This is a genomic window from Haloarcula japonica DSM 6131 (genome assembly GCF_000336635.1).
In the GTDB taxonomy this organism is placed as follows: Archaea; Halobacteriota; Halobacteria; order Halobacteriales; family Haloarculaceae; genus Haloarcula; species Haloarcula japonica.
In genome coordinates this window covers 56,127-165,618 of sequence record NZ_AOLY01000007.1, presented here as the reverse complement: position 1 = coordinate 165,618, position 109,492 = coordinate 56,127, and the positions used below count along the sequence as shown (strand labels likewise).

At 63.8% G+C, this 109,492-nt stretch carries 119 protein-coding genes and 1 pseudogene (2 of these 120 only partly in view); 61 read left to right on the top strand and 59 right to left on the bottom strand.

Features of this window, described 5'->3' with window-relative positions:
* Both C444_RS04105 and C444_RS04100 read right to left on the bottom strand, forming a co-directional pair.
* Window positions 1-191, bottom strand: partial view of an alpha/beta hydrolase gene (locus C444_RS04105; RefSeq protein ID WP_004591115.1) — the beginning only. The gene continues 508 nt to the left of window position 1, outside the view; 191 of the gene's 699 nt are visible here — the first part of the coding sequence; it begins with the start codon at window positions 189-191; its stop codon lies off the left edge, out of view.
* A 90-nt stretch (window positions 192-281) separates the two neighbouring features.
* Window positions 282-1,307 (bottom strand): DUF2332 domain-containing protein, encoded by a 1,026-nt coding sequence (locus C444_RS04100; RefSeq protein WP_004591114.1) that lies wholly within the window; start codon window positions 1,305-1,307, stop codon window positions 282-284.
* A gap of 170 nt (window positions 1,308-1,477) precedes the next feature.
* Between C444_RS04100 and C444_RS04095 the strand changes: the two genes are divergently transcribed.
* Both C444_RS04095 and C444_RS04090 read left to right on the top strand, forming a co-directional pair.
* A complete protein-coding gene (locus tag C444_RS04095) occupies window positions 1,478-2,956 on the top strand; it encodes a phytoene desaturase family protein (protein ID WP_004591113.1) in 1,479 nt (492 codons plus the stop codon).
* A gap of 107 nt (window positions 2,957-3,063) precedes the next feature.
* Entirely contained in the window at window positions 3,064-3,714 is a 651-nt protein-coding gene (locus C444_RS04090) for a DUF7095 family protein (protein ID WP_004591112.1), read from the top strand.
* 30 nt (window positions 3,715-3,744) lie between these two features.
* Here C444_RS04090 and C444_RS22180 read toward each other — a convergent pair whose 3' ends face one another.
* Together C444_RS22180 and C444_RS04080 are read right to left on the bottom strand one after the other, a co-directional pair.
* Window positions 3,745-3,903, bottom strand: coding sequence for a hypothetical protein (locus C444_RS22180; RefSeq protein WP_167320807.1), 159 nt, complete (start codon window positions 3,901-3,903; stop codon window positions 3,745-3,747).
* Between the two features lie 232 nt (window positions 3,904-4,135).
* Entirely contained in the window at window positions 4,136-4,450 is a 315-nt protein-coding gene (locus C444_RS04080) for a hypothetical protein (protein ID WP_004591111.1), read from the bottom strand.
* 230 nt (window positions 4,451-4,680) lie between these two features.
* Between C444_RS04080 and C444_RS04075 the strand changes: the two genes are divergently transcribed.
* Genes C444_RS04075 through C444_RS04065 form a run of 3 tightly spaced genes read left to right on the top strand, consistent with a single transcriptional unit; the run spans window position 4,681 to window position 6,537 of the window.
* A complete protein-coding gene (locus C444_RS04075; protein ID WP_004591110.1) occupies window positions 4,681-5,490 on the top strand; it encodes a hypothetical protein in 810 nt (269 codons plus the stop codon).
* A gap of 38 nt (window positions 5,491-5,528) precedes the next feature.
* Window positions 5,529-5,960, top strand: coding sequence for a CopD family protein (locus C444_RS04070; protein ID WP_004591109.1), 432 nt, complete (start codon window positions 5,529-5,531; stop codon window positions 5,958-5,960).
* Window positions 5,953-6,537, top strand: a complete 585-nt coding sequence (locus C444_RS04065; protein ID WP_004591108.1) for a hypothetical protein — start codon at window positions 5,953-5,955, stop codon at window positions 6,535-6,537. The genes C444_RS04070 and C444_RS04065 overlap by 8 nt, the downstream gene beginning before the upstream one ends.
* On the opposite strand, the gene C444_RS04060 is transcribed toward C444_RS04065, so the two are convergent.
* The 3 genes from C444_RS04060 to C444_RS04050 form a co-directional block, all read right to left on the bottom strand.
* The gene (locus C444_RS04060; RefSeq protein ID WP_004591107.1) at window positions 6,515-7,261 is read right to left on the bottom strand and encodes a class I SAM-dependent methyltransferase; all 747 of its coding nucleotides are present in this window, start codon (window positions 7,259-7,261) and stop codon (window positions 6,515-6,517) included. The genes C444_RS04065 and C444_RS04060 overlap by 23 nt on opposite strands.
* A gap of 93 nt (window positions 7,262-7,354) precedes the next feature.
* Window positions 7,355-8,188: a deoxyribonuclease IV gene (locus C444_RS04055; RefSeq protein WP_004591106.1), complete on the bottom strand. Its 834-nt coding sequence runs from the start codon at window positions 8,186-8,188 to the stop codon at window positions 7,355-7,357.
* Window positions 8,189-8,228: 40 nt separating this feature from the next.
* Window positions 8,229-8,546 carry a hypothetical protein gene (locus tag C444_RS04050; protein ID WP_004591105.1) on the bottom strand — a complete coding sequence of 106 codons (318 nt, stop codon included), beginning with the start codon at window positions 8,544-8,546 and terminating at the stop codon, window positions 8,229-8,231.
* A gap of 211 nt (window positions 8,547-8,757) precedes the next feature.
* Between C444_RS04050 and C444_RS04045 the strand changes: the two genes are divergently transcribed.
* Window positions 8,758-9,507 carry a helix-turn-helix domain-containing protein gene (locus C444_RS04045; protein WP_004591104.1) on the top strand — a complete coding sequence of 250 codons (750 nt, stop codon included), beginning with the start codon at window positions 8,758-8,760 and terminating at the stop codon, window positions 9,505-9,507.
* A 75-nt stretch (window positions 9,508-9,582) separates the two neighbouring features.
* Here the strand turns inward: C444_RS04045 and C444_RS04040 are convergent, their stop codons facing one another.
* The 3 genes from C444_RS04040 to C444_RS04030 form a co-directional block, all read right to left on the bottom strand.
* A complete protein-coding gene (locus C444_RS04040; protein ID WP_004591103.1) occupies window positions 9,583-10,377 on the bottom strand; it encodes a lipoate--protein ligase family protein in 795 nt (264 codons plus the stop codon).
* A gap of 125 nt (window positions 10,378-10,502) precedes the next feature.
* Window positions 10,503-10,979, bottom strand: a complete 477-nt coding sequence (locus tag C444_RS04035) for a cupin domain-containing protein (RefSeq protein WP_049909087.1) — start codon at window positions 10,977-10,979, stop codon at window positions 10,503-10,505.
* Between the two features lie 144 nt (window positions 10,980-11,123).
* On the bottom strand, window positions 11,124-11,801 hold the full coding sequence (locus C444_RS04030) for a helix-turn-helix domain-containing protein (protein WP_004591101.1): 678 nt from the start codon (window positions 11,799-11,801) through the stop codon (window positions 11,124-11,126).
* An 88-nt stretch (window positions 11,802-11,889) separates the two neighbouring features.
* Between C444_RS04030 and C444_RS04025 the strand changes: the two genes are divergently transcribed.
* The 4 genes from C444_RS04025 (at window position 11,890) to C444_RS04010 (ending at window position 15,821) form a co-directional block, all read left to right on the top strand.
* Window positions 11,890-13,527 (top strand): NADH-quinone oxidoreductase subunit D, encoded by a 1,638-nt coding sequence (locus C444_RS04025; protein ID WP_004591100.1) that lies wholly within the window; start codon window positions 11,890-11,892, stop codon window positions 13,525-13,527.
* A 64-nt stretch (window positions 13,528-13,591) separates the two neighbouring features.
* Window positions 13,592-14,116 (top strand): peptide-methionine (S)-S-oxide reductase MsrA, encoded by a 525-nt coding sequence (gene msrA, locus C444_RS04020; protein WP_004591099.1) that lies wholly within the window; start codon window positions 13,592-13,594, stop codon window positions 14,114-14,116.
* A complete protein-coding gene (locus C444_RS04015) occupies window positions 14,113-14,532 on the top strand; it encodes an acyl-CoA thioesterase (protein ID WP_004591098.1) in 420 nt (139 codons plus the stop codon). Before msrA ends, C444_RS04015 begins: the two co-directional genes overlap by 4 nt.
* Window positions 14,533-14,636: 104 nt before the next feature.
* Window positions 14,637-15,821, top strand: a complete 1,185-nt coding sequence (locus C444_RS04010) for an AI-2E family transporter (RefSeq protein ID WP_004591097.1) — start codon at window positions 14,637-14,639, stop codon at window positions 15,819-15,821.
* Window positions 15,822-15,825: 4 nt separating this feature from the next.
* Here C444_RS04010 and C444_RS04005 read toward each other — a convergent pair whose 3' ends face one another.
* The gene (locus C444_RS04005) at window positions 15,826-17,058 is read right to left on the bottom strand and encodes a DolP-mannose mannosyltransferase (protein WP_004591096.1); all 1,233 of its coding nucleotides are present in this window, start codon (window positions 17,056-17,058) and stop codon (window positions 15,826-15,828) included.
* A gap of 802 nt (window positions 17,059-17,860) precedes the next feature.
* Between C444_RS04005 and C444_RS04000 the strand changes: the two genes are divergently transcribed.
* The 4 genes and pseudogenes from C444_RS04000 to C444_RS03990 all read left to right on the top strand — a co-directional run.
* On the top strand, window positions 17,861-18,769 hold the full coding sequence (locus tag C444_RS04000) for a serine/threonine-protein kinase RIO2 (protein ID WP_004591095.1): 909 nt from the start codon (window positions 17,861-17,863) through the stop codon (window positions 18,767-18,769).
* Window positions 18,770-19,268: 499 nt separating this feature from the next.
* Window positions 19,269-19,451: a hypothetical protein gene (locus tag C444_RS21670; protein ID WP_152420764.1), complete on the top strand. Its 183-nt coding sequence runs from the start codon at window positions 19,269-19,271 to the stop codon at window positions 19,449-19,451.
* The gene (locus C444_RS03995; protein ID WP_004591094.1) at window positions 19,448-19,870 is read left to right on the top strand and encodes a metal-dependent transcriptional regulator; all 423 of its coding nucleotides are present in this window, start codon (window positions 19,448-19,450) and stop codon (window positions 19,868-19,870) included. Before C444_RS21670 ends, C444_RS03995 begins: the two co-directional genes overlap by 4 nt.
* Window positions 19,871-20,032: 162 nt before the next feature.
* Window positions 20,033-20,290 (top strand): annotated as a pseudogene (locus C444_RS03990) (NifU family protein); the annotation flags it as partial.
* A 165-nt stretch (window positions 20,291-20,455) separates the two neighbouring features.
* Here the strand turns inward: C444_RS03990 and C444_RS03985 are convergent.
* The 3 genes from C444_RS03985 to C444_RS03975 form a co-directional block, all read right to left on the bottom strand.
* Entirely contained in the window at window positions 20,456-22,117 is a 1,662-nt protein-coding gene (locus tag C444_RS03985; protein WP_004591092.1) for an aldehyde ferredoxin oxidoreductase family protein, read from the bottom strand.
* Window positions 22,118-22,785: 668 nt separating this feature from the next.
* Complete coding sequence (locus C444_RS03980; RefSeq protein ID WP_004591091.1) at window positions 22,786-23,838, bottom strand: DUF4350 domain-containing protein; 1,053 nt, start codon at window positions 23,836-23,838, stop codon at window positions 22,786-22,788.
* Window positions 23,831-24,790, bottom strand: coding sequence for a S49 family peptidase (locus C444_RS03975; protein WP_004591090.1), 960 nt, complete (start codon window positions 24,788-24,790; stop codon window positions 23,831-23,833). Before C444_RS03975 ends, C444_RS03980 begins: the two co-directional genes overlap by 8 nt.
* A gap of 126 nt (window positions 24,791-24,916) precedes the next feature.
* On the opposite strand from C444_RS03975, the gene C444_RS03970 reads away from it, so the two are divergent.
* From C444_RS03970 to C444_RS03955, 4 genes are all read left to right on the top strand, one after another.
* A complete protein-coding gene (locus C444_RS03970; protein WP_004591089.1) occupies window positions 24,917-25,801 on the top strand; it encodes an aldo/keto reductase in 885 nt (294 codons plus the stop codon).
* Window positions 25,802-25,878: 77 nt separating this feature from the next.
* Entirely contained in the window at window positions 25,879-26,607 is a 729-nt protein-coding gene (locus C444_RS03965; RefSeq protein WP_004591088.1) for a class I SAM-dependent methyltransferase, read from the top strand.
* A gap of 343 nt (window positions 26,608-26,950) precedes the next feature.
* On the top strand, window positions 26,951-27,277 hold the full coding sequence (locus tag C444_RS03960) for a cupin domain-containing protein (RefSeq protein WP_004591087.1): 327 nt from the start codon (window positions 26,951-26,953) through the stop codon (window positions 27,275-27,277).
* A gap of 72 nt (window positions 27,278-27,349) precedes the next feature.
* Window positions 27,350-28,144, top strand: a complete 795-nt coding sequence (locus C444_RS03955; RefSeq protein ID WP_004591086.1) for an HpcH/HpaI aldolase family protein — start codon at window positions 27,350-27,352, stop codon at window positions 28,142-28,144.
* Between the two features lie 22 nt (window positions 28,145-28,166).
* On the opposite strand, the gene C444_RS03950 is transcribed toward C444_RS03955, so the two are convergent.
* Window positions 28,167-29,186: a transcription initiation factor IIB gene (locus C444_RS03950; protein WP_004591085.1), complete on the bottom strand. Its 1,020-nt coding sequence runs from the start codon at window positions 29,184-29,186 to the stop codon at window positions 28,167-28,169.
* 239 nt (window positions 29,187-29,425) lie between these two features.
* On the bottom strand, window positions 29,426-30,211 hold the full coding sequence (locus C444_RS03945; RefSeq protein ID WP_004591084.1) for a helix-turn-helix domain-containing protein: 786 nt from the start codon (window positions 30,209-30,211) through the stop codon (window positions 29,426-29,428).
* A 95-nt stretch (window positions 30,212-30,306) separates the two neighbouring features.
* Between C444_RS03945 and C444_RS03940 the strand changes: the two genes are divergently transcribed.
* A complete protein-coding gene (locus C444_RS03940) occupies window positions 30,307-30,708 on the top strand; it encodes a hypothetical protein (protein ID WP_004591083.1) in 402 nt (133 codons plus the stop codon).
* Window positions 30,709-30,773: 65 nt separating this feature from the next.
* Here the strand turns inward: C444_RS03940 and C444_RS03935 are convergent, their stop codons facing one another.
* On the bottom strand, window positions 30,774-31,736 hold the full coding sequence (locus C444_RS03935) for a C-terminal binding protein (RefSeq protein ID WP_004591082.1): 963 nt from the start codon (window positions 31,734-31,736) through the stop codon (window positions 30,774-30,776).
* 164 nt (window positions 31,737-31,900) lie between these two features.
* Here C444_RS03935 and C444_RS03930 point away from each other — a divergent pair, with 164 nt between their 5' ends.
* Window positions 31,901-32,173 (top strand): ubiquitin-like small modifier protein 1, encoded by a 273-nt coding sequence (locus tag C444_RS03930; protein WP_004591081.1) that lies wholly within the window; start codon window positions 31,901-31,903, stop codon window positions 32,171-32,173.
* Between the two features lie 24 nt (window positions 32,174-32,197).
* Here the strand turns inward: C444_RS03930 and C444_RS03925 are convergent, their stop codons facing one another.
* Window positions 32,198-32,599 carry a ubiquitin family protein gene (locus C444_RS03925; protein ID WP_004591080.1) on the bottom strand — a complete coding sequence of 134 codons (402 nt, stop codon included), beginning with the start codon at window positions 32,597-32,599 and terminating at the stop codon, window positions 32,198-32,200.
* A gap of 91 nt (window positions 32,600-32,690) precedes the next feature.
* On the opposite strand from C444_RS03925, the gene C444_RS03920 reads away from it, so the two are divergent.
* From C444_RS03920 to C444_RS03910, 3 genes are all read left to right on the top strand, one after another.
* Entirely contained in the window at window positions 32,691-33,059 is a 369-nt protein-coding gene (locus C444_RS03920) for a hypothetical protein (RefSeq protein ID WP_004591079.1), read from the top strand.
* Between the two features lie 103 nt (window positions 33,060-33,162).
* Entirely contained in the window at window positions 33,163-33,417 is a 255-nt protein-coding gene (locus tag C444_RS03915; protein WP_004591078.1) for a hypothetical protein, read from the top strand.
* Window positions 33,418-33,427: 10 nt separating this feature from the next.
* Window positions 33,428-33,796 carry a hypothetical protein gene (locus tag C444_RS03910; RefSeq protein WP_004591077.1) on the top strand — a complete coding sequence of 123 codons (369 nt, stop codon included), beginning with the start codon at window positions 33,428-33,430 and terminating at the stop codon, window positions 33,794-33,796.
* Here the strand turns inward: C444_RS03910 and C444_RS03905 are convergent.
* Both C444_RS03905 and C444_RS03900 read right to left on the bottom strand, forming a co-directional pair.
* A complete protein-coding gene (locus C444_RS03905; protein ID WP_004591076.1) occupies window positions 33,780-34,145 on the bottom strand; it encodes a hypothetical protein in 366 nt (121 codons plus the stop codon). The genes C444_RS03910 and C444_RS03905 overlap by 17 nt on opposite strands.
* Before the next feature lie 36 nt (window positions 34,146-34,181).
* Window positions 34,182-36,128, bottom strand: a complete 1,947-nt coding sequence (locus C444_RS03900) for an aldehyde ferredoxin oxidoreductase family protein (RefSeq protein ID WP_004591075.1) — start codon at window positions 36,126-36,128, stop codon at window positions 34,182-34,184.
* A gap of 260 nt (window positions 36,129-36,388) precedes the next feature.
* Between C444_RS03900 and C444_RS03895 the strand changes: the two genes are divergently transcribed.
* Both C444_RS03895 and C444_RS03890 read left to right on the top strand, forming a co-directional pair.
* On the top strand, window positions 36,389-36,979 hold the full coding sequence (locus C444_RS03895) for a 50S ribosomal protein L15e (RefSeq protein ID WP_004591074.1): 591 nt from the start codon (window positions 36,389-36,391) through the stop codon (window positions 36,977-36,979).
* 178 nt (window positions 36,980-37,157) lie between these two features.
* Window positions 37,158-37,421: a hypothetical protein gene (locus C444_RS03890; RefSeq protein WP_004591071.1), complete on the top strand. Its 264-nt coding sequence runs from the start codon at window positions 37,158-37,160 to the stop codon at window positions 37,419-37,421.
* Between the two features lie 26 nt (window positions 37,422-37,447).
* On the opposite strand, the gene C444_RS03885 is transcribed toward C444_RS03890, so the two are convergent.
* The 4 genes from C444_RS03885 to C444_RS03870 form a co-directional block, all read right to left on the bottom strand.
* Window positions 37,448-38,482, bottom strand: a complete 1,035-nt coding sequence (locus tag C444_RS03885; RefSeq protein WP_004591069.1) for a Brp/Blh family beta-carotene 15,15'-dioxygenase — start codon at window positions 38,480-38,482, stop codon at window positions 37,448-37,450.
* A complete protein-coding gene (locus tag C444_RS03880) occupies window positions 38,479-39,204 on the bottom strand; it encodes a lycopene cyclase domain-containing protein (RefSeq protein ID WP_004591067.1) in 726 nt (241 codons plus the stop codon). Before C444_RS03880 ends, C444_RS03885 begins: the two co-directional genes overlap by 4 nt.
* A 48-nt stretch (window positions 39,205-39,252) precedes the next feature.
* Window positions 39,253-40,224, bottom strand: a complete 972-nt coding sequence (locus C444_RS03875; protein ID WP_004591065.1) for a phytoene/squalene synthase family protein — start codon at window positions 40,222-40,224, stop codon at window positions 39,253-39,255.
* A gap of 255 nt (window positions 40,225-40,479) precedes the next feature.
* The gene (locus C444_RS03870; RefSeq protein WP_004591062.1) at window positions 40,480-42,060 is read right to left on the bottom strand and encodes a bacterio-opsin activator domain-containing protein; all 1,581 of its coding nucleotides are present in this window, start codon (window positions 42,058-42,060) and stop codon (window positions 40,480-40,482) included.
* A 225-nt stretch (window positions 42,061-42,285) separates the two neighbouring features.
* Here C444_RS03870 and C444_RS03865 point away from each other — a divergent pair, with 225 nt between their 5' ends.
* The 4 genes from C444_RS03865 (at window position 42,286) to C444_RS03850 (ending at window position 46,418) form a co-directional block, all read left to right on the top strand.
* Window positions 42,286-42,570, top strand: a complete 285-nt coding sequence (locus C444_RS03865; protein WP_004591060.1) for a DUF7562 family protein — start codon at window positions 42,286-42,288, stop codon at window positions 42,568-42,570.
* A 66-nt stretch (window positions 42,571-42,636) separates the two neighbouring features.
* Complete coding sequence (locus tag C444_RS03860) at window positions 42,637-44,001, top strand: RNB domain-containing ribonuclease (RefSeq protein WP_004591058.1); 1,365 nt, start codon at window positions 42,637-42,639, stop codon at window positions 43,999-44,001.
* Window positions 44,002-44,070: 69 nt separating this feature from the next.
* The gene (locus C444_RS03855) at window positions 44,071-44,811 is read left to right on the top strand and encodes an ABC transporter ATP-binding protein (protein WP_004591057.1); all 741 of its coding nucleotides are present in this window, start codon (window positions 44,071-44,073) and stop codon (window positions 44,809-44,811) included.
* Entirely contained in the window at window positions 44,808-46,418 is a 1,611-nt protein-coding gene (locus C444_RS03850) for a hypothetical protein (RefSeq protein WP_193363348.1), read from the top strand. The genes C444_RS03855 and C444_RS03850 overlap by 4 nt, the downstream gene beginning before the upstream one ends.
* On the opposite strand, the gene C444_RS03845 is transcribed toward C444_RS03850, so the two are convergent.
* Window positions 46,415-47,017, bottom strand: a complete 603-nt coding sequence (locus C444_RS03845) for a hypothetical protein (RefSeq protein WP_004591055.1) — start codon at window positions 47,015-47,017, stop codon at window positions 46,415-46,417. The two genes, C444_RS03850 and C444_RS03845, sit on opposite strands and share 4 nt — an antisense overlap.
* 70 nt (window positions 47,018-47,087) lie before the next feature.
* Between C444_RS03845 and C444_RS03840 the strand changes: the two genes are divergently transcribed.
* Window positions 47,088-48,266, top strand: coding sequence for an MBL fold metallo-hydrolase (locus tag C444_RS03840; protein WP_004591054.1), 1,179 nt, complete (start codon window positions 47,088-47,090; stop codon window positions 48,264-48,266).
* 13 nt (window positions 48,267-48,279) lie between these two features.
* Here C444_RS03840 and C444_RS03835 read toward each other — a convergent pair whose 3' ends face one another.
* The 3 genes from C444_RS03835 to C444_RS03825 all read right to left on the bottom strand — a co-directional run bounded on the left by C444_RS03835 (window position 48,280) and on the right by C444_RS03825 (window position 50,958).
* The gene (locus C444_RS03835; RefSeq protein WP_004591053.1) at window positions 48,280-48,573 is read right to left on the bottom strand and encodes a DUF6432 family protein; all 294 of its coding nucleotides are present in this window, start codon (window positions 48,571-48,573) and stop codon (window positions 48,280-48,282) included.
* 168 nt (window positions 48,574-48,741) lie between these two features.
* The gene (locus tag C444_RS03830; protein ID WP_004591052.1) at window positions 48,742-49,413 is read right to left on the bottom strand and encodes a hypothetical protein; all 672 of its coding nucleotides are present in this window, start codon (window positions 49,411-49,413) and stop codon (window positions 48,742-48,744) included.
* A gap of 213 nt (window positions 49,414-49,626) precedes the next feature.
* The gene (locus C444_RS03825; protein WP_004591051.1) at window positions 49,627-50,958 is read right to left on the bottom strand and encodes a PKD domain-containing protein; all 1,332 of its coding nucleotides are present in this window, start codon (window positions 50,956-50,958) and stop codon (window positions 49,627-49,629) included.
* 148 nt (window positions 50,959-51,106) lie between these two features.
* On the opposite strand from C444_RS03825, the gene C444_RS03820 reads away from it, so the two are divergent.
* The gene (locus C444_RS03820) at window positions 51,107-51,964 is read left to right on the top strand and encodes a DUF7093 family protein (RefSeq protein WP_004591050.1); all 858 of its coding nucleotides are present in this window, start codon (window positions 51,107-51,109) and stop codon (window positions 51,962-51,964) included.
* Between the two features lie 38 nt (window positions 51,965-52,002).
* Window positions 52,003-52,395, top strand: coding sequence for a DUF5611 family protein (locus C444_RS03815; protein WP_004591049.1), 393 nt, complete (start codon window positions 52,003-52,005; stop codon window positions 52,393-52,395).
* Between the two features lie 396 nt (window positions 52,396-52,791).
* On the opposite strand, the gene C444_RS03810 is transcribed toward C444_RS03815, so the two are convergent.
* The 3 genes from C444_RS03810 to C444_RS03800 all read right to left on the bottom strand — a co-directional run bounded on the left by C444_RS03810 (window position 52,792) and on the right by C444_RS03800 (window position 54,983).
* Entirely contained in the window at window positions 52,792-53,559 is a 768-nt protein-coding gene (locus tag C444_RS03810) for an ABC transporter permease (RefSeq protein ID WP_004591048.1), read from the bottom strand.
* Window positions 53,556-54,500, bottom strand: coding sequence for an ABC transporter ATP-binding protein (locus tag C444_RS03805; RefSeq protein WP_004591047.1), 945 nt, complete (start codon window positions 54,498-54,500; stop codon window positions 53,556-53,558). Before C444_RS03805 ends, C444_RS03810 begins: the two co-directional genes overlap by 4 nt.
* Window positions 54,501-54,623: 123 nt before the next feature.
* Entirely contained in the window at window positions 54,624-54,983 is a 360-nt protein-coding gene (locus C444_RS03800) for a cell division protein SepF (protein WP_004591046.1), read from the bottom strand.
* Window positions 54,984-55,139: 156 nt separating this feature from the next.
* Between C444_RS03800 and C444_RS03795 the strand changes: the two genes are divergently transcribed.
* Window positions 55,140-55,538, top strand: coding sequence for a hypothetical protein (locus C444_RS03795; RefSeq protein WP_004591045.1), 399 nt, complete (start codon window positions 55,140-55,142; stop codon window positions 55,536-55,538).
* Between the two features lie 26 nt (window positions 55,539-55,564).
* On the opposite strand, the gene C444_RS03790 is transcribed toward C444_RS03795, so the two are convergent.
* Window positions 55,565-56,044: an RNA-binding protein gene (locus C444_RS03790; RefSeq protein ID WP_004591044.1), complete on the bottom strand. Its 480-nt coding sequence runs from the start codon at window positions 56,042-56,044 to the stop codon at window positions 55,565-55,567.
* A 91-nt stretch (window positions 56,045-56,135) separates the two neighbouring features.
* Between C444_RS03790 and C444_RS03785 the strand changes: the two genes are divergently transcribed.
* Entirely contained in the window at window positions 56,136-57,047 is a 912-nt protein-coding gene (locus C444_RS03785) for a cobalamin-binding protein (RefSeq protein ID WP_004591043.1), read from the top strand.
* Here C444_RS03785 and C444_RS03780 read toward each other — a convergent pair.
* The 5 genes from C444_RS03780 to C444_RS03760 form a co-directional block, all read right to left on the bottom strand.
* Window positions 57,044-57,415 (bottom strand): DUF5658 family protein, encoded by a 372-nt coding sequence (locus tag C444_RS03780; protein ID WP_004591042.1) that lies wholly within the window; start codon window positions 57,413-57,415, stop codon window positions 57,044-57,046. The two genes, C444_RS03785 and C444_RS03780, sit on opposite strands and share 4 nt — an antisense overlap.
* Before the next feature lie 94 nt (window positions 57,416-57,509).
* On the bottom strand, window positions 57,510-58,325 hold the full coding sequence (gene ubaA / locus C444_RS03775) for an SAMP-activating enzyme E1 (RefSeq protein ID WP_004591041.1): 816 nt from the start codon (window positions 58,323-58,325) through the stop codon (window positions 57,510-57,512).
* Window positions 58,326-58,407: 82 nt separating this feature from the next.
* Window positions 58,408-59,394, bottom strand: a complete 987-nt coding sequence (locus C444_RS03770) for a methyl-accepting chemotaxis protein (RefSeq protein ID WP_004591040.1) — start codon at window positions 59,392-59,394, stop codon at window positions 58,408-58,410.
* Between the two features lie 89 nt (window positions 59,395-59,483).
* On the bottom strand, window positions 59,484-60,986 hold the full coding sequence (locus C444_RS03765) for a carboxypeptidase M32 (protein WP_004591039.1): 1,503 nt from the start codon (window positions 60,984-60,986) through the stop codon (window positions 59,484-59,486).
* A gap of 98 nt (window positions 60,987-61,084) precedes the next feature.
* A complete protein-coding gene (locus tag C444_RS03760) occupies window positions 61,085-62,167 on the bottom strand; it encodes a M20 family metallopeptidase (protein ID WP_004591038.1) in 1,083 nt (360 codons plus the stop codon).
* 155 nt (window positions 62,168-62,322) lie between these two features.
* On the opposite strand from C444_RS03760, the gene C444_RS03755 reads away from it, so the two are divergent.
* Window positions 62,323-64,200 (top strand): PINc/VapC family ATPase, encoded by a 1,878-nt coding sequence (locus C444_RS03755; protein ID WP_004591037.1) that lies wholly within the window; start codon window positions 62,323-62,325, stop codon window positions 64,198-64,200.
* A gap of 105 nt (window positions 64,201-64,305) precedes the next feature.
* Here C444_RS03755 and C444_RS03750 read toward each other — a convergent pair whose 3' ends face one another.
* Window positions 64,306-64,569 carry a winged helix-turn-helix domain-containing protein gene (locus tag C444_RS03750; protein WP_004514919.1) on the bottom strand — a complete coding sequence of 88 codons (264 nt, stop codon included), beginning with the start codon at window positions 64,567-64,569 and terminating at the stop codon, window positions 64,306-64,308.
* A gap of 125 nt (window positions 64,570-64,694) precedes the next feature.
* Here C444_RS03750 and C444_RS03745 point away from each other — a divergent pair, with 125 nt between their 5' ends.
* Window positions 64,695-64,991, top strand: a complete 297-nt coding sequence (locus tag C444_RS03745; RefSeq protein WP_049909081.1) for an EMC6-like membrane protein — start codon at window positions 64,695-64,697, stop codon at window positions 64,989-64,991.
* 2 nt (window positions 64,992-64,993) lie between these two features.
* Window positions 64,994-66,823, top strand: a complete 1,830-nt coding sequence (locus tag C444_RS03740) for a ribosome biogenesis/translation initiation ATPase RLI (RefSeq protein WP_004591035.1) — start codon at window positions 64,994-64,996, stop codon at window positions 66,821-66,823.
* Window positions 66,824-66,825: 2 nt separating this feature from the next.
* Here the strand turns inward: C444_RS03740 and C444_RS03735 are convergent, their stop codons facing one another.
* The 3 genes from C444_RS03735 to C444_RS03725 form a co-directional block, all read right to left on the bottom strand.
* Window positions 66,826-67,809, bottom strand: coding sequence for a hypothetical protein (locus C444_RS03735; protein ID WP_004591034.1), 984 nt, complete (start codon window positions 67,807-67,809; stop codon window positions 66,826-66,828).
* Window positions 67,810-67,938: 129 nt separating this feature from the next.
* A complete protein-coding gene (locus tag C444_RS03730; protein ID WP_004591033.1) occupies window positions 67,939-68,154 on the bottom strand; it encodes a hypothetical protein in 216 nt (71 codons plus the stop codon).
* Between the two features lie 68 nt (window positions 68,155-68,222).
* Window positions 68,223-68,744: an archaemetzincin family Zn-dependent metalloprotease gene (locus C444_RS03725; protein WP_004514915.1), complete on the bottom strand. Its 522-nt coding sequence runs from the start codon at window positions 68,742-68,744 to the stop codon at window positions 68,223-68,225.
* A gap of 30 nt (window positions 68,745-68,774) precedes the next feature.
* Here C444_RS03725 and C444_RS03720 point away from each other — a divergent pair, with 30 nt between their 5' ends.
* From C444_RS03720 to C444_RS03700, 5 genes are all read left to right on the top strand, one after another.
* On the top strand, window positions 68,775-69,188 hold the full coding sequence (locus C444_RS03720; protein ID WP_004591032.1) for a UPF0146 family protein: 414 nt from the start codon (window positions 68,775-68,777) through the stop codon (window positions 69,186-69,188).
* A 19-nt stretch (window positions 69,189-69,207) separates the two neighbouring features.
* Window positions 69,208-70,080: a TIGR01548 family HAD-type hydrolase gene (locus C444_RS03715; RefSeq protein ID WP_004591031.1), complete on the top strand. Its 873-nt coding sequence runs from the start codon at window positions 69,208-69,210 to the stop codon at window positions 70,078-70,080.
* 77 nt (window positions 70,081-70,157) lie between these two features.
* A complete protein-coding gene (locus tag C444_RS03710) occupies window positions 70,158-70,547 on the top strand; it encodes a hypothetical protein (protein WP_004591030.1) in 390 nt (129 codons plus the stop codon).
* Between the two features lie 49 nt (window positions 70,548-70,596).
* A complete protein-coding gene (gene npdG / locus C444_RS03705; RefSeq protein ID WP_004591029.1) occupies window positions 70,597-71,265 on the top strand; it encodes an NADPH-dependent F420 reductase in 669 nt (222 codons plus the stop codon).
* Window positions 71,266-71,659: 394 nt separating this feature from the next.
* Window positions 71,660-72,412 carry a response regulator gene (locus tag C444_RS03700; protein ID WP_004591028.1) on the top strand — a complete coding sequence of 251 codons (753 nt, stop codon included), beginning with the start codon at window positions 71,660-71,662 and terminating at the stop codon, window positions 72,410-72,412.
* 47 nt (window positions 72,413-72,459) lie between these two features.
* Here C444_RS03700 and C444_RS03695 read toward each other — a convergent pair whose 3' ends face one another.
* Window positions 72,460-72,726, bottom strand: a complete 267-nt coding sequence (locus C444_RS03695) for a thioredoxin family protein (RefSeq protein WP_004591027.1) — start codon at window positions 72,724-72,726, stop codon at window positions 72,460-72,462.
* A 115-nt stretch (window positions 72,727-72,841) separates the two neighbouring features.
* Between C444_RS03695 and C444_RS03690 the strand changes: the two genes are divergently transcribed.
* The 3 genes from C444_RS03690 to C444_RS03680 are packed head-to-tail and all read left to right on the top strand — an operon-like array spanning window position 72,842 to window position 74,819.
* Window positions 72,842-73,003 (top strand): preprotein translocase subunit Sec61beta, encoded by a 162-nt coding sequence (locus C444_RS03690; RefSeq protein ID WP_004591026.1) that lies wholly within the window; start codon window positions 72,842-72,844, stop codon window positions 73,001-73,003.
* A gap of 44 nt (window positions 73,004-73,047) precedes the next feature.
* The gene (locus C444_RS03685; protein ID WP_004591025.1) at window positions 73,048-73,422 is read left to right on the top strand and encodes a DUF7532 family protein; all 375 of its coding nucleotides are present in this window, start codon (window positions 73,048-73,050) and stop codon (window positions 73,420-73,422) included.
* Window positions 73,419-74,819 carry a DUF402 domain-containing protein gene (locus C444_RS03680; RefSeq protein WP_004591024.1) on the top strand — a complete coding sequence of 467 codons (1,401 nt, stop codon included), beginning with the start codon at window positions 73,419-73,421 and terminating at the stop codon, window positions 74,817-74,819. Before C444_RS03685 ends, C444_RS03680 begins: the two co-directional genes overlap by 4 nt.
* 30 nt (window positions 74,820-74,849) lie before the next feature.
* Here the strand turns inward: C444_RS03680 and C444_RS03675 are convergent, their stop codons facing one another.
* A complete protein-coding gene (locus C444_RS03675) occupies window positions 74,850-76,256 on the bottom strand; it encodes an LVIVD repeat-containing protein (protein ID WP_004591023.1) in 1,407 nt (468 codons plus the stop codon).
* A 58-nt stretch (window positions 76,257-76,314) separates the two neighbouring features.
* Window positions 76,315-76,896: an LURP-one-related/scramblase family protein gene (locus C444_RS03670; protein WP_004591022.1), complete on the bottom strand. Its 582-nt coding sequence runs from the start codon at window positions 76,894-76,896 to the stop codon at window positions 76,315-76,317.
* Window positions 76,897-77,031: 135 nt separating this feature from the next.
* Between C444_RS03670 and uvrA the strand changes: the two genes are divergently transcribed.
* The 4 genes from uvrA (at window position 77,032) to C444_RS03650 (ending at window position 84,078) form a co-directional block, all read left to right on the top strand.
* A complete protein-coding gene (gene uvrA, locus C444_RS03665; protein WP_004591021.1) occupies window positions 77,032-80,010 on the top strand; it encodes an excinuclease ABC subunit UvrA in 2,979 nt (992 codons plus the stop codon).
* An 82-nt stretch (window positions 80,011-80,092) separates the two neighbouring features.
* A complete protein-coding gene (locus tag C444_RS03660; protein WP_004591020.1) occupies window positions 80,093-80,860 on the top strand; it encodes a hypothetical protein in 768 nt (255 codons plus the stop codon).
* 72 nt (window positions 80,861-80,932) lie between these two features.
* Window positions 80,933-83,065, top strand: coding sequence for a pentapeptide repeat-containing protein (locus C444_RS03655; RefSeq protein WP_004591019.1), 2,133 nt, complete (start codon window positions 80,933-80,935; stop codon window positions 83,063-83,065).
* A gap of 38 nt (window positions 83,066-83,103) precedes the next feature.
* Complete coding sequence (locus C444_RS03650; protein WP_004591018.1) at window positions 83,104-84,078, top strand: WD40/YVTN/BNR-like repeat-containing protein; 975 nt, start codon at window positions 83,104-83,106, stop codon at window positions 84,076-84,078.
* A 43-nt stretch (window positions 84,079-84,121) separates the two neighbouring features.
* On the opposite strand, the gene C444_RS03645 is transcribed toward C444_RS03650, so the two are convergent.
* A complete protein-coding gene (locus tag C444_RS03645) occupies window positions 84,122-84,508 on the bottom strand; it encodes a hypothetical protein (RefSeq protein ID WP_004591017.1) in 387 nt (128 codons plus the stop codon).
* 123 nt (window positions 84,509-84,631) lie between these two features.
* On the opposite strand from C444_RS03645, the gene C444_RS03640 reads away from it, so the two are divergent.
* The 3 genes from C444_RS03640 (at window position 84,632) to C444_RS03630 (ending at window position 87,290) form a co-directional block, all read left to right on the top strand.
* The gene (locus C444_RS03640) at window positions 84,632-85,057 is read left to right on the top strand and encodes a DUF5518 domain-containing protein (protein ID WP_004591016.1); all 426 of its coding nucleotides are present in this window, start codon (window positions 84,632-84,634) and stop codon (window positions 85,055-85,057) included.
* 81 nt (window positions 85,058-85,138) lie between these two features.
* Complete coding sequence (locus C444_RS03635; protein ID WP_004591015.1) at window positions 85,139-86,221, top strand: geranylgeranyl reductase family protein; 1,083 nt, start codon at window positions 85,139-85,141, stop codon at window positions 86,219-86,221.
* A gap of 64 nt (window positions 86,222-86,285) precedes the next feature.
* Window positions 86,286-87,290 (top strand): AI-2E family transporter, encoded by a 1,005-nt coding sequence (locus C444_RS03630; protein ID WP_004591014.1) that lies wholly within the window; start codon window positions 86,286-86,288, stop codon window positions 87,288-87,290.
* Between the two features lie 31 nt (window positions 87,291-87,321).
* Here the strand turns inward: C444_RS03630 and C444_RS03625 are convergent, their stop codons facing one another.
* Window positions 87,322-88,122, bottom strand: a complete 801-nt coding sequence (locus tag C444_RS03625; protein WP_049909078.1) for a sulfurtransferase — start codon at window positions 88,120-88,122, stop codon at window positions 87,322-87,324.
* 262 nt (window positions 88,123-88,384) lie between these two features.
* Between C444_RS03625 and C444_RS03620 the strand changes: the two genes are divergently transcribed.
* From C444_RS03620 to C444_RS03610, 3 genes are all read left to right on the top strand, one after another.
* Window positions 88,385-89,245, top strand: coding sequence for a sulfurtransferase (locus C444_RS03620; RefSeq protein ID WP_004591012.1), 861 nt, complete (start codon window positions 88,385-88,387; stop codon window positions 89,243-89,245).
* Between the two features lie 213 nt (window positions 89,246-89,458).
* Window positions 89,459-89,764, top strand: coding sequence for a hypothetical protein (locus C444_RS03615; RefSeq protein WP_004591011.1), 306 nt, complete (start codon window positions 89,459-89,461; stop codon window positions 89,762-89,764).
* A gap of 409 nt (window positions 89,765-90,173) precedes the next feature.
* Complete coding sequence (locus C444_RS03610; protein WP_004591010.1) at window positions 90,174-91,409, top strand: MBL fold metallo-hydrolase; 1,236 nt, start codon at window positions 90,174-90,176, stop codon at window positions 91,407-91,409.
* Between the two features lie 28 nt (window positions 91,410-91,437).
* On the opposite strand, the gene C444_RS03605 is transcribed toward C444_RS03610, so the two are convergent.
* Window positions 91,438-91,617, bottom strand: coding sequence for a ribbon-helix-helix protein, CopG family (locus C444_RS03605; RefSeq protein WP_004591009.1), 180 nt, complete (start codon window positions 91,615-91,617; stop codon window positions 91,438-91,440).
* Between the two features lie 198 nt (window positions 91,618-91,815).
* Between C444_RS03605 and C444_RS03600 the strand changes: the two genes are divergently transcribed.
* Window positions 91,816-92,118, top strand: a complete 303-nt coding sequence (locus C444_RS03600) for a cupin domain-containing protein (protein ID WP_004591008.1) — start codon at window positions 91,816-91,818, stop codon at window positions 92,116-92,118.
* Between the two features lie 5 nt (window positions 92,119-92,123).
* Here the strand turns inward: C444_RS03600 and C444_RS03595 are convergent, their stop codons facing one another.
* The 3 genes from C444_RS03595 to C444_RS03585 form a co-directional block, all read right to left on the bottom strand.
* Window positions 92,124-92,900, bottom strand: a complete 777-nt coding sequence (locus tag C444_RS03595; RefSeq protein WP_004591007.1) for a hypothetical protein — start codon at window positions 92,898-92,900, stop codon at window positions 92,124-92,126.
* 39 nt (window positions 92,901-92,939) lie between these two features.
* The gene (locus C444_RS03590; protein ID WP_004591006.1) at window positions 92,940-94,016 is read right to left on the bottom strand and encodes a hemolysin family protein; all 1,077 of its coding nucleotides are present in this window, start codon (window positions 94,014-94,016) and stop codon (window positions 92,940-92,942) included.
* Window positions 94,017-94,099: 83 nt separating this feature from the next.
* On the bottom strand, window positions 94,100-95,041 hold the full coding sequence (locus tag C444_RS03585; protein WP_004591005.1) for an oxidoreductase: 942 nt from the start codon (window positions 95,039-95,041) through the stop codon (window positions 94,100-94,102).
* An 84-nt stretch (window positions 95,042-95,125) separates the two neighbouring features.
* Here C444_RS03585 and C444_RS03580 point away from each other — a divergent pair, with 84 nt between their 5' ends.
* Both C444_RS03580 and C444_RS03575 read left to right on the top strand, forming a co-directional pair.
* Window positions 95,126-95,380 carry a glutaredoxin family protein gene (locus C444_RS03580; RefSeq protein WP_004591004.1) on the top strand — a complete coding sequence of 85 codons (255 nt, stop codon included), beginning with the start codon at window positions 95,126-95,128 and terminating at the stop codon, window positions 95,378-95,380.
* 76 nt (window positions 95,381-95,456) lie between these two features.
* A complete protein-coding gene (locus tag C444_RS03575; protein WP_004591003.1) occupies window positions 95,457-95,756 on the top strand; it encodes a hypothetical protein in 300 nt (99 codons plus the stop codon).
* Between the two features lie 51 nt (window positions 95,757-95,807).
* On the opposite strand, the gene thiE is transcribed toward C444_RS03575, so the two are convergent.
* From thiE to C444_RS03540, 7 genes are read right to left on the bottom strand one after another with little or no spacing between them, the layout of a single operon-like run.
* Window positions 95,808-96,443 carry a thiamine phosphate synthase gene (gene thiE / locus C444_RS03570; RefSeq protein ID WP_004591002.1) on the bottom strand — a complete coding sequence of 212 codons (636 nt, stop codon included), beginning with the start codon at window positions 96,441-96,443 and terminating at the stop codon, window positions 95,808-95,810.
* Window positions 96,444-96,485: 42 nt separating this feature from the next.
* Complete coding sequence (locus C444_RS03565) at window positions 96,486-97,547, bottom strand: phosphate uptake regulator PhoU (protein ID WP_004591001.1); 1,062 nt, start codon at window positions 97,545-97,547, stop codon at window positions 96,486-96,488.
* A 2-nt stretch (window positions 97,548-97,549) separates the two neighbouring features.
* Entirely contained in the window at window positions 97,550-98,227 is a 678-nt protein-coding gene (gene phoU, locus C444_RS03560; RefSeq protein WP_004591000.1) for a phosphate signaling complex protein PhoU, read from the bottom strand.
* Window positions 98,228-98,230: 3 nt separating this feature from the next.
* A complete protein-coding gene (gene pstB, locus C444_RS03555) occupies window positions 98,231-99,172 on the bottom strand; it encodes a phosphate ABC transporter ATP-binding protein PstB (protein WP_004590999.1) in 942 nt (313 codons plus the stop codon).
* The gene (gene pstA, locus C444_RS23025; RefSeq protein WP_004590998.1) at window positions 99,165-101,819 is read right to left on the bottom strand and encodes a phosphate ABC transporter permease PstA; all 2,655 of its coding nucleotides are present in this window, start codon (window positions 101,817-101,819) and stop codon (window positions 99,165-99,167) included. The genes pstB and pstA overlap by 8 nt, the downstream gene beginning before the upstream one ends.
* The gene (pstC, locus tag C444_RS03545; RefSeq protein WP_004590997.1) at window positions 101,816-102,937 is read right to left on the bottom strand and encodes a phosphate ABC transporter permease subunit PstC; all 1,122 of its coding nucleotides are present in this window, start codon (window positions 102,935-102,937) and stop codon (window positions 101,816-101,818) included. The genes pstA and pstC overlap by 4 nt, the downstream gene beginning before the upstream one ends.
* 59 nt (window positions 102,938-102,996) lie before the next feature.
* A complete protein-coding gene (locus tag C444_RS03540; RefSeq protein ID WP_004590995.1) occupies window positions 102,997-104,148 on the bottom strand; it encodes a substrate-binding domain-containing protein in 1,152 nt (383 codons plus the stop codon).
* A gap of 331 nt (window positions 104,149-104,479) precedes the next feature.
* Between C444_RS03540 and C444_RS03535 the strand changes: the two genes are divergently transcribed.
* On the top strand, window positions 104,480-105,484 hold the full coding sequence (locus C444_RS03535; protein WP_004590993.1) for a phosphate uptake regulator PhoU: 1,005 nt from the start codon (window positions 104,480-104,482) through the stop codon (window positions 105,482-105,484).
* 41 nt (window positions 105,485-105,525) lie between these two features.
* Here the strand turns inward: C444_RS03535 and C444_RS03530 are convergent, their stop codons facing one another.
* Both C444_RS03530 and C444_RS03525 read right to left on the bottom strand, forming a co-directional pair.
* Complete coding sequence (locus C444_RS03530) at window positions 105,526-106,320, bottom strand: DUF7260 family protein (protein ID WP_004590991.1); 795 nt, start codon at window positions 106,318-106,320, stop codon at window positions 105,526-105,528.
* Window positions 106,321-106,869: 549 nt separating this feature from the next.
* Window positions 106,870-107,766 carry a GAF domain-containing protein gene (locus C444_RS03525; protein WP_004590990.1) on the bottom strand — a complete coding sequence of 299 codons (897 nt, stop codon included), beginning with the start codon at window positions 107,764-107,766 and terminating at the stop codon, window positions 106,870-106,872.
* Between the two features lie 308 nt (window positions 107,767-108,074).
* On the opposite strand from C444_RS03525, the gene C444_RS03520 reads away from it, so the two are divergent.
* A complete protein-coding gene (locus tag C444_RS03520) occupies window positions 108,075-108,857 on the top strand; it encodes an IclR family transcriptional regulator (protein WP_004590988.1) in 783 nt (260 codons plus the stop codon).
* Between the two features lie 388 nt (window positions 108,858-109,245).
* A protein-coding gene (locus C444_RS03515; protein ID WP_049909124.1) for a substrate-binding protein crosses the window boundary here: on the top strand, window positions 109,246-109,492 show its 5' portion. The gene runs 1,169 nt beyond the window's last position; only the first 247 of its 1,416 coding nucleotides appear in the window; it begins with the start codon at window positions 109,246-109,248; its stop codon lies beyond the right edge, outside the window.

The following is a 109,492-nucleotide window of genomic DNA, read 5'->3' as shown; positions in this document are numbered from 1 at the left end:
TCCTGAACCGGACCGACCCACTCCCGCCGGTAGTCGGTGATGTGTGTCGGCAGCTCGACGGCGTGGACGCGGTACGCCGTGGCAAGTGTATCGATGAGCCACTGAACGTTCCGGTGTCGACACCGGTTACCCCAGCCGAGAACGAAGAGACAGTCTCTGGCAGCCCCCTCGTTGTACACGCGAATCTGCATACGCGACGTTCCCGCGGCGGCGACATAAGCCCGGCTGAACGCCCAACAGCCGCCCGTAGTGTTGCCGACGTAGGTAATCAGTTTGTGTACTCAGGGCCGCCACGACAGCCACAGACCGTGTGGCTCGTAGTCGATGAGGTGGGTGGTCTCGATGCCATCGTCGGTCTGGCGTTTCCAGTCCAGCCCCACTGACTCGCCGCCGGAGAGTTCCGGCCGGCCGGTGAGCCAGTGCAGCGGCCGCTCGGCCATCCGGTCTTCGAGCACTGTCGTCAGCGTCTCGGCCAGGTCCGCTGGCACCTGATACAGTACGAGCGTGTTGACGACACAGACCGGGACATCGGACGGAATTTCGTCGAGTACCGCCGGCAGATCATCGAGCATATCGCCCGCGATAAGCGCAGGTGGGTCGTTCTGTGCGACCGTCAGCGCACCGTCTAACACGGCGCGCCGCGCCTCGTGTTCGGGCCAGACGAGTGCGCGGAGCCAGTCCCTGTCGGCCTCGTCGGTCACGTCGAGAGGATTGCGGTCGAGACCGACCCGGGAGCGGATAGCGGGCGGCGTCTCCGGGAGCGGCGGGTCGCCATGTCGGACGCTGCTCTCGATGGTAATCGGCGAGTCGCGGTTACCCACTATGCGCCCGTCGTAGTCGTAGCGGTAGCGGTCGAACAGCAGGTTCAAGCCGGCGCTCGGCCCGAGTTCCACCAGCGCGAGCGGCCCGTCGGCGGCGCGGGCCACCTGTGCGATGGCCGGGTAGAGGACCGCACTGCGCCGCACCGCGTTCGTCTGCGTGCGCCTAGTCCGCAGGAGCGGCTTGATGTCGTCGGCGTGGTCGAGACAGAACTCGTGGAAGGCTGGGAAGCACTTGTCGTCGGGGTCGTGCGCCGTCTGGGTGATGCTTGGGTAGTACTCGGCCAGCCGATGGTTAGGATTTCGGGCAAGCAGATAGTGGACCGCGGCAAGCAGGAGGTGTGGGGCCTGGCGGCCTTCGGGAACGGTTGCGGCGATATCGAGGATATCGCTGTCTTCAGCCGCCTCGCGGCAGAGATGGGCGTACAGTGGGGAGGAGTCGTCGGCCCATTCAGCCAGGTCCCGGAACTGTGCTCGGCAGTCAGACATATCAGCGGGGACACTGCACTGACAGTTGAGTGTTTGGCTGCCGGTAGGTACTATTTTCACCGCCACACATGTAGACAGAGTAATGCGTTTGTATCAGAAAAATGACTACGGACGGGTCAGAGTCCTCACCACGACGATTGAGTGCGGGATACTCTCACAGGTGAGGAGCCATGGGAACTGAGTCCGCAGACGTGGCCGTCATCGGGGGTGGTGTCGCCGGGATGAGCACGGCCGCGCGATTGCAGGCGGACGGTTACTCGACGGTCGTCCTCGAACAGCACCACAGCGTCGGTGGCTGTGCGGGCTACTACGAACGAGCGGGGTTCCGGTTCGATGTCGGTGCGACGACACTCGTGGATTTCGTCCCAGAGGGTGTCGGCGGCCAGCTGTTGTCGGCTGTCGGCTTCGATCCCCCAGCAATGGCCATACAGGACGCCTACGACGTCTGGCTGCCGGACCGAACAGTGACGCTGTACCGCGATCAGGCCGACTGGGACGCCGAGCGGCGCAGGAAACTCGGCGACGACAGGCGACATCTGGAGTTCTACGACTTCATCGACGACCTCTCGGCGCGGCTCTGGCGACTCACCAGAACAGACGTCAGGATGCCGATACAGAGCGTCGGCGACCTCGTTCGGAACGCCACTGCGGTCGGCTTTCGGGACCTTCCGCTGGTCAGATATCTCCGCTGGACGATGGCCGACGCGATGTGCGCCCACGGCGTGGACGACGACCGCCCGCTCCGAGCAGTCGTCTCGATGCTCGTCGAGGATACGGTCCATGCCGCGCTCGACGACGCCCCGCTGTTGAACGCGGTTCTCGGGATGACGATCCGTCGGACAGGGCTGGGCCGAGCAACCGGCGGGATGTACGGATTCTGGGAGTCTTTCGTCGATCAGTACACGGACATCGGCGGGCGGATCGAGACGGGCCGCACTGTCAGGTCGGTAACCGGAACCGGCGGCGACTTCCGTATCGACTCGGCGGCTGGCCCGATTCACGCAGATCAGGTCGTCAGCACCGTCCCAGTTCCCGTTACCAGAAGCCTCGCCCCGACGGTCGTCGGCGACAGACTCGACGAATACTGCTCGATGCTGCAAGCCCACGAGGGGAGCGCGCTCGTGCTATTTCTCGGCGTCCCGTCGGCCGAGGTCGACGGTCGCGAGCGGACACACCACCAGATTCTGCGGGCCTACGACGAACCGCTCGGCAACGGGAACAACATGTTCGTCTCCGTCTCCGCGCCGGGCGACGACGTGAGCGCACCGGCAGGCCACCGGGCAGTCATGCTGTCCACACACTGTGCAGTCGGGCCATGGCAAGGCCTTGACAAGGCGACCTACGAGGAGGAGAAGGCAGCCGCCCGCGAGCGACTACTTGCAGGCGGCCGGACCGTCTATCCCGACCTCGGGACCGACCCAGTCGTCTCCGAGATGGCGACGCCGGTTACTTACGAGCAGTTCACGAACAGACCCCGCGGGGCTGTCGGGGGATACAGGCAGACGCCGGCAAACGCGAACCAGGGAGCCGTTCCACAGGACGTGGGCGTCGAGGGGTTCTATCTCGCTGGGGACACCACATGGCCGGGCCTTGGCACCGTCGCCTGTGTCAAAGGGAGTGAAATCGCTGCCGACCACGTGCGGAACTGACCGCCACAGCGGGGCATAGATGGGCAACTCCGGCACGGCATGGGTGACACGCGACGTGATCGGCACGGAGAGTCAGCGTTTAGGCCGCGCAAGCAGTAGAGCAGGCAATGAGTCTGGACCGTCCGGAGGCAGTCGAGCGGGTCGAAGAAATCGTCGCCACAGTCGAGGACGAGACGATGCCAGTCCCGGTCCGGGAGGTGTGGGTGTACGGCGACGTGGCGCTCGGACTGGACCCGGTCGAGCGACTGGACGTGTACGTCACGAAGGATATTCTGTTCAAGGACGCGCCGGAGCGTGCCGAGGAGTTCCAGCGCAGTCACGGCGTCGATGGCGTCGGCAAGACCGTCCGCGCCGCGTGGGCCGACGAGCATCCCGAGTACATCCGCGCGAACGCCAACGGACACGCCGCTCCCGAGAAGTGCCTCGCCGCCCACCTCCTGAACGACGACGAGCCGGTCCATCTGGAAGTGTGTAACGCCTCCTTCGAGGACAACGTCACCCAGCGGCTCAAGGGCGCGAAGATGCGAAACGACTACGAGCAGATTCTTGACCCCCGCGGGGCCTGCCTGTGGCTCGACGGCGAACGGTCGCCCGACGCGTTCCAGAAGCTCCGGGACAACGAGTTCGTCTTCCCGACGCTGACCCAGTCGCTGTCGATGCTCGGGATGGACGAGACGGAGGCCGGTGACGCCGCCGACGCAGTCAAAGAGTACCGGGCACAGCAGGAGGGTGCGACAGTTCGTGGCGACGTGGTGTAGGGGTTACTGCACTGACTTTGACAAGCCGACTTACTGTAGCCAGGGCACGTCAACCGTCGGGTACTGATGTCCACAGGCGGGACATTCGACGAGTCGCGACCCGCTCTTGCCGTCGTCGACCGCGGTGAACCGCCGGCTCCAAGTCACGTGGCGGCACTCCGGACAGCGACGGACGAGCGGTGGTATCATGGGGAGACGCGAATCGGGACGTTTGTTCGTAGCCGCTTGTCCCGCAAGGGTCTATCGGCGTGCGACATCGTGTCGGGTGGGGCATCGGGCGTGAACACAGCCCATGACAACTACCAGTAGTTGCTAGCGCGGTTTCTTTATTCAGATGAGTCCCTGAAATTGATACGAACGAAACGGTACGGAGAGATTGTTCACTGACGGGTGGTGAATCGATTATGAGTCCGATACGGGTTTACCACACGCCGTGCCAGCGACCGTACACGATAACGGCAAGGATGGCGGCGGCACCAACGCCGAGGTACGTCCCGATAACCCAGAATGCCACGAGGACGAGGCCCCAGAGGCCTGCAACGACAACGGCGTGTTCGAGGTCGTCGATACGGCCAGCCGCGTACGCTGAGCCGAAGGCGACTGTCAGGAGCAGGCCGAAGATTGGCTGTATGGCGTACAGGAACGCCCACGCGAGGATGGAGAGCGCGACAATCACCGCGAGTCCGTCGTAGAGATTCGGAACATCGGCGGGGGCACGTGATTCCGACGTAGCCATACGAAATCGTACAACCCCCCGTTCGAAAACTGTTTGGGAACACGCTATCATCGGTCTGTCCTTTCGTAGAACCGGGCCGTGCTGACAACAAGTGGGTGGTTAGTTCGCATCTGTACTGAACGGGCGTTTCACAGCTATCACTGAATTAAGAAACCGTATTGGCAACTACTGCTACAACGCGGTTTTGAGCGTACAGAAGGGATACATCCGCGCCGGTTGGACCGTCTCGTATGAACCGAACGAGACGCGAGATACTGGGGCTGGTCGGCGGCCTCGCGGCGACCGTCCTCGGCGGCTGTTTAGCTCCTGAGGCTGGCGGCGACGGCTCGGGCGGAAGCGACGGCGGCACAACGACGCCGACGCACCCGACGCCGCGAAACGGTACTGACCGGGGCACACCGACCGACACCGAGAACGGAACGCCGACCCAGACGCCGAGCGGACTCCCCGCCGGTGTCGAGCGAGTCGATGCGCCGCCGTACGACATCGAGGAGCCCGTGTGCTCAGGAGAGGAGAAAAACGAGGACTACGACCCGCTGTACCTCTGTGCCAACATGCCGGCCGAGCCGTCACTGGCGTTCGACCAACGGCCGGCGCGGGGAACGGTGTTTCGCGACGAGGGGCTGCAGTTCTCACCCGGCGACGACAGCGGCGGAAACGGCAATCAGCTCTACGCGACGCTGCTGACCGGGCCCGGCGATGTCGACCGACTGGAGGACGACGGGGACGAGATTCACGCGTTCGTCTCGGAGACGGACTTCGAGCGCCGGGCCGTCCTCGTCGTCCAGACCGGCTGGGGATCCGGGTCGATACTGCCCCATCTGAAACGTATCGAGACGACTGATACCGGAATCCACGCTTTCGGCTGTTACACCCGGCCCTGCGTCTACACTGCCGACTACACCGCTCGAACGACGGTGGCACGGTTCGACCGCCCGGATGCCCTCGACAGCGGCGTCGTCAGCCTGACCGTCGATCCGTCGACACGGTACAACGTGGCGACGGGCGAGGGCGTGGTGACAATCGATCAGTCAAGCTAACCCCATGTTCTTTGCGACCTGCGGGTGAAGCGACAGCTATGGCAGCCCTCCCGATTCGAACCCTCCACGTCCTCGCCATGGCGGCCCTCGTCGGCGGAACGACCGTGCTCTGGTACAGCTATCGAAATGGCGCTATCGCCACGCTCGCGCCCGCACGACAGTTTGAATGGCTATTTTGGGCCGGGGTCGGCGTGCTCGTGTTCACCGGCATCGGGAACCTTGGCGCGCTCGGGCCGCCGGGTCCCGGAACTGACTGGGGACAAACCCTGCTGGCGAAGCTTGCCGGCGTCGTTGGCCTCATCGGAGGGTCGGTCATCCGCACGCTGCTCCTCGTTCGGGCCAGTGACCGCGAGAACAGGTTCGACAACCTCTCTCCTGCCCTGCGGAGAACACTTTCGCGAGCCTACGGCGCGACGGCAGCTGTCATGCTGGGCATCGTCGTCCTCGCGGAGGTCCTTGCACATGGCTGAGGACCAGTGTGTGCGGGAAAGTATGGCGGAAAGAACGAGTGGAGCCGAGCCAGCGCACGGCGCGGAACGGGCTGACGCGCGACCGGTGTCACTCGTGACCTGGACGCTCGCCACGTTCGACACTGCCCTGTTCGTCCTGCTCGGCGTCCTCGCCGCCCACGCGAGCGGCGGCCTCGCCGACCTGCTCGCCGGGTTGAACACCCTCGTCGGCGTGGCCGTCTTCTGCTACCTCTGGGCGCTGTTCGTTCTGGCGGTCCGATGGATTCACCGCCGGGTGTCGCTTGACTCGGCCGGAGTCAGCACGCTCGCACTCCACGGGACCGCTGCCGGGAGTGTCGCGGGCGTCGCGTTCCTGCTGGGACTGTTCGCGGTGGTGCTCGTCCCGACAATACAGAGCGGTGGGGTCCGCCTCCAAGCGGTGCTGTTGGTCCTGCTCATCGGAGCCGGTGTCGCCGCTGTCGTCGGCAGCGTCGTCGGCCTGCTCGCCAGCGTGCTGGACATCGCAGTCTACGGACTTGCGGGCTACCTGCTCCCTGAAGCCGGGAGCGAGCGGGTCACAGAACCTCGCCGACAGTAACGAAGAACGGGACTGTCTCGCGGCGCTCGTAGGCCTCGTCTTGCATCTGCTCGATCACATCGCGGCCCATTGACCGCCAGCGCTCGCGGAGGGCGTCGTACTCGGCGGGCGTCGCCTCGCCGTTGAGAATCGTCTCGCGGTCGTGGGCCAGCCCGGACCCGGTTGCTTTCCGCTGGGCCGCCTCCATCGCCGCGTCGTCGTAGGGCGGCTCGATGCGCTGCTCCTGGTCGTACTGCGTCGTCGAGACGACGGCCAGCCCCGCGTCGCGGAACACGTCGGCGGCGTCGCCACCGAGGGTCACGTCCGTCCGCACGCCATCGAGGAACAGCCGGCGAGCGCGGCGGGCCAGTACGGGTTCGTCGTCGACGGTCGACTCGACGGTGACGGCGGCGTTGTTCGGCTCGATGGCGGCCACCCGGTCGGTGGCGACGCGGGCGAACTCCCGAACCGCGACTTCGGGCTCGGGAAGGTTGATGAGCAGCGCCTGACACACCACCAGGTCAAAGCTGTCGTCGGTAAAGGGGAGTCGCGTCGCGTCCCCGCAGACGGTCGGGTCGCCAGCGGCGGCCAACAGGTCCGTGTCCGCGTCGAGGCCGACAACCGTTCCGTCGGTCTCCTCGCGGAGGACGCGGGTCAGTTCACCGGTCCCACAGCCCACGTCGAGGACGCGCTCGCACTCGCCCAACTGCAGGTCAGTGAGCGCCGCTCGGGAGTCGGCCCACATCCCCCTGCGGGTGGTTTCGAGGTAGTCGGCGGAGAACCTGCGCACAGTTCCTCAGAGTCGAGTCGTCCCCAAAAGTACCGCGGTCGAAGGGCCCTATTCGCTACGGAGTTCCTTGACGCGCTCGATGTTCCAGGCGAAGCTCCTGCCGTCCTCGGTCGGCGTTTCGAGCACCAGCGGCACGTCGCGGATGGCGTCGTGGTTGACGAACGCGCGCATCCCGTCCTCGCCGATGTGGCCCTCGCCGATATGGGCGTGTTCGTCCTTGTTCGTCCCGCACTCGTGTTTCGAGTCGTTGAGGTGGACGCAGGCCAGGTCATCGAACCCGACGACTTCGTCGAACTCGGCAAGCGTCTCGTCGACGGCCTCGGGCGTTGAGAGGTCGTAGCCCGCGGCGAACATGTGGGCCGTGTCGAGACAGAACTCGATGTCCTGATCGGTTCGTTCCCGGACCGTCGCCAGATGCTCGAACTGGCCGCCGAGCTTCGTCCCGCTCCCGGCGTCAGACTCGACCAGTACGGTAACGCCCTCGGGGATGTCGAGGTCGTCGAGGACACTTGCCGCGTTATCTAGCCCGCCATCGACGCCCGCACCGGTGTGGGCCCCGAGATGGACATTGACGTACTCGATGCCCAGCTTCGCGGCGGCGTCGACCTCCTTCTGCATCGAATCGAGGGACTTCTCGCGGAGGTCGTCTTTGGGCGTACAGAGGTTGACCAGATACGACGAGTGGATGACCCACGGGCCGACGCCGTGGTCAGCTGTGAGGTCGCGGAACTGCTCGGCCTCGTCGTCGTCGATGTTCGGGTCCTGCCAGACCTGCGGCGAGTGCGAGAAGATCTGCCCGCAGTTACCGCTGTACTCGACCTGTTCCTCGACGGCGTTGTAGACGCCGCCGGCGATAGAGGTGTGTGCCCCGACTCGTACCATGCACACCGGTCGGTGATGCCCGACAAAAGAGGTTCCGGAGTCAGACCCACTCACGGGCGGGCGGGATCACGCCGAGACTCGATGCAGTGAGATAGACGCCAAAGCCGATGAAGACGACAGAGACGAGCAGCGAAACCGGTGTCACATCTGCCAGCAGTGTGGACGCGCCGGTGGCAATCAGCACGATTCCGATGCCGACCAGCATGAGCGTCCCGAGCGCGCCGAGCACCGCGTCTTCGGCCGCGACACGAACAATCGCATACAGTTCTTCCTCGGAAAGGGCTGCGGCGCTGCCGTCGGTTGCCGGGGGGTCGGTGGAGGTGTCGGAAGGGCCGTCATCAACGGGGGACGAGACCATGCCATCACTTGACTGGGGTTCAACAAAACAGTGACGTTGGTCTGTTGTCAGAACTGTCCTCTAGTCGTGCTTCCGTAGACCACCATTCGAGGCGTACGGCCCACAGTCAATCGACGACTGTAGCTTATCAAAAGACAACTAAAAAGATAGAGTGGACTTGATGGGCCAGTAATTAACTTATAGCGGAATGGTCTAAATTAGTAATAGCCAAATGTCCGAATCACAGGCCGAAGTAGATGAAACACGCGAGTTCGAGTTCGTCTTGCAGTTCGACGCAGGAGCCGATAGCCTGATGGACGTGTTCCGGCAGTACGAAAGTCTCTCCGTGTGGTCATCGGCCATCTTCGTCGGTGACGACCATATGTGGCGGCTGGACCACGCGAAAGGGACGCCCGAGGCTCTGGATGCGTTCGACGAGGTCTTTCTGGACGAAGACCGCTGTAACGAGTGTTTCGACGTCGTGAACTGTGAGACGACGCGGACGTACCACGTGCTGGACCGCGGGGAGACGTCGCGGACAGTGTACACGTTACGTCGTGAAATCAGCGGCTGTCAGTCGCTACCGAGTTTCCTTCACCGGTACGTCAGTGAAGGGGCCATCTTCGAATCCCGACGAACTGGCGACGAGTACCGCTGGCGCGTCCTCTATCCGGGGTCCAATCCAATCGGCGAGGTGTACGACAAAATCGAATCGAGCCTCCGCGATGGCGTTACACTCTCAGTGACCCACATTACCAGTGCCGGAAACTGGAAGGCGACCGAACGGGTCGCGGCGAACTTCTCGCCCCAGCAGTGGCGGGTGCTGAAGGCCGCCGTGACCCACGGCTACTACGAGCGGCCGCGGGAAGTCTCAGTCAAGGACCTCGCATCGATACTGGACGAACCCCGGTCGACCGTGCAGTATCAGCTCCGGACTGCCGAGGACCGCATCGTCTCGCAGTTTATAGAGGAAACACTCTGAACCCCGATATTTCAGGTTAGTACGCGGCTCGTGACGGCCCGGTACGCCCGTCATCGTAGAACCGTTCCGCCAGCGTCAGGGCGACCGTCGAACCCACTCGTCTGCATCATATTTCTCGTTCGCGTGCTCGCGTGCACGCGAGAGTTCGTCATCTGTCCACGAGCCCTCGGTCGCGCCGACCCACTCGGCCAACGTCGAGCGAAGCGTCTCGACAGCCTCGGCGCGGTCGATATCGGTGTATTCGTCTATCGCCCCGACGCGCCCAGTGAACCGCTCCGAGTCGGGGTCGGCGGTGAAACAGCCGCAATGGCGGTCAGGCCGTAGTGAGACAGACAGGGAGCCGTGCTGGATGACGGCGTCCTTCTGGCGGTACTGCGCGTTCCCGCTGAGTTTGCGACCATCGGGACCGACGATGTCGTGAGCCGGGTGGAGCTGTCGCAGGTAACAGGCCGGCTGGTGGACCGCCGACCGCTCGTCGTCAGCAAACGACGCATCAACACCCATGCGCTCGAACGCGTCCAAGATGGGGCCACAGAACTGCTCGTAGCACGCCATCAGGTCGCCCGGAACAGCCTCGGCCGGTGCGATGATGCCGTAGGAGATGTCCGCCACGCTGTCGTGGTAGATCGCGCCACCCCCGGTGGGCCGTCGCGTTACCCCGATACCTTCGCGTTCACACGCTTCCCAGTCAATCGTGTCGGGGTCCTGTCCGTAGCCCAGCGACAGCGTATCAGGCCAGGTGTACACTCGCACCGTTGCCGGCCCGCCGGCAGCGACGGTTTCGGCAGCGGCCGCTTCCAGCGCCATCGTCATCGGTCCGGGTCGTGTTTCCTCGCCGATGACGCGCCACTCCAAATCGGCCAGTGACATACCCGGGCTTCGTGGCGCGATGCGATATGAATTGTGGGCTAGCATTCGCTGGAATGACCGACGGGGTTGTTTATGCAAAACCACCGAAAGCCTGTTTCTACCCACACAAGCGGCAGACGCAGGTCCTATCCCTGAACGTTCCCGCAGTCGGTACAGGTGAGTTCGAATCGGCCGTCGGCGAGGGCGACGCTCTGGGTCGTCTCTTCGTCACACTCCGAGCAGTGCGCTCTCGATTCTAGCTCGTCCCAGTCGTGAGTCGCGCCGGGCGCGCCGAAGGCCCAGCCGATGACGCGCTCGTCGCCGGCATTGTAGCCCTGCTGGAACTCGCCGGCTTCGAAGCGAATCAGTTCGCCGCCCGAAACGTCGACCTCCTCGCGGTCGAGGCCGACCTCGAAGGTGGTCTGTCCCTGTTCGATGTAGAACACCTCTTCCTGGTCGTGGTGGCGGTGGAGGCTCCCCGAGAAGGAGTCACCGGGTTCGAGTTCGAAGTAGTTCGCCGCGAAATGCTCGGTCCCGAGTTTTCGGGAAACGGGCTTGCGGATGTCGTGTACCTGCATCGGGTTCCGTTCGACCGGTACGTCGTCGATAGTTACTGTGTCCATAGTCAGTGTCGTCCTGAGTTGGGCCATCGCTGGCCCCTGTGGTGTGTTCGCAATCCAGCATTAGGAGGCACTGTTCCGGTGTTTATAGTTTTTCGGGAAGGTACACGGTAGTCAGCCGCTCCGGCGGTTCCCGGACAGAGCGGACTATTCCGCCGACGCGGGCCGCTGTTCGAGTACATCAGCCATCACATGGGCCTCAGCCTTCCGGAGGTGTTCGGCAGCAGTTCCGGGAGCACAGCCCAGTTCGTCGGCGACGTCGTCGACACCGCCCTCGCGGGGGTCGCCGTAGTACCCGCAGTCGACCGCGGCGGCGACAGCTTCGAACTGCCGGTCGGTGAGCGCCGCCCCGGTGTCGAGCCGCCGGCTGTCGTACTCCCCGACCTCCCGTACGTCGACGGAGACACCGTCGGGCACCGTCTCGACTGCCTGCTGGACCGTCCCGCCCGGACCGACCAGCGTGAGCCCGACCGTACCATCGGCGCGGTAGGCCACCGGCGAGACGATGACCAGGCCGGCCCGCGTCAGTGCGTCGACGAGGTCGTGGCCGGTCGCCGACGGCGAATCCTGTACGTAGAGGTAGAACGTCTCGTCGGGACACGTCGAGATGGCGTACTCCCGGACGGTGTCGGCCTGTTCCAGCGCCGCCCGGTAAGGTTCGGGCGGGAAGCCGTCAACGTGGAACAACAGCGTCTGGAGGTCAGTTCCGACCTCGTTCCCCCGGAGGAGATAGCTCGCCTCGTAGCCGTCGTGCTCAACGACGAACTGGTGCATCGGATGGCGGACCTCGGGGGCCATCCACAGCGAGAGCGTGACGTACTTCATACCTGACTGTTCCCAGAGGTATTTAAAATAACCTCGGGCGTGAGGGGACAGGTCGAGGACGGCAGCCGGCGAACGGACGGCCACTGAAATGGCCCAGACAGTCCACCGACCCGACGACGTCCATCCGCTTATCGAGCCAATCGCCGACCACGTCCTCTCTACCGAACGCCACGAGAACGCCCCCGCCGTTGTCATCCGTGCCGACGAGGTACAGTCCGTCCTCTCGACGCTGCGAACCGAAGCCGGGCTGGACCACTGCGCTTGCGTGACTGCCCAGGAGTACGCCGACCGGTTCGAGACGATCTATCATCTGCGGCGCTACGACGACCCGACACAGGAACTCTCGGTCGTCGTCCCAACGCCCAGAGAGTCTCCAACCAGCGAATCCGCCGCGCCCGTGTATCAGACGGCGGCGTGGCACGAGCGGGAGGCCTACGACCTCGTCGGCATCGAGTATGAAGACCACCCCGACCTCCGACGCATTCTCCTGCCCGAGACCTGGCAGGGCCACCCACTGAGCCGGGACTACAATCAGGACCAGCCACAGATCGTCTCTTTCCGCGAGCACGAGCGCCTGCTCGAAGACCGCCGTGAGGGGCCGGAGACGATGCACCTCAACATGGGGCCACACCACCCCTCGACCCACGGCGTCCTCCACCTGAACGCTCAACTCGACGGCGAGCAGGTGGCGGCCGTCGATCCCGACATCGGCTACATCCACCGCTGTGAAGAACAGATGTGTCAGCAGGGTACCTACCGCCACCAGATCATGCCGTATCCGGACCGCTGGGACTGGGGCGGGGCCGGCCTGTTGAACGAGTGGGCCTATGCCCGAGCGGCCGAGGACATCGCCGATATCGAGGTGCCGGCGTACGCCCAGGTCATCAGAACGATGGGCGGCGAACTCTCACGCATCCTCTCGCATATGCTCGCGGTCGCGACTTACGCGCTGGACGTGGTCGGGGAGTTCACCGCCACCTTCCAGTGGGGGGTTCGGGACCGCGAACTCGTCCAGGACATCCTCGAAGACCTGACCGGCCAGCGGCTGATGTTCAACTACCTGCGGCTGGGCGGGGTCGCCTGGGACCTGCCCGAACCTCGTGAGGCGTTCTTCGAGAAGATCCATGCGTTCCTCGACGATCTACCCCACAAGCTCACGGAGTACCACGATATGCTCACCAGCAACGAGATCCTCCAGCTACGGACAGTTGATACGGGCCACCTCTCGGCTGAAACCGCGAAGGCCTACGGCTGTACCGGCCCGGTCGCGCGAGCCTCCGGCGTCGACTACGACCTCCGCCGAGACGACCCGTACGGCTACTACGACGAACTCGACTGGTCGGTCGTCACTGAACAGGGCGGCGATAACTTCTCGCGCCTGCTCGTGCGCCTGCGCGAAGTAGAGGAGTCCGCGAAGATCATCGGCCAGTGCGTCGACCTGCTGGAGGACTGGCCCGCGGACGACCGCGAGATACAGGCGAACGTCCCCCGAACGCTCCGGCCCGACCCTGACACAGAAATCTACCGCGCCGTTGAGGCCGCGAAGGGCGAACTCGGCATCTACATCCGCTCGGACGGGACGGACAAGCCAGCCCGGTTCAAGATCCGCGGCCCCTCCTTCTCACACGTTCAGGCGCTGTCCGAGATGGCTCGCGGTGAATATATCCCCGACCTCGTAGCGACAATCGGCAGTCTGGACACCATCATGGGAGAGGTCGACCGGTAGGTCAGTACCTATCTGAAACGGACATAGCCAGTGAGTTTTGTACGCCGGGCACGTACGTCCGGTGATGACTGAGCAAGCGACATTCGCGGGCGGTTGCTTCTGGTGTACGGAATCGGTGTTCAAGCAGATCGACGGCGTGACCGATGTGGTTTCGGGCTACGCCGGCGGCCACGTTGCCGACCCCAGCTACGAGGCGGTCTGCCGCGGAGAAACGGGCCACGCCGAGTGTATCCAGATTACGTACGACCCGGACCAGGTGAGCTACGAGGACCTCCTCGCGGTCCACTTCACGACGCATACCCCGACGACGAAAGACCGGGAAGGCAACGACGTTGGGACGCAGTACCGCTCGGCCGTGTTCTACCACGACGAGGCCCAGCGCGAAACCGTCGAAGCCCTCATCGAGGAAATAGAGCCGGGCTACGACAGCGACATCGTCACCGAAGTCGAGCCGCTGGAGACGTTCTATCCCGCCGAGGAGTATCATCAAGACTACTTCGAGAAGAACCCGGACCAGAGTTACTGTCAGTTGACCATCCCGCCGAAAATCGAGAAGCTCAAAGAGAAACACGCGGAACTGCTGGCATGAGCTTCGAGTACACGACGGACGTCGAGGTCCGGTACACGGACATCGACACGTACGGCCACGTCAACAACGCGACGTACGCGACCTACTTCGAGGAGGCTCGCATCGACTACCTGCACGACGTGGTCGACTGTGGCGAAGCGCTGCTCTCGGGCAGCGAGTCGGGCACTGGCATGGTCATCGCGAACCTCGAAGTCGATTACATTCAGCCGGTCCAGATCAGTGACTCCGTCGCCGTTGCCGTTCGGGTTCCCCGTCTGGGTGGGAAGAGCTTCCCCTTCGAGTACGAGGTCCGGACCGAGGATGGTGTGGCTGCGACCGGGGAAACGACTGTCGTCACGTACGATCGTGACACGGAATCCTCACGCCCGATTCCCGAAGACTGGCGGGAGGCGATAACGACGTTTGAGGGGCTGTAGCCACAGCCGATAGCGTGACGCCGCCTATTTTGCTCCGCCCACTCTAGAAATCATCGGGCCGACCGGTGGTTTTATTTTTTATCGAGATGTTGTACTGAAAACATATGGAATACAGTACCGACCTCGGACGGCGCGCCCTCTTTGCCCTCGCGGGCGTAGCACTCCTCCTCGTGGTCGGGCTCGTCCTGTCCCAGTTCCTTCCGACGCTCGTGTTTACCGTCTTTCTGTACTACGCCAGCCGACCGATTTATCGACGGCTCGGGCGGCTCCCGCTACCCGAATCGTTCCTGAATCGGGCCGTCCCCTACCAGAAGCAGGTCCATGCGGCGGCCACGATTTTCTTCTTCCTGTTGCCGTTCGTGCTTCTAGTCGGCTACACGATCGTCCTCATTGTCCCCGAGTTACAGTCGTTCTTCGGCGAGGGTGGCTTGGGCGCGGTGTACCTCTCACAGTTTCAGGAGCTTCAAGGTGGCTCGCTGCCGGGGCCACTCGCCGACCTCGGCTTCTCAGAGGTGCTGGCGATGGGGCCGAATGAGGTGGTCAGCCTGTTGCAAAACGCGACAGTCCAGTCATGGCTGGGACGAGTCTCCGATACGCTCATCGGCTCCGTGAGCATGCTTACGTCGCTACTGCTGCGCGTGTTCATCATGTTTGCCGGAACGTACTACCTGCTTACCGACGGACCACGGCTTGTCGGCTGGTTCCTCGACACCTTTGACGGGTCGGGTGTCCTTCGCAAGTACACGGCGGCGGTTGACGAGGAACTGTCCTCGATTCTCTTCGGGAACATCCTGAACGCACTGGTGACGGACGTTATCGGGATTTTCGTGTTCTCGCTGTACAATCTGGTCGCTCCCGGATCAGTACAGGTTCCGTTTGCACCGCTCGTCGGCGCACTCACTGGCATCGGTAGCCTCATTCCCGTGGTTGGGATGAAAATCGTCTATCTGCCCGTCGCTGCGCTGCTTGCGGTCTCCGCAGTCATCATGGGACAGACGGCGGCCCTAGCCTGGGTTGTCCTCTTCCTCGTGGTCACGCTGGTTGTCGTCGATACCATCCCGGATTTCCTGATTCGCCCGTACGTCAGCGGCGATCTGACCCACGTCGGCCTGCTGATGTTCGCATACATCCTCGGCCCTATTGCGTTTGGCTTCTACGGCATCTTCCTGGGTCCGATCCTGCTGGTCCTTGCGGCTCAGTTCTTCCGGATTATCGTCCCCTACATCATTACGGGCTCAGTCGAAACGACGCAAACATCACTCTCCGACTACGACTCCACGGAGTCGTAACTGGCTACCCGTTCCCGAGTCGGGCTCTGGCGGTCCCGAAGTCGAGGCAGCGACTGTCTACCGACGAGTCGACTCGGTCAAGCCACCGCAACTCCATCACCGAGAGCCGATAGTGACACGTCGACGGCTCGATCTGTTGCCAGTAGATGTACCGGACGTCGGGTACTGGTTCGGCCTCGTCATAGGCCGCTGGGAGATCGTGGGTTTCGAGGTCCGACATCGGCACCGGTCCCGGCGTCTCAACGGGTGTGAAAACAACACCGACGCTCCCGAGGAAGGCGACGTTCACGATGAGAACCAGCGAAAGGATGACGCCGAGATACTGCGCCTGTTGTCGGTCGCGAAGCACCGTCGCGATCATGCCGATACCGATTGCGACGAACGCGAGCCCCGGAATGAGGTCAGTGTAGCCGCCAGTTTCGAAATCGACGAACAGTATCAGAAACGCGAACCACGCTGCGCCGACCGGAATCCACCAGTCGGTGCGCCCGACAACGCCGTCACGCTCGGTGAAACAGCATCGAGCGGTGTGAGCGAGGCCGAGCCCTCCGAGCAAGACGAACGGTGACGCCCATTTGAAGTGGACGACACCGGCGACGAACCGAGCGAGCAACGACGCGTGTTCCTCCGTCTGTAACGGTACGAAGAGAACCTGAACGACCATCTCCGAGGCTGAATGCCAGAGGAGAAACACCGGCATCAACATAACGACGGTAAACCCGAGGCCGCCGGCGACAACACGCTCAAGCGCCCGCGTGTCGCGCTGTTGAATCGCTAACCCGACCACAATCAGTGGGAAGATGACCCCAGCCTGCCAGTATCCCACGCTGGCTGCCGCAGCCACACCGCTCAGTGCCGGGTAGCCACGCGTGTACAGATATATCGCCAGTAACCCACAGAGAACGAGGAGATATTTCGCTTTGAACCCATACGCCGGACGGACGGCAAACCCCGGTAACAGAAACATCGAGAGGCCAGCCAGCGGCGCAACGAGATCATCGCCGGTGACATCGTAGACGAGTATCACAACGAGTCCGACGATCGCACACAGTGCACCACTCATCAGCACCACGCTGAGAAGATGGAGGCGATACATATCACCACCGGATAGCAATGCCAGTATCCCGGTCGTCTCGTAGGACAGCGGCAACTTCGGTTCCCAGGCGTCGACGTACAGCCGACCGCCGCGTGTCAGATACCAGCCGAGATGCTCGAAGATCCCGGCGTCGGGTGCCATGGGTGGTCGAGGGGTACTGAGTGTGATTGTCAGGAAAAAATACAGCTGTGTGCCGACGGCGAACAACACTGGAAACGCGAGTCGTCTATCGTGGGGATGGAGGGTAAGCGAGCGAAGCAGATCTCTGAGTTGGTCTTTATTTCGTCTGCTCACACGGTTTGTTCGTGTTCAGGTGGCCAAAAGTATAGACTAATTTAGAACATATGCAGTAGCTGAAGACAGCCGTTGTTCGCATTACATATACAGCTACCGAGGTTAGGATTGTATTTGCAGACTGATGTGTAACTCGCGATCCTTTTCAGATACAGTTCAGATAAAGGGGACTGCAACCGTTCGGAGCCCCCATTCTCGAGTACTCAGTCGTAGCTTGAGCTACAGAAACGGTAGTACAGCAGTGATAGGCGACCGATAATACTATTCTGTGAACATGTACTCATGTGGGTTAAAGTATTCCCTACTCGGCAGGATATTGTCTCAGACACTGTTGCGGTCGCGAACCACGTCCGTGTCGGAGTGGTTAGATACCTAACACTGGAGCTGGTATATCTGCACGAGAGAGTCCGCGCCCTCTTACGAGCGCGCTGTGTTTGAATCTACTCGGTTCAGGGCGGCCGTACAAGACTATACTGGACACCCCACAGAACAGCCCCGCTCGCCCGGTACTGATCTGCACATCGACAGTCCGATTGCAAACCGAACAGCGATGAAGCTGAGATGAGATTTCGTATAGCGATCACTAATTTATTAATGCCATTTACCGAACGCGTCGGCCTTTTACCAGTTGGCCCAGTAGAGAACCCTAATGGTCCAGAACGTGGCTTCAGTGATGGCGGAGCTGGAACCCGAGGACTTCCATCTGCTTTCCGGCGTCGAACAGGGGATGCGGTTCTCGGAGTACGTCGCCTGCGAGAAGTTGACCGAGTTCTCCCGGCTGACGACGGAAGATGTTGACTATCGGCTCGACCGATGTGCGGACCGGGGACTGGTCGAACGCAAGACCATCCAGTACGAGGGTTTCAAACTCACTTTCGAGGGGTACGATACGCTTGCGCTACATACCTTTGCCGAGCGCGACACTATCGAAGGAGTCGGGTCGCCGCTGGGTGTAGGCAAGGAAAGCGACGTGTACGAGGCCCAGTCGTACAAACCGGTAGCACTCAAATACCACCGCGAAGGGTACACCAATTTCCGCGAAGTGATGAAAGAACGGGAGTACACCGCCGACCGCGACCACGTCTCCTGGCTCTACACCGCCCGGAAGGCCGCCGAGCGGGAGTACGATGCTCTTGAAACGCTGTATCCGGACGTGTCGGTCCCACAGCCAATCGACACGAACCGCCATGCGATTGTCATGGAGAAGATAGACGGCGTCGAGCTCTCCCGAACGAAACTCGAACCGGAACAGGTACTGCCGATTCTGGATCTCGTACTCGAAGAGATGCAGACGGCCTACCGTGAGGGGTACGTCCACGCGGACATGAGCGAGTACAACGTCTTCGTCACGAACGAGGGCGTCGTCGTCTTCGACTGGCCCCAGGCCGTCCCGACCGACCACGAAAACGCCCGAGAGCTGCTAACTCGCGATGTCGAGAACATCGTGAGTTACTTCGAGCGAAAATACCCACAGGAAATCAGCGACGTAGACAGAGATGCAGTCGCCGAACGGCTGGCGACCGACGCGTTCGATTCTATTACCGAGTTTACCGAATAGCGACGTTTTAGCCGCTACTCACCTTCTGTTGGCTGTTCACGGACGAGTCGGAGCTTGGCCGATTGCGAATCTGATAAATCATATGATGCGATATCAAATCGCCAAAACAGACTGAACGGGCCGATTCGGGACAGCAGTGACGGAAGGGTGTGTTCCCGGTAGTGAGGCGAGTACCACGCGACGGACTCACTTCGCCGGACAGCGGATTCGGCCATCCCGTGTACCGACTTCGCAGATTGGATTAGGCAGTCCTAAAAACCGCAGACGTTTTATATTATTAGGGCGGCCTAAAACATATGGCAGGCGACGGTACTGCGTGCGGGGCACAAGCGGGGGAGACCCACGGAGGAATCGATGGCGAGCGGTTTCGTATCGTCAAGGACTACAGACACCATCACGTGGTGTCGGCGTGCACTGCGGGCCATATCCCGAGGTCCCAACGGCGATCAGTTGCTCGACCGCCCGTGCTCTGCCGACACTATCGGGGGGCGTCTGCCTGATGAGTGGCGACAGCGATAGCGGGATATCGGAGATAGATAAACGCCCGCAACGGTCGCGCACTCGACTGTTGGCTGGGGCCTACGCGGTGATCTTCAGGACCGGTCAGCGGTCGACAGGAGAGTCGACGGCCGGTACGCCCGCAGCAAGCGGCGGGGACGGGACGGATTCGGCGGAGCGATGACCACGGCACCGGAGTATCTGCTGGCAATCTACATCGCACAGCACCGGGACGACCCGCCAGTCGCGCCGGGAGAGTTAGGGGAGATGCTCGACCGGTCTCCAGCAGCGGTGACGGAGATGTGTCAGCGACTCGCCGAAGACGATCTCGTCTCCTACGAGCCCTACGAGGGGGTGACGCTGACCGAATCGGGACGCGAGGAAGCCACAGAGTTACACGAGACGTACGTGACCGTTTCGTGGTTCTTCCGGGGGGTGCTAGATCTCGACGACCACGAGACGGAAGCGATGGAACTGGCCGGTCTGGTCAGTCCGATGATCGCCGAGCGACTGGCGGCTACGCTCCCCTGTGATGCTGGAGCGGCGGGACCAGAGGAGGCAACCGGTTCAGGTTCGAGCCCCGCCGATGAGGACGCCGTCTGAACGGACTGCCTCCCCTGTTTTAGGTGGTGCGAAAAAGTAACAGAATGCGTATGGTAAAAATATGTATTCCCAAGATATGGACTTTTAGCCGCCGAAAAACAGTATTTTGGGCCCCCCAAAATGGTAGTATTTATGATATGATGGTGTGTGGGTAGAGCTGTCATGAGCGCAGAAGGACTCGAACGACAGGCGCGCAACTACTTGAGCAACAACGTCTCACAGATCCAGCAACACGGCGGCAACTTCGAGGGCCGCAGTATCGACGAGAGCGAAGGCACGGCCACCGTCGCCATCGACGGTGCGTGTTCGGGGTGTGGCATCGCTCCGATGACGATGAAGGCAATCGAGCAGCGACTCCCCGAAAGTGTCGACGGGATCGAAGCCGTCGAAGTTGTCCGATCCGGCGGGTCGCGCGCCGCTCGTATCCAGATCGTCACTGCCGGCATTTGTCCCGATACTGACCGCGACGCAGTTTATTCACACCGGACAGCGTTCGTCGTCGAGGGGAAATCGATGGACCGGCCGGGCTGCCGCCAGTGTGTGGACGGAGCCACGTAGCTCTCTGATAGGATTCCAGGGCGAGAATTAGACCGGCAGTGTACTCTCGGGGACGGTGCCATCGTCGGACCAGCTGCGTGCGTCGTAGTATTCGTCGAGCGCTGCCTCGAACGATGGGAGTTCGTATGGGAGCGCGTCGTCTGCCCGGTCGAAGCCGCGCTGGTTGTTGAAGTGGCGTTCGAGCGTCACAGTGCGAGCGCCAACGGCCAGCAGGTCCTCGAAGTCGGCATCGAAGAGCTGTTCGTAGCGCTCGGGCGTCATGAAGTCCCGGGAGAACTTGCAGACGACGCCGCTGTCGTTCAGCGCCATCAGGTTCTCCCGCTCGACCAGCACGTCGGCTTTTCCGAGCGTTCCCTCCGGAGCAACCGCCTGATCGTCGGGGACGAGCGGGTACTCGACAGAGTAGAACGTCGCGTACATGTGGTCCGCGCCGCGGTTGGCGACAGCGTAGGAGAGCCCTTGGCCGTGGAGGACCCGGCCCTCGTGGGCGGCGAAATCCATCCCCTTGACCGTCCAGTTCTCGACGCCGAGGTCGTCGTGACAGCGGTCGATACCTTCCGCCAGCGTGTCGCCGACACCTTCGCGGTGGGCGATCTGCTCGACAGTCTCGTGAATCAACTCGGTATCGCCAAAAGCGCCCTCGCTGTCGAGGTAGGCCGCGACCGTATTGCCGGCGGAGATGGCATCCATCCCGAGGCGGTCACAGAGTTCGTTGGACTGCATCACGTCCACGATGTCGTCGACGCCAGAATTCGAGCCGAACGCCATCGCCACCTCGAACTCGGGGCCTTCGGTTTCGACACCGCGCTCCTCGTCCCGCGTCGGGAGTTTGCAGGCGAAGGCACACGCCGAGCAGGTCCCCTTCTTGTACTTCTTCGATTCGACGGCGTCGCCGTTGATACCTTCCACGCCCGCGAAGGACTGCTCGGAGAAGTAGTATGACGGGAGCCCGTTGACCTCGTTCGCCAAGTCCATCACCGAGACGGTTCCCTGCCGTTTCATGATGTGGTCCGCCGTCGCGGCCTCGCGGTGGATATCCATCTGCATGGCCGGGATATCGATGTCCGGCGGGGAATCGCCCGCAAACGTGATTCCCTTGACGTTTTTCGCGCCCATGACCGCACCGAGGCCCCCGCGGCCGAAGGCCCGCTCCGCGCTCGTCATGATGGACGCGAACCGGACCGCGTTCTCGCCGGCCGGGCCGATGACCGCCGTCTGGTCCGACTCGATACCGTGTTCGGCCTCCAAGTAGTCCAGTGTCTCGGGGACAGTCGCACCAGTGAGATCGGGTACAGCCTCGAATTCGACACTGTCGTCCCGTACATGGACGATAACGAGTTCGTCGCTCTCGCCGACGAGCTCGACGGCGCTGTACCCGGTATCAGCGAAGTTCCGGGACATGAACCCGCCAGCGTTCGAGGAGAGCAGCCCGTCAGTCAGCGGCGAGACGCCGGTGCAGTTCATCCGGCCGGTGAAGCTCGTCTGTGCGGCCTGCATCGGCCCGGTGGAGAACACCAGTCGGTTCTCCGCTCCGAGCGGGTCCACGTCGAACGGAATCCGCTCGTGGGCTAGCCGTGTCCCGACGCCGCGGCCACCGAGATACTGTTCGAGGATGCCGTCAATTTCCTCGGTGTGGGTTTCACCGGCCGTCAGGTCAACCGTCAGAAGCGGCCCCGCTGACTGTATCATGATTATTCCTCAACGATGTATGCTCTTATCGATTGTGACATGGGCGACTGTGTGGCTGAGTTTGATTGTAATTCCTGCAATCAGGATTCAGTATAAGCATGTCGAACAGTAACACGGACATTACCCCTCTATGGCTGTGCTCAGGTCTCAAGATGTAGATATCAGCGGAACGCCGATAGTGTCGCGCCGATGGTTGCTTCAGGCGACGGGTACGGCTACACTGACCGTACTTACCGGGTGTAACACCGACGGAGACGGTAACAGTGGCGACGGTGGAGGTTCCGATCCAGTCCGTGAACGCGTCGAAGTCGATATCAACGAGATACAGGAGGGTGGCCCCTCCGGTTCGGCCTCGGTGCCGGCATCGATTCCTTTGACCCGGCTTACAGCACTAATTCGCCGTCCGGGAAGGTCAATGGACTCGTGTATGAAAGCAGTATCACACAGGACGCGGCGGGGACTGTCTATCCCTGGCTCGCAAAGTCGTGGAAACGGGTCGATGTACAGGAAGTGGAAGACGGTGCCTACGAACCAGACATGGTGTCGTCGGGCACAGACGACGATGGAACTCTCGTCGCCGACGCTGCCGAACGTGGCCTGTACAGCGAGACGGCGGTCAGCATAGCAATCAGTGAAGACGCGACCAATAGCGGTCCGAGCAGTCCGGCTCAGGACCCGCTCGGGGGAGTGGGTGTCGGAGTCGGGTCGGGGGTCGGTTCCGGTGGTGTTTCGGTCGGAGTTGAAGTATCACCGCCAGTCCTGAATCCGGGATCTGGGGTCGCACCACCGCCCGGATCGGGTGCCTCGCCGTCGAGCAGGAACGAAAGCAGGTTCCCGATGAACACCTCGTTGTCGGCGTCGTATATCTCGGAGCTGCGTATGAACGTCGAGTCAGTGACGAACACCATGTTGTCGTTGCGAACGACTGTCGCGTACGTGCCGGTGCGGCGCGTCTCCAGCGTCCGGGTGCCCTCGGCGGCGGTGAACTTCGTCTCGGCGTCGCCGTTCACCACCGCGTAGCCGGCGGTGTCGAACGTAATCGTCTCGATACCGTCGGTCAGTTCCCCGTCGTCGCTCGGGGATGCGTAGATGGCTTTGAAGTTGTTGTCGTTGGCCGTGTCATCGACGTTGTACAACTGTTCGGCACCCATCCGGACGCCGTAGCGCTCGGTGGCGTTGTTGGCCCCGAACGACACTGTCGTCGTCGACTGGGTGAAGCCGGTCGAAAGTCGGGTCTGTGTCGGTTCGGCGAGGATGACGACACGCCCGCCGTCGTCCGTGTACTCTTGGAGCGCGTCGCGTTCCTCCTGTGAATAGCTGCCGAGCGGCTGGACGATGAGTACACCGTCGTACTGGCCGAGCGAATCGGCGAACGAGGCGGTGCCGGACGTGCCGTACTCGACGGTGTGGCCCGCCTCGAACACCGCCTCGGTGATCGGTTCGAGTTCGGATTCAGACACCTGATTGCCGTGGCTCGTGTCGACGAGTATTCGCTTGTCGCTCGTGTCGGTGTCGACCGAAATCTCCCCCTCTTCTGGGTCGATAGGCGCATTGACAGCGTCTGGCTGGTACTGTGACGGCGATTGACCGTCGATAGACTGGCCGTCCGGCGGCCCCGACGACCCCGGACTGGCGACTGCGAGAAGGAACGTGCCGCCCAGTATCATCACGAGAACGACGATAAACACGGCCAGCGGCTTGACGATACGGCCCTCAGTCATTGCGGATCACCGTTGCATTGTTGTCCTCAGCGGGGATTCCCCAGACGGCGTAGTACCTCACCGGTTCCCGGAACGTCGTCTCGCTGTCGTCGGGGTGGACGAGGTACGTCACGTTGTTCGCACCCTGGACGGTCTCAGCGCCGGCAGGAACGATGATGACGTTGAAATTGGCACCGCCACTGCCCTGGTAGGTCACGTCGTACTGGTCACCCTCGATGTCGTCTGAGAGCGCGGCGGCCCGTTCGATGGCCAGTTCGGTGTCGCCGATCCGGTCGGCGAAACCGTTCTGGGTCGCCTGTGCGCCGAGGTACGTGCCGCCGTTGGCGACTTCCTCGCGAGAGACGGTCAGTTGCTCGCCCCGGTGACGCATGACCGTCCCGACGAAAGACCGCTGGAGCACTTCGATGTCCTCGCGGAGACTGTCTTTGCTTATCTGGGCCTTGTCCGGCCCCGAGCGGACGAACGTCTCGCCTTGTTGTTCGACCTGCTCGATGAGGCTCAACGGGGCCTGAACGATGACGCCGATACTGCCGACGGTCGAACTCGGCTTGACCACGATCTCGTCGGCCGGCGTAATGCCGTAGTACCCGCCCGAGGCGGCCGTGCCTTCAACGTAGGCGACGACGGGCATCTCACTGGCGGTCCGGTTTACCGCGAGGTAGAACTCCTCGCTTGAGTCGACCGGCCCGCCGGGGCTGTCGACCCGGAGGACGACTGCCTCGATTGATTCGTTGGTTCGTGCTTCGCGGAGGTCCTGTTTGACCGCGTTGACGTTAGCGTCGGTTGTACCGCCGCGAAGGGTGATGACGGCGACGCTCGGATCGTCGTCGCCGCCGCTTGGCACGCCGTTCCAGATGACCGGCGCGAATATCGCGGCGATGACGAGGGCGAGCGTGACCGCGATCACGTACGACGCCGTCATCGCCGAGAACAGTTGTTCTCTCCCAAACATCTATACAGCCCGTTCGGACTGAGAGAGTAATAAACCCCGGCCGGCGAATTCCCTCGCGGTCCGGCATCCAGGCCGATTGAAACGGCAGCGACCAACGGTTATTGGTCTCCGGGACGTGGAGTCGGTATGGAGACCCGAGCGCTGGGCGACACTGGACAGGAGAGCACGGTGCTGACGTTCGGTTCGATCGCACTCAACTGGCTCGAACAGGAGGGGGCGAACCAGCTGGTCGAACTCGTGTTGGACCACGGCGTCAACCACTTCGACGTGGCACCGACGTACGGCGACGCGGAGCTGAAACTGGGGCCGAAACTCCGGCAGTACCGCGACGACATCTTCCTGAGCTGTAAGACCCAGAAACGCGAGTACGAGGGCGCGGCGCGGAAAATCGACCGGTCGCTTGACCGCCTCGGCATCGACACCATCGACCTCTACCAGATCCACGGCCTGGAGTACGAGGACGAACTGGACACCATCACCGCCGACGGCGGCGCGCTGGACGCGATACACGAGGCGAAGGCGGCGGGGAAAATCGACCACATCGGGCTGACGAGCCACGGCAACCCCGAACTCATTCTGGACGCCATCGACCGCATCGACGACCTGGAGACGGTGATGTTCCCGCTCAACCCCGTCGTCGCCGGCAAGAACGACGGCGAGTACGACTACGAGGCCGTGCTGGAACGCTGTGAGTCGGAGGGCATCGGTACGCTGGGCATCAAGGCGTTCGCGAAGGGCTCGTGGCCGCCGACCGACGAACTGGCCGAGGCCGACCGGCCGTACGCGAACTGGTACGAACCGGTCGACACGCCGGAAACCGTCCGCGAGCGGTTCGACTTCGCCGCCGCCCAGGGGCTCGACACAGTCGTCAGCCCCGGCGACCCGAAGCTCGTGGCGATGGTACTCGACGCCGCTAGCCGCTCGGAGGGGATGGACGAGGCCCGGCAGCGCGCGGTCATCGAGGAAGCGCGACACGATGACAGCCCGGTGCCCGAGCAACTGCACCACTGATACTGTCGGCTGTAAGCCATTGGAAAATTTCACCACCATAGGGTGGTGAATATCTTCACAAAGCTACAGCCAACAGTATGAGCGTGGACGACGTTCCGGAGACGGTGACGGCCGCCCTCGCCGACCAGCAGGTCGAGGGGCGGGTCTGTCTCGAAGCCGGGGCCGGTGTCGGGAACACGACGGCTGGACTGCTGGCCGCGGGCGCAGAGCGGGTGTACGCGGTGACGAACGACGCCGACCACGCCGTGACGGTCCGGGAGCGCGTCGGCGACGGGAACGCCGACCGGCTGGTCGTCATCGAGGCTGACCTCCGAGCGACGCCGCTTGCGACCGACGGCGTCGACCTCGTCACCGCCCACGGGCTGTGTAACGTCCTGCCACCGGTTGAACTGGACCCTATCGCGGCCGAGCTAACGCGGGTCGCAAAGCCCGACAGCCGCCTCGTCGTCGACGACTACGGGGTGCCGCCGTCCGGTGCGGCCGTTAACCGGCTGTTCACGCTGGAGAACGCCGCCGCGCGGGTGGTCGACGGTCGGCCGGCGCTGACCTTCTACCCGCCCGCTGTGCTGGCCGCGGTGTTCGCCGAGCACGGCTGGACTGTCGAGCGAAAGAAGACCTTGCTTGACCCTGTGCCCTGGACCGGGGCACACCTGGACGCCCACGCGGAGGTGGTGCGTGGGTACGCTGACCGGCTTCCCGACGTAGTGGGTGAGCCACTGACTGCGATGGCTGAAGATTTGGTCGCGGCTATCGGCTCCGAGCGAACCGGGACGATGTACAATCTCGCGTTCCGGCTAGCGGATTGATGAGATAGTCGGTACTCACTCGAAGGAGCGAGTGGACAAACAATCAGAAAGCCTCGTAGCTGTTTGGCCAGCCGACATGGATGGGACTGAAAGGGGCCGACAGCGTGGCGGCGGAGCCGCCACGTTATGTGGTGGTCGGCAGAGCCGACCACCCACGCTCCGGGAACCCCGGCGATGTAAGCACCGCAGGGAGTGCAATGACCGAGGAGCGTAGCGAGCCACGGAACTGGAGCGTATCGGGGGCTTTCTGGCTGTTAGACAATACACGCCTTCAAGAACCACAAACAGGGACCGATTTTCTTAGCAACCGAACGGCTAAGGAAGCGCCGGCCCACGTGCCGGTATGACACTCGACCGATTATCCGAGTTCGACGCCGAACCGGAAGCAGGCGAAGTTATCGACGGTGAACTGGCAGTGACCGACGACGTGCTGGTGAAAGCGTTCGCGCTGGGGCCGGACGCGACTATCGACCCGCACGAACACGACGGGGCAACGAACGTGTTCCACGTCGTCCGTGGTGAGGTGACGGTCCAGCAGGACGACACTGAGGAAGTCATCACTGCGCCGGGCGTCGTCCTGAACGAGCGCGGGCAGGCCCACGGCGCGCACAATCACACCGACGGAGTCGCCGTCCTGACCGCGAGCCTCTGCCCGCTGCCGGGACAGTAAGGAAGCCGGGCAGTAACGACGGCCAACTACTTCCGCACTACGTTTATTGGTATCGCACAGCACTGGCCTGATATGGCCGAACCACTGCCAACGAACGGACTCCGCAAGACAGTCGACGGCGGCGGCGTCGCGCTGGGCGTCCTCGACAACACCTACAGCCCGACGCTGGTCGAGTTCTACGGGGACCTCGGCGTCGACTTCATCTGGCTCGATTTCGAACACGGCGGACCGGACCCGTGGGACGCGGCGACCGTCGAGAACCTCCTGCGGGCCGCCGACGGGACCGGAACGGAGCTCCTGGTTCGGTTGCCGGACACGTCGCCGACGCTAGTTCGGAAGGCCCTGGACCTGGGGATGAAGAACGTTTTCCTCCCGCGGGTCGAGAACGCCGAGGAGGTCCGCGAAGCGGTCAGGTCCGGTCGGTTCCGGTACGACGGCGAGCCCGGCGACCGGGGGCTGGCCGCGCCCCGGGCCCGCCGCTGGGGGCTCGGTGAGAACTACATCGAGGCCGCGGATGATGAGACACTGATCGGGACGACAATCGAAACGAAGGAGGCGGTCGAGAACATCGACGCGATTCTGGACGTGCCCGAACTGGGCTTCGTGTTCATCGGCCCGTTCGACCTCTCGGTGTCGCTCGGCCATCCGGGCGAGATCGACCATCCGGAAGTACAGGACGCGGTGGAGACGGTCCGCTCGGCGGCGGTGGAAGCGGACGTCACCGTCGGCGGCCTCGGTTTCGGGATGGACGACGTGAACGAGAAGGCCGAGTCGGGGTACCAGATACTGCACGTCGGAAGTACGACCGGCGCGATACAGAGCGCCGTGCGTGGGTGGCTGGAGGGGTTCGAAGGACAGCGGAGCTAAGAAGAAAAACAGCGCGCCGTAGTTAGGCGCTTGCACCGGATTCGGGACCACTCGCCGCGTCGACGGCGCTGTCGTCGAGTTCCGCTTCGGCTTCCAGCAGTTCGCGGTAGCGCTCACGGATGGTGACGGTGCTGATGTCGGTGGCCTCGCTGACGGTCTCCTGTGTCATCTCCTCGCCGAGCAGCAGGCCGGCGGCGTAGATGGCCGCGGCGGCGAGGCCGACGGGGCTCTTGCCGCTGTGGACGTTCGCTTCTTTCCCCGCTTCGATGAGCGCGCGGGCCTGGCGTTCGAGGGCGTCGTCGGCGTCGAGTTCGGAGACGAACTTGCTGAGATAGGTTGCGGGGTCCGGCGGGCCGACCTGCAGCGAGAGTTCGCGGTTGAGATAGCGGTACGCGCGGGTGAACTCCATCTCGTCGACACGGCTGACGACGGCCATGTCGTCGAGGGTCTGGGGAAGGTTCGCCTGCCTGACGGCGGCGTACAGCGCGGCGGTCGCCATCCCTTCGATGGAGCGGCCGGGTAGCATCCCCTCGTCGAGCGCGCGGCGGTAGATGACGCTGGCCGTCTCGCGGGCGCTCTCGGGGACGCCGAGGGCGCTGCCCATCCGGTCGATTTCGCCAAGGGCCTGCTTGAGGTTGCGCTCGGCGTGGTCGCGGGTACGGAACCGCTCGTCCCAGGTGCGCAGGCGCTGCATCTTCTCGCGCTGGCGCGTCGACAGGGAGTTGCCGTAGGCGTCCTTGTTCTGCCAGCCGATGTTGGTCGAGAGGCCCTTGTCGTGTTTCATCTCGGTCGTCGGCGCGCCGACGCGGCGCTTGTTGTCCCGTTCCTGGCTGTCGAAGGCCCGCCACTCCGGGCCGTGGTCGATCTCGTCCTCGTCGACGACGAGACCACACGACTCGCAGACGGTCTCGCCGCGACTGTCGTCGGTGACGAGGCTCCCGCCACAGTCCGGGCAGGCGTGGCCGGTGCTCGCCTCGGACTCGGCCTGTTCGTCCACACTGTCACCGCGTTCGTCGGGGGAGTAGATGCTGCGTGTCGTCATAGTGTGCCTCTGCGAGCGCGTGGGGACGCCCGCGTTCGTACCCAATTGTAGGGGTGCATCCCCCATGACGACTCGTTTGGCATATGCCGAACTTCGGAAAATCGGTAGCTGTGTGTCACGTTCAGCGTCCCACAGCGCACGACTCACCTCCCGCTATTCCCTCGTTCTGAGCCGCTACGCGCCAGTGTGCGGATAGCGCAGTTCGGCTCGGTTCTGGTGACAGAATGCGATGCCAGCGACTACACGCCCGAGCGACCGATACGGAGGCGGCCGCCCTCGGCGACGTCTTCGTCGGCCTGGACAGGCCCCATCGACCGCGTGACGAACGACCGGACGATCCACGCTTCGGCCCGCTGGAGGCGGTACTGGAGCGTCGACCGCGACACGTCGAGGGTCTCTGCGAGTTCGGTGAGCGAGGTGTCTCGCGGCGTCCGATAGTAGCCGTGTTCGACGGCGGCCTCGACGGCGGCCTGTTGCTCGGGCGGGAGCTCCGCCAGCGTCACGGCCTCGTCGACCCAGTACGACGGCGAGCTGAGCTGCCGGAACTCGACGGTGAGCCCCTCGCGGAGCTCGGATTCCATCTCCTCGAACAGCCCGTCGACGCCGGCGTCGCTACAGAGGAGCAACCGCCACTCACACCGGCTCCCGCGGCGCTCGGTCTCGACGAGGACGCCGCGGCCAACGTGGTCGATGGCCAGCCGCGGAATCGAGTGGCAGTCGCCGGCTTCCGACCGATAGCTGTACACTGTCCGAACTCCGGGGTCCGAGCCGATGACCTCGTAAGTCCAGTCAGTCTTGCAGTTACGGGTCCCGATACACTCGGTACACTGGACCGGGTCGTCGTACACGTCGTCCAGTTGTTCGAGGGCGGTCTCCGGACCGGCGACGCGTTCGAGCCGCCACATCCCGTCCCGTGTGACGTTGCACGCGATAGTCCGGGAATGGGTTTCCGGATAGTCGATGAACACGTCCATGACGGGGTCGACGTTCCGTTCGTAGTCGATAGTGAAAATGAACTCTCGCATGTACACCCCATTGCGTGTCGAGTGGCTTATACGCACTGTCTCGTTCGGCGTATGCCAAACAAGCCGTCATTATCGAAGCACGCTTTCGAAGGAGTATGTCGTGTCCTGTCTCTCCATCTACTGGCGACTCGTCCGGCAGAGCGGTCACTGGCGACACCCCGGACGACTCGCCGTCACGTATTCGCGGATATGAACTACCGACACACAACTGGCGACACACCGTCGTCTACGGAGTGGTGTTCTGGGCGGTCGTGGCCGCCGCGTGGCTTGCCGTCCCGGCTGGTCACCCGTTCCAGTTGGGCGTCACGCTGTCTGGACTGTTCGCAGCTCCGCTGTTGCCGGTCGCGCTCTGGTGTGATTACCGCCAGGCCAGAGGATTCGGGACCTGTGACCCTGGTCTACAAGCATATCTCTCGAACCTCGCTCGTGACATCAAGACGGCAGGGACCGGCCAGAGCGCGCTCGGCGACCAGCGTCGGGAATTCCTCAGATGCTGAGTTGAGGTAGCGCCACTCACCGGCAGCCGTTTCAACGGTGTTAGCGGCCAAAACCGGCCGTATATTTACAGCCAGTCCGTCTCCGGGTCGATCCGGTTCGGCGGCGTCTCGCCGGCCAGCGCGGCCCTGACGTTCGCGGCGACGGCGGCGTTCAGGTCGTCGCGGGCTTCCTCGGAGTACCACGCCGCGTGGGGCGTGACAATACAGTTGTCAAGGCCGACCAACGGGTGGTCCGCCGTCGGTGGTTCCTCGGCCAGAACATCGAGACCGGCGGCCGCAATCGTTCCGTCCGCAAGCGCCGCCCGGAGCGCTCCCTCGTCGACTAGGCCGCCGCGGCCGGTGTTGACGAGGATTGCCTGGTCACGCATTGCCGCGAGCGCGTCGGCGTCTATCATCTCCGCCGTCTCCTCGGTCAGCGGTGCGTGGAGGGAGACGTAGTCAGCCCGCTCGTACAGCCTCTCGAGCGTGACCTTCTCGACATCGGCTTCGGCCATCTCCTCAGCGTCGACGTAGGGGTCGTAGGCGATCACATCGAGGTCAAAGCCCCGCAGTTGGTCGCGTACTCGCCGTGCGATGGGGCCGAAGGAGACGAGACCCAGCGTCTGGCCACGGACGCGATGTACCGGGCGGGTCCGCTCCCAGCCCCAGCCACCGTCGCGAACGTCGCGGTCGTAGGCCGTGAGCGTCCGAACGCAATCCAGCAGTAGCGTCACCGTGTGGGTGGCGACCTCATCGGTACAGTACTCGGGGACGTTCGTGACGGTCACACCGTTGTCCGCCGCCGCGGACACGTCGATGTTGTCGATGCCGACGCCCGCTCGCGCGACGATTTTGAGGTCGTCCAGCGCGTCGAGCACCGCAGCGGTGACCGGCGTGTTTACGTCCACGACGAGCCCCGCTGCCCCGGCAGCAGCATCCCGGAGCGCGTCCTCATCGTCGGTTTCCGCGACGACGACATCAGCATCGAGTTCCGCTCGCAGTCGGTCGACATCTATCATCGGGTCATCGCTTGCGACCACACGTTCCATATTCGGAGTCATGGACTGGGACGCTAAAACGGGCCGAAGTCGTTCCCATCGAATAGGAATTCGAGGTCCATGATAGATGGAATACAACGAATGAACCCGTTGCTCGTTCGAGGTATTCGGTCCGAGCGCTGTGATTTAAGCCGCTCGACCGCCAACCCTGCGGTATGCAAATCGAGCTGCGGTTTTTCGCCAATTTCCGGGAAGCCGTCGGGCAGAAAACGGTTCACCGTGAGTACGAAAGCGATCTGCAGGCGGGTGACGTGCTCCGACAGCTCTCAGAGGAATTCACCGAGATGGACCTGTTCGAGGACGGCGACCTGCGGGAGTACCTGACAATCCTCCGGAACGGGACAGACATAACGCATCTCGACGGGCTGGAGACTGCGCTGGAGGACGGGGACGAACTCAGTGTGTTCCCGCCAGTTGCCGGGGGGTAAGTCCTGCCGAAATCGACGCCCAAATTAGCAACAGAAGATGAACGGGAACATCAATCCGACGCGGTCGCCGGCTTCCAGTTCCGTGTCCAGTCCGTCGAGGTGTTCGTTGAACTCACCGTTGACCGCAACTCGCGCGTAGCATCTGGTCTGCTCGCCTTCGGGGTTTTTCGCCCAGTCGCCCGGGAGGTCCGCCATCTCCGGGGCCCAGCCATCAGTGGTGGCGTCGGCCTCGGTTTCCGCGATGAGCATTTCGCTCACGTCGTACTCCCGGAAGAACGCATCGAGGAAGTCACGTAGCGTGTCCCCCTCGAACGTGTATGACAGCGACGGTTCGCCGACGACCCGGCGAACGTGGCCGGTGCACCTGACCTCGACAGTGGTCAGGTCCGGATCCGACGCCTGCCGTTCCAGTGTCTCACTGCTCATACGCGCACTACACTCCGCCCCTACAAATCAGTAGAGACGAACATGTTCGCCCATCGCTGGGGTTTATTTGCACCGAACTCTGTGTGGCGATATGGACGATATCGAACTGGGGATTCCGTCCGGGATTGTCGACTCGCTGCCGGCGGACAGCGAGGACACGAAACGCGACATGCAACAGGCCGTCGGCGGCTGGGAGCGGGAGCTCAACGCCGCTCTCAACTCTGGGGAACCGGCCAGCGCCGTCGTCGACCACATCGAACAGTTCGAGAGTCGGTGGGAGGCCTACGACGAGTACGTCGTCGAACTCCGGGCCTGGGGCCAGTCACCCATCTACGCGATGGCCTGGCGCGACCTCCACGCCGCCATCATCTCCCAGATATACGACCATGAGGACTTAGACGAACGCATCAACCGCGAGCGGAACGCCCGCATCGTCGACGACGGTATCCGGCCGGGGTAGCGCACCCCTCGGGGGGTAGCACCCATTCGGGATAGCGCGGGTGTGGTAGAACGGCGCAGTGCCGCCGATAGGTTTAGACGACCACACCCGTAACGACCACACGATGGAGCGTGAACGGAGTTTTCGCGGCATCTCGGTTCGAGCCGCTATCGGGTATCTGGAGAACCTCGGCGGCGAGCAACGCGGCGAAGCGACCGTCGAAGGCGACGGTTGGGCGGCGACACTTTCAGAGGAGAAGGTCGCCATCGGCCCGAGTCTCCAACTCAACGAGGTGACCATCGAGTTCGACGGCGAGCCGGAGACGCTGGAGCCGCTCATCGAGAAGTTCGCACAGAAGGCGATGCGGGCGGGCGGCTGACCGGGACGCGATGACTGAGTCATCGTACCCAATCGAGGGACAGATCGTCCTGCTGGCCGGCACCCGTGCGAGCATCCCACTCGACCAGCTCCCGGAGCTACTCGAACGGGCCCAGACGTATCTCCAAGCGAACCGGGAGACCTACGGCAGGGAGTACGAGCGCATCAGCGGCCCCAGAGAGGCAGATTACGTCTGTGCCGAGTCGGGCCACTGGGACAGTATCGGCACAGAACTCGGACTGAGCGACCGCGAACAGGACGCGGTGCGGCGGGCCCACGCCGCCCAGTTCGAGCGCGACGGGCGGCGGCTGGACAGAAGCGAGGAGTTCGAGATGACGCTGGAAATCAGGGACGTGCTGGCGGTCAGCTCCGCACCGTAATCGTCTCCAGCACGCGCTGGGAAAACGCCGTCTCCGAGAGGTCGCCGTTTTCGAGGTCGTCAATCCACTCGCTGTCGACCGACCACTCGCCGAGTTCGGTGTCTTCGAGGTCAGTCACCGTCGCCTCGATGTCGACCCCCGACCAGTCGTCGGCGTGGAGGTCCCGGAAGACGTTGATGACGCGGCCGATCTCTCGGTGGGGGATGACAGCCGCCTCGTCGGCCGAAATCGACTCGTAGGTGAGCCGATACGTATCGCCCTCGTCAGTGAAGTCGGTGACGTAAACACCGTGGCTGGTCAGTCGGGACTCTACCTGGAATTCGAAGTCGTCGATATCTTCCTTGCGCATTAGAGAACTGAAATGTGTTCGGCGGCTGGCGCTGTCTCAGTCGTCGCTCGGTGCCGCTGCGCCGCCGGAGTTGACGCCGGTTCCGGGGCCGATATCGATGCCCAGTTCGTCGAGTTTCTCATCGGTGACGACGCCGTTCTCCCAGTCACGCACCTCGTAGTACTCGTCTTTCATCTTCGAGAGCTCCGCGAGTTCGCCCTCGGAACCGCCCTGGGCCGGCATCGCGTGTTCGTCGCCCTCGACGAACCGGTTTGGCAAGTCGTCGTCGGACCCGTCGAAACCGGCGAGGTTGTTGTAGTACCGTTCGAGGTTGTAGATGCGTTCGCCGGCTTCCATCAGTTCCTCCTCGCTCACGTCCAGTCCCGTCATGCCGTTGTACTGCAGGACGTACTCCTCGATACCCTCTGCGAAGGCGTTGAACTTGCAGATGTCGAAGGAGTCGCTGATCGCGTGCAGGTCCTGGAAGGTGGCACACAGCTCGCCTTTGCCCTCCCACTCTCGCGGGTCGACTTTTTCCGGGATACCGAGAATCTCGGCTGCCGGCGTGTACCCGCGCAGGTGACACGCCCCGCGGTTCGAGGTCGCATAGCCGATTGCCATCCCCTTCATACAGCGCGGGTCGTAGGCCGCCATCGTCTGGCCCTTGACCGCGAGGGAGTTGGTGTGGGCGTCGAACGCCTCGGCGAGATGGTCCGGCCCCTCGGCAAGGTGGTCCGCGAGTTCCGTTTCGCGGGTGGCGATCATGTCGATCATGTCGATCATCGTGTCGGCGTCGCCCCAATCGATTCCGTCGCCGAGGTCGTCGAACTTGCCCTCCTCGGTCATCTCCATCGCCATCGCCATGGTGTTGCCCACGTCGATGGTGTCGACGCCGACGTCGTTACACCGGTCGAGCATCACGGCGATCTTGTCGCGCTCGACGTGGCCGGAGTTCGGCCCCAGTGCCCACGCGGACTCGTACTCGTAGGATTCGGTGCGGACGTTCATCTCCTCGCCCTTGTGCATCGCCTGCACCTCGACTTCCTTCTTGCAGGCGACCGGACAGGAGTGACAGGTCGGCTCGTCGACCAGGATGTTCTCCCGGACGTTCTCGCCCGAGACGTTCTCCGAATCGATGATGCGCTCGCCATCGCCCTCGGCCTCCGAGTACGACCGCGTCGAGGAGTACTTCGCGTTCTTCGTCGGGAGACCGTCCATCTCCTCGGTGAGGTTCATCAGGACGTTGGTGCCGTACATCGAGAGCCCGCCCTCGTTGGGCGCGGTCACGTCGGACTCCTGAATGACCTGCATCGCCTGCTTGTGGCCCTCCTGGAACGTCTCCTGATCCTTCGGCTTGGGCATCCGCGTGCTGGACTTGACGACGACGGCTTTGAGGTTCTTATTGCCCATCACGCAACCGGTGCCACCGCGGCCCGACGCGCGGTCGTCCTCGTTGACGATACAGGCGTATTTGACCTCGTTCTCACCACCTTGGCCGATGGCCATCACGGAAAGGTTCTTGCCCAGCGAGCCGCCCTCGATCTCTTCTTCGAGGTCATCGATAGTGTCGTGGACGCCCTGCCCCCAGAGATGGGCTGCATCGCGCAGTTCCACCTCACCGTCTTCGACGAGTGCATACACCGGCTCGTCGGCCTGCCCTTCGAACAGCAGTCCGTCGAAGCCCGACCACTTCAGCCGTGCTCCGGACCAGCCGCCGTGGTGGGAATCAGTGACGGTCCCCGTCAGCGGCGACTTCGTACAGATGGCGATACGGCCGCTCATCGTCACCTGTGTTCCCGTCAGCGGCCCGTTCATGAACGCTAGCAGGTTCTCCGGCCCGAGCGGGTCAACGTCCGGCCCCTGGTCGAAGACGTATTTCACGCCGAGCCCACGTGCGCCGATATACTTCTTTGCGTCTTCCTCGTCGATACCTTCGTAGGCTACGTCACCGTCCCCAAGGTCGATTCGTGCCACGTGGTCCTGAAAGCCACCAAGGTCTGTCATGGTAATACGTGACTCTCTGGCCGCGAACAAGTTAACGGTTTGTGTTGCTAAAATACAGATATCTGACGGTTTCAGCGATCACTGGGCCTTCGTGACTGGGTCCCATCCCTAAGTCCGGTCCGAACCGCTTAAGAGTCCGAACGGCAAACTCCGGAGTAACTCGCTGGACGACGGGCACCAGCGGGCACCTGCGTGTGCAGGTCGGGATGTGAGTCGCGCCGAGCGCGACTTGAACCACGCAACGCCCGTGGTGAATACATATGGCACGAAGCGCATATTCGTACATTCGAGATGCCTGGAAGAACCCAGGCGACGGACAGCTCGCAGAACTACAGTGGCAGCGCCAGCAGGAATGGCGCAACGAAGGGGCCGTCGAGCGCATCGAGCGCCCGACCCGCCTCGACAAGGCCCGCTCGCAGGGTTACAAGGCGAAACAGGGCGTTATTGTCGCTCGCGTCTCCGTCCGCAAGGGCAGCGCACGCAAGCGCCGACACAAGGCCGGTCGCCGGTCCAAGCGCCAGGGCGTCACGCGCATCACCCGCCGGAAGGACATCCAGCGCGTCGCCGAGGAACGCGCCTCCCGCACCTTCCCGAACCTGCGCGTGCTCAACAGCTACTCCGTCGGTCAGGACGGCCGCCAGAAGTGGCACGAAATCATCCTCATCGACCCGAACCACCCGGCCATCCAGAACGACGACGACCTGTCGTGGATCTGTGCCAACGACCAGGCTGACCGCGTCTTCCGCGGTCTGACCGGTGCCGGCCGCCGCAACCGCGGTCTCGGCGGTAAGGGCAAGGGCAGCGAAAAGACCCGCCCGTCGCTTCGAAGCAACCGCGGCAAGGGCAAGTAAGGCCGACGTAGCAGTTCTATCCGATATTTTGCGGCTGGAAGCACATTCCGAAGAGTGGTGGGTCCGGCAGGACTGGACACCCTAGCCACAGATTTGGAAAAGGAACAGCTCTATCCCAGTCACCGGGTCTTTCCTGTCGGATCAGAACACTCTTCTCACAGCAGTATCACCCGGACGTATGGATGCGGCGCGACTCCACCACCTCTCGTTACTGCTTGTCGGCGTCTCGCTGGGTCTCAATGGGTACGTCACGACCCAGGCCAACGGTGTTAGCGTTGTCGCTGGAGCGGCCGCAGCAGTCGGTGGAGCGCTCCTAGCTGTCGTGAGCGTCTACAGCCTCGTGACCGGCGCAGAGTCGGACGTGGAAACGCGGGTCGCGATGGTCAGTGCGCTCGGCGCGGTACTCGCGGTTTCCGGAACGCTACTCATGCTTTTCACGTGACTCCAACGAGGACGGCCGTCGGGAGGCTACACCCAGACGCCCTGTTCGCGGTCCATGATACTGACGACGAGGACGTGGGGGAGCGTGACGACGGCAATGAACACCAGGTACAGCGCGACCCACTCGGGGACCGTTCCGGGCGGATTCGGAACCAGGAAGTAGAGTCCGCCGAGCAGGGCGAGCGAAACGGCAGTCAGCGGCGCGGCGTCGCGGGCGAACCGCGACAGGGCGGTTGTTGGGTCGCGGTTTTCGAGCGCGGCAGTGGCGTCGTCATCGACCAGGAGGAGGCGGGCGACATGACGCAGCGAGTGCCACAGACAGAAGTAGACGCCGATGGCGAGTACCGGCGGAACGAGGACGAAGTACGCGAGTAAGCCCAGCGTCTCGCCAGCGTCGAGGAGCCACGGCCGGCGGGCGTCGGCGCGGGCAAGTCCGACGGCCAGCGTCGCCGCGACGAGCGCGCCGTAGGCGATTGCGAGCGCGGTTCGCACGTCTGTCCGGAACGCCCAGCCGATAGCGGCCGCGGCGTCGGGCGCGAACAGCGAGACGAGGTCGGTTGCGACGCGGCGGTACCACGCCGGGAACGCGAGTAGCGGGACCAGCATCGGCAGGCCGCCGCGGACGAGGACGGTGCCGACTCGCTGTGGGAGCGACCGGAGATAGTCGGCGTCGGCCAGCGCGAGCAGGGCGTACAGGTCGCCCTGGCCCCAGTGGAACCACGTCACCGCGATGAACAGGACAAAGGCCGCCGCAGGCGCAAGGAACCAGGCGACAGCGTAAGCTCCGCCGACGACGCCATAGAGGGCGAAGATTCGAGCGATGGCTTGCCAATCCGGTCGCTCGCCACGAGTGCGTGCGACCGCGAGGTGGTCAACCGCGCCGTGGGGGAGGCCGAGCAGGACGGCGCTGACGACCAGCGGAACGTACTGGAGCGCCGGTGGTATCGAGACCCCGGCGAGGAACGGAGCGACGACGGTGACGCTGGCGACCCAGCCGGGGACCAACGCGACGCGGGAGAGGGTCGCACGAGCCGACGGCGAAACGGTGCTACGGTGGCTCATTCCCATCTGTCGACGAGCCAGACGTATAACACGACCCCCTGGACGACGAACAGCGTCGTCAGCAGGAAGAAGACCGCTTCTTCGATTGGCAGGTCGAGCAGGGGAATCGTGTAGCCGGTCGTGTACTGTTTCGAGAGGGTCCAGACACCGAGTCGGATGGCGACGCTGTCGATACCACAGAGATAGGCCGTTGGGACCAGTGTCGCAACGCTCACTGCCCGCCACTCGCCGACGAGGAAGTGCCACCCGAACAGCCACTGAATGGCGAGAATCGGGCCGCTCCAGACCAGCAGGGACCCGAGGTACAGCCCCGAATCGGAGCGCAGGAGCGCGAGGCCGGACAGAACGACAACGAGCGCAGCGCCGAACCCGACGAGCCGCGTTCGTATCGGCGTCGCCAGCGGGCGCTCCGTGTCTATCCGAAACCGGGCCACCCACAGCCCGACCATCGCGGTCTGCAGGATGAAAAAGAGGTACTCGCCGAGGGGAATCGACCAGAACCGTGCCAGCACGGTGCCGTCGCCGTACCACCAGACGCCGCGTCGGATGAGTGCGCCGTCCCACGGCGTCGTGTAGACGAGGGCCAGTCCTGCGAGGATTACCGTTCCTGTGAGTACGTCCCGGCGGCTCCCGAGGCGGTAGGTGGCCGTCAGCGCCAGCCCGGCCACGACCGGCACCACGAACAGGGCGTGGAACTGGAGATACGTGAGCGTGGGCACCATTAGTTCAGATACGACAGGTGGTCGAAAACGATATCCGGTGCGTGGCTGTCATCCACGCCACGTGGGCTGCCCGTGGCTGTGAGTGTCTGTCGGCGTCTCACCGGGGCCACGCTCGGAGACAGCGCTCACGGTGTAGAACGTCGCTTCGGGGTCGCCGTTGCGCCGCCAGTGCCACCACGTACGGGCAAGCAACCACAGCCGGCGGCGACGAGTGAGTTCTGGCGTCTCCGTCAGCACGTCGTAGCCACGGTCGCGGATGAGCCGGTGGTGGTCGGCGTACAGGACCGCGGCCAGTAGCACGCCGAACTGGCAGTCCTCCGGGAGGTATCGGATACCGGCGACGCCCTCGCGGTACAGTTCGTCGGTCCGGGCCAGTTCCTCCTGCATCACGGCGCGGAAGGCGTCGTCGACCTCGGCGTCGGCCAGTTGCTCCTCGGTGACGCCGTGGCGGTCGAGCGTCTCCTGTGGGAGATACACCCGGCCGTAGTCGTGGATGTCCTCACGAACGTCTCGCAGGAAGTTCGATAGCTGGAACGCCTCAGCCAACGCCGTCGCGTGGGGCAGGGCCTCTTCCTTCTGTGGCGGGTCCATCACCTCCGTCATCATGTGGCCGACAGCGACAGCGGAGCCGCCCATGTACTCACGGAGGTCTTCGAACGTCTCGTAGCGGGCCTGTGCGATGTCCATCTCCATCGCGTCGATGAAGACGTTGATCGTCTCCTCGGAGATGTCGTGGCGCTCGGCCAGGTCCTGAAACGCCGCCATGACCGCCTCGTGGTCGGTCTCGGCCGGGTCGATGTTCCCGAGCGCGGCCTCACGAATCACCTCCAGTTGCTCATGCTGGACGGTCGGCGGCGGCCCGTCCGTCTGGTCGACGACCTCGTCCGCAACCCGGAAGAACGCGTACATGACGTACGTCGGGTGGCGGATACGCTCCGGAAGCAGACGCGTCGCGAGGTGGAACGTCCGTCCGGTTTCCTGTTGTATCGATTTGCTGGTTTGGATGTTATCGGAGTGCATTGAAAGCTATCGGGCAGTCATTGGCGGACGGTGCGTCGCGCGCTTGTCGGGAGGCTGTGCGTACTGGTCCGGTCGGCCCGTGGTTGCACCGCTATCACGGGGCGGCGTGTCCTGTCCGTTCGCTGACGACAGATAGGACACTGGTTCGGTGTCACTACACGTATATACGGTTGTTATCGGGATAAGCGGACTACCAAACTGCTTCGGGGATCGCACCAGGAGTCCGCCGCAGGCGTAGGGTTTCGCAAGCACTGGTTACCAGTTTTCGAACACTTCTTCCAGTAGCTTTCGCTCACCCGCACGGAGGTGCTGGTGGAACGTCGACGGACAGATGTCCATCGATTCAGCCAATTGCTCGCCGGAGACGTCGCGTGGCCAGTCGAAGAAACCACCGAGAAACCCCTTCCGGAGCGCCGTTAGCTGGCGGTTGGTCAACCGCTCTTCGACGTTTGCGACAAACGCCTGCCGGGAGACTGGCGGTTCGTCCCGTTCTCGTACGGAGAGCAGTTCCGTCTCCGGATACCGGTTGCGGACCTGCTCGACCACGCTTCGGGTCTCCATCGACGCCGGGAGCGTGACAGTGACTGTCGACTTCCCCGGTTCGACCAGAATGTCGCCCGTCTGGGCCCCGCGGTCGGCGACGACCGAAACGACCGGCGGGTCCGAGACGGTAAACTCGAACAGCGCCGACGAGTCGGCCGTCGAGACATGCGAAACGCCCGATACCTGCGGGTGGTCGGCGGCGACGGCACAGACCGCCGAGGGGTCCTCCGTCTCGACGAGGAAGAACATTACCGTCTCCTCACCGTCGGGGACGCTCCCACCGTACTCCATCGAGCAGCCGAGTTCGCTCGCCACGTCGATGTAGAACACCTCTGGGTCGGTGACCTGGAGTTCGAGTTCGGTGACGTTGTCGGCGGTCAGCAGCCGGCTGGTCTCGCGGGCGTCGATGGCCGCTGCGGTCGCCCGACCGATGGTCCCGAGCACGGCCTGTTCACGGGGGTCGAACACGTCGTCGCTGTCGGCGTAGACGGTGAGAACGCCGTACAGCGATTCGCCGGAGACGAGCGGGACTGCCGCGACCGACGCGACCTCGGAGTCGGCGAGTCGGCTGTGTTGCTCGTCGATGTCACCGGTCACGACCTGCATCTCTTCAGTGCGGGCTGCCTCCGCGACCGGATCGTCAGCGTCCAGCGGGATGGACAGCGTTGTCGGGTGGTCAGCAGAGAGCGCCGTCGACGACAGCGTCTCGTCGCGCAGGTCCAGTTCGGACACCCAGGCGAACTGGTAGGAGTCGACCGCGGCCAGCCGATCACAGACGGTCTGTTGGATCGCCTCGCGCGAGTCGACGGTCAGCACATCGCCCATCACCGCCTTCAGCAGGCCGTCGACCCGGTCGACGAGCTGTTTGAGGTTCTGGCGCTCGGCTTTGAGTTCCTCGCTCCGTCGCTCGGCCGCCAGTTCGGCGAGCTTCCGCTGGGTGATGTCGATGTGTGCGACGACCGCGCTCCCGGCCTCGTCGTCGGGCAGCGGTGCGACCCGCATCAGAAACCACTGCTTCTCCTCCGGGGAGTGACACGGGTACTCCATCGTGAACAGGTCCTGCTCACCGTCGATGACCGACTCGATGCCGCCAAGCGCCTGCCCGGCGTACTCGTCGGCGTCGACGTCGGTCGTCGCGAAGTAGTTCGTCCCCTCCATCTCCCCGTCCTCGTCGCCCGCGAACTCCCGCCAAGCGCGGTTGGTGAACAGGATCGTCCCCTCGTCGTCGAGGACAGCGATATTGATGGGTAGCGTGTCCAACGTCGAGTGAGCGAGTGTCTCTGGTGGCTTCATTCAGTGTCCCTGGCTCCGAATAGCCGATACCCTGTGTAATGGCGGCGGGTGAATAAACGTGTGGCCCGGAACGGGGAACTGTTGCCCGTGCGGAAAACTCTAAGCGCTGTCAGTCGCAACGGGTTCGTATGTTCGGGTCCCGGAACNGAATAAACGTGTGGCCCGGAACGGGGAACTGTTGCCCGTGCGGAAAACTCTAAGCGCTGTCAGTCGCAACGGGTTCGTATGTTCGGGTCCCGGAACTCCCGGGCGGAGTCGGTCACCTGTATCGCGTGTGGGGAGTCCGTCTCGCGGTCCGACGCCCGCGAGTACGACAAACACGGCGACCGGTGGGACCGCCGGAACAAGACGTTCGAACACCTCTGTAAAGCCTGTTTTGCCGAGCTGTGCCAGCAACCACGGGATGGCCTCGAAACGACGCTTGATGCCGCCGGAGCCGGCGAGGCCGATCAAGAGACGTTCCTGAAACGGTTCCGAGAACTCTCCGAGGGCGACGCGCACAGGGAATGAGACACGGAAGTCACGGCCCAGTCCCACCCCGACAGCCCTAACTACGCCCTGTTCGTACCGGGTGACATGACTACAGAGGACGCGCAGGCGGCCGCCGGGACCGCCGAGGGGCAAGGCCCCGTCGAGATCGACCCGGAGATGGCGCGACATCTGGAGAACAAGCGCGAGGAACTGTTCGAGAAGTTCGGCATCCCCGACGAGTTCCCACCGGAGGTACTTGAGGAGGCCAAAGAGCGCACGCAGGGCGTCCAGGCCGAAATCGAGGACGAGGTCGACGAACGCGAAGACCTCCGGGAGATGACGACCTGGACGACCGACCCTATCGACGCCCAGGACTTCGACGACGCCATCTCCATCGAGGAGCGCGAGGACGAGATCGTCCTCTGGGTCCACATCGCCGACGTGACCCACTACGTCAATCCCGACACGAAGATGTGGGAGCAGGCCGTCGAGCGGGGGAACACCGTCTACCTCCCGGCGTACACCGTCCACATGCTGCCGCCCGTCCTCGCCGAGACCGTCTGTTCGCTGGTCCCGAACGAGGACCGCCTGGCCCACACCGTCGAGATGCACCTCGACAAGGAGAACCTCGGCTACGAGGAGATCAACATCTACAAGTCCGTCATCCGCTCGGACGCCCGGCTGACCTACACCGAAGCCGAGCGCCTACTGGATGAGCCAGAGACCGCAGAAGACGTGCTGGAAGACCAGAGCGTCGACCTCGCGGAGAAGACCGAGCGCGTCTGGGAACTGGCCGACCGGATGCACGAGCAGCGCAAAGAGGAGGGGTCACTCGTCCTCAACCCCGCCCGTGACCGCGCCCACACCATCATCGAGGAGTGCATGCTGAAGGCCAACAAGGCCGTCACGCACGAGCTGATGTGGAACCGCGGGGTCGAGGCGATGTACCGCGTCCACCCACAGCCGAGCCCCGACGAGTGGGACGAGGCGCTGGTCGAGATCCAGGAACTCGACGGCGTTTCCATCCCCGGCGACGCCTGGGACGACCCGCGGAAGGCCGTCAACGCCACGCTCGAACAGGCTCCCGGTCGCCAACTCGATAAGATCCAGTGGGCCGTCATGAAGGTGATGCCCCGCGCGAAGTACATGAACGACCCCTTCGGCGGCCATCACGCCCTCAACTTCGAGATTTACGGTCACTTCACCTCGCCGATCCGCCGCCTCTCTGACCTCATCAACCACTGGATCGTCTACAGCAACGACGTGCCCGAGGACCTCATCGCACTGTGTGACCGCGCCAGCGACCGCCAGAAGGACGCCGAGCAGTGCGAGCGCGAGTACAAGAACTTCCTGCAGGAGGTCGGGCTTGACCCGTCAGCGGTCAACAACCGCGGCATCGAGGTCGTCGAAAATCCCGATGACGAGGACGACGCGGACACCGATGCCGCCGACGCCGCTGTCGAGGAGTAGCGTCGACAGGCTGGTGACGCGGACTCGGCGACAGGAAGACCTTTTCACAGTCGGTGCGGCACTGCCCGTATGTGCCCTCCAGCACCCGCAGTCGTCGCCGAGGGGTTGACAAAGCGTTACAGCGGCGTCTCGGCAATCGAATCCCTCGACCTGACGGTCCCTCGCGGGAGTGTTTTCGGTTTTCTCGGCCCGAACGGCGCAGGTAAGACCTCGACGATTCGCATCCTGACGACGTTGACGAACCCGACGAGCGGGACCGCGCGAGTGGCGGGTGAGTCGGTCGCCGACCGCGCCGCAGTGGTCGAACACATCGGCTTCCTGCCCGAAGAGCCGCCACTGTACGACGAGCTCACCGGCCGCGAGCAGCTGGAGTACGTCGCCGGCCTGCGCGGGCACGAGGACTGGGACCGTGTGGAGTCGTTGCTCGACCGGTTCGACCTCGACGGGGACGCCGACCGGCGCGTCGAGACGTACTCGAAGGGGATGAAGCAAAAGCTCGGCCTCGTTCAGGCGTTGTTGCACGACCCCGACGTGCTCTTTCTGGACGAGCCGACCTCGGGGCTGGACCCGCGGGCGGCCCGGACGGTTCGTGATACCATTAGCGAAGTTGCAGCCGCTGACACGACGGTCTTTCTCTCGACACACATCCTGCCCGTCGTCGAGGAATTGGCCGACACCGTCGGCGTTCTGTACGACGGCGACCTCGTCGCGGAGGGGTCTCCCGAGGAGCTGACCGACAGCGTCGAGTCCGGGAGCACGCTCGAAGACGTGTTCCTCGACGTGACCAGCGAGCATCCGGGAGAGCGATGAGACGGCCGAGCGGACGGCGGGTGCGACTGATCGTGCGGACGGAGCTGCGTCGCACCTGGCGCAAGCTCATGGGCTCGACACGAGGGACGCTCATGCTGCTCGGTGGCGGATTGGGCATCCTCATTTACAGTCTCGCTATCGGCGCAGGGGCGTTCTTTCTCGGCGGTGCCCTGGTCGACAGCGATCCCCAGGCGGTCAGGCTTGCGACGACGGCGGGCATCGTCGGGCTACTCGGACTCGTCGGCTTCTTCACACTCCAGCACACGGTGAAGTCGGCCGGCGAACCGGACGCCGCCGACGGGCTGCTGACGACGGTCCCCTACGAGGACGCGGCGGCCGGGCTGCTCGTCGCCGAAGTCGGTCGAGTGTTGGTCGCGCTCGCCATTCCGATTCTGGCGCTGGTGGGCGGACTTGCAGTCGGTGATGCCGGGATACTCATCGCTGTCGTGGCCCTCATCGGGTCGGTCACGGTTGCCCTGCTGGGAACGGTCCTCGGATTCGGTCTTGGGCTGGTGACGAAACTGGTCGCGAACCGCTCGGCCTTCATCGCGCGCCATCGAGCGAGCGTCGGAGCCGCCGTTTCGCTCATACTACCGCTTGGCTGGGTCGCGATGACGACCGTCCCGACGGTACAGTTTCGCGTGCTCCAACTGGCGACCCAATCACCGCTCTCCTGGCCCGCCGACGTGGTCCTGCTCGTGCTGGGGGCCGGCGGCGATTCGGTCGCTGCCGCTGTCGCCGCAATCGGAGGGTTCGGCGCGCTCCCCGTCGGCGCGGTCGCGTGTCTGTGGCTAGCCGGCCGGGTCTGGTATGCCGATCCGGTCCAGCCCGATCACGAGTTCGACGCCGATGAACGAACGCTCTCGGACCGTCTGCTGACCGGACGGGTCCCGACGGCGACCCGCGTGGTCGCTCAGAAGTCGTGGCTCCGTGCCAAGCGAGCCCCCGTTACCGTCCAGTTCGCGGTCATGCCGTTTTTCTTCCTGGTGTATCACCTCCAGATCGTCATTCTGGAGCGAATGGTCCCGCCGACGCTCCCGCTCAGCGCCGGCCTCGCCACTGCGGCGGCGTTCGGAGCCGCGTTTTCGCTCAACCCGCTCGGCGGCGAGGAAGGAGTACTGCCGTTGACGCTGACCGCCAACGTCTCCGGCCGGGCGTTCGTCACCGGACTTGTCCTTGCGGGCGCACTCCCCGGTGTCGTGGTGACGACGCTACTGGTCGTCGGTCTCGGTGTCGCCGCCGGAACGCCACCGGTCACGCTCGCGACCGGACTCACAGTTGCACTGGTCGCAACTGTCGCCGCACCGGCTATCGCTGTCGGAGCTGGCGTCGTGTTCCCGAAGTTCGAGTCGTCGTCAGTACAGGGCCACGAAGTGGTTGTTCCGAGCGGCTGGGCATTCGGGCTGTACTTCCTCGTCCTCGGCGTGGCCGTCGCGCCGGGGAGCCTGGCGTACCTGCTCGCCGTCCGTGACCTGTTCCCGCTACCGTTCGGCAAAACATGGCTCCTCGGCGGTGGACTTGTAACGAGTAGCGGGATCGCCGTCGCTGGCGCTGTCGCCGGATTCCTCTATGCCGCCAACCGCGTCGCAACCTACCGACTCGATTAGCAGATCGGCTTCGGATCCAGTCCCATCGCCTCCAGCGTCTCCGCGTAGTCGTCGTACGCCGCTCCGATAGCGTCCGTCGCGGCCGTCGCGGCTGTCCCGCGCTCGGATTCCGAGAGATATTCGAGGACGGTCTTCCCGTCGTCCAGTGCTGACGCCTCCCGACGAATTTCACGGAACGTATCGGCCCGCTGTTCGTCCGCCTCGTTGACGAAGAAGCTCACCACCTGCAGGTAGAACCGGTCGGCGACCAGTGGCGCAGCGACGAGGCCAGCCCCGACGCGCCGTGCAGTCCCACTGACGGTTTCGAGGTTGTCAAGGAACCCATCGGAGTCACCGGCGTCTGCGTCGATGCGGTCCGCCCGCTCGGTCGCGGCCTCGGCGGCTGCCTCAAACTGCGCCGCCACGTCGCTGTCAGCCTCGGCAGCCCATCGGTCGAGGATATCTGCGAGCCCTGACTCGCGGGTTGCCGCTGCCGTGAGTACCGCCCCCGTCTCCAGTGTCGCATCTGTCGCTGCGATAAGCACTTTGTCCGAGCCCAGCCTGTCCCGTTCCGTCTCGGTCTGATCACGGACAGCGTCGATAGTGGCTCCGGCGTCCATACGACCGCTGGGCGCGGCAGGGGCTTGAAATCCCCGCCCGACTTATCCACCGGGCAGCGCTACAGTCGGTATGGCCGAGAACTACCCCGACCCGCCGACAGACCCGCCATCACTATCGGCAACAGCGTTGCAGGCGAAACTCGACGCCGGTGAATCGGTCCGGTTGCTTGACGTTCGCGACCGCGACGAGTACGAGCAGTGGCGGCTTCGCGGCGAGGCGGTGACGGCAACACAGCTCCCCTTTACGAAGTTCCTCCAGGCGAAAGTGACCGGCGAAGTAGACGATATCGTCTCCGAGGTGGCCGGCACCGGCCCGATAACGGTCGTCTGTGGCCGCGGCGAAGCCAGCGCCTTCGTCGCCGGACTGCTGACTGAACACGGCGTCAAGGCGCAGAACCTCAGCGACGGCATGCAGGGGTGGGCGCGGCTCTACGAGGCCCGGGAGATTCCCTGCGATGCCGCAACTGTCCTCCAGTATCGCCGTCCGTCATCTGGCTGTCTCGGTTACATGGTCGTCAGCGACGGCTCGGCCGCGGTCGTCGACCCGCTCCGGGTATTCACCAACCGGTATGTCACCGACGCTGCCGACAACAACGCCTCGCTTACCTACGCTATCGACACGCACGTCCACGCCGACCACGTCAGCGGCGTTCGCCGGCTCGCTCAAGAAACTGATGCCGAACCGATCCTTTCGGAACGGGCGGTCGCCCGCGGTGTCGACGACGTGACTGCGCTGGCCGACGACGAACCGCTTCAGGTCGGCTCGGCCACACTGAAGCCTCGCCCTCTGCCAGGTCACACAACCGGCATGACTGGCTTCACTATCGGCGACGTACTTCTGGCCGGCGACAGCGTCTTCCTCGATAGCGTCGCCCGCCCGGATCTCGAAGCCGGGACCGACGGCGCTCGTGACCTCGCCCGCGACCTCCATTGCACGCTGACTGACCGGCTCGCAGCACTCCCCGATGAGACACGCATCGCCCCAGGCCACTACAGCGAGTCGACGGTGCCGGCTGACGACGGCACGTTCATAGCCACCCTCGGCACCCTCCGCGACCGACTCACGGGGTTCGAGATGGACCGCGAGGCGTTCGTCGAGTACATCTGTGACGACATCCCCCCGCGCCCTGCCAACTTTGAGCGGGTTATCGCCATCAACCTCGGAACGGAGACGGCCGACGACGATACCGCGTTCGAGCTCGAGCTCGGTCCGAACAACTGCGCGGCCGCGCCGTCGGACGCGGTGTGACACTCGGTTGTAGCTATAACGGGAGCAGCTTGCGAATCTGGTCGAGAATCGATTCGTCTTCGTCCGGCAGCGACTCACCCACCACGCCCTCTCCCGGGAGAATGACAGTCCGCTCCCCGTTGTCCTCTACCTCGATGAGACCGTCCGCCTTGAGAGCCGCGAGCGCGTCCTCAATGCGGTCGATATTCTCTTCCGTCCGCGACCGAAGCTCGAAGACAGTCATCCCCTCATCGCGGCGGTCAGCGAGCGCATCGAGCACCGCAACCTCGGTCTCGTCCCGGTCGCGATACTCCGGCTTCGCTCTCATATGTCCCTCTAAAACCGGCTGGGTCTAATCTTTGTCCCTCGTCAGAGCCTACTGTGGATGCCTGATCCGACACGCCGTAAACTGTTGTAGCGGTAAGACTGACTCCTGAGCGGCGAGGATATCAGCAACCATCCCTTTGTAACTCATGATTTCGAGTTTGGTGACTCGCTACCGTCCGTTCTCGTGGTAAGCTGGTCCCTCTTCAGTGGTGGAGCCATACTTTGCCATGAAGATTCGGAGCGACCATTCATCAGTATAATACTTGTACGCCCAAATGTATTTGATGTGAGTCGTCTCGAACACCCCACCCTCTTCCGTAGTGAACGTTACATTGACTGTATCAGGGATGTACGTATGATCCCGCTCTGAATAGCTATCGTCATTGTCATTGTAGTCTTCCACAATAACATAATAGTTCCAGAGTGGGTCAAGCCGGTCATCCACGGTTTTAGTGCGGTTTGTGGTATCCTGCATCTGAATCTTCATGTGGTATGAGTCGTTTTCAGGGAAGACTTCTGTCTCGGCAGAGCGATTAGGGTCTGCACGATATAGCCGCTGCATGTTCTCGTCGAACCTCTCGAACTTCTCTGCCTTACTGAGTTCTTCCTGGTTGTTCGATTCAGTTTCCGTTTCAGGTTCTTCTGTAGCGACTGGCTCACTTTTGATTTCCGTAGGTACAGGTGTTGGAGTCTCGGTATCCTCTGACGTGGTTTCTGGGGTTTTCGACAGCGTAGCTGTCTCTTCGGTTGGTCCACCCCCACCTACGAACGCGGAACAGCCAGCGGAAATGATCAAAAGAGCGATAGCAACAGATCTAATGACAGTCTTAGTCTTACTCATAGTTCTTGAGTGTCGCTGTTAGGCTTCGTATGTTCGTTTTCTTTTCAACAGGTGGAGGGGTCGGTACTTCGGTCGGGATTGATGTCGATTCCGGCCCCGAACCAGCTGCCTGCCTGTCTTCGTTCTCTCCTGCTTCTCTCTTTCTGTCCACTCTATTTTGAATTTAGCTATTATACTTATAAATTCTAACTTTGCACCTAGAATGGAAATCTGCTACCAGAAACCCCAACCTCCTCCGCCATCATTGCCACTGTCATCGTCGTCACTGCCACCATTATCGTCGCTGCTGTCATCGCCACCGCCAAAGAGACCGCCGAGTAGACCACTATCATCGTTACCACTGCTACCGTCGTCATCACTGCTACTGCCACCGTCATCGCTACCGTCATCTAATAGACTGCCATCATCGTCGTCACTACTCTCGAATGGATTGTCGTTTTCTACTGATGGCTCGTCGGGTAGTGAAGCATCCTCATCATCGCTCCCTCCACCCATTAGGTTATTCGGCACACTGGTGCCCGGACGGGTACTCTCAACGTGGGAATCGTCATCACTGCCGTCGTCAGCACTGTCATCGTTGTTACTGCCGCCGTCGTCACTGGGAGCCTCTTGTCTCTCCCTTCTTTCCCTAAGCACCCCTTTTCGCTCGTTAATAGTCTCCTTACTGAACGTGCCCCCGTAGCCGTCCTCGGAGTACTTGTTCATATTGTCTTCCTCGATGATCTTGGTAAGTTCACTGTCAACATACAGCCACAGACCATCCCGACCGTCAGTATCGACGATAGTATCATCAACGGTCAGGGCGGCACTCGTACAGCCCTGGTTCTGCCCGTCAACGTAGTAGTTCCCGCTGCCGCCCGGACAACCGTTGCCACCGCCACCGCCACCTCCACCACTACTGCCGGACGAGCCAGCGACCCGAACCGTCCGGTTAGCGGCGTCACGCCGTCCGGCAGCGTCGTAGGCGACCGCACGGACGGCTACAGAGCCGGAGTCGTTGAACGTGTACGTGATGGTCGAAGTCCCGTTCGCGCCGGTGAGTCGCGTCTGGTTTTGGGCGGTGCCGTTGACGACCCACACGAGCGTGCGGAGGTCGGCATCGCCGGCAGTCGCATTGGCGGTCAGATTCCGCCGGAGTCCAACGGGGACCGCGGGCGGGGCCGAAACTGAGACTGACGGCCCACCGGCGGCCACTACGTCGACGTGGAGCGTGTCCGAACGCGACGCCCCGTCGTCATCAGTAACGGCAATAGTGACGTTGTACTGGCCGGTTTCGGCTGGGGAGAACGTCGTCTGGACGCAGGTCGGGCAGTCGGGCGTGCGTGTTGTGCCGTCGGGTGTTTCAATAGACCACTCGACATTTTCGATTGTGCCGTCGGGGTCGCGCGAACCGTTGGCATCCAATTGGACCGTCATCGCCCGCTCGACGGACTGGTCCAGTCCGGCGTCAGCAAGCGGTGGCTGGTTCTCGGACGCCATCGCTGTCCCACCGAGAAGTGCCGAGAGGGCGAGGACCGACACCACGAGTGTCGTCATCCGCTGCATTGGCGTACCGTAGCATCGTCTCGTGTTATAAAATTTCACAAGTTAGGATGAAATTAATGGAGATCTGTCTCGAAACAGGTACCGTTCTGTCAGGAACGGTCGAGCTAACGGGCAGGGTTTAAGTACACCACGGTGGGAAGTTCTGGCAATGGGTCTCAAATGTTCCGTCCTCGGGCACAAGTACGGTGAGACCACCGTCGAGCGCGAGCGCGAAGAGCAGGGTAGCGAAGTCGTCATCACCATCCAGGAACGGGAGACCTGTGAGCGGTGTGGAAATACGCGAATTGTCTCGGAAAACAAGGAGGTAACGGCTATCGAGACGCCGTCGGATATCGCCAGCGACCTCGTCGAAGACGAGTCCGAATCCGAAACGGCGGAACCCGAATCATCACCGGCAGACGAACCGACTGACAGCGCGGTCGAGCCTGATGATGAGGAAGCGGAGCGTTCGGACAGCTGGGACAGCGTCGACGACCCGGTGGAAACACCGGGTGACAGTGAAATCGGCGACGACGGCGTGGACAACGGCGAACCGGTCGATCCGTCGGCCGACGATGCCGAGATCATCGACGACAGCGACGAGGGCGAAGACGAGAGCGGCGACGTTGAGTTAGACGAGCCGACGACGACGGTCGACGTCCCGGACGCCGAGGGTGAGGAGCCGGTAACCGAAGACAAGACCGACCCGGAGAAAGACGACGGGCTCATTCTCGGCGAGGAAGAGGAATCAGAGCCGGCTGGCGACGACCGCCAGCCCGGTGAGTGGCCCGATGAGCCGGGGGACGACGGGGACAACTGGTCCCCGGAGACGATGCCAGTCGATACCGGAACAGACGACGATTCGGGTGTCGAGCCGACCAGCGACAGCGCCGTGACGGTTCCGGAGGGTGAGTTCGCCTGTCCGGAGTGTGGATTCACCACCGAGGTGGAATCGACATCGCTGCGCGCCGGGGACTTCTGTCCGGAGTGTCACAAGGGGTCACTTATCACCCGTGGCGAGGAGTGAACGCAAAGGGTAAGACAGCCCCTCGCAAAAACTCGCCCATGCGAGAGTACAAGATGCGACGGGGCGAGCATCTCGAAGACCGCGTCCCTGACATGGAAGCGTTCGTCGAGGAGTACTTCGGCGAAGTAACGGATACAGAAGAGTACGAGGGCACCGACTTGCTGGTCGTCGACGACCCCGACAACCCCGTGTTTGACCGGGTTGTTGCGGGCCGAGTCGAGTACGGCTCCAAGAAGGACAAAATCGCGCTCCACATCGACGAGCGACCGGCGGAGGACGTCATCGCCGAGGGCAACGTCGACGCGGCCGAGGACGCCGTCGCCATCAAGAACGATTTCCTGGAAGAGGCAACCGACCGCGACGCGAAGGCGCGACGCGATTCGCTGAAGCGCTCGGTCGAGGACGACGCCGACGCCCCGGACAACGTCTAGCGGCGGTCGTCGGGCGAACGCAGTCCGCGAGTGCCGGCAGGCTGATACTGCGTATCGGTTCGGCACGGCCCGCGTAGTCATCCGGAAATTCTTCGATACCGTATATCGCCAGTATCACTCAGCGTCAGACGGGCGTCACATCTAAATACGCTTGTGGCATAGGTTCACATACGCCTTGCCCGGAGGCGCGCACAAGTATCCGGGGCACGAGACACCCTCGTGTTGCCACGGAGCCAGCTCCGGGGCAGCCTGTCATAGTTTGTCCGCCCGCCGGAGCGGACCTAATCCGGCATTCGCGGCCAGGTCAGTTACCGAGACAGCATTCCCGTTTTATCGGCGTGATATTGGCGGCAAAATCCAGCCGTTGGTCGGAAAGGTTCGGGAGTCAGAACGGCGCTATTCGGCGAGTCCGTAGCCGCGTCTGAACAGCACGTAGTCGATTGACAGCACGACCACGGTCGTTCCAGTCAGGACGGCCAGCGACGTGTTCGGGTCGATTTCGGTGACGCCGATCATGCCGTAGCGAACGCCGTTAACCATGTACACCATCGGGTTGAGCAGCGAGATGTTCCGCCAGAACGCCGGCAGGACTTCGAGCGAGTAGAACACCGCGCCGAAGAACACCAGCGGCCGGAGGATGAACTGGTTCATCACGGTGAGGTAATCGAAGTCGCTCGCCCAGAGGCCGCCGATGACGCCGAGGCCGCCGAACAGCGTGGTAATCACCAGTAGGAACGAGACGAGATACACGGGGTTGGCGACGGGAACCGAGGTGAAGATCAGTCCCACGCCGACGATCAGTAGCGACGTGACGACCCCCCGGAGTGCGCTGGCCGAGACGTAGGCGGCCACCATGCTCCGGTTCGACATCGGAGAGGTGAGAACAGCTTGAATGTAGTCGTTCCAGCGTCCGTGGAAGATGGTGAAGGAGGCGTTCTCGAAGCTGTCAGAGATGGCCCCCAGCACGACAAGTCCGGGCAGGACGAACTGGAGGTAGCTCACACCCGCGATCTCGCCGATTCGGCTCCCCAGAATAACGCCGAACACGGAGAAATACAGCGCGTTCGTGATTATCGGCGGCAGGAACGTGTTGTACGGGCGGCGGACGAACCGGAGGATTTCCCGCCGGACCAGCGTCAGGAACTGGGTCGTGTTCTGGTTCATGCAGACACCTCCGCGTACTCGCGGTCGTCGCGGGTCATGTCGACGAACACCTCTTCGAGCGACGCGCGGCGGATGTCCAGCGATGTGACAGTGTGGCCCTGTGCTTCGAGTTCGCGCATGATCGCCGGTGCGGTCTGGCTCCCACCCATTGCGGTGACGGCCAGCCCCTCGTCGGTCAGTTCGATGTCAGTGATTCCATCCACGTCGAGTCTGGGGGCCGTCCGTGGTATCTCAGCGAGTTCGAGAACGATAGTGTCCGTCCCGCGGGCCATCAGGTCGTCGGGGGTCGCCACCTCGACCTTTTGTCCGTCGTCCATGATGGCGACCCGGTCACAGAGGCGCTCGGCCTCCTCGATGTAGTGGGTCGTCAGCAGAATCGTCGTCCCGGCATCGTTCATCCGATTGATGATGTCCCAGAGGTCGTGGCGGAGCTGGACGTCGACCCCGGCCGTCGGCTCGTCGAGGATGAGCAGGTCGGGGTCGGAGACGAGCGCACGCGCGAGGACGAAGCGTCGTTTCATCCCGCCGGAGAGCCAGTCGAAGCGGGTGTCCCGCTTGTCCCAGATACCGACGGTCTTCAGTGCTTCTTCGGCGCGCTCGCGGGCCTCCGCCCGGCCGATGCCGTGGTAGCCGGCCTTGTGTTCCAGCACCTCGATGATGGGGAAGAAGCGGTCGACGTTGAATTCCTGTGGCGCGACGCCGATACGGTCGCGGGCCTCGCGGTAGTCGTCTTCAACGTCGAAGCCGAACACCTCGGCGGTCCCACGGTCCTTGTGGACGAGGCCGACCAGCGTGTTGATGAACGTCGTCTTGCCGGCCCCGTTCGGGCCGAGCAACCCGAAGAACTCGCCCTGCTCGACAGTCAATTCTAGGTCGTCAAGCGCCTGGACGTCGCCGTAGCGCTTCTGTAACCCACTGGCGCGTATCGCCGGTTCAGTCATTGCCGCCCTTAGCGCGGCGACACCGAAAAACGCATTGAAGCCCCCGAAAACCGGCAGTTAGACTGATACAAGCTGACAAGATTGACCGAGCGGCGAGGTCCCGTCGACCGGGCTGTCACAATCCTACCGACCGAGGCGTTCCCGGGCGATACCGACACCAGCCGGCGTGATGATGAGCTGGTCGTCGTCCTTCTGGACGATGTCGCCGCCGACCTCGTTGGCGACCTGCTTGAGTTCGTCGCTGATGTGTTCCATCGTCCGGTCCTGTGTGGAGTGACGCGTGATGTCCGCGACGACCACGTCGCCGTCGTAGACGGCGTCTTTGATGTCGATGACGTCCTGCTTGTCGCTGATACGGGCGATCCGAACCTGGCGTTCGAGTTCCGTCCCGGTCATCTCGAATTCGTTCGCGTCCAGTTCGACGTAATCCTCGGTGTTCCGAGAGGATCCAGACTCCCCGAGGATCTTGCTCATCAGTCCCATGTCACTCACGGCGTGCGCTACCCGTTTCAACTTTTCGTCCATCGAACGTGTCGCCATGGCACCCCCTGAGCAGGCGTGGTGACGGCCTGCGTTGCACAAAACGTTATTCAGATGACGGAACGAATACTGACACCGATGCGTCCGCCCTCCATTAGGATGACTCCCCGCACCGTCGCAGCCGTCGGTGGCGTCCTCTATGCCATCGGCGTGCTGTCGTGGCTGTTTACAAACGGCGTCCATTTCTCGTCGCAGGACCCGACGAAACTCGTGTTCGGGGCCGGCTACGCCGCCGTTGGGATGGTCCTCGTAGCCGCCGTCCCGCTGTATCTCTGTAGCCGCCTCTCGCTTGTCACGCCGGTCCTCGTGACGCTCTGGCTACTCGGAAATGCGGTGTCTCAGTGGCTGTACGGGACACATCTCCACCCGCTGTCGTCGTATCTCACCGTCTGGCCGCTGCTGCTTGGGGTGGCCGTGGGCGCTGGCGTGGTCGAAGCGGTTGTTAGAATCAGCATAGACCGTACCCTCGACCGCTTCGGACTCCGACCATTGGTGTGACTGGAGTGCGATACCAGTAGGCCGCGCTACACCGAGAACTCGAACAGGTCGTCGCCGACGTGGTGGAGCGATTTGACGACTTTCCCGCTGTCGCCGACCATGTCGTCACCGTCGGTCTGTGCCCGGCCGACGGCGAGGAACTTCCCGTGGGATTCCTCGTTGATGACGACCAGATCGCCCTCGCTGATGTCGTCGTCGGCCTCGGTGATGCCCGGCCGCATGATGTCAGCGCCGTCCGAAACAAAGGAGACGGCCCCGGCGTCGACGGTGACGATGTGTTTCTCCGGGGGGTACTGATTAGCACCCTGGACAGTCAGGAACGGTTCGCCGTTCAGATACAGGACGAGCGGGTCGCCATCGACGAGGACAACGTCCCAGTCGCTGTCGTCGAACTCGACCTTCTCGAAGCTGTCCGCGTCGAGTTCGACACCGAGGTTGTCCGACAGCGCCGTCGTGATGGTGTCGACCTCGTCCGAACGGAGGTGGTGTCGCGACTTGACTTCCATGCCCGCGTCTCCTCGGCGACAGAGGGTAAGCGTAACGAAGCGGGCGAGGTGGCGGACGCACGTTTTTGTTCGCGCAGACCAAGGTCGGAGTATGCGAGTCGTCACGCTCCTGCCCTCGGCGACGGAAATCATCTACGCACTCGGCGTCGAGCCGGTCGGTGTCTCACACGAGTGCGACCATCCGCCGGCGGCCCGCGAGAAGCCGTCGGTCAACCGGTCGCGCGTCGACCCGACGGCGTCGAGCGGCGAAATCAACGAGCAGGTCGCCGCCGCCGAGGAGAACGACGGCGTCTACACCATCGACCGCGAGACGCTGGCCAAACTGGACCCTGATCTCATCGTCACCCAGGGCGTGTGTGACGTCTGTGCCGTCGACCACGTCATCGTCTCCGAGGCCGTCGAGGAACTGGGGCTGGACGCCGATGTACTGACGCTTGATGTCCACAGCCTCGATGACTTATTCGAGTCCATCCACCGCGTCGGCGCGGCGGTCGGGCGCGATGACCGCGCCGCCGACCTCGTTGCCGACCTCCGGGATCGAGTCGCAGCAGTGGAGACAACAGTAACACGAGCCGAGACGGCCCCCCGCGTGGCGGTGCTCGACTGGCTCAACCCGGTGATGGTTGCCGGGCACTGGGTACCGGGGATGGTCGAAATGGCGGGCGGCACCTACGGCATGGAGGAGGACGGCGCTCACTCTCGACCGCGCGAGTGGGAGGAAGTTGTCGAATACGACCCCGAAGTGCTGGTGGCTGCACCGTGTGGTTTCGACGTGGCACAGACTCGCGAGAACCTCGCCAACCTGACCGGGCGGCCTGGCTTCGACGACCTGACTGCGGTTCGGGACGGGCGGGCGTACGTGATGGACGGCCACCACTACGTGAATCGGTCAGGGCCGCGGCTCGTGGATACGCTTGAGTTCCTGGCGGCGCTCGTCCACCCGGACTTGTTTGAGACGCCACCGCGGGACGCCGTCGTCGAACTCGGGACGGTCCGGGCCTAGGTGGCGGCCGCGGCCAGGCCGACATATGTGTTGCCAAGGACGACAATCGCGCCGAGTGCGACGACAGACAGGAGCCAGGCCCGCCACAGCGGGACCCGCTCGACGAGGTCACGACACTCCAGCAGGACGACGCCGACGTAGAGGACCACAGCCATCTTCAGGGCGATAACGAGCAGTGGTTCGTGGATAAGGAGGGTCCGTATCCAGGGGTTTGCTTCCAGCCCCGGCCCAGCGAACTGCGCGGCGAACAGCGTCGACAGCGCGTCGCCGAAGCCCCAGACGAGCACCAGCGAGAACACCAGTTCGACGTAGCTTGGCTTCTGCAGTCGAACCGAGAGGGGATGAGATGCGTGGTCAGGGCGGGTCATGCGAAGCGATACCGTTACTCTCGACTAGTGGCGCATAAAGATCGGTTCCGCAGTATCAAGCATGAAAATTGGCAGGCAGCACAGAGCGAGCCGGTCAGTCCTCGGCAAGCGAACAGCGTCCCTCGTAGCTGGCGTCGGCGACGCTCGCAATGGCGGGGTCGTCGCCACACACCGGGCAGTCGGGGTTGGCGGCGACAGGGATCTCCTCGAAGGACATCTCGGCGGCGTCGTAGGCAATGAGCCGGCCGTCCAGCGTCTCGCCGTAGTCCATCGCGAGCTTGACGACTTCGGTCGCTTGCATGCACCCGATAGTGCCCGGTAGGACACCGAGAACGCCCGCTGTCGCGCAGTCGGGGACGGTCCCTTCCGGCGGCGCTTCGGGGAACAGACAGCGGTAACACGGGCTGTTGCCCGAGAACGTCGTCACCTGGCCCTCGAACTGGAAGATCGCGCCGTGGGAAAAGGGCGTGCCCGAGAGCGTGCAGGCGTCGTTGACCAGAAAGCGCGTGGCGAAGTTGTCGGAGGCGTCGACCACGATGTCGTAGTCGGCCACCAGGTCGGTCGCGTTCTCCCGCGCCAGCCGCAGTTCGTGGCGGTCGACGGTCACGTCTGGGTTGAGGTCGGTGACGAACTCGGCGGCGCTGTCGACCTTTGGCCGGCCGACGTCGTCATCACCGTGGATGACCTGCCGCTGGAGGTTCGACCGTTCAACCACGTCGTCGTCGACGATGCCGAGCCGGCCGATGCCCGCAGCCGCGAGGTACTGGAGGACTGGTGCGCCGAGGCCGCCGGCCCCGACGACCAGTACATCGGTGTCGAGCAGCGCGGCCTGGCCCTCCGGCCCGACGTCGTTCATGATGATGTGCCGGGAATAGCGATCAAGCTGTTCTGGGTCCAGATCCGGTCGCATAGTGGTCGTACGCCACCCGGAGAAATAAACGACTGGTTCGTCGTGGGCGTTTCGAGCTGTAGGGAGGATAAACTCAAGCCGCTCAGTTGTTGCGCTGGAGGTCCGCGACGAGGTCGTCTATCGCCTGATTGATGTCGGTGAGAAGGTCCGTTTGCTCATCGGATTCGTCGGCGATGTCTGCCGTGCTGTCGGCGATATCCTTGGCTGCGTCCGTGGACTGGTCGATCATGCTCGCCACTTCCTCGGTCGAAGCGGCCTGCTGGTCCGTGGCCGTCGCGACCTCCTCGATACCGTTGTTGACTTCTCGGACGGTGTCATCGATCTCTCCGAGGATTTCGGTCGATTCCTCGACGGTGTCGATCCCCTCGTCGATCTCCTCGTTGCTCTCTTCGAGGCTCTCGACAGCGTTCTCGGTATCGTCCTGAATCCCGTCGATCATCTGCTCGATGGTCGTCGCCTGCTCCTGTGACTCCTCGGCGAGGCTCTTGACCTCGTTTGCGACGACGGCGAACCCCTCACCCGCTTCGCCGGCGCGAGCGGCCTCGATAGACGCGTTCAGCGCCAGCATGTTGGTCTGGTCGGCGATGTCGTTGATGACGTCGACGATCTCGTCGATCTCCTCGACGCTCTCCTGAATCGTCTTGACGTCCTCGGCAACGCTGTCGGCCGCCCGCTGGATGTTCTCCATCGCCTCATGGACGTCGTCAGCGTTCCCCTGCCCGCGCTCGGCGAGTTCCTTCGCTTCGCGGGAGGCCGCCGAAACCTCTTCGGACGACGAGGCGATCTGCTCGACCGACGCAGAGAGGTTCGACACCTCGTTTGCGATGTCTGTCAGGCTCTCGTACTGCTCTGCGGCCTGTTCGCGGATGTCGGCAGTTTCCTTCGCGATGCCGACCGACGAGCCCTCCAGCTCGGCCAGCATCGTCTGGATTTCGCTTGCGGCAGCGTGACTGTAACCGGCCTCCGTGTCGATGTCCTCCGCGATATCATCCTGAATATCCGCGTCGATATTGTCGTCGATCCCCGAACCTGTTTGACCCCGTACGTTTTCCGTCGGTCTCTCAGCCATAGTGGTCGTCACAATGGACGGGGAATATAAAACGGGTTGCCCAATAGTATCAGAGTCGATATCTGGAACGGGGTTCGCCGACCGTCGTGTCAGCAGTCGTACAGCGCGCGGTACTTCTCGTCGGCGTAGTCGAGGAAGTGTTCGGCGGTGAAGGACTCGCCCGTTGCTTCTTCCACGAGGTCGTCGGTCCGATAGCGTGCGCCGTGCTGGTGGACGTTCTCGGTGAGCCAGTCGTGGATCGGGCCGAACTCGCCGGCGCGGACGTGGTCGTCGAAGCCGTCGATGTCCTGCCGAGCGTGGTGGTCCAGTTGCGCGGCCAGCACCGACCCGAGCGTGTAGGTGGGGAAGTAGCCGAAAGAACCGTTGGTCCAGTGGATGTCCTGCAGACAGCCCTCGGCGTCGGTGTCTGGACGGACGCCGAGATACTCCTCCATCTTGTCGTTCCAGACCGCCGGCACGTCCGCCACGTCGAGGTCCCCGCGGATGAGGTCCCGCTCGATCTCGAAGCGGACGATGATGTGCATATGGTAGGTCAGCTCGTCCGCTTCGACTCGGATGAGGTTGTCGTCGTACACCTCGTTGGACGCTTCGTAGAACTGCTGGGCGGTGGCATGGGTCCCGAGATGGTCGTTTGCGGTCTCGGTAAAGAAGTCCCAGAACGGGCGCGAGCGGCCGACGTGGTTCTCCCAGAAGCGGGACTGGGACTCGTGGACCGAGAGGTCGCGGTTGTCGCCAAGCGGCGTGCCGTAGTCCTCCTGTGGCAGCCCGAGCGTGTACGTGGCGTGGCCGAACTCGTGGATGGTCGAGCCCAGCGCGTCCAGCGGGTCCTCGGGGGTAAAGCGGGTGGTGACGCGGGCGTCGAACTGCGTCCCCATCGAGAACGGATGTGGGGCGGTGTCCAGTCGGCCGCGGTCCCAGTCGTAGCCCAGCGCATCCAGTGCCGTCTCGACGAGATCGTGCTGTGTCTCGTCGTCGTAGGTGCCCTCGAAGGGGTCGGCGAGCGTCACGTCGCTGTCGGCGATGTCGTCGATGAGCGGGACGAGCGCGTCGCGGAGCTCCGTCAGTACGTCCTCGGCGGTGTCGATACCAAGATACGGCTCGTACTCCTCGAACAGCACCTCGTAGGGGTCGCGGTCGGGGTCGATGGCGGCGGCGTACTCCCGTCGGAGTTCCACGAGTTCTTCGAGCGTGTCAGCGAAGGCATCGAAGTCGTCCTCAGCCTTGGCCTCTTTCCAGACCGGCAGGGCGTTCGAGGACGCCTCGGAGATGCGTTCGACCAGATCGGCGGGAACCTTGGTGGCTCGCTCGTGGTCTCGTCGGACCTCCCGGACGACGGCTTCCTGTTCGGGGTCGAGGTCGGCGTCGTCGAGTTCGTCCAGCCAGTCGGCCAGAGCGTCGTCGGTCAGCAGATCGTGATGCAGCGTCGAGATGGCGGAGGTCTGCTTCGCCCGGGCCGGCGTGCCGGCATCGGGCATCATCACCTGCTGGTCCCAGTTGAGGACACCCCCGGCGTCTCCGATGTAGTGGAGGCGGCGGACGTGATCCAGGAACTGCTCGTACGTGGACTCGCTGTCCTCGCTCGCTGTTGCCATACAGCGGGGTTAGGCCGGCGACCCTAAAGACCCGGTGTCGGCGGTAAGCGGTGCATTAGCTAACAGCCCACGTCAAGGTAGCGCGGAACAGCCAACGGTCACTCGGACGGCCACGACTCGGCAACGGCCTCGTAAATATCCCGACACCGCTCGACGACAGCCAGCGAGACGCTCTCGTCGGCAGTGTGGGCTTCGCCGGGTTCGGCTGCACCCACGATTACACAGTCCGTCCCGGCCTGGGCGAGCCAGCCGGCGTCGGTTGCGTGCGGTTTGACGACGTGCTCGGGTGTAGCGGCCTGAGCGGCGGTAGCGGCGTCCAACACCGCGTCCGCGAAGTCGGCGTCGCCACAGGCCATCGGCGGGAGGTCCTGATCGACGCGCCAGGTGACTCCCTCGATGGCTTCGACCCTGTCCAACGGGGCGCGTTCGCCGGGGACCGTCCGTTCGTCGACCGTGACCTCGCACCGCTCGGGGATGACGTTCCAGGCCGAGCCGCCGTCGATCTCAGTGATGGCGACGCTCCCGCTCATTTCGTGGCCCAGAACGCTCGTTTCGGGAAAGTCGAGGTCCCGGACCACGTCGACGGCGTCGGTCGCGCGGTAGATGGCGTTCGCGCCGGCCTCGGGTTCGCTGGCGTGGGCCGCCGCGCCCTCGGCGACGATAGTCGACCCTCGCCGGCCCTTGTGCGCGACGGCCACGTCCGTTGTTCCGGGTGCAGAGTAGCCGGTCGACCCCTCACCGACGACGGCGTAGTCGGGCGCGAAGCCGTCCTCGATGGCGGCCTGGCAGCCGACGCCGCCCTGTTCCTCGCCGACGAACGAGGCAAAGACCAGTTCGCCAGCGGGGTCCGCATCTCGGAAGGCCAGCATCGCCGCGGCGACGCACCCCTTCATGTCCGCCGCGCCGCGGCCGTAGAGTCGGTCTTCGCGTTCCTCAACGATGTATTCGCCGTCGGCGTCGACCTGCGATTCGTCCGGCGGGACCACGTCGTGGTGGCCGACGAGGGCGAGGGACTCGTCACCCCGACCTTTGCGAGCGATGACGTTCCCGTGGTCGTCGCGAGTGACTCGCGCGTCGGTGTGGTCCCGGAGCCACGACGCAATGTACTCCCCCGCAGTCGATTCGTCGTCGTGACTGGGGATCGAAACGAGGTCGCGGGTCAGCGACGCGAGCGCGTCCATATCCGTGGGTCTGGAGCCGGGCAGCAAAAAATCCGTGGCGGGCTCGCAGGTTCGTGGTCTAGCTGTCCGGGAGTCCGGCCAAACACTGCCCGCCCCGGCCGACCGAGGGGCGTGGACTCCACACCCTTATCAACGGCAGTCTCCAACGTTCGCGTATGGAAATTGTACCGGACACGAGCGTGGTCATCGACGGCCGCGTGTCCGACCAAGTGAAGGCCGATGCCGACCCCGATACGGATGTCGACGGCATGGGCTTTGCCGGCGCGACGGTCGTCGTTCCCGAGGCCGTCGTCGGCGAACTCGAAGCACAGGCGAACGACGGCCGTGAGACGGGCTGGGAGGGCCTCGAAGAGCTCCAGACGCTCGTCGACCTGGCAGAGGAAGGCACCATCGACGTGGAGTACGTGGGCCGGCGGCCCGACGCCATCGAGAAGCGCGAGGCCGGCGAGGGGCAGATCGACGCGCTCATCCGGGACATCGCGGGTGACCGCGACGCCACGCTCGTGACCAGCGACGACGTGCAGGCCCAGGTGGCCCGCGCGAAAGGGCTCTCGGTCGAGTTCGTCGAGCCGATCAAGCGCACGGTCGACCGCCTCCAGATAGAGAACTTCTTCGACGAGGGGACGATGAGCGTTCACCTCAAGGTCGGCGTCCAGCCCTACGCCAAGAAGGGCTCTATCGGCGACATGCAGTACACGCCGATCCGCGACGACCCCGCGACCGAGAGCGAACTCCGGGAGTACGCCGCCGACATTGAGGAGAGCGCACGTGCCTCACCGGACGGCTTCCTCGAACTCGACGAGCCCGGCATGACGATCACCCAGTTCCGGGACTACCGGATCGCCATCGCACGGCCGCCATTCGCCGACGCACTCGAAATCACGGCCGTCCGGCCAATCGTCAAGACCGAGCTGGACGACTACGAGTACGCGGACGAACTCCGGGATCGCTTCACCGAACACCAGCGTGGCGTCCTCATCTCTGGCTCACCCGGGGCCGGGAAGTCGACGTTCGCCCAGGCCGTCGGCGAGTTCCTCGTCGACGCCGACTACGCGGTCAAGACGATGGAGAAACCCCGGGACCTCCAGGTCGGCCCGAACATCACGCAGTACACCGAACTCGGCGGGTCGATGGAGAAGACCGCCGACTCGCTGCTGATGGTCCGGCCGGACTACACCATCTACGACGAGGTGCGCAAGACCGACGACTTCGAGGTGTTCGCGGACATGCGCCTGGCCGGTGTCGGCATGGTCGGCGTCGTCCACGCGACCCGCGCCATCGACGCGCTCCAGCGGCTCATCGGCCGCGTCGAACTCGGACTCATCCCCCAGATCGTCGACACCGTCGTCTACATCGAAGCCGGGGAAGTCGACACGGTCTACGACGTGACGACCGAGGTCAAGGTCCCGCAGGGGCTCATGGAGGAGGACCTCGCGCGACCGGTCATCATGGTCAAGGACTTCGAGACCAACCGCCCGGAGTACGAGATCTACACCTTCAACAACCAGGTCGTCACGGTGCCGCTGGGCGACGAAGACGACCAGGAGGACTCGGGCGTCGACCGCCTCGCCAAGCAGGAGGTCGAACGCGAGATCCGCTCTATCGCCCGCGGCCACGTCGAGGTGGAACTCCGCGGCCCCAACACCGCCGTCGTCTGGGTCGAGGACGACGACATCTCGCAGGTCATCGGGAAGGGCGGCGGCCGCATCTCCGACGTGGAGAACCGCCTCGGCATCGACATCGACGTACGGACCTTCGAGGAACGCCCCGCCGGGCCGTCAGGCGGTCCCCAGACCGAGTCCGGCGGCAAGCAGGGCGAAATCGTCCAGCCGGAGGTCACCTCCCGGCACGTCATCGTGCCGCTCGACGGGCACGCCGGCGACACGGTCGAACTGCAAGCCGACGGCGAGTACCTCTTCACCGCAACGGTCTCGCGGGGCGGCGAGATCCAGGTCTCGCGCGGGTCCGGCATCGCCGAGGAACTGGAGCGAGCTATCGACCGCGGCAGCACGATCACGGTCGTACCGTCGTAGGCGGTTCGACGCGCAGAGGTCGCAGGCTTTCCGTCCGGAGGAGGTGTCGCGTCGCGGTCACCGGCGGCTGACCGCCGTCGCTACACAGCCGAGTAAGAAAGCGCGTCAGTCGGAGACGGCGGCGTCCGCTTCCGCCGGTTGGTCGATAATCTCGTAGAGGTTCTGCCGTGCGTCCGCGAAGTAAACGTCTTCTTCGATGACACCGACCTCGTCGAGTCGTTCCAGAGCGTAGCGAACGGTCCGGGCCGAAAGCATCGACTCCTCGACGATGCCTTTCTGTGTCAGCGGGCCGTCGTACTCCAGAACCTTGTATACGAGCTTTGCGCTCGGCGGAAGGTCTGCGATGGCCTCCCCATCAGAGTCCGTCATTACCCGTAATCAGAAGCGCCGGGCGCATAAAGATTGAGGAGTCAGTCTCACCGGCACGAGCATTCGCGGCCGCGTCACAGTACTGAACCGCGCACCTTTTGGTTGCGGGTAGTGGAACGTGTGGTATGGCTACGGAAACGGCGGACGGAATGAGCTCCCACATGCGAGGGCTCACTGTCACGACGCTGACAGCCGTCGCTGGCATCGCCGCCGCGTTCGGTTCCAACGCGTTAGCGGCCACGCCGGACGACACGCAGGGCGTGCTCGTCCTCGCGGTCGCTATCGCAGTACAGTTCCCGATTCTGCGGGTGATCGGCATCGACACGGACGACCTCTCGGCGAAGGACGTGCTCTACATCGGCTTCATGACGTTCGCGCTGTGGTTCGTTTCGTGGGGCATCCTGCTGACGACGGGAGCGTAACGATGGCCGAGGACAGTATCGCCGTCGTCGACCTAGAGCGGTGTCAGCCCGACCGCTGTAACTACGAGTGCATGAACTACTGCCCGCCCAACCGCAGCGGGAAGGAGTGCATCGTCAAGCGGGAAGACGAGTACGAGGAGGACGAGCCCTTCGAGGGCCAGCCCGATCAGGTCCGCATCTCCGAGGAGATCTGTCTGGGCGAGTCCTGCGGTATCTGCGTGAACAAGTGCCCGTTCGACGCGATCGAGATCATCAACCTCCCACAGGAACTGACCGATGAGCCGGTCCACCGCTACGGGGAGAACGCCTTCGCGCTGTACGGGCTCCCGAGCCCTGCCGAGGGCCAAGTGACGGGGATTCTCGGCCCGAACGGCATCGGGAAGACCACCGCCGTCCGCATCCTCGCCGACGAGATGCAGCCCAATCTGGGCCGCTACGGCGAGGAGCCGAACTGGGACGAAATTCTCGATGAGTACCGCGGAACCGCCCTGCAGGAGTACCTCGAACAGATGCGCGACGGCGACGTGACCGTCGCTCGCAAGCCCCAGTACGTCGACCGGATCCCGGACCAGTTCGACGGCAAGGCCCGGCAGCTACTCGACCAGACCGACGAACGCGGTGACCTCGACTATCTCATCGAGCGAACCGGTATCGGTCCGGTCGTCGACAACCACATCGACGACCTCTCGGGCGGGGAGCTCCAGCGGGTCGCGCTGGTCGCCACGCTGGCACGGGACGCGGACTTCTACTTCCTCGACGAGATCACGCCGTATCTGGACATCGGCCAGCGGATGACCGCCGCGCGGCTCATCCGCGAACTCGCCGAGGACGAGGACCGCTCGATGCTCGTCGTCGAGCACGACCTCGCGATTCTGGACCTGCTCGCCGACAACATCAACGTCGCCTACGGGACGCCCGGCGCGTTCGGTATCATCACGCCGCCCAAGTCGACGAAGAAGGGCATCAACGAGTACCTCTCGGGCTACCTCGAAAACGAGAACATGCGCGTCCGCCAGACGGAAATCGAGTTCGAGGAACACGCGCCACGCAGTGCCTCCACCGGCGACGTGGTCATCGAGTACCCCGAACTCGGGAAGAGCTACGGCGACGGCGAGTTCTCGCTGTCCGTCGATGCCGGCACCATCCGCGAGAGCGAGGTGCTTGGCGTCGTCGGCCCGAACGGTATCGGGAAGTCGACATTCGCGAAGATGCTCGCCGGCCGGCTCGAACCGACCACGGGCGAGATCGACACCAGCCTCGACATCGCCTACAAGCCCCAGTACATCGAGATCGACCAGCCAATGCGGGTCGACGCGTTCCTCGCGTCGATTACGGACGACTTCGGAAGCTCTTACTGGAACACCGAAATCGCCCAGCCGCTGCAACTAGAGTCGGTGATGGAACAGCAGCTCACCGACCTCTCCGGCGGGGAGCGCCAGCGGGTCGCCATCGCGGCCTGCCTCTCGAAGGACGCTGACCTCTACTTGCTGGACGAGCCCTCGGCCCACTTGGACGTGGAACAGCGGGTGATGGCGACCTCGGCCATCCGCCGCTACGCCGAGAACCACGACGCGACGGCGATGGTCATCGACCACGACATCTACATGATCGACCTGCTGGCCGACCGCCTGCTCGTCTTCGACGGTGAACCGGCGAAGAACGGCCACGCCGCGCCGCCACAGGGCATGCGCGAGGGGATGAACGAGTTCCTCCAGAACCTCGATATCACCTTCCGCCGCGACGAGCGGACCTCACGCCCCCGTATCAACAAGCCCGGCTCGCAACTGGATCGCGAACAGAAAAACGCCGGCGAGTACTACTACGCGCCGTAGGCTCAGAGGGGCAGTGACGCCGGTGAGAGCCAGAACGCGAGCAGCTGGCCGCCGAGTACCATTACGAGTCCGAAGCCACCGACGACGAAGAGTCGCTTTTGCAAGAGCCATCGAGCATCGTCGACGGTCCCGCGAATCAAAATCGGCTCAGTGTCGTCCCTGTCCGATTCACTGTGGTCCGTGTGCGTCCCGAACAGCCGGTCCGGCGGCGCGGACTCGATGTGGACCTGACCGGGGCGCGTGCCCTGCGTCGGCTCGCCGACGACAGTGACGGGTTCCGAACTGGGGACGAACTCCTCGATGAATCGCGTTCTGGCGTCGCGCGCTTCGGGGTCGGGCAGGTCCGGAGACGACCGCATGAACTCGGCGACGGCATCCGGGAGCGATTCGTCTTCGGCGACAGTCGTGTAGCGCTCCGCGTTCGAGAACACGCGGTGCCGACCTGAATCGACCGCCACAGCACCGTCACCGAGCGTGAACGGGATGCTTTCGACGCTGGTGGCGACGTTCGACCAGACCTTTCGGAACCCGAGGCGGGTCCGCTGCTGGGCAATCCAGTCCGTGTGGACCGACGGCTCACCGGAGATCGGGGTCACCGCGGCGTCGGAGTCAGCCACGGTGGGAACCCCTGACGTTGCGACGATACCGCCGCCAGTGTGTGCCGACAGGTCCGCCGGCGGAACGGCCGTAGCAGCGGCGAGAATTCGGTACTCGTCCAGCGACGTGAGTGCGATAGTCCCGAGGTAGAAACCGACGCCGCTGATGGCCGCACCGATGACCCACGGACGCCCGTCAGCGACAGGTGCTCCGGCCAATACGGGGAGGAACACCCAGACGAGCGCGACCAGGAGTATTGCCCAGCCGCGGGCACCGGTGAGCCCCGTCCGGCGTGACAGTTGCGCCGCGATTGCGGGGTCGAACCACTTGACGCCAACCGCGACAGCGACCGATACTCCAAGGAACCCGACGTAGCCAACGACACCCATACACCCGGATTCACGCCGGTTTTGAAAAGTCCACGGGTCGGTTCAGTCACCGATACATACGGAAGCAGAAACGACTCCAACAGCGCTGTCGCTAACTGTCGAGACCCCGTCCGGGACAATGTGGGCAAATCAGGCCGCGGGGTCACCGCTCACGCCGGTTTCGGACCCTGCAACCGCATCGTCTAAGCCATCGTCGACTTCTGCCGGATCGAACTCCTCGTCCGGGTCGAGTTCGCGGTCCGGCTGCTCGTCTGTCTGGGACTCAGTGACCGCTTCATCACCGGTGACCGTCACGAAGACCTCTCGCAGTTCCGCAACGCGTTCGGGGGATTGACTCTTGCTCATCGCGTGTGTGTACAAGTACCACAGAAGTGTAGGCGCTATACCGAATCAGTTTGGTATCCGTTCGCAAATTACAACACGTTTCGCTGGCAGGACCCACACAGCGAGACTTCCTTGACGTCGACTTGTCGGACCGTGGGGGAGAAGTTCATTACGCAGCGCTTGTTGTCACAGTGTTCGAGACCGAGCGTGTGGCCGACCTCGTGGACGACCTCTTTTCGAACGCGCTGTGAGAAGATCTCACCGGCAGAGCGGTTCGAGAAGCCGCCGTCCGAGGACGTCTGGAGCCGGTACGTAGAGATGACGCTGCCGGAGCCGCCGAGGTATGCGAGTCCAAAAACGTAGTTCCGACGGCGATAGAAGAGGTCTTTCGGCGTGATAGCGATGTTTTTACCGCCAGAGCCGACCCGGCGAGCGAGGTCGATAAACTCCTCTGCGCGGTACTGGTCGCGGTCCCCATCGTACGCGCCGGCGGGAATGGACTGTGGCTCGTGCATCGAGACTTCACAGTCGTAGACGGAGCGAAGTCCGTCCGAGGCCTCGCGTTTGACCTGGGCTGAGACCTCGCCCACCGGCACGATGTCGACGTGCATGGGAACGCATATGCGCCCGCATCTCATAAATTGTACGACGTGACCGACACCACCGGCCCGCTCGTCGACCGACTGGCGTCCGTCGATTCCGCCGTCGAGGTCGGCATCGGAAACCACCCTGATGTAGCCGCAGCTCTGGCAGAGCGAGGCGTGGATGTGACCGCAACAGACATCGTCGAACGGGAGGTCCCCGACGGGGTGCGGTTCGTCGTGGATGACATCCTCGATCCGGATCAGTCCGTGTATGTGGATTCAGACATCGTATTCGCCCGGAATCTCCCGCCTGAACTGCACCGGCCGACGCTGACCGTTGCCGACGCTGTCGGGGCGGCGTTCTGGTTCACGACGCTAGGCGGCGATCAACCAACGGTCGCCGTCGAGCGCGAGCAGCTCCGTGGCGGGGAGACGCTGTACCGGGCGAAGGATAGCAAAGCGCTTGAATAAGGACCTCATTCCCACGCTCATGCAAGTCGACGCGGTCGTCCTCGACATCGACGGCGTGCTGGTGGACGTGGCCGACTCCTATCGCCGAGCAATCATCGAATCCATCGACCGGGTGTACGGCGACACAATCGAGAAGGCGGCGGTCCAGCAGTTCAAGGACGCCGGCGGGTTCAACAACGACTGGGAACTGACCTATGCAGCCGCGCTGTTCGTTCTCGCAGGCCGCGAGTCCGCCGTCGCCGACCTGGCGGCCTTTACCGACGCTATCGCCGAGCGTGGCGGCGGCCTTGACGCGGCCGAGGCAGTGGTTCGTGACCTACTCGATGACTCGGCCGAGGGTCGCGTCTTCGACGCCTGGGACCCCGAACAGCTCCGGGACGTGTTCCAGACGCTGTATCTCGGTACCGACCTCTACCGGGATATCGAGGGCGGCGAGCCGCCGTTTGCCGCGCCGGGGTACATCCACGACGAGCCGCTACTGGCCGACGATGAGACGCTGTCAGCCCTGCAGGACCGCTTCGCTGTCGGCGTTGTTACCGGCCGACCGGCCGCCGAGGCAGACATCGCACTGGAGCGCGTCGGTCTCGACCTGCCCACGGAACACCGCTTCACCATGGACGACTGGGCGGAAGGGAAGCCCCACCCCGCCGCCCTGCGGACCCTTGCCGAGCGCTTCGACGCCGAGCGAGTCGCCTTCGCCGGGGACACCCTCGACGACGTGGCGACCGCGGTCAACGCCGACGAAGCCGACGATGAGCGCGTCTACTACGGCATCGGCGTCCTGACCGGCGGACTGACCGGTGATGCCGGCCGCCGGACGTTCGCCAACAACGGCGCGAGCGCAGTCGTCGAATCGGTCACCGACCTGCCGGAGCTTCTCGACGCGGCGTAGCCGGCGTTATCCGGTCGCCGGCAGCACCGCTGTCCGCAAACAGCAACGATTTCACCAGCGGGACAGAGACCTCGGGTATGCGACGACTGTCGACGTTCGGCTGGGCATTCCTGGTGAGCATCTGGGCCGGGCTTGTCGGGGGTGCGATCATCCGCGAACCGTCGGTCGACCTGGTGCCGCTGTACGCCGTTGCCTGCCAGCTACTCGGTCTCATCGCGGCCTACTGGACGATGCGTGAACACGATCACATCCTCGAATCCGTCCATCGGCCGGGCCGCGTCGGGATGTTTATCATCGTCCTTTTTTTCGTGATGGTCCCGATTTCGACGGTATTCGCTCTCGTGCTCGGGGCCACCTCAGTCCCTGGCGTCGCGACCCAGTGGCTCAGCTATCTGGTGGGGCTTGGGAGCGCGCTGTATATCACCTTCGCCGGTGGGTTCGATCGAGTCTGGGAAACGTACACCTGAGTGAACCTGTCACACAACGTTTATTCAGTGGTCGGCCTACGCCGTAAGTATGGACATCGCGTTGCTTGGTGGTACTGGAGACATCGGTCAAGGCCTCGCCCTCCGCTGGGCTGACGACACGAACCACAGGATCATCATCGGCTCGCGGAAAGCCGAGAAAGCGGCGAACAAAGCCGAGGAGTACGAGACAGAACTGGCCAGCCGCGGCCACGATGACGTGGAGATCGCCGGTCTGGGTAACGAGGAGGCCGCCGCCCGCGCTGACGTGGTGGTCGCCGCCGTCCCGGCCTATCACCTCACGGACACCATCGACGCCGTCGCGGACGAACTCGACGACACCACGCTCGTTTCCCCCGCTGTCGGGATGCAACGCGACGAGGACGGCTTCCACTACAACCGCCCCGGTGCCGGGAGCGTCACGCAACTGGCCGCCAACGCCGCCCCGGACGACACCCCCGTTGTGGGTGCCTTCCACAACCTCGCGGCCGGTCGCCTCGCTAACCTCGATGCCGACCTCGACTGGGACACCATCGTCGTCGGCGACGACACCGACGCCAAGGACACCGTCTGTGAACTCGCTGAAGGCATCGAGGGGATCCGTGCGCTTGACGGCGGCCCGCTCGCCAATGCCGCCGAAATCGAGGGGCTGACCCCGCTGCTCATCAACGTCGCTCGCCACAACGACAGCCTGCACGACCTCGGCGTGCGCTTCCAGTAGTACCTTTTTACTTCGTCGCCCTTCTTCGCGGCGCTTCGCGCCGCTGTGGGAGGGCTCTCTGCTCACGGGCGCAGAGCGTCCGTTCGCACGGCCAGCGGGACCGGGGGTCCCGCTCGGCTCGCAAAATCTCGCTAAAAACGATCTCCGAGTCGTGCTCTGTGAGCGCGGTCGGAGTGAAACCGCTCGCCGACGGCGAGGGGTATGCCCACTGCGACCGCCCGACTGCCGGCAGCAGTGTCATTCCGTATCCCGCTTCTACTGCAGCCCTGCCCTTCCCCGCCGCCAGCGATGAAACGCTGGCACGGCCCGGAGTGAGGGTCGCGGTTTCATATAGTTGTCAGATGAGTTCAGGCGAGCAGCAAATACTTGCGTCCTGCAGCCGTCATAGTAGAGGATGGAGACTCAAGAGCCGCTCGCAATACTCCATGTTGACGACGACGGGGCGTTGGGAGACCTCGTGGAACTGTATCTCGAGCGAGAGAAAAGCGGCCTCGATTGTACCGTCACGACGGAGACGAACCCCGAAACCGCGCTGTCGCTGATTCGGTCGTCGGAGACGGATTTCGATTGTGTCGTCAGCGATTACCATATGCCGGAGATGAACGGTATCGACTTCCTCGAAGCAATCCGGGAGACCCACCAGGAACTGCCGGTGTTGCTGTTCTCGGGGGAAGAGACCGGTGACGTCGCCGCCGAAATCATTCAGGCCGGTGTCACCGACTACCTCAAGAAATCCGTCGGAACGGACCAGTACACGTCGCTCATCCGCCGGGTCGAACACGCCGTCGATTCGGACGGGAGCTTCGAGACGGGCAGCGAAGTCAAACTCAGCGGCGTCGGCGTCATCGGCACGGACGAGCGCTTCGAGCGAGTCGACGAGACCTACGCCTCGTATTATGGCTACGAGTCGGAGGAGCTCGTCGGCAAGCACTGGTCGGAACTCCACCCGAGCAACGAGGTCCAGCACATCAGGACCCACGTCATTCCCGTCGTCAGAAGCGGCGGGAAGTGGACCGGCCAGAGCGAAGGGTTGCGGGCCGACGAAACCACCTTCACCGAGTCGAAGATGGTAACGGCACTCGACGGTGGGCGGATGCTGATCGCCGTCGACGAAATCGACGATTCGGGACTGGCCGAACAGGAGTGAGCCAGCGGTCGCTACTGGCCGTGTGACGAACCGCAAAAGTGACCGCGTTACGCCGAGGCCTGCTGCAGCGCGTCGTCGATGTCGTCTGCCTGCGTGACGCCGACGAAGCGCTCGACGATGCCGTCGTCGTTCTCGATGATGAGCGTCGGGAGGGAACGTACCTGATACTCGTTGGCAACGTCCTGTTCCTCGTCGACGTTGATCTTCTCGAACTCGACGTCTGCCCACTCCTCTTCGAGGTCTTCGAGGATCGGGTCCTGCGTTTTGCAAGGGCCGCACCAGTCCGCGTAGAAGTCCTTCAGTGTAACCGTCATAGTACTCTGTTCGTGTTAGCCCGCGGTATCTGATAAGGGTTATCCATGTGTACCTGGGGCACGCAATCGCGGGCGACCCGAAAGGCTTAGTATTGGTGATACACCACCCTGAAGTATGAGTGGTAGCGACGGCGGCGGGCTGATGTCCAGTGCGGGACTGGTCCGGTATTTCGACGCTGAAGACCAGAACACGGTCCGTATCGACCCTCGAACAATCGTCGCGACCGGCGTCATGTTCGGGCTGTTGATGCTCGTGCTAAACGCGATGATCGTGTAGGCGATTCCGCACTGTTTTCCTCCCCCCGCCACTGACTCGCGGGTATGCACTTCACGCAACGCGAACAGCAAGCGCTCCGCGATGCTGGCGTTGAGCAAGCGACCATCGAAGCGGCCTCCGACGGAGTGATCGAAGCCACTGACGACGCGGCCGCGGCGCTCGAAGCCTTCTTCGACGGCCGCAAGACGGTGTACTCCGATATGGACATCGCCCACAGTTCGAGCGACATTCAGGAACACACCGTCGAGTACTGCGTCCTGTTCACCCATGCCGACGACATCCGGGGCTATCTGCGGTTCGACACTTGGGGCGTCCCGGTCGAGGGCGGACGCGTTCTGAGCGAGGAGAAGGTAGAGCTCTCGCTGGGGCCGACGGTCCACGGGCGGGTCCGCTTCGCCGACGACGAGGACGCGCTATGACCGTCCGGGTCAGGGGCATCTACGCGACGGCGCTGACCCAGTTGCTGCGCGAGGCTGGCCACGAGGTCGTGCAGGCGTCGGGACCGATCCAGAACCGCTTCGACGGCGAGTTCGCCGACGAGCGGGCGGCGGTCACCGTGGCGACGACGGACGACCAGCAGGGCGTCGGCGTCGTCGGTGACCGCGACGTTGCCGACACAATCATCGACCGCCTGACCGAAATTGGTCGGGACACGCTGCACTGGACCGATCCGACGCCCGAGGGCGCGGTCTATGCCGGCACCGTGACTGAGACGCTGGGGAGCGGCGCTGTCGTCGACCTCGGCGACGGCGAGGGCTTCCTCCCGTACTCGTCTTCGGACGAGCGAGTCGAGACGGGCGATACGCTCCGGGTGCAGGTCGTCGAAGCGAGCGCGCCGTGGACGAACGGCCGGCCGGTACTGGACGCGACCGTCGCGGTCCGCGGGTCGCTGCTCTCGCTCGTCCGTGGCGGAACCACCAGCACGCCGGGGACCGGCGGCCCGGCGATGCTAGACCTTATCGCCGCTGAGCCTCGGGATGGCTGGGGTGTCTCGTGGGAATCGGCGAGCGAGGACGCGAGCTTCGAGGCGCTGGCAGAGGCACTCGACGCAGCCAACGAGCGCGCGGTGGCCATTGACGACGCGCTTACGGGAGCCGACCCGCCCGAGGACTGCGCACCGGCCTGTTACGACGAAGGACTGGCGACGGCGTGGCTGTGGTTCGGTCGCGAGAGCCGGTTTGCCCTCGACGAGGCCCGCCGCGAGGTGACGGCGACGATGCCCGGCCACCACCGGGTGAAGGCCGGCGACCGCGCGGCCAGCGCCGCCGTCGACTACGTCGAGGCGCTGTGTGACGACATAGAGAGCGGTGAGACGGACTTCCCCTTCGCCGTGACGGCCCGGCAGTTCGGCCCGCAGGTCGGCGGGTCGCTGTCGCTGGGCCACGGCAAGCCCGACGGCCGGCTCATCACGCTGGGCAGCGGCGAGGTCCAGTCAGTCGACGACGACGGGACGGTGACCATCGAGCGCGAGATGAGCCCCGGCGGCACCTACGATGCCCTCGGCGTCCCGAAAGAGGGCGGGGACATCGCCGAAACGAAAGTCAAGGAGGGACGCTGGTGGTATCCGACGGTGTACCGCGACAGCGACGGCGAAAAGAAGGGAACCTACGTCAACGTCTGCACGCCCGTCGAGATATTCCCCGACACCGCCCGCTACGTCGACCTCCACGTCGACGTGGTGAAACACGCCGACGGCACCGTCGAGCGGGTCGATGACGACGAACTCGATGCGGCCGTCGAGCGCGGGCATCTCTCCGAGCCGCTAGCCGAGCGTGCCCGGAGCGTCGCCGCCGCTGTCAAGAGCGCGCTGGAGTGACGGCGCGAGAGTCAGTCACGCGACGCGGCGTCAGTCTCGCCGGTGTCGGGCGCGCCACGCTGCCAGCCCGACCGCCGCAACTGCCGACCCGACGCCGAAGCCCGGACCGCCGACTCCGAGGGATGTGTCGCCAGCGTCGGTAGCGCCGCTGGCTTCGTCGTCCGTGGCCGTCTGTGTCCGTATCTGTGGGTCCGGGAACGTGTACAGCCCGGGCTGGACCTCCGTCCCCTGGCTCGCGTTCGTGCTCCCGGCGACGAAACAGCCGGCGGCCCGCTGGGCGGTCCAGAACGAGGTCGTTTCAGTGTCGCGCCACTCGAAGGCGAGTTCAGGCGCGGTCGGGTCCGTCAGGTCATGGACCCGGACCCCGCCGTTGTACCACGCGGAGTAACAGCGGTTGTCGGTCAGTTCGAAATTATGTGCCGTCGTGAGGATGCCCCCCGGCGATGGGTCGGAAGTCGGTGGCGGGTCAAGCGTCGACAGCAGTTCGGCGTCGGTCGGGTCGCTGATGTCGTACAGTTCGATGCCGCTGGGGCCGCCGCTGTCGTCGTCGCCGAGGTCCCACGACTCGCCGCCGACGCCCAGCAGCGACGCGTCCTCGTCGACCGTCACGAAGTGGTCGTTTCCCGGCGGTTCGCTCCGCTCAGTGCCGGGGTCCTCGATGGCCGCAAGGTCCTCGGGAGTCCGGCCGCGGACCTTCGCCACCAACGAGATATCACTCGGGTCCGACACGTCGACGATCCACGTCCCGCCGTCCCAGTACGCCAGATAGGCCCGGTCGTCCTGGACCCACACGTCGTGCAGCGGCCAGAGGCTCGTCGGCACGTCGGTCCAGGCGTCATCGGCGTCGAGCAGCGACCACTCGCCGGCTTCCTGTTCGGCGTCGACATCGACCACGAGCAGGGGGTTGCCGTCGCGGTCGTTCGCGGTCAGGTAGGCGTAACGACCGTCGAAGTGGCAGTTGTGGATGCGCGTGTCAAGTTCGAGCCCAGCGATCCGTTGCGGGTCCTGCCGGTCGCTCACGTCGAAGACGACGAAACCGTGGGCCCCGTCAGCGGGGTGAGCGGGACCGGCGGCCAATAGCCGCGAATCGCTAACAGCGAGGTCTTGCACCCGCTGTATCGGTCCGCTGTCGCTCTCAGATAGCAGGTCGGTCCGTCGGCTGAGCAGGCGGGGGCTGGTCGGCGTGACGAGGTCGACGAGCGCGATACCATTGCCCGTCGCGACGTAGGCCGTGTGCCCGTCGGGGCTGGTGACGACCTCGTACACCGTCTCCATCTCAAGCACGCCCAGCGGGTCCTCGCCAGTCGGGGTGTCCGCTGGCGCTGGCTCAGCCGTCCCATCGCCGGTCGGCGTCGGGTGACCGCGGGTCGTCCCCGTCGCTATGCCGACGCCTGTTCCTGCGAGGGCGAGTCGTCGGAGGACCGTCCGGCGGCGCATAGCGGTTTCTGGGGGAGCCAGGGCAAGAAGGATTCCGGTGCCCGCAGCGGATCGCCGGTCAGTTCCCCTGGATGGCGTCGATGACCATCGCCGCCGCGATGATCGGCTCCTTGGGGACAGTACTGGCGTCGTCGATGGTGATCTCGTAGCGGTCTTTCAGCGAGAACTGCCCGTCGATGTTGCCGACGTGGTTGCCGTCCTGGTCGGCGATCTCGTACTTGTGGGGAATCCAGCCGCCGAACGGGACGACGTTGCGGGCGATGGTCACGAGCGCGCCCTGGGAATTGATTTCGGCTATCTTCGCTTCGGTACTGGCGTCCCGGATCTTCCACGTGTCCTGGAAGATGGAGTAGTCGTTGTCGAGGATGACGATGTCCTCGCCGGTCTTCGAGTCGGTGAGGACGTAGTTGCCGGCCACGTCGATGATGCCGCCGGCTTTGACCTGAAACACCTCGTTGTCGTTTGCATCAACAAACGGGAACTCCTCCTTCATCTTCAGCATCTTCTGTTTCCCGCGAAGGACGACGTTCCCGGCGGCGTCCATCGCCTTGTACTTGTTGCGGATCAGGCTCTGTTCGACCGTGTAGCTGTCATCAGAGAGGTCGATTCCCGTGATGTCGTAGTCGCTTGTCACACCCATACCAATCTCATATTCGATATTTGTGGTAAATCTTTCGCCATAGCACTCAAAATAAAAACAGGCCCGCGCTGGGAGTCGGTCGCCGAGACCCGAACCGACAGGGTTTCCCCCCTGCCGGCCAAGTAAAATCCAAGGATGAGCAAGGATATTATCGAGGTCCGAGGGGCCGAGGAACACAACCTCAAGGACGTCGACGTGGAGATTCCCCGCGAGGAACTGACAGTCGTCACCGGGCTGTCGGGGTCGGGTAAGTCCTCGCTCGCATTCGAGACGGTGTACGCCGAGGGCCAGCGGCGCTACATCGAATCGCTCTCCGCCTACGCACGGAACTTCCTGGGGCAGATGGACAAGCCACAGGTCGAGAACGTCGAGGGACTCTCTCCGGCGATTTCCATCGACCAGAAGAACGCCGCCAACAACCCCCGCTCGACGGTCGGGACCGTCACCGAACTGCACGACTACCTCCGTCTGCTGTACGCCCGCGTCGGTACGCCACACTGCCCGGAGTGTGGCCGCGAGGTCGGCGAACAGTCCGCTCAGAACATGGTCTCTCGACTGCTGGAACTCCCCGAGGGGACCCGCGCCAAACTGTGTGCGCCGGTCGTCCGCGACCAGAAGGGGGCCTTCGAGGACCTGTTCGACGACCTCGTCGGAGAAGGGTATAGCCGCGTCGAGGTCGACGGCGAGGAGTTCGACCTCACGCTGGACCGGCCCGAACTGGACGAGAACTACGACCACACCGTTGACGTGGTCGTCGACCGCGTGAAGATCTCGCCGGACGCCCGTTCGCGCATCACGGACTCCGTCGAGACCGCACTCGACGAGGCCGACGGGACGCTGAAGGTGATCCTGCCGGACCCGCCCGAGGGCGCGGCGGAGACGCTCGGTGGGTCGGACGCCAGAGCGACCGGAGACCTCGCCGACGGCGAGGAAGACGACGGCGCTACCTCGGACCGCGTCGTCGTCGAACTCTCCGAGGACCTCGCCTGCACCCACTGTGGTATCGACATCTCCGAGATCGAGACGCGGTCGTTCTCGTTCAACTCACCGCACGGGGCCTGCCCGGAGTGTGAGGGGCTGGGCGAGACGAAGGAGGTCAGCGAGGATCTGGTCATCACCGACCCGACGAAGCCGCTCAAGCACGTCTTCGAACCCTGGAGCTACGACCGGACGTACTACTCGCGGCAACTGGACAACGTTGCCGAGCACTTCGGCGTGGACCTCACGACGCCGTTCGAGGAGCTAGACGAGTCCATTCAGCGGCAATTCCTCTACGGGACCGACAGCAGGGTCCATTTCGAGTGGCGGACCAAGAACGGGACCCGGGAGAAGACCGAGCGGTTCGAGGGCGTCATCCCGAACCTGGAGCGGCGACACGTCGAGACGGACTCGGACCGCGCCCGCGAGCACATCGAGGAGTTCATGGCGACGACGACGTGCCCGGCCTGTGAGGGGACGCGACTCAAAGCCGAGTCGCGGGCGGTACTCGTCGACGGCACCTCGATCACCGAGGTCAACGAAATGTCCATCAGCGACGCGCTGGCGCACTTCGAGGGGATGGAGGAACACCTCTCGGCTCGGGACCGGAAGATCGCTGAGGAGATCCTCAAGGAAATCCGGGCTCGCCTGGGTTTCATGACCGAGGTCGGCCTGGACTACCTGACGTTGGACCGCGAGGCCTCGACGCTGTCCGGCGGCGAGAGCCAGCGGATTCGCCTCGCAACGCAGATCGGGAGCGGCCTCGTCGGCGTCCTCTACGTTCTTGATGAGCCCTCCATCGGCCTCCACCAGCGGGACAACGACCGGCTGCTGAACACGCTCGAAGAGCTCCGAGATCTCGGGAACACGCTGCTCGTGGTCGAACACGACACCGAGACGATGCGCCGGGCCGACCAGATAATCGACATGGGGCCCGGCCCGGGCAAGCGCGGCGGCGAGGTCGTCGTCAACGGCCCGATGGACGAGCTTATCGACACCGAGGAATCGGTAACCGGGAAGTATCTCTCCGGTGAACGGACGATTCCGGTCCCCGAGAGCCGCCGCGAGGCCGACGGCGAACTTACGATTCGGGGCGCTCGCCAGCACAACCTCGCGGACCTCGACGTGTCAATCCCGCTGGGGACGTTCACCGCCATCACGGGCGTCTCCGGGTCCGGAAAGTCGACGCTGATGCACGACGTGCTGTACAAGGGGCTGGTCCGCCGGATGAACGACACCGACGTGAACCCCGGCGAGCACGACGCCATCGACGGCCTCGACGACATCGAAACGGTGCGGCTTATCGACCAGTCGCCCATCGGCCGAACGCCCCGCTCGAACCCAGCGACCTACACTAACGTCTTCGACCACATCCGCGAGCTGTTCGCCGAGACGAGCCTCTCGAAACAGCGCGGCTACGAGGTCGGCCGGTTCTCGTTCAACGTCAAGGGCGGCCGCTGTGAGGGCTGTGGCGGCCAGGGGACGGTCACCATCGACATGAACTTCCTCTCGGACGTGACGGTCCCCTGCGAGGAGTGTGGCGGCGCGCGCTACAACGACGAGACGCTGGACGTGACCTACAAGGGCGCGACCATCGCCGATGTGCTCGACATGACCGTCGAGGAGGCCTACGACTTCTTCGAGAGCCACGGCGGCATCCGCCGCCGGCTGGAACTCCTGAAGGACGTGGGCCTGGACTACATGCGCCTGGGTCAGCCCTCGACCACGCTCTCCGGCGGCGAGGCCCAGCGCGTCAAGCTCGCCGAGGAGCTCGGCAAGAAAGACTCCGGCGAGACGCTGTACCTGCTTGACGAGCCGACGACGGGACTCCACCCGGAAGACGAGCGCAAGCTCATCGACGTGCTCCACCGGCTCACCGACGACGGCAACACCGTGGTCGTCATCGAGCACGAACTCGACCTGATAAAGAACGCCGACCAGATCATCGACCTCGGCCCCGAGGGCGGCGAGAACGGCGGCGAACTCGTCGCCGAGGGCACCCCGGAGGACGTGGCCCGGACCGAGGCGTCCTACACCGGACAGTACCTCCGCGACCTGCTACCGAACGTCGACCTGGAGGGGCCGCGGGCGGACCGCGAGTTAGCGGCCGAACAGCCGGCCGCGGACGACGACTAGGGCTGTCTGGGCGGCGAAAACAGGCAATATCCCAACCAGCCACCAACGTTTTTCAGGCTAGCGAAACCTGATAGAGCCAGCTATGGCGCAGTCGACAGCGGATCGCGTCGAACAGAAACGGGGTATCGGTGGGCTGGCGAAACAGGCGAACCCGGCGTTCGCAGCGGGGGCGGTGGCCGTCCCGCTCATCGCGTTTGCAGGGGCCGTCGCTAGCGGGAACATTCGGGCACTTACATACGTACACGTGATGGCCGGGGTACTGTGGACCGGTATCGACCTGTTCATGGGGCTCGTGTTGGGGCCGGTGCTCGGTGGTCAGGAGCCGGATGCACGGGCTGACTTCTTCGCGTCGTTCACGCCCAAGATGACGTTCCTGATGCCGACGCTGGCGACGGTGACCATCGCCGGCGGCATCCTGCTGTCGCTTCGCCTCGGGAAGTTCCCCAACGCGGACCCGTGGCTGGCAATCTTGACCGCTGCGACGCTGATTCCGGTCATCCTCCTCATCGGCTACCAGTTCGACGCGCTGACCGATCCGAGGACACTTGGCGTCCTCGGCGTCGCCGTCGTTGGTTCCGGCGCGTATCTCGCGACCACGCTGCCCGCCTTCGCGATGACCTCGTGGTGGATCGCCGCCACGCTCGGTATCGTGACCCTGCTATCCGTGCAGGGCTTCGGCGTCGTCCTGCCCGGCGAGGTCCGCATCTACCGGCAGGTCGTCTCCGAGAACCCCGACGTTGATCTGGTCTCAGAGATCGGGATGCGAAACGCCAAGCTCGGCGGCCTGCAGGGCCTGATGCAGTTGGCTATCGTGTTCGTGATGGTCGGGCTGCGCTGGTGGACGCCGTAGAGCTTTCACGTATCACGACGAAACGGGTGTAGAAGCGCTTATCATCCTGCCTGTTGACCGTTTCTGGCAACGATGGGTTGGTCGGGGCGCGCCGGGAGTCAGTGTACGTTCACGGACGACGGCACAGAGTGGGGCGAGGAACTCGAACAGGAGTGGCACTGTCCACACGGCGCAATCGAAGGCAGATCCCGCTGTCCGTTCCACTGCCAGCCCGAGAATGTCCCCGACGATGTGGACGTCTCTGAAGCCTTTCTGGACGCGATAGCCGCCGGTGACGACGGGAGTCGGCAGGAGCGGAAGCGGGCGAAGCAGTTTCTCGGGGCCACGTTCGACGCCCTCGACCTGTCGAACGCGGTCGTCGACAGCGCTGACAACCACCCGGTCGACCTCCGCGGGGCGACGCTCGGGCGGCTGGACTGCACCGACAGCGAGTTCGGCCAGCGCCTCGACCTCCGGGGCGCGACGGTCGCGGGGACCGCACGGTTCGACGGCCGGTATCACGAAATCGACGCCAGGGACGCCGAGATCGAAGATGGGGTGTTCACTGGAGTGGCGGCGGACCGGATCGACCTCCGCGACGCACACCTGAACACCGCTACGTTCGAGAGCGCGGGACTGTCCGAGATTGACGCCCGTGACGCGACGATTGGAACTGCGAACTTCGACCGGGCGTCGGTGACCGACGCCGCCTTCGACCGGGCGACCGTCGAGGAAGGGTCGTTCCAGCACGCCACACTGGAGATGGCCGACTTCGATGAGGCGCAGTTCGGGACGGGGGATTTCTACCACGCGACCTTCGACGAGGCGGACTTCCGGTGGGCGGAGTTCGGCACGGCGCGGTTCTACGGGGCGACGTTCAGCGGCGGCTACTTCAACGGGACCAGCTACGACGAGGCCGTTTTCGAACGGATCGAGGCCGAGCGGCTCTACCTCCCAGACGTGCAATTTACCGACGCGACGTTCGCCGACGCCGTCGTCTCGATGAAGCTGGTGGTACACGACTCGGCGTTCGTCGGCACTGACTTCGCCGGGGCGGACATCGCGCGGCTCGATGCCACGGACACGACACTGGTCGGAACGACCGTCACCGACGCGACCGTGGCCGACCTCCAGTTGGACGGGGCGACACTGGCGAGCCCTCGGTTCGAGGACAGCGAAATCGACCGGCTACGTGCGGCGGACGTGACCTGTCTCGGCACCGTCCGAATCCGCGACTGCACCGTCGGTACGGTCGACCTGCGGTCCGCGGCTGTCGGGCCGGCCGAGGTCGCGGTCGTCTCGCTGTCAGAGACGTCGGTCGAGGACGGCGTGTTCGGCCAGCCGGACGCCGGAGCCGCCGTGTACGATCTGGAGCGGGCGACGCTGGGAACAGTCAGGTTCGAGGGAGACGGGACAGACAGCGTCCTCGACAGAATTGTGTTCTACCGGACGCGGTTCGCCGGGTTCGATTTCCGAGACGACGACGGTATCGACCTAGAGGGGGCGAACTACCGCCTGCACGAACTCGATAGCGCGCTCCGGGACGGCCTTCGGGCCGCACTAGCGTACCCGGCCGCGCTCGACGACGCGGTCGGAGCCCTGGCGGACGGCACGGACCCAGCGGCCGACGAACCGGCGACAGTGACAGAGCGCGCAGCCGAACGGGCCGGCGACCGGGCGCTGGGACCGGACGCCGGCGCGACCTTCGAACGCCTGTCGACGGCTACGGAGGGGCGAATCGAGGCCGCCGCCGGCGAGGTGACGTACCTCCGGGCGAAAAACGGCGCGAACGACATCGCCGACAACACCACCGCCTCCGAGTTCTTCATGTCGCAGTTGGCCTACCGGCGGCGCTGTCAGTCCCGGTGCGTCCGCGACGGTGAGGCGTCGCTGCGGGAGCGCGGCCGAGCCCTCACCCGCTGGGGAATGAACGCCTTCCTGTTCGTGACGACCGGCTACGGCGAGCGGGCGTCATACACGCTCGCGGCGTCGGCGGTACTCATCGCCGCCTACGCCGGCCTCTATCTCGCTATCGCGCCGGACCTATTCGGGAGCGTGGGCCAGTATGCCCAGCTCAGCCTCGGGTCGTTCATCGCCTTCTTCCTCGGCGGCGTCGGCGGGGTCAGCAATCCGACCGTCTCCCTGCTGGCCCAGTCCGAGGCGTTCCTGGGCGGCTTCTTCGTCGCGCTGTACGTCTTCGCGCTGACGCGGTCGGTCAGTCGCTGACACCGCCAGCTTTCTTCGCTCGCGGCCGTAGTACAGGTATGCATATCGCCTACGCCGCGCTCGGTGACCGCGTCCTCGGCGGCGACAGCCACAGCGGCTGGGACGACTGCCTGCTCGGCCACGACATCGAGTGCGTCGCCGCGGGAACAGCCGAACCGGAGCGTGCCTTCGTGGGAACTGCCGATGCTGGCCTCCAGCGGACCACCGACTGCGGAGCGACGTGGGAGGCAGTCCTCGACGCCGGGGACCGCGTGACGAGCGTCACGGTCAGCCCGCACGACGCCGACGTGGTGTGGGCCGGGACGGAGCCGAGCGCGGTCTACCGGTCGACCGACGGCGGGGCGACCTGGACCGAGCGCCCCAGACTGACCGGCCTCGAATCGTCGGCGCGGTGGTCGTTCCCGCCGCGGCCCGATACCCACCACGTCCGGTGGATCGCGCTCGCCCCGGACGACCCGGAGCAGGTGTACGCCGCCATCGAGGCCGGCGCGTTCGTCCGCAGTCCCGACGGCGGCGAGACGTGGATCGACCACCCCGACGGCGCACGGCGGGACAACCACACGCTGGCGACCCACCCCGACGCTCCGGACCGGGTGTACACCGCCGCCGGCGACGGCTTCGCGCTGTCGACCGACCACGGCGAGACGTGGACCCACCCGCAGGACGGGCTGGCCCATCGGTACGTGTGGGGCTTGGCCGTCCACCCCGACGACCCGGACCGCATCGTCGTCTCGGCCGCCAGCGGCCCCCGGTCGGCGCACAGCACCAGCGGCGAGAGCTACGTGTACCAGTGGAATGGCGACCGGTGGCGACGGTCGATGGACGGTCTGCCGGGACCGGCGGGGCTGGCCCGGCCGGTGCTCGCCGCTGACCCGGACGACGGCTTTCTCGCGCTGACAAACTACGGCCTGTTCCAGTCGAAACACGGGGAGACGTGGACCCGACGAGACCCCGGCGACGGGGACTGGCCGGCCGAGTACGACCAAGTCCCCAGCGGGTTGGCTGTCGTGTGAGGTGAGGCTGAGCGAGTCGAAGGCGTCAGAGTCCGTCCGCAGCCTACACCAACTGGAGGAAAACGGCGCCGAGGCCGCTCGTAACGACCGTCGCAACGGCCGCAAGCAGGAGAATTTTCGCCGCCCGTCGCCGGTCGGCGCGGACGGCCTCGCTCGCGTCGACGCGCCCGCTGGAGCCGCCGGACCCCGAGAGGTCGTAGCGGGCGAGCGCACCGAAGGCCACGCAGAATCGGAAGTGGTCCTGCAGCGCGCCGACGTACCCGCCGAAGACGAAAGGGACGGTCGCCCACAGTGACAGGTCGGGTATCGCGCCGAGGACGGCGGCGATGGCGATACCGATGGCGACCGCGAACGAGGCGACGGCCGACAGTCTGCGGGCGCGGCGCTGGTCGGCACCGATGTTACACACCCCGGGCTGGTACTCCGTCATAGCCGTCAACAGGGGCGACACCGACAAATGCGTCCCGGTCGGACCGGCACCACAGCGGCCTGTTCGCGGTTGGTTGTGTCATCAGGGAGATGGTTTTTCACCCTATCGGACCACCGTCCGACTATGCCCCTCCAGTTCGAGCTCTCGAAGACGTGGAAATACGCCCTCATCGGCGGCGTCGTCCCCGCGCTGTTCACGCTCGCAGACGTGTTGCGGTCGTCGTCGGACATCACCTTTCAGGGAGTGGTCCTCGGCGGTGTCGTCTCGGGGTATCTAGTCAAGCGCCACGGCGGGACGGGGACCGCCGCCGGAGTCAGAGTCGGACTCATCGGCGGTATTCCAGCTCTCTGGTCACTGAAAGAGGCGTTTCTAATTGTCCCGACAATCCCGAACCCGCTGTGGTTCCAAATTGTCAGCGTCGGTATCGTGATGTCAATCGGAGCGCTGATAGTCGCCCTTCCAATGCTGTGTGGCAGCCTGGCCGGCCGTTTCGGCGGCTGGCTAGCTGAGCGACAGGGCCATCCGCGGGTCCCTACGGCGGGTAGCTGACCCGACGGTCGTCGCAGAACTCGTTGCGCCAGCCCGTCTGAATCGAGAAGGTATTTGGTTCGTGACACCGAGAGAACGTGTATGCACGATGTTGTGGTGGTCGGCGCGGGTCCGGCTGGGTCCCGGTACGCGCGTCAGGCGGCGAGTCGGGGGCTCGACGTGGTGGTGTTCGAACAGGGCGAGATCGGCAAGCCGCTGGCCTGTTCGGGCCACGTGAGCACGGACATCTGGGAGTTCACCGAGGACGCCCGCGACGAGCTGTTCCAGAACGAGATCTCTGGCGCGCGGTTCCACACGGGCGGCCCCGGGAGCCAGGACCACCCCTTCTACAAGGACGAGGTCATCTCGAACGTCATCGACCGCGTCGGTCTGGACAAGCATCTCGCCGGGCTAGCTCGCGACGCCGGTGCCGACGTTCGCGAGGGGCATTCGGTCGTCGGCGTTACCGAAGACAGGGACGGCGTCACAGTCGAGGTCCGCGGCGACGACGGCATCGAGACGCACCGAGCAAAGATGGTCGCCGGCTGTGATGGCCCGAAGAGCCGCGTCCGGCGGGAACTCGACCTCCCGGAGCCCGACGAACTGCTCCACGGCGTGCTCGGGTTCAGCGACGAGGTTGACCACGGCGACTTCGTCGACGTCCACCTCACCGTCCCGCGGTTTTTCGCCTGGCGCATCCCACGAGGCGAGGCTGGCGTGGAGTACGGACTGGCGGTGCCGCCGGGCGACGACGCCCGCGGCCGCTTTGAGGAGTTCGTCGACGGCTACGGCGTCGAGACCGACCGCCGCTGTTCGGGGCTCATCCCCATCGGCCCGCCGAAGCGAGTCACCGGCCGGCGGTCGTTCCTCATCGGCGACGCCGCGGCACAGACCAAGCCCTTCACCGGCGGCGGCATCCGCTATGGCATGACCGCCGCCGACCACGCCGCCCGGGAAATCGACCCCGAGGACCCGGCAACGCTGGGCGACTACGAGCGGGCGTGGCGCGACGACCTCCGGCAGGAGATCCGCCTCGGCCACGCGGTTCGGGCCGGCTACTCCGCGCCGGAGCCGATACAGAAAGCCGGGATGAAAGCCTTCGAAGGCGAAATTGGCGTCCACATGGACCGGCCGACGACGCTGTTCTCCCGGGAGCAGTTGGCGGCGCTGTTCTCCCGGTCCTGACGGACGTGTTACCGAACTATCGTTTGCAGGTAACGTTTTTACCGACCGCTGGAAAGGGGCGGGCGTGGTAACACGCCGACGAACCTACGTCCTCGCGGGCTTGCTCGTTCTCACCGGCTGTCTGACGACAGTCCTGCTCGCACGAGTGCTATCGACGATATTCTTCGCTATTACGGTCGCATACGTCCTGTTCCCCGTCTCTGAATGGCTCGGACGCCACGGGCTCAACAAGCGACTTTCGGCGGCCGTGACGACTGGTATCGCCTTCGTCAGCGGCACATTCATCGTCGTCCCGCTCGGGGCCGTGTTGTATCTCCGCCGTCGTGACCTGTTTTCCTTCTTCCAGCAACTCCCACCGATGGTGACCATCGATGTCGGCGGGTTTAGCTATCCGGTGGAAATCGCGCCGACGTTGCTATCAGCGCGACGGATACTCACGGATTTCGCAGTCGCCCTCGCGGCAGAATCGCCCGTCCTGGCGCTGAAAGCCGTCCTGTTTACGATTCTCGTTTACGCGATGCTCTGGCAGCCACAGGCCCCGAAAAAGGCCGTCTACCGGACGGTGCCGACATCGTATCACGAGGTCGTCAACCGACTCCACCAGCGGCTCCGGGGAACACTGTACGCGATTTACGTTCTCCAGGCGGCGACAGCGTTCGGGACCTTCGTCGTGGCGTGGGTCGTGTTCTGGCTGCTGGGCTATCAGGGCGCGTTCGCGCTGGCGGTAGTCGCCGGCATCCTGCAGTTCATCCCCGTCGTCGGCCCCAGCGTCGTCGTCCTTACCATCGCTGTCGCGGATATCATCAACGGCAACATCACCGGGGCGATACTAGTGACCGTGTTCGGCCTCGTCTTCATCGGCTTCCTCCCAGATGCAGTCATCAGGCCGAAACTAGCCCGCTACACGACCGGCCTCCCAGCTAGCCTCTACTTCGTCGGGTTCACCGGCGGCGTGTTGACGCTGGGTGTTATCGGCTTTATCGCCGGGCCGGTCGCTATCGCGCTACTGGTCGAACTGTCGTCGCTGCTGACAAGCGAGCGACAGGGGGACCAGCAGAAACTGACGTAGTGTGGACTGTGTCAGCAATTGCGATGCCGATTCAATTGGTCTCCAGCGGCCGTCCCTGTGCCTCCCATTCGGTGAGACTCCCTTCGTAGAAATCCACCTGCTCGAAGCCGAGATGCCGCAAGACGACGTAGGTGTGGCTAATGCGACGGGCGGTGTTACAGTAGAGGACGACGCGTTTGTCGGGGACGATGCCCGCATTTTCGAGGACTGATAGCGCCTCGTCTCGGGGCAACAGGCCCCGCGTTTCGTCGTCGACGAGGTTCCGCCAGTCCAGCAGGACCGCACCGGGGATGTGGCCCTCGTCGTACTCTCCTTCCTCACGTGTGTCGACCAGCACTGCGTCAGGGTCGTCCGCGGCATCAGCGACCGCGTCCGGGCCGACCAGCGGCGTCGAATCGGGACGTGCCACCCCGTAGTCGGTCGGTTCGACGACCGGCGACTCGCTCGATGTTTCCCGCTCCAGTTGCCAACTGGAGAAGTCGCCGTCGAGGAGGTGGAGCCGGTCGGGGTCGTGGCCGAACAGTTCGGCCGTGACGAGGAAGCGCGCGGCGAAGACGCCGTGGTGGTCGTCGTACGCGACGATGTTGCTCTCCGGGGAGACGCCGGCCTCCGAAAGCAACTGTGCCCAATCGTCTTCGTCGGGAAGCATCCCGTCGCCAGCGTCGGCGTCGGACTCCACACCGTGTTCGTCCGCCCGGAACGAATCGAAGGGCACACTCACCGCACTCGGGAGGTGGCCGAGGCCGTCGTACTCCCAGGCGTCGCGCACGTCGACGATTCGGATACTCTCGCCCTGGCTCACCACCCACTCCGCGGAGACGAAATCAGTCATTGTCATGGGTTGCCGCTCCGGCCGCTTGAACGCTCTCATCGCCTCCGGTCGAAGGTGGTTGCAAATATTGCTCGTTCTTACGGGAGAACAGGCCGAGCCGGTTCGGACATGGTACTCCATGGCGCGTATTCCGTCCACCGCTGGAACGACGTCTTTCGCCCCCGCCAAATAGGGGTAATATATGCCGCCAGGGTGGATGAGTGGCCGAACATGCCGAAAGTCGTGGTAATATATGTCTGGTAGACTTACGCTTCGATGCACTATGACTGAATACGCTAACGACGTGCTCGTCTCGGCCGACTGGGTCAGCGAGCATCTGGACGAGTTCCAGAGCGACGACCCCGCCCACCGACTGGTAGAGGTGGACGTCGACACGGAACTGTACGACGAGAGTCACGTGCCCGGCGCGATCGGCTTCAACTGGGAGACGGACCTCCAGGACCAGACCACGCGAGACATCCTCGACAAGGACGACTTCGAGGACCTGCTCGGTGCCCACGGCATCAGCGAGGACTCGACAGTCGTTCTCTACGGTGACAACTCCAACTGGTTCGCTGCCTACACATATTGGCAGTTCAAGTACTACGGTCACGACGACGTGAAGCTGCTCGACGGCGGCCGCGAGTACTGGGTCGAGAACGACTACGAACTCACCGACGAAGTGCCCGAGTTCTCCGCGGTCGAATACGAAGCCTCCGGCCCGCGCGAGTCCATCCGCGCCTACCGAGAGGACGTCGAGAACGCCATCGAGCGCGAACTGCCGCTCGTCGACGTTCGCTCGCCTGAGGAGTTCTCCGGCGAGATCCTCGCACCCCCTGGACTCCAAGAGACCGCTCAGCGCGGCGGCCACGTGCCCGGCGCACAGAACATCTCCTGGGCGGCCGTCACCAACGACGACGGGACGTTCAAGGACTACGACGAACTCGAAGAGCTCTACGCCGAGTACGGCATCGACGGCGACTCCACGACGGTCGCCTACTGCCGCATCGGTGAGCGCTCCTCTGTCGCCTGGTTCGCCCTGCACGAACTGCTGGGCTACGACGACACCATCAACTACGATGGCTCCTGGACCGAATGGGGCAATCTGGTTGGTGCGCCTATCGAAAAAGGCGAAGCTGAGTAAGCGAGAGCGCACGAAGCTTCGAATCGAAGCGGCGACCACGCGGGAGCCGCGGAGAAGGGCGAAGCGGACGACTAAGCGAGAGCGCAGTAGACATACTCTCGAATTTTTGTGGCGCGCTTCGGTGGGCTATAGCAACTGCATTCGAAGGAGGGGACCGTCCGAACAGCTAGCTTTGAGAAACACGTTTGCCGCCCAACCGTACATTCAAGTCAGATGCACGTCCTACACCCGGGTGTGGACCGAACGGAACTCGAACGGGAACTCCGCGACGCCTTCGACGCCGACCCGGATATCGTTACGGTCGTCGCCAGACAGGCGCGGGACCTCTCGGAGTCGGACCAGTTCGTGACCGACTTCGGGGCGGAGCTGACCGTTGAAGATGTGATCGACAACCTCGCGGACGCGCCCGAGGACTATCAACTCGCCGAGCGATGGAACTGGTGGCTGGGTGCACTTGACCTCTCACACGGCGGCTACGCGCGGTTCAGCGTGCGACAGGACATCGACAAGACATCCTGACCTGTCGCTGTCGGAATTTCTGCGTTCGAAAAACGGCGCGACGCCAGTCAGTGTACGCTAAGCCCGTGTGCCTCTCGTGCGTGTTCGAGGAGTTCCTCCGTCGTGTCGAACTCCTCACCGCAACTGCACGTGTGGTACGTCGTCGGGGGTTGCTGGCGTGTCGCCATGACAAGTAAACAATGAGCCCCGAGTATAATAATTGTTTATGCTAGCGTGATAACACTGCCCAGTCGATGTGTTATCTTCACACAATACCAGATCCGAAAGCAGCTTTCTGACGACTCATAGCCATGGAACGTCCAGATATCGTCGTGTTCTGGTTCATAGATATGACGCCGTCCCGGCGGCTACCGGCACGAGTCAGTCAGAACCGACGAACGGAAACGGGCGCGATGCGTCCGTCCCGATAATGGATGTGCAGTTTCTCGGCGGGGCGGGTGAGATTGGCCGGAGCGCCGTTCTCATCGACGAGTCGTTGCTGCTGGATTTCGGAATGTTGACCGACTCGCCGCCACAGTTCCCGGTGCGGACGCCGTCGCCAGACGCCGTCGTCGTCTCACACGGCCACCTCGACCACGTCGGAACCATCCCGGCGCTGGTGTCGGGCGACGCACGGCCCCCGATTCACTGGACGCCGCCGACGTACGAACTGGCGATGACGCTCGCGCGGGACACACTCAAGCTCCACGGGGGCACTGTCAACTGTCCCTTTACCGAGACGAACGTCAAGCGAGTCACGCAGGTGTCAGAGACCCACGGCTACCGCGACTCGTTCGAGGCCGCCGGCTATGAGGTCACATTTTACAACGCCGGCCACATCCCGGGGAGCGCGCACGTCCTCGTCGACGACGGCGACACCCGACTGCTGTACACGGGCGATTTCCACACCGACGACCAGCGTCTCGTCTCTGGGACGACGGCCCGTCCGGACGCGGATGCGATTATCTGTGAGAGCACTTATTCCGATGTTGACCACGAACCCCGAGACACGGTCGAGGAGCGGTTCGTCGAGAGCGTTGAGACGACGCTCTGGGAGGGCGGCACCGTCGTCGTGCCCGCCTTCGCCATCGGCCGAACGCAGGAGATGCTGCTCGTCTGTGAAGCACACGACATCCCGTGTTACGTCGACGGGATGGGGAAACAGGTGACCGAGATGCTCGGGCAGTACCCCGAGTTCGTTCGAGACGCGGATGCGCTCCAGCGGGCGAAGTCCCACGCACGGTTCGTCACGGGCAAGGACGGCCAGCGCAAGCGCATCACCGACCAAAAGGCGGCAATCGTCACCACCAGCGGGATGCTCTCGGGCGGCCCGGCGATGACGTATATCCCCGAAATCCGCGGCAATCCGATGAACAAGATCACGATGACCGGGTATCAGGTCGAGGGGACGCCGGGCCGGGACCTGCTGGAGACGGGCAGCGCCGAGATAGACGGCCGGATTATGCCGGTCAGCGCACGCGTCGAGCAGTACGACTTTTCCGCACACGCTGACCGGGATGGGCTGTTGGCATACCTCGATAGCTACCGTGACACGCCGGTACTCGTGAATCACGGCGACCGCTGCGAGGCGTTTGCAGCCACGCTCCGCGAGGACGGCTACGACGCGACAGCGCCTGAGTTAGGCGCAACCGTGGCCCTCCGGTAGCCAGTCATACAGGTGATCTCGGTCCCGCTCAGTCACGCTCGTCCGCGCCTTCGGTGGCACGCTGTTTCAGCCACTCGTCGAGCAGGTCGCGGATTGCGGCGTCCCGGTTGTCGCGGTGGTCGGCGAACGCCTTGTCGTCAATCGCATCAAGCAACTCCTCGTCCAGTTCGACCTCAATAGATTCGAGGTCCAGAAACGCTTCGTCCATTGATTACGGGGAGTTGGACGGCCAGAGAAATATATCCTCGTCAGACAGCCGTCGGTCAGTCGCGTGACAGAGGCTATCAGGAGAATGGGTCTGGACCTTGGTCCGGTTCCGAGGCCTGCCGTATTCGCAGTTCGTGAGCGGGTCGCTACACGGCCACACCCCCGAAAACGATTCCATGACGCAACCGGAGACACACGTATGGAGCAGGCGCATCTCGGTTTCGACCGCTACTTCGAGGTCGTCATGGAGACTTCGGAGGCACAGGCCGCAGAGATGACTGTCGAGCCCGGCCGGAGCGTCGGCGGCCCTGAGAACGATCACGCTGCCAGCGACCAGTGGCTGTTCGTGGTCAGCGGTACCGGCGTCGTCACTGTCGACGGTGAGACCCACCGGGTGGAAGCCGGTGACCTCGTCCGCATCGAGGCCGGCGAGCGCCACGGCATCGAAAACGACGGGGCCGAGCCGCTGGAGACGGTCAACTTCTACACGCCGCCGCGATAGCGGTCTCAGGACTCGGTGCCGTCGGCGGGGATGGACAGTTCGTAGCAAGTGCTGCCCCAAACCACGAACGTCACGTCCGCGGCAGCGAGCGTGTGGGCAGCATCGCCAGTGACGGTAGACGCCGCCTCCGGCTGGCGAGGGGTATCGAATCCTGCGTCGGCAGCGGTGATAGATAGCGGTTCGAGCGTTACACACCGGTCGCCGTCCGCCTGTTCGACCGAATACGTGACTACGACCGGCTTGTCGCCGGTGATCTCAAGCGAGAACACGTAGTGCGATCCGTTGTAGGCGTACACCGAACTGGTTGGCTCAAAGCCACCCACGTCGGAGTCGTAGTGGTGTTCTCCCGCTGCAATCGCGTCGAGAGCGGCGCGGCGGTGGCTGTCCGGGAGGTCTGCCACGCGAACTGTCGACTCGTTTCCGGGGTCGTCGACTTCGCTCACACTGTACTCTTTGACGTACCCGCCGGACCCGCTGGTCCGCTCGACGACTGCGTACGTCGACCCGTCGAACGCGACGCAGTCGAACTCGTGAAGCACGCGCGCCCACTCGTGGTCTGTTACGTCTGCCGGGACATTGCGGGTAGCAGCGTCGAGTTCTGTAGTCGTCTCGGAAAAGATGCCGACGGTCGCTGTGTGGGGTACTGCCGCGGCGTCGACCGGTGACAGTGCTACTGGGGCTGGGGTCGGTGTCGCTTCCTGTGTGGACGGGGTACCGAATCGGGAACAGCCGGGAACGAGCGTACAGGCGACGGTCCCGAGGACGGTCCGGCGGGAGGGCATAGTCGTCGGTTGCCGGCCAACCGGTATATGCTTTCAGCGTCAAGCGACGCCGGCTTCGGCGTCCATCGGGTCCTGGATGTCGCCGACGACTTCTTCGAGCAAGTCTGTGACCGTCACCAGCCCGACAACCGCGCCGTCTTCGAGGACGAACGCGAGTTCCTGGCGCTCGGCCTGGAACTGGTCGATGGCGTCGCTGACGGTCGTGTCCGGCGACATCGTCATTGGGGGCGAGGCGACGGCTTCGAGGTCGATGCGGTCAAGCAGACCACCGTCACCGGCCTGCTCCTCACGCTCGTCGACGAGCGCGGGGATGTAGACGATGCCGAGGAAATCTTCGAGCGTCTCGCCGACGAGCGGATAGCGGGTGTGAGGCGTCTCGGCGATCCGCTCGGCGTTGGTCGCGTCGTCGTCGGTGGGTGATAGCGCGACGATGTCTTCCCGGGGAATCATCACTTCGCCGACTTCGCGGTCGCCGACACGGAACGCGGAGAGGACCTCTTCGCGGCGCTCGTCGGATACGTCGCCGCGGTCCAGAACGGAGCCGAGTTCGTTTCGCAGCTCGCCCCGTGACTCGATGCTATCGACTTCAGCTTCGAGCCACGCGCCGGACATCTCGACGCCGAACAACCCCAGCGTCCACTTTGCGACCCCGTCACCGACGGCGATAATCGGCGAGATGAGCTTGGCAAAGTAGTACAGCGGCGTCGCGCCGTACCGACAGACGAACTTCGCGCGCTCGACACCGAGATACGTCGGCGTCTGCTCGCCATGAGTCAGATGGACGAGGTTGATGAGGAGGAAGGCGATTGCGCCGCCGAGGCCGACACCGGCCAGGACCGACGACTCGAAGTAGGGCTCAAAGATGGCCGCGAGCGCCGGCTCGGCGATGATACCGACGGCGATGCTGGAGGCGGTGATGCCGACCTGACAACTGGTGAGATAGATCTCCAGATCGTCGGTCATCTCCCAGGCGCGACGGAGGCCGGGTTCGTCGAACTCCGACTCGGCGTACTGTCTGGCTCTCGTCAACGCGAACTCGATGGCGACAAAGAAGCCGTTGGCGAGGATCAGGGCGACCCCTGCAAGCAGCCTGACCGCGATCTCGACTGGTTGCATGTGCCGGCGGGGTTCACGTTCCGGCGGTGAAAAAGTGGGGATTACAGGCTCCGCTCGCGTCGCAGCAGCACCGCCAGCCGTTCTCAGATGCGTTCGAAGTCGTATTCGACGCCAGTGAGGTCGGTCGAGACCGCCCAGAGCCGCTCGGCGGTCTCCTCATCGCGTGACGCATCGTTCGACTGCTGGAACTCGGGCGAGCCGCGCATGTCGAACAGGCCGCCGGGCCCGACGTATTCGCCGCCGATCACGTCCGAAGCGGTCGCGGCGTACAGCATCGGCAGCGCGCCCTGTTCGGCGGACTGGGCGAGCACGGCGTTGGCAATGCCCATGGCCGCGGTCCGCAGCGTCGACCCCATCTCCCGCGGCCCGCGGAACTGGAGATCGGTGTCGGCGTAGCCGGGGTGGCAGGCGACGCTTAGCACGTTGTCCCAGCCGTGGTTGCCCAGCCGACGCTGGAGTTCGTAAGCAAAGAGGAGGTTTGCGAGCTTGCTCTGGCCGTACGCCGACCACTTCCCGTAGGAGCGCTCGCGCTGGAGGTCATCAAAGTCGATTTCGCCCATCTCGTGCGCGCCGCTGGACTGCGTGACGATTCGGGATTCGCCGTCGGCGGCCCCAAGGAGGTCCAGCAGATGCCCGGTCAGGGCGAAATGGCCCAGATGGTTGACGCCGAACTGCGTCTCGAAACCGTCGGCCGTCTCGCTCCGGGGAATCGCCATGACGCCGGCATTGTTACAGAGAATGTCGACGGCGTCGTAGTCGTCCCGGAGGCCGTCGGCGAACGACGCGACGTTCGACAGGTCGGCCAGGTCACACTCCCGGACATCGAGCGTCGCGTTCGGAACGGCCTCGCGGATCTCTTCGGCGGCCGATTCACCGCGTTCGACGCTCCGGCAGGCCATCACCACCGTTGCACTCCTGCGAGCGAACGCCTTCGACCCTTCGAGTCCCAGCCCGCTGTTCGCGCCAGTCACGACCACGGTTCGGTCCGTCAGCGGGGGCATATCTTCGATAGTCCAGCCTGTCATTGGCACAATTACGGGCGCAAGACACTGAAACCCATCGACGGCGAGAGAGTGAGAGTCTTATGCCGTCGCCCCCGTGTTCCAGTGATGAGCGACGTACCGGTCACCGTCTACACGCGGGAGGACTGCCACCTCTGTGAGGAGGCCATCGAGACAATCGAGCGGGTCGCCGACGATGAGGGGGTCGCCATCGCGCTGGACCTCGTCGACGTCGATGAAGACCCCGACCTCCGCGAGGAGTACGGCGAGCGCGTGCCCTACGTCTTCGTCGACGGCTCACCGGCGTTCAAGTACCACGTCACCGAGCGACAGTTACGCGAGAAACTGCAGCAGTCGGCGTAGCGGCTTCGGGGTTCCGACAGGCCCCCTTCGGACCTATCGCCACAACTTATCACCTCTGGGAATCACGGTACCGCCGATGCCCTCCAGTATCAGCGACGCCGTGTTCAGCGAACCGTCCGGGCCCCGGGTTGCACTCGTCCACTTCGCTGGGTCGCTCGTCTTCTCCGGGCTCTACGTGTACGCCTGGGTTACCGACGGCCTTGTCCCAGCCAACTGGTTACTCGCGATGATCGTCGGAACCGGATTAGCGGGCATTGCAGAGGCGTTGCCAAAGCGCAGGCAGCAGATAGCCGGCGTCTTGCGCTCGGTCGCGATTCTCATGTTTCTCTGCCTCGTCGGTGCAGTCTTCGTCGCGCCCGACCTTCTCGGTATCTGAGACTGGCCGTGGAACCCGGTCCGTCTCGGCGGCTACCACTGGAAGCCGGTGCTATCGCCCTTGCTCGACAGCGCTGTGTAACGCTTCCGTCGCCGCTGCCGGGTCATCAGCCCTCGTAATCTCGGTGATAACAGCCACACCGTCGGCCCCGGCGTCGACGACCTCGGGAGCGTTCTCGGCAGTGATGCCGCCGATGCCGACGAATGGGACATCCACTGCCTCGGCGATAGCAGCGACGCGATCAGTGCCGATGGCGTACTCCTCGTCGTCGATATCGTCTTTCGAACCAGTGGCAAACACCGCGCCGACACCGAGGTAGTCCGCACCCGCCGACGCCGCTTCCTGGGCGTCTTCGACAGTCGAGACCGAGCGCCCGATGAGCGCGTCGTCACCCAGAAGCTCCCGCGCGACGGGAACGGGAAGGTCGTCGTCGCCGAGGTGGACGCCGTCGGCGTCGAGGGCCTGTGCGAGGTCGATACGGTCGTTAACGACGAACGTGACGCCGGCCTCGCGGGTCCGTTCCCGAAGTTCCAGACCGAGTTCGTAGCGTTCGCGTGCGGTCCGGTCCTTCTCGCGGAGCTGGACGACACCGACACCGCCGTCGATCGCGTCCGCGACGATTTCGTCGGTTGTCCGACCCGCCGAGAGTGACGCCTGCGTGACGAGGTACACATCCCAGTCGACCATAGCGAGTCTCCGAACCGATGGCCCTTGTGTGCTTTGCGTTCGTCAGGACTCCGTTTCGGCTGTTGAACTCGGCGTGTTTGCCTCGTCAGTGTCGGCTTTGTCAGCCGTGAGCGCGCCGTCGCGGACGGCCATCCGAAGCCCGAACTCGGCGATGTTCCCGCCGTGTTCCGCCGTTCTGGCGAGGCTATCGAGGGCGCGAGTGAGCCGGTAGTCGGCGTCACCCGATTCGAACAGTTGGCGGTCGAGACTGGTTATCCGCTGGCGTACGGCCCGGCGCGCGGCTAGCGTCTGTCGAGCAGTAGCGATGCAGGCGTCGCCGATGATGACACGGACAGCGTCCTCGACGACGGTGCGGACTTCCTGAGCGATATCTTCGAGGGCTGTGAGGATGCACTCGTCGGGCCGGTCGTCGAGCTGGTCGGCGACAGTCCCGATTCGCTCGGCGTGGTCGGCCACGCGTTCGAGTTCGTTCGCGGTTCCCCAGAGGGTGAACAGTTCGGGGCGCGTCAGCCCGAGCGCGTCGATCTCGTCGAGCCGTGCCAGTCCCCGCTCGAAGTAGCGGTCGATCATGGCGTACAGCCGGTCGGCCTGCTCGTCGCGGTCGTCCCACCGGTCGCTGTTCGTTCCGGTTGTGAGGGCAGCCATCGCGTCCCGATGCATCGACAGGGCGACGAACTGGAGCTGGCGAACCGACTGCCTGACCGACACTTCGCCCGCGTCGAGCAACGTCTGGACCGTCACTTGCGTTTCGGTCTCTTCGGCGATGGTTACACCGGTCAGGTTCCGGGTGACGCGTTCGATGGCCTGAAATTGTTCGTCGGTGTAGCCATCGGGGACTTCGAGGGCGACGGACTCGACGCCGGCGGCGTAGGCTGCCCGAAGCAACTGCTCGATCTCGGCCGGGTCGTCAGTCCCGGCTTCGAGCGTAACGCGGTTCCGCGCTGACGTCCGGGACTCGGGGGTCTGAATCACCAGTAGCCCGTCGATGTGCGTGTGGAGGTTCACCGTCGTCCCGGCCGTACAGTTCTCCGATTCGGCCCACTCTTTCGGCAGCGAAACGGTGTACGTGCCGCCGCCGACAGTCTGTATCTTTCGGGTTTCCATGGTTAATAGATGAGTTCCGAATCAGTTTCGACCATATACAGGGTGCGTGCCGCGATGTTGACAGCGTGGTCGCCGACCCGTTCGAGGTCCCGCACCGTCAACAGAAGTCGGGACACGTCGTCGAGTAGTTGCTCGACCGCCCAGCCGTCGTTCGTGTCGGCCTCTCGTTCGATGAGGTCCCGGGCGACGGTTTCGCTGGCCCGCTGACAGAGCGCGTCAAGCGCGTCGTCGTCAGCCGCGATATCGCGGCATTCCTCGATATCTTCCCGTTCGTAGGCGTCGATACTGCGCTCGACCATCTCAGTGGCTTCGCGGCCGATCGTATCGACGTCGACCTCGGGTGTGAGTCGACGGTCGGCGGACTGTGCGTACGCTGCGAGGTTCGTGGCGAGGTCCGCGATGCGTTCGAGGTCAGTGATAATCTTGAACGAGGCGGCGATAAATCGGAGGTCGGTCGCGACCGGCTGCTGGAGGGCAAAGAGGTCGATGCAGTCGGCTTCGAGGGCCAGATACAGCTCGTTTATGTCGTCGTCGCCGTCGATGACAGACTGCGCCATCTCCCGGTTGACGGTCCGGAGCGCAGTGAGCGCCGCTTCGAGTCGCTCGACGACGAGGTCGCCCATCTCGACCACGTGCTCCCGGAGTTCGTCCAGCAGTTGCTGGTACGACTCGCGCGACATGGGTCACCCGAACTTGCCGGTGATGTAGTCCTCGACGCGCTGGCTCTCGGGGTTCTCGAAGATCTTGTCCGTGTCGTCGTACTCGACGAGTTCGCCACCAGTGAGGAACACAGCAGTCTGGTCGGAGATACGGGCCGCCTGCTGCATGTTGTGGGTGACGATGACGACCGTGTAGTCCTTCGACAGCTCCTCGACGAGGTCCTCGATTTTCGACGTGGCGATCGGGTCAAGCGCCGACGCCGGCTCGTCCATCAGGATGACCTCGGGGTCGACGGCCAGACAGCGGGCGATACAGAGCCGCTGTTGCTGGCCGCCGGAGAGCCCGAGTGCGTTGTCGTCGAGACGGTCGCTGACCTCGTCCCACAGCGCGGCCTGTTTCAGCGAGCGCTCGACGAGTGCCCCTTCTTTTTCGGTGTCGTCACGGCCGAACAGGCGTGCGAGCAGGCCCTTGTTGATGTCGCCGTGCTTGCGGGGACCGTATGAGATGTTCTCCCGGATGGATTTCGGGAACGGGTTCGGCGACTGGAACACCATCCCGATGCGTTTGCGGAGTTCGACGAGGTTGGCGTTGGGGTCGTAGATCTCGGTGCCTTCCAGTTCGACCGAGCCGTCGATGCGGGCGGCCTTGATGCGGTCGTTCATCCGGTTCAGACACCGCAGGTACGTCGACTTACCACACCCGGACGGGCCGATGAGCGCCGTGACGCTGTTCTCGGGGATCTCCATCGAGACGTCTTTCAGCGCGTGGTCGTCGCCGTACCAGACGTCGAGGTTCTCGACCGAGAGCTTCGCGTCGCCAGCGAACTCGTACTGCCGCCACTCCTCGCGGACCCGCTCGTCGCTCTCGCCGGCCGTCGTCTCGGCGCTTGGCGAGGCGGTCGTGACCGTCTGCTCGCCGTTCGTTTCCGTGTCCGTGCTCGTCTCCGTGTTGATGCTATCACTCATAGTTGAGTTTCCTCCGGAAGTACGTCCGCGCCGTGATACCGACCGCGTAGAACGTCAGCACGACCATCAGCAGGATAAACGCCGTCGCCCACCCCATCTGTGGCGACCCCGACACCCCGGCCGCGATGACGGCCCACACCTGCGTCGGGAGCGACGCCGAGGCCGTCAGCAAGGCGTCGTTGGCGATAAAGGGCGGTCCCGAGACGAAGCGGAAGCCATCGATGACATCGACCGCCGCCGTCGCGTTCAGCGTCGACCCGAGTACGAGTATGAGCGGGGCGGTCTCGCCAGCGATGCGGCCGACGCCGAGGATGACGCCGGTGATGACCCCCGGCATCGCCGCCGGCAGGACGACGCTCTTGATCGTCTCCCACTGGGTCACACCCAGCGCTGCGCTGGCGTCCCGGTACTCGTCGGGGACGGCCTTGATGGACTCCCGCGAGGTGATGAGTACCAGCGGCAGGAGCATGAAGCCGAGTACCAGCATCCCGGCCAGCAGGGACTCGTCGCCGCCCAACCGGGGAATCAGGAACGCCGCCCCGAACAGGCCGAAGACGATGCTCGGCGTGCTCCAGAGCGCGTTCGTCGCGATTTCGACGAGCGCGGTGAACTGGCCCTGTTCGGCGTACTCGGTGAGGAACACCGCCGCACCGACCCCGAGCGGGACCGCGAACAGCGTCGCGCCGACGACCAGCCACACTGTGCCGATGATGGCAGGCATGATACCGCCAGGCTCGGCCCCCAGCGGAATGTAGGCCTGCATCACCATCGGCCACGAGAGGCTCCCTTCATTGGCGATGGAGACGCCGAGAACGTTGAACGATGTCCCGGTAACGGCCACGTGGAGGCCGACGAGCGCGGTGAAGCCGGCCGCGCCGACGAGGCCGAGCCGCGTCTCCTCGGTGAGCAGCCGGCGGGTGATCGTCTCTTCGCTGGACCGCTTTGCGACAGTCGTGAGCGTCGCCAGTGCGAGCGAAGCGACAGCGGCCCCGAGAGCGACCGCAGGCACGAGGTTCACCGGACCGACTCGCGGATTGATGCCGGCAACTGGCTGGAGCAACAGCGTGGCCAGTAGCAGCCCAAGTCCACCGAACACTCCCAGCGTGAACAGCGGTGCCTCGCGCTGTGCGCTCTCCGCCAACGTCGGCCCGTCGCTTGCGAGCACGCCGACGAGCGGAGAGACCGCTAGACCGCCCGCGGCGACCGATCCGGCGACGACGGCGGCGAACGCAAGCGTCTCGTTGAGGGGGAAGCCGAACGGAGCCGGGCCGAACACGAGGAAGAAGCCGATGAGAACGACCAGTCCGAGCACCACGGTCGGGACAGCCTGTCGAACCGAGTCGGCCCGTTCGGACTGCGTCCCGACGTTGCGGAGCGAGCCGAACGACCGGAAGAACGTGACTGCGAGCAGTAGCGCCGGCGCGATGAGCAACAGCGTCCCGATGGACGTGTCCGGCGTCACCGCGATTGCCGTATCGAGGGCCTGCCCCTGTCGGTTGACCTGAACAGTGTAGTCGTAGGCATAGCGTAACGGGGTCCCAGTGACGAGGACGCTCGCAAACATCGCGGCAAGCGCGCCGATCGCCGCCAGCGGGAGGACCCGGAACAGCTGTCGAGCGCCGGCGTTCCAGTCGTTCGTGCCCGCAGGTGTGCGAGCGAACTGGACCGCGGCGAGAAGGGCTGGCGTCAGGAGGACCAGTGCGGTGAGCGCGCCGACCGAGAGCCCGTGGACGGCGTAGCCGACGCCCTTGATCGTCACGAACACGACGATTGTCGCCATCACGGCCACCATCAGGAAGGCGTTGAGGTTGATAACGAGGAAGGCCCCGTACTCGCGGCCACGAGCGCCGAACCCGGCCCGGCACTTGGCGGCCGACCAGGCCGACAGGAGCGTCCCGACCAGGAGGAACACCGGGATGACCGCGCCGCCGGTGAAACCACCGGAGAGCGTCTGCGGGTTCCACTGCCAGCCGACACCGATAGTGCCGGTCACGATTGTCAGCCCGAGCGCGCCGACCACGATAGCCGTCGGGAGCGTCGAACCGAGGTCCTCGCGGGGGAGAATCGCCAGCAGGAACAGGCCGACGCCGGCGACGACAGCCCCGACGAGCCACAGGAGCGAACCGGAACCGGTGAGCGCACCGCCGACGGCGGCCCCCATAGCAAGACCGACCGCGCCGAGCGCGCCACCGGAGAGGAGCCCGGCGCTCATGTTTGGTTCCGTGTCCACGAGTTCGAGCCGGGAGGAGACACCGGCGGCAGTGATCGCCAGCGCTTCGGCCAGCAACACGATTCCAAGCAGCGTCGCCATCGTCACCGGAAGGACCGCGGCAAGCGCGGTCAACGCAAGCGTCGAGACGACGAGGCCCAGCCCGATGCCGCGCACTCGTTGTGAGGTGACCGGGACGACGTTGGTGTAGGAGGCGAGGCCGGTGATTCCGACTGCCCCAACGACGACAGCAAGCAGTGTCCCAAGCGCCGTGGTGAGGGCACTGCCGCTGGCACCGGGCGGGACCAGGTTCACGAGCGTGACGAGCCCGAGCGTGAAGCCGATGACGCTCAGCGCGATTGCCGTATCGAGCCCTCTGTCGTAGACGTTCGAGTCGGCACTGACGAGTCGGTCCGTCGTCGCGTAGGCGTCACTCATTGTTGCCCCTTCAGTTTCCGCTGCATGCGTCGCTCGATGTACTGCGAGACGATGCTCATCCCGGCAACGATGACGAACAGCATGACGCCGGCGACGAACAGCACGTCGACGGTGCTCTCGGACGCGCTCCCGTACTGAGTCGCGATCAGACTGGTCAGCGTCGCGTTCGCGTCGAAGATGTCGAACAGTGGGTCGGCGAACTGCGTCCCCGAGGCCATGATCGCGGCGACGGCCATCGTCTCGCCGATGGCCCGGCCCAGACCGAGAATGACGGCCGCCGAGATGCCCGAGAACGCCGCCGGGATGGAGATACTTTTCATCGTCTGCCACTCGGTCGCGCCCATGGCGACGGAGCCGTCACCCATCGACTGGGGGACGCTGGAGAGGGCGTCCTCGCCGACGGAGACGACCGTCGGTAGCGCCATCACGCCCACGACGATGCCGGCGATGAGGAAGCTCGCCCCGTCGTCGAGAAAGTTCGTCTGGATGAAGCCGTTCAGCACCTGAAACCCGATGAACCCGTAGACGATAGAGGGGATGCCGGCCAGAATCTCCACGCCGGGCTTGATGAGCTCCCGCAGGCGGTCGCTGGCGACCTCGGCGATGAACAGCGCGCCGAACAGGCCGAGCGGCCCCGCCACCGCGCCTGCGATGACGGTGACGACCACCGTCGCCCAGATCATCGGTATCAGCGAGTAGGCCCCGCTAAGCGGGTTCCAGTACGTCGGATCAGACGGCAAGACGTTTTCGAGCCAGAAGAACCAGCGGGCCTCCCCGCCCTGTTCCGGAATCAGTAGCAATCCAGTCCCGTGTTCGAGAAACGCCGGCAGCGCGCTCGCGAACAGGAAGAACGTGATGAACGCGACGGTCAGCACCGTGAGGATAGTCGCGACCAGCGTGAGCAGGCGTGCAACCTCGGCCTGATAGGTGACCCAGCCGACCGCCGTGACGAACACGAACGCCAGCAGCATGGGCAACGCAAGGGCCGGCCGAAACAGGAAGACGAGAATCGTCGCCACCAGCGTCGTCGCTATTGCGCCGACGGCGAGCGTCGACCCATCGGCTCTGTCCCCGCTCGACACCGCCTCGCCTTCCGTCGTAGGTATGTCCTCTGTCATAGTATGGAAAATCGACCGACACGGTCGACAGTCGTTCGACTATTCTCGGTTGCGGTCGATTACACCTGATCAGGGAGCTTCGCGCGCTGCTCTTCCTTCCGGCGCTTGCCGAGCTTGAAGTAGTTGTTCGGCGCGACGAAGGTGTCCTGACCGAAGTCGGACAGAATCATGTTGATGACTGCGGCCTCTTTCTCCGAGGTGCCTTCCCACGTGTACATGTGGAGGTCACGCGAGAGTGGGTAGGCCTTCGAGTCCAGACCGTTCTCGTCGTCCTGGTAGCTGTAGGTCGTCCCTTCCCACTCCAGTCCGACGGGTGCCAGGCCGTCAGTGTCGATAAACGCCAGCGCGAGGTAGCTGATGGCGTTGTCGGCCTGTGCGATGGCCTGTGCGAGGCGTTGGTTCTGGCCGTAGCGGTTGGCGACGGAGGTATCTTCCTCAGGGTTACCGAAGACGTTGGAGACGAAGGAGGTCCGCGTCCCGGAGCCCTTGACGCGGCCGAGCACCTGAATCTCGCGGTCCGGACCACCGAGTTCGCTCCAGTTGGTGATTTCGCCCTTGTAGAGGCCCTTGAGCTGGTCACCGGTGATCTTCTCGACGCCGGCGTCGGCGATCTCCTGGGAGACGACCAGCGGCTGGCCGTCCACGCCGACGACGTGGTCGACGAACTGCTCGTAGGAGTCACGGTCCGGCAGTTCGTCCTCGACGTTCCCGGAGGAGTTGCCGATGTCGTTCTGGCCGTTCATGACCTTCTCGACGCCGGTCCCGGAGTGGGAAAGGCCGACTGTGAACTGGAACGGCGGGCCGTCCTCACCGCCGGCATCGAACCCGTAGAGCCCAGCCCAGTAGTCGGCGAGATTCTGTTCCGTGTCGATGTCGTACTCGCCGTGGGGCCAGTACTCGGTGTCGCTGGCCGGCCGGTTGGCGTTCCAGTAGGAGGCCGCCGTGTTCGCGATGGGGTACACCGTCGAGGAGCCGCCGGATTCGAGTGCGGTGGTACCGCCGGAGCTACCGCCCTCGTCGGTGCTTTCGGTCGCTTCCATCTCCGTCGACACCGCCTCGGTGTCCGCACTCTCGCCGGAACTCCCGTCCGACTCGGAGTCGCCGCTGCCACTGGAACAGCCGGCGATTGCAGCGATGCTGGTCGCACCTGTCGTTGCGATGAATTTCCGCCGCGATACGAACTCTGCCAGCCCGTCTGAATCGTGCGCCATCACCAGAGTCCAGCGAGACAGGTAATAAGTAATCTGCTAAGATAGCTATATCTATTGGGTTATTACTATATATATCTAGTATGCTAAACACCCACAAACTGGCAGGCATATATCAGCGAATACGTTGTCATTATGCCTTTAGCGCCCCGAATACACTACATGTGGATGAATGCCCTCGGTGTAGCTTTTCAGCCGTTTAACTCACCTGTACCGGCGAATATCGTCGAAAAATCGACGCTCAGCCGGGAAATATGTCCCCAAATATTAGAGTCCCAATATAGTATATAGATATGAGTGGATTTATATCATCCCGTGAACGAGTGGCAGTCACATGGAGACACGCAAGGTCCAGGTGACGGGCGGGTCGACATACACCGTCTCACTACCCAAAGAGTGGGCGACAGAAAACGACGTGAGCGCGGGCAGCGTCGTCGAATTCCACGCTGAACGGGACCTGCTGTTGCTCGCTCCACAGCGGGACAACGGCCGCGTGGAAGGCAGTCTCGACGTGGAGGGACTCGAAAACAGGCACGAACTCACGCGGGCGGTGATGACGATGTACGTCAGCGGCTTCGACATCATCCAGCTCGAAGCGACTCGGATAACGGCCGAACAGCGTCGCATCATCCGCGATGCGACCCAGGGACTGGTCGGTTTAGAGATGATCGAGGAGACGACCGACCGGGTCGTCCTGCAGGACCTGCTCGATTCGTCGGAACTGTCGGTCCACAACGCGATCACACGAATGCGACTGGTTTCGCTGACGATGCTCTCCGATGCCGTCGAGGCGCTCATCGAGGACGACGACGACCTCGCGGCGGACGTGATGCAACGCGACGACGACGTCGACCGGCTCTGGTACATGGTTTCGCGCGTGTTTCGCACTGTCCTCCGAAACCCGACGACAGCTGACGAGATCGGTTTCCCGCGCGAGACCGTGTTCGATTTCCAGTCCAGTGCCCGCCAGCTTGAGCGTATCGCCGACCACGCGACCAAGATCGCCAGCCTCTCTCAGGAGATCGGTGAAATCACCGGCGAAACTGCCAATCTCCTCGATCAACTGGAAGCCGAGGCTATTGCCGTCCCCGAAACCGCGATGGATGCGCTGTTGACCGAGGACTCCGACGAAGCCGTCGAACTGGCAAACGAGGCCCGGAGCCAGATCCCTGACGTCGACGGAACCGCCCGCGAAGTCGACGGCCAGATCCGTGAGTTCGACCCACAGAGCGCACAGGTACTGGGCCTCATCGTCGACTCCCTGTCCCGGACCGCCGACTACGGCGGCAACATCGCCGAGAGCGCGCTCCAGAAGGCCGCGCCGCGACCGCAGTCCTGACCGTCGGCAGTGCGAAAACTATAGACAGTCGTTCCGTGGCCTTAGCTCGTCGAGACGATGCAGTGACGACGATGCCGCCTGATCGTGTCGAGGCAGGCGATGGTGTCAGCGAGCGCCGGACACGTCACTGGACAACCGTCGTAGAGATACCGAACGAGACTGGTCTCATCAACGCCTGAGAGGGCGGCGGCCGACCGGCTGTGGAGTTGGTGTTGGCGGGTCGCTGCCGCCGCCTCGCAGTCGGCTTCGATTTCGGCGAGCTGCGCGTCGATGCTGTCGAGACGGGCTGCGTCAGTCGTTCGGCGTGCGTTCGCGCCGAGTGCGGCCCCGCGGCGTTCACAGTCGTCGAGTGTCGCTCGCACTGACTGTAACGACTCCCGTTCGCGTTCGAGTGCCGGGAGCAGCGTCTCACGTTCGTCGCGTGCCCCCTCACTTGCGGTCAGCAGTGCCTCGTACAACTGCGGGGTCAGGTGCGGTCCCGTCGCGATCTGCATGCCGAGTTCCGGCCCGAACTCCATCGACATGTTCGCTTCCAGCGAGTCGTCGTACTCAGCTTCGAAGTGCGGTACCGCCATGACCGTCTCTCGATAGGCTTCCCGGACGGCACGCAGGCCAGCGTCGGGTTCCGTTGCCGTCGCCAGCATCGACGCCGCGCCGCCGCCCATCGTGTCGACGCCGCCGGCCGCTGGCGAGGCCGGTTCGATTGATCGGACACGCGACCGGAAGCGTCTGAATGCCGTCAGCTCGGCCTCGATGCACTCGGTTTCGCGTTCGACAACAGTGAGGGCGGTTTCGATGCGAGGGTGGCTCGTCTCAGGGCCGTCAGTATGAGACACGGGTTAGTCGGAGTGTTCTTCGAAACGGCCGATATAGATATTTTCTATGTTGTCTATATAGTATGTGGTAGCGGTGGGTAGCATGACAGGGCAATCGGTCCCGACGGAACCAAGCCGAGTAGGTTCGGCTAATCCAGCGGGGATTCAGTGCGGTGGTCGAGAAAGCGGGTCCTAACGGAGAGATTCTCGTCGAACCCTCCACTTGTACCTTCTGACGCATTCAGTTGCATCCATCAGAGAGCACAGACATTCTAGCAGAGATAGATGTGAGAGCGACAACCGTCTGACCCACGTAGGGAGAGTTTGGTGGTGGATTTGGTATTACAAGCTCTTTTATATCATTTTAAATGCTAAATTCTGATATCTAGAGTTGTTTCTACCCAATTTTAATCTAAATATCCCATATATGTGATTAGAATATCCAAATAGGGGGTCTTTTCGGTCTGGATTACATATGACGCTCGTCGGTAGGGAGTAACATCATCCGTCTACTCGAAACTCGGACACTACCACCATATGATGCAGTTGGGCCGCTCGATTCGAACGACCTCAAACCGCTCTCGACCGTTTGACCCAGCCGATGCGCGTGATGGCTTCCGCGCCCAGTTGGCCCAGCAATCCCGCGGCCTCGAGGTCGTGTTCCGCGAACGCGTCGACGACGACGTCGCCGGCGCTGAGGACGCCATGTTCACCGATCGGGACGTACAGTCCCGACTGGAGATCCCCACGGTTGTGATCGTCCTCGGTCAGTTCGTGATCCGCGTGGAGTTCGGGTTCACCCGTTCGGAACGTCCGTGCAGCGGGTGTTGCCTCGCCGACGGAATAGTCGGGGCGATCACCGGCCCGCTCTAAGCACTCCTCGGTCGCGACGACCGTTCGAAGGAGTTCGTCGTCGGTATCGACCAGGCGAACCGTCGTGTTGACCAGTCCGAGGATATTCTTCGCGGCGTCGGCGATAATCTCAGCCACGTCCTGTCGCGAACTCACGGAACGGAGTTCTTGGCTCGTCTTCCGGAGCACCTCGATGCGCTGTTCGCGCCGCTTCACGTCGGTAATATCTCGGACGGTCCCGTACAACCGTAGTTTCCCGTCTGCCGATTGACGCGGCTCACAGTGTAGCCTGATCGACCGCTCAGTCGTTCCCGCCCCGGTGAGTGCCACATCCACAGAGAACGGTTCGGTGTCTGATATCGCGTCGGCAAAGAGCCCCAGCACCGCTTCCGCGTCGGTGTCCGTATACCGGGCAACGAGCTCACCGAAAGCGAACTCCTGGTTCGGATCGAGACCGTGGACTTCCTTGGCCTGTCGGCTCCACCAGGTCTCCTCGGTCGCCACATCGTGGGCCCACATACCGACGCCGGTAAGCCGCTGGATGCTCGACAACAGTTCCAGACACTGCGCTTCGTTCAGAGGCTCCAACGGCTGTCGGTCTCGGTTGTTGCCCATCTTTCTTGCCAAGAACTCACACAGTCCCCAATTAAAAACTTTCGTATCGCGTGTCCACATTGCATTCGGAACCGTCTGCGGTAAATCGGGATACAATTGACATTCCGGTCGGCGTGTTGGTCCGACCAGTCAATATAGTCAAATGTATTACCATTTTGCAGATTCGGACAGTCGATTACTCGCGGTCAACGGGGGAGTGCTGACAGTACTTGCGAATAGTGTTCACATAATGCGAATAATATGGGGGAGAAAGCGGTAGCGTTCGCAATATGGAAATAGTTAACAAAACGGCGCAGTATGAGTAGCGTATGATCGAGAATACCGGCAGCCGAACCCTCAAGACGACCCGGACCTCGCTGAGAATTCTCACTTTGGTTCTGGAGCACGAAGGGCTCACGCTGGCGCAACTCGATGAAATGATCGAGAGTCCGAAGAGTTCGATTCTCAGTCATCTCAACACGCTCCGTGACAGTCGATATCTGGTGAAGTCGGACGGAACGTATCGCGTGAGCTTCAGGGTGGCCCTGCTGGGTGAGACGGTCAGATCTCGATACCCGAGTCGCGAGCGCGTCAGAACCGTTCTCGAGGAGTTGGCTGAACGGACTGGTGAAGAAGCGAACTTCACGATTTTCGAACACGGGCGGTTGCTGATGTTCCACGGGACGTCGGGCAACGCGGCGACCGAGGAAGACGAAGCCGACTATCGCTCGGAGTACTATCTCCACAATACGGCCGCTGGCAAAGCTATCCTCTCGGAGATCGACTCGGCCCGAGTCGACCGAATCCTGGAAAAGTGGGGGTTGCCGCGGGAGTCCGAAGCGACCATCACGGACCGAGAGCAACTGTTCAATACGCTTGAGGAGACTGCCGAGCGTGGCTATGGCATCGTTGACGAGGAGTTCGCGCCGGGACTCGTCGCCGTCGGGGCGGCAGTCCACCGTGACGACGGTACTATCCTCGGGGGGTTGAGTGTGGGGGGGCCGAAGTATCGGGTCGATAGAACCCGCATCGACCAAGAACTGGGCGACCAGTTGCTCGACGCCGTGCAATCACTGGAATCCTCGCTTCAGTCCCAGCGGGTTACTCAGTAGGAATAACGAGTGTACGTGTGTTAGTTTGTTTGGGTCTGAGCCAGTATCCCAACTGAAATAATCCTTCATCGCAGTAGGTAAACAGATGATCCCACAGCCATCGTTCGTACCTGCAGATAAGATCGGGTAGCTGGGCCGGAGGATCCCAGAACTAGACAGCAGTATTCACATAATGCGAACATTGTTGCGGAATGTCCGAGATCTGCTCGATATGCTATCTGTCCGAAAGGAACGAGGGAGAGAGACTGAAAAACATGATTGATTATGTATGTTTATACGTTGAACGGCTATCGTCAGTTCAAATCCCAGTTGCGACGTATCCAACATCATTAATATAGCAAAAATTTTAAATAGGTTGTTGTTCGATTCTTTCATGGACGTTCCAAACATGACTAGAGATGCAGAAGCGGTGGACGGGTCCAGGCGAAGCTATCTGAAAGCAATCGGGACCGCTGGCATCGCTGCCGGGCTCGCCGGCTGTTCCGGGGGTGACGGTGGCACCGGCGGAGACGGGGGTGGCACTGGTAACGGAAACGGAGGTGGTGGCGGCAACGGCGACGGTGACAGTGGAACCGAGTACGCCGCCATCGGGAACTTCCCACCCGAAGGGGATACCGTCGCCATCGGATTCAACG

Excerpts from the sequence above, each read along its gene's own strand:
- C444_RS03870 (WP_004591062.1), bottom strand. The coding sequence starts at position 42,060 with ATGAAGCCACCAGAGACACTCGCTCACTCGACGTTGGACACGCTACCC.
- C444_RS03755 (WP_004591037.1), top strand. The coding sequence starts at position 62,323 with ATGGAAATTGTACCGGACACGAGCGTGGTCATCGACGGCCGCGTGTCC.
- C444_RS03840 (WP_004591054.1), top strand. The coding sequence starts at position 47,088 with ATGGCCGAGAACTACCCCGACCCGCCGACAGACCCGCCATCACTATCG.
- C444_RS03785 (WP_004591043.1), top strand. The coding sequence starts at position 56,136 with ATGCGAGTCGTCACGCTCCTGCCCTCGGCGACGGAAATCATCTACGCA.
- msrA (WP_004591099.1), top strand. The coding sequence starts at position 13,592 with ATGACTGAGCAAGCGACATTCGCGGGCGGTTGCTTCTGGTGTACGGAA.
- pstB (WP_004590999.1), bottom strand. The coding sequence starts at position 99,172 with ATGAGTGATAGCATCAACACGGAGACGAGCACGGACACGGAAACGAAC.
- C444_RS03625 (WP_049909078.1), bottom strand. The coding sequence starts at position 88,122 with ATGACTGATTTCGTCTCCGCGGAGTGGGTGGTGAGCCAGGGCGAGAGT.
- C444_RS03730 (WP_004591033.1), bottom strand. The coding sequence starts at position 68,154 with ATGAGCAAGAGTCAATCCCCCGAACGCGTTGCGGAACTGCGAGAGGTC.
- C444_RS03725 (WP_004514915.1), bottom strand. The coding sequence starts at position 68,744 with ATGCACGTCGACATCGTGCCGGTGGGCGAGGTCTCAGCCCAGGTCAAA.
- pstA (WP_004590998.1), bottom strand. The coding sequence starts at position 101,819 with ATGAGTGACGCCTACGCGACGACGGACCGACTCGTCAGTGCCGACTCG.
- C444_RS03960 (WP_004591087.1), top strand. The coding sequence starts at position 26,951 with ATGACACTCGACCGATTATCCGAGTTCGACGCCGAACCGGAAGCAGGC.
- C444_RS03655 (WP_004591019.1), top strand. The coding sequence starts at position 80,933 with ATGGGTTGGTCGGGGCGCGCCGGGAGTCAGTGTACGTTCACGGACGAC.
- C444_RS03810 (WP_004591048.1), bottom strand. The coding sequence starts at position 53,559 with ATGAACCAGAACACGACCCAGTTCCTGACGCTGGTCCGGCGGGAAATC.
- C444_RS04000 (WP_004591095.1), top strand. The coding sequence starts at position 17,861 with ATGGTCCAGAACGTGGCTTCAGTGATGGCGGAGCTGGAACCCGAGGAC.
- C444_RS04090 (WP_004591112.1), top strand. The coding sequence starts at position 3,064 with ATGAGTCTGGACCGTCCGGAGGCAGTCGAGCGGGTCGAAGAAATCGTC.
- C444_RS03690 (WP_004591026.1), top strand. The coding sequence starts at position 72,842 with ATGAGTGGTAGCGACGGCGGCGGGCTGATGTCCAGTGCGGGACTGGTC.
- C444_RS03605 (WP_004591009.1), bottom strand. The coding sequence starts at position 91,617 with ATGGACGAAGCGTTTCTGGACCTCGAATCTATTGAGGTCGAACTGGAC.
- C444_RS03875 (WP_004591065.1), bottom strand. The coding sequence starts at position 40,224 with ATGCACTCCGATAACATCCAAACCAGCAAATCGATACAACAGGAAACC.
- C444_RS03575 (WP_004591003.1), top strand. The coding sequence starts at position 95,457 with ATGCCCTCCAGTATCAGCGACGCCGTGTTCAGCGAACCGTCCGGGCCC.
- C444_RS03540 (WP_004590995.1), bottom strand. The coding sequence starts at position 104,148 with ATGGCGCACGATTCAGACGGGCTGGCAGAGTTCGTATCGCGGCGGAAA.
- phoU (WP_004591000.1), bottom strand. The coding sequence starts at position 98,227 with ATGTCGCGCGAGTCGTACCAGCAACTGCTGGACGAACTCCGGGAGCAC.
- C444_RS03650 (WP_004591018.1), top strand. The coding sequence starts at position 83,104 with ATGCATATCGCCTACGCCGCGCTCGGTGACCGCGTCCTCGGCGGCGAC.
- C444_RS04100 (WP_004591114.1), bottom strand. The coding sequence starts at position 1,307 with ATGTCTGACTGCCGAGCACAGTTCCGGGACCTGGCTGAATGGGCCGAC.
- C444_RS03980 (WP_004591091.1), bottom strand. The coding sequence starts at position 23,838 with ATGACTGAGGGCCGTATCGTCAAGCCGCTGGCCGTGTTTATCGTCGTT.
- C444_RS03900 (WP_004591075.1), bottom strand. The coding sequence starts at position 36,128 with ATGACAGACCTTGGTGGCTTTCAGGACCACGTGGCACGAATCGACCTT.
- C444_RS03845 (WP_004591055.1), bottom strand. The coding sequence starts at position 47,017 with ATGGACGCCGGAGCCACTATCGACGCTGTCCGTGATCAGACCGAGACG.
- C444_RS03695 (WP_004591027.1), bottom strand. The coding sequence starts at position 72,726 with ATGACGGTTACACTGAAGGACTTCTACGCGGACTGGTGCGGCCCTTGC.
- C444_RS03920 (WP_004591079.1), top strand. The coding sequence starts at position 32,691 with ATGGACGATATCGAACTGGGGATTCCGTCCGGGATTGTCGACTCGCTG.
- npdG (WP_004591029.1), top strand. The coding sequence starts at position 70,597 with ATGGACATCGCGTTGCTTGGTGGTACTGGAGACATCGGTCAAGGCCTC.
- C444_RS03700 (WP_004591028.1), top strand. The coding sequence starts at position 71,660 with ATGGAGACTCAAGAGCCGCTCGCAATACTCCATGTTGACGACGACGGG.
- uvrA (WP_004591021.1), top strand. The coding sequence starts at position 77,032 with ATGAGCAAGGATATTATCGAGGTCCGAGGGGCCGAGGAACACAACCTC.
- C444_RS04050 (WP_004591105.1), bottom strand. The coding sequence starts at position 8,546 with ATGGTCTCGTCCCCCGTTGATGACGGCCCTTCCGACACCTCCACCGAC.
- C444_RS03985 (WP_004591092.1), bottom strand. The coding sequence starts at position 22,117 with ATGATACAGTCAGCGGGGCCGCTTCTGACGGTTGACCTGACGGCCGGT.
- pstC (WP_004590997.1), bottom strand. The coding sequence starts at position 102,937 with ATGACAGAGGACATACCTACGACGGAAGGCGAGGCGGTGTCGAGCGGG.
- C444_RS04005 (WP_004591096.1), bottom strand. The coding sequence starts at position 17,058 with ATGGCACCCGACGCCGGGATCTTCGAGCATCTCGGCTGGTATCTGACA.
- C444_RS03600 (WP_004591008.1), top strand. The coding sequence starts at position 91,816 with ATGGAGCAGGCGCATCTCGGTTTCGACCGCTACTTCGAGGTCGTCATG.
- C444_RS03945 (WP_004591084.1), bottom strand. The coding sequence starts at position 30,211 with ATGCGAGAGTTCATTTTCACTATCGACTACGAACGGAACGTCGACCCC.
- C444_RS03635 (WP_004591015.1), top strand. The coding sequence starts at position 85,139 with ATGCACGATGTTGTGGTGGTCGGCGCGGGTCCGGCTGGGTCCCGGTAC.
- C444_RS03770 (WP_004591040.1), bottom strand. The coding sequence starts at position 59,394 with ATGGCTGAGAGACCGACGGAAAACGTACGGGGTCAAACAGGTTCGGGG.
- C444_RS03520 (WP_004590988.1), top strand. The coding sequence starts at position 108,075 with ATGATCGAGAATACCGGCAGCCGAACCCTCAAGACGACCCGGACCTCG.
- C444_RS03880 (WP_004591067.1), bottom strand. The coding sequence starts at position 39,204 with ATGGTGCCCACGCTCACGTATCTCCAGTTCCACGCCCTGTTCGTGGTG.
- C444_RS03580 (WP_004591004.1), top strand. The coding sequence starts at position 95,126 with ATGAGCGACGTACCGGTCACCGTCTACACGCGGGAGGACTGCCACCTC.
- C444_RS03765 (WP_004591039.1), bottom strand. The coding sequence starts at position 60,986 with ATGGCAACAGCGAGCGAGGACAGCGAGTCCACGTACGAGCAGTTCCTG.
- C444_RS03710 (WP_004591030.1), top strand. The coding sequence starts at position 70,158 with ATGCGACGACTGTCGACGTTCGGCTGGGCATTCCTGGTGAGCATCTGG.
- C444_RS03855 (WP_004591057.1), top strand. The coding sequence starts at position 44,071 with ATGTGCCCTCCAGCACCCGCAGTCGTCGCCGAGGGGTTGACAAAGCGT.
- C444_RS03905 (WP_004591076.1), bottom strand. The coding sequence starts at position 34,145 with ATGCGCAAGGAAGATATCGACGACTTCGAATTCCAGGTAGAGTCCCGA.
- C444_RS03745 (WP_049909081.1), top strand. The coding sequence starts at position 64,695 with ATGGCTACGGAAACGGCGGACGGAATGAGCTCCCACATGCGAGGGCTC.
- C444_RS03795 (WP_004591045.1), top strand. The coding sequence starts at position 55,140 with ATGACTCCCCGCACCGTCGCAGCCGTCGGTGGCGTCCTCTATGCCATC.
- C444_RS03615 (WP_004591011.1), top strand. The coding sequence starts at position 89,459 with ATGCACGTCCTACACCCGGGTGTGGACCGAACGGAACTCGAACGGGAA.
- C444_RS03595 (WP_004591007.1), bottom strand. The coding sequence starts at position 92,900 with ATGCCCTCCCGCCGGACCGTCCTCGGGACCGTCGCCTGTACGCTCGTT.
- C444_RS03915 (WP_004591078.1), top strand. The coding sequence starts at position 33,163 with ATGGAGCGTGAACGGAGTTTTCGCGGCATCTCGGTTCGAGCCGCTATC.
- C444_RS03790 (WP_004591044.1), bottom strand. The coding sequence starts at position 56,044 with ATGGAAGTCAAGTCGCGACACCACCTCCGTTCGGACGAGGTCGACACC.
- C444_RS03680 (WP_004591024.1), top strand. The coding sequence starts at position 73,419 with ATGACCGTCCGGGTCAGGGGCATCTACGCGACGGCGCTGACCCAGTTG.
- C444_RS04065 (WP_004591108.1), top strand. The coding sequence starts at position 5,953 with ATGGCTGAGGACCAGTGTGTGCGGGAAAGTATGGCGGAAAGAACGAGT.
- C444_RS04095 (WP_004591113.1), top strand. The coding sequence starts at position 1,478 with ATGGGAACTGAGTCCGCAGACGTGGCCGTCATCGGGGGTGGTGTCGCC.
- C444_RS03975 (WP_004591090.1), bottom strand. The coding sequence starts at position 24,790 with ATGTTTGGGAGAGAACAACTGTTCTCGGCGATGACGGCGTCGTACGTG.
- C444_RS03525 (WP_004590990.1), bottom strand. The coding sequence starts at position 107,766 with ATGGGCAACAACCGAGACCGACAGCCGTTGGAGCCTCTGAACGAAGCG.
- C444_RS03895 (WP_004591074.1), top strand. The coding sequence starts at position 36,389 with ATGGCACGAAGCGCATATTCGTACATTCGAGATGCCTGGAAGAACCCA.
- C444_RS03660 (WP_004591020.1), top strand. The coding sequence starts at position 80,093 with ATGGCGCAGTCGACAGCGGATCGCGTCGAACAGAAACGGGGTATCGGT.
- C444_RS03930 (WP_004591081.1), top strand. The coding sequence starts at position 31,901 with ATGCAAATCGAGCTGCGGTTTTTCGCCAATTTCCGGGAAGCCGTCGGG.
- C444_RS03950 (WP_004591085.1), bottom strand. The coding sequence starts at position 29,186 with ATGACGACACGCAGCATCTACTCCCCCGACGAACGCGGTGACAGTGTG.
- C444_RS03830 (WP_004591052.1), bottom strand. The coding sequence starts at position 49,413 with ATGAGTAAGACTAAGACTGTCATTAGATCTGTTGCTATCGCTCTTTTG.
- C444_RS03735 (WP_004591034.1), bottom strand. The coding sequence starts at position 67,809 with ATGGGTGTCGTTGGCTACGTCGGGTTCCTTGGAGTATCGGTCGCTGTC.
- C444_RS03610 (WP_004591010.1), top strand. The coding sequence starts at position 90,174 with ATGGATGTGCAGTTTCTCGGCGGGGCGGGTGAGATTGGCCGGAGCGCC.
- C444_RS03820 (WP_004591050.1), top strand. The coding sequence starts at position 51,107 with ATGGGTCTCAAATGTTCCGTCCTCGGGCACAAGTACGGTGAGACCACC.
- C444_RS03645 (WP_004591017.1), bottom strand. The coding sequence starts at position 84,508 with ATGACGGAGTACCAGCCCGGGGTGTGTAACATCGGTGCCGACCAGCGC.
- C444_RS03925 (WP_004591080.1), bottom strand. The coding sequence starts at position 32,599 with ATGAGCAGTGAGACACTGGAACGGCAGGCGTCGGATCCGGACCTGACC.
- C444_RS04040 (WP_004591103.1), bottom strand. The coding sequence starts at position 10,377 with ATGTCACTGGCCGATTTGGAGTGGCGCGTCATCGGCGAGGAAACACGA.
- C444_RS03890 (WP_004591071.1), top strand. The coding sequence starts at position 37,158 with ATGGATGCGGCGCGACTCCACCACCTCTCGTTACTGCTTGTCGGCGTC.
- C444_RS21670 (WP_152420764.1), top strand. The coding sequence starts at position 19,269 with ATGAGTGGCGACAGCGATAGCGGGATATCGGAGATAGATAAACGCCCG.
- C444_RS04070 (WP_004591109.1), top strand. The coding sequence starts at position 5,529 with ATGGCAGCCCTCCCGATTCGAACCCTCCACGTCCTCGCCATGGCGGCC.
- C444_RS03670 (WP_004591022.1), bottom strand. The coding sequence starts at position 76,896 with ATGGGTGTGACAAGCGACTACGACATCACGGGAATCGACCTCTCTGAT.
- C444_RS04010 (WP_004591097.1), top strand. The coding sequence starts at position 14,637 with ATGGAATACAGTACCGACCTCGGACGGCGCGCCCTCTTTGCCCTCGCG.
- C444_RS03685 (WP_004591025.1), top strand. The coding sequence starts at position 73,048 with ATGCACTTCACGCAACGCGAACAGCAAGCGCTCCGCGATGCTGGCGTT.
- C444_RS03815 (WP_004591049.1), top strand. The coding sequence starts at position 52,003 with ATGCGAGAGTACAAGATGCGACGGGGCGAGCATCTCGAAGACCGCGTC.
- C444_RS03640 (WP_004591016.1), top strand. The coding sequence starts at position 84,632 with ATGCCCCTCCAGTTCGAGCTCTCGAAGACGTGGAAATACGCCCTCATC.
- C444_RS04075 (WP_004591110.1), top strand. The coding sequence starts at position 4,681 with ATGAACCGAACGAGACGCGAGATACTGGGGCTGGTCGGCGGCCTCGCG.
- C444_RS04080 (WP_004591111.1), bottom strand. The coding sequence starts at position 4,450 with ATGGCTACGTCGGAATCACGTGCCCCCGCCGATGTTCCGAATCTCTAC.
- C444_RS03590 (WP_004591006.1), bottom strand. The coding sequence starts at position 94,016 with ATGCAACCAGTCGAGATCGCGGTCAGGCTGCTTGCAGGGGTCGCCCTG.
- C444_RS03965 (WP_004591088.1), top strand. The coding sequence starts at position 25,879 with ATGAGCGTGGACGACGTTCCGGAGACGGTGACGGCCGCCCTCGCCGAC.
- C444_RS03675 (WP_004591023.1), bottom strand. The coding sequence starts at position 76,256 with ATGCGCCGCCGGACGGTCCTCCGACGACTCGCCCTCGCAGGAACAGGC.
- C444_RS03760 (WP_004591038.1), bottom strand. The coding sequence starts at position 62,167 with ATGGACGCGCTCGCGTCGCTGACCCGCGACCTCGTTTCGATCCCCAGT.
- C444_RS04055 (WP_004591106.1), bottom strand. The coding sequence starts at position 8,188 with ATGGTACGAGTCGGGGCACACACCTCTATCGCCGGCGGCGTCTACAAC.
- C444_RS03970 (WP_004591089.1), top strand. The coding sequence starts at position 24,917 with ATGGAGACCCGAGCGCTGGGCGACACTGGACAGGAGAGCACGGTGCTG.
- C444_RS03740 (WP_004591035.1), top strand. The coding sequence starts at position 64,994 with ATGGCCGAGGACAGTATCGCCGTCGTCGACCTAGAGCGGTGTCAGCCC.
- C444_RS03885 (WP_004591069.1), bottom strand. The coding sequence starts at position 38,482 with ATGAGCCACCGTAGCACCGTTTCGCCGTCGGCTCGTGCGACCCTCTCC.
- C444_RS04025 (WP_004591100.1), top strand. The coding sequence starts at position 11,890 with ATGGCCCAGACAGTCCACCGACCCGACGACGTCCATCCGCTTATCGAG.
- C444_RS03955 (WP_004591086.1), top strand. The coding sequence starts at position 27,350 with ATGGCCGAACCACTGCCAACGAACGGACTCCGCAAGACAGTCGACGGC.
- C444_RS04045 (WP_004591104.1), top strand. The coding sequence starts at position 8,758 with ATGTCCGAATCACAGGCCGAAGTAGATGAAACACGCGAGTTCGAGTTC.
- C444_RS03935 (WP_004591082.1), bottom strand. The coding sequence starts at position 31,736 with ATGGAACGTGTGGTCGCAAGCGATGACCCGATGATAGATGTCGACCGA.
- C444_RS03585 (WP_004591005.1), bottom strand. The coding sequence starts at position 95,041 with ATGACAGGCTGGACTATCGAAGATATGCCCCCGCTGACGGACCGAACC.
- C444_RS04015 (WP_004591098.1), top strand. The coding sequence starts at position 14,113 with ATGAGCTTCGAGTACACGACGGACGTCGAGGTCCGGTACACGGACATC.
- C444_RS03780 (WP_004591042.1), bottom strand. The coding sequence starts at position 57,415 with ATGACCCGCCCTGACCACGCATCTCATCCCCTCTCGGTTCGACTGCAG.
- thiE (WP_004591002.1), bottom strand. The coding sequence starts at position 96,443 with ATGGTCGACTGGGATGTGTACCTCGTCACGCAGGCGTCACTCTCGGCG.
- C444_RS03800 (WP_004591046.1), bottom strand. The coding sequence starts at position 54,983 with ATGGGACTGATGAGCAAGATCCTCGGGGAGTCTGGATCCTCTCGGAAC.
- C444_RS03805 (WP_004591047.1), bottom strand. The coding sequence starts at position 54,500 with ATGACTGAACCGGCGATACGCGCCAGTGGGTTACAGAAGCGCTACGGC.
- C444_RS03750 (WP_004514919.1), bottom strand. The coding sequence starts at position 64,569 with ATGACGGACTCTGATGGGGAGGCCATCGCAGACCTTCCGCCGAGCGCA.
- C444_RS03620 (WP_004591012.1), top strand. The coding sequence starts at position 88,385 with ATGACTGAATACGCTAACGACGTGCTCGTCTCGGCCGACTGGGTCAGC.
- C444_RS22180 (WP_167320807.1), bottom strand. The coding sequence starts at position 3,903 with ATGATACCACCGCTCGTCCGTCGCTGTCCGGAGTGCCGCCACGTGACT.
- C444_RS04035 (WP_049909087.1), bottom strand. The coding sequence starts at position 10,979 with ATGGACACAGTAACTATCGACGACGTACCGGTCGAACGGAACCCGATG.
- C444_RS03865 (WP_004591060.1), top strand. The coding sequence starts at position 42,286 with ATGTTCGGGTCCCGGAACTCCCGGGCGGAGTCGGTCACCTGTATCGCG.
- C444_RS03535 (WP_004590993.1), top strand. The coding sequence starts at position 104,480 with ATGGAGACACGCAAGGTCCAGGTGACGGGCGGGTCGACATACACCGTC.
- C444_RS03835 (WP_004591053.1), bottom strand. The coding sequence starts at position 48,573 with ATGAGAGCGAAGCCGGAGTATCGCGACCGGGACGAGACCGAGGTTGCG.
- ubaA (WP_004591041.1), bottom strand. The coding sequence starts at position 58,325 with ATGCGACCGGATCTGGACCCAGAACAGCTTGATCGCTATTCCCGGCAC.
- C444_RS03715 (WP_004591031.1), top strand. The coding sequence starts at position 69,208 with ATGCAAGTCGACGCGGTCGTCCTCGACATCGACGGCGTGCTGGTGGAC.
- C444_RS03995 (WP_004591094.1), top strand. The coding sequence starts at position 19,448 with ATGACCACGGCACCGGAGTATCTGCTGGCAATCTACATCGCACAGCAC.
- C444_RS03850 (WP_193363348.1), top strand. The coding sequence starts at position 44,808 with ATGAGACGGCCGAGCGGACGGCGGGTGCGACTGATCGTGCGGACGGAG.
- C444_RS04030 (WP_004591101.1), bottom strand. The coding sequence starts at position 11,801 with ATGAAGTACGTCACGCTCTCGCTGTGGATGGCCCCCGAGGTCCGCCAT.
- C444_RS03565 (WP_004591001.1), bottom strand. The coding sequence starts at position 97,547 with ATGGAAACCCGAAAGATACAGACTGTCGGCGGCGGCACGTACACCGTT.
- C444_RS03940 (WP_004591083.1), top strand. The coding sequence starts at position 30,307 with ATGTCGTGTCCTGTCTCTCCATCTACTGGCGACTCGTCCGGCAGAGCG.
- C444_RS04060 (WP_004591107.1), bottom strand. The coding sequence starts at position 7,261 with ATGTGGGCCGACTCCCGAGCGGCGCTCACTGACCTGCAGTTGGGCGAG.
- C444_RS03860 (WP_004591058.1), top strand. The coding sequence starts at position 42,637 with ATGACTACAGAGGACGCGCAGGCGGCCGCCGGGACCGCCGAGGGGCAA.
- C444_RS03825 (WP_004591051.1), bottom strand. The coding sequence starts at position 50,958 with ATGCAGCGGATGACGACACTCGTGGTGTCGGTCCTCGCCCTCTCGGCA.
- C444_RS03910 (WP_004591077.1), top strand. The coding sequence starts at position 33,428 with ATGACTGAGTCATCGTACCCAATCGAGGGACAGATCGTCCTGCTGGCC.